General features: G+C 65.7%; 109 protein-coding genes and 1 other RNA gene (2 of these 110 only partly in view). 66 read left to right on the top strand and 44 right to left on the bottom strand.

Annotated features, from left to right (window positions below; all coding sequences use genetic code 11):
- The 5 genes from panB to pgi form a co-directional block, all read left to right on the top strand.
- Window positions 1-680, top strand: partial view of a 3-methyl-2-oxobutanoate hydroxymethyltransferase gene (gene panB / locus AC5P7E_RS14065; RefSeq protein WP_114618645.1) — the 3' portion only. It extends 136 nt beyond the left edge of the window; 680 of the gene's 816 nt are visible here — the last part of the coding sequence; its start codon lies beyond the left edge, outside the window; the stop codon is at window positions 678-680.
- The gene (gene panC, locus AC5P7E_RS14060; protein ID WP_065183334.1) at window positions 677-1,516 is read left to right on the top strand and encodes a pantoate--beta-alanine ligase; all 840 of its coding nucleotides are present in this window, start codon (window positions 677-679) and stop codon (window positions 1,514-1,516) included. The genes panB and panC overlap by 4 nt, the downstream gene beginning before the upstream one ends.
- Before the next feature lie 66 nt (window positions 1,517-1,582).
- Complete coding sequence (locus tag AC5P7E_RS14055; RefSeq protein ID WP_114618646.1) at window positions 1,583-2,080, top strand: hypothetical protein; 498 nt, start codon at window positions 1,583-1,585, stop codon at window positions 2,078-2,080.
- A gap of 87 nt (window positions 2,081-2,167) precedes the next feature.
- Complete coding sequence (gene panD, locus AC5P7E_RS14050; RefSeq protein ID WP_005409061.1) at window positions 2,168-2,548, top strand: aspartate 1-decarboxylase; 381 nt, start codon at window positions 2,168-2,170, stop codon at window positions 2,546-2,548.
- Window positions 2,545-4,059: a glucose-6-phosphate isomerase gene (pgi, locus tag AC5P7E_RS14045; RefSeq protein WP_111189192.1), complete on the top strand. Its 1,515-nt coding sequence runs from the start codon at window positions 2,545-2,547 to the stop codon at window positions 4,057-4,059. The genes panD and pgi overlap by 4 nt, the downstream gene beginning before the upstream one ends.
- A gap of 138 nt (window positions 4,060-4,197) precedes the next feature.
- On the opposite strand, the gene AC5P7E_RS14040 is transcribed toward pgi, so the two are convergent.
- Window positions 4,198-4,761, bottom strand: coding sequence for a response regulator transcription factor (locus AC5P7E_RS14040; RefSeq protein WP_005409063.1), 564 nt, complete (start codon window positions 4,759-4,761; stop codon window positions 4,198-4,200).
- Window positions 4,758-5,984, bottom strand: coding sequence for an ATP-binding protein (locus AC5P7E_RS14035; protein ID WP_005409064.1), 1,227 nt, complete (start codon window positions 5,982-5,984; stop codon window positions 4,758-4,760). Before AC5P7E_RS14035 ends, AC5P7E_RS14040 begins: the two co-directional genes overlap by 4 nt.
- 114 nt (window positions 5,985-6,098) lie before the next feature.
- On the opposite strand from AC5P7E_RS14035, the gene ispG reads away from it, so the two are divergent.
- From ispG to AC5P7E_RS14020, 3 genes are all read left to right on the top strand, one after another.
- The gene (gene ispG, locus AC5P7E_RS14030; protein WP_005409065.1) at window positions 6,099-7,364 is read left to right on the top strand and encodes a flavodoxin-dependent (E)-4-hydroxy-3-methylbut-2-enyl-diphosphate synthase; all 1,266 of its coding nucleotides are present in this window, start codon (window positions 6,099-6,101) and stop codon (window positions 7,362-7,364) included.
- The gene (locus AC5P7E_RS14025; RefSeq protein WP_005409066.1) at window positions 7,345-8,094 is read left to right on the top strand and encodes a phosphatase PAP2 family protein; all 750 of its coding nucleotides are present in this window, start codon (window positions 7,345-7,347) and stop codon (window positions 8,092-8,094) included. The genes ispG and AC5P7E_RS14025 overlap by 20 nt, the downstream gene beginning before the upstream one ends.
- A gap of 200 nt (window positions 8,095-8,294) precedes the next feature.
- The gene (locus AC5P7E_RS14020; protein WP_005409067.1) at window positions 8,295-8,942 is read left to right on the top strand and encodes a response regulator; all 648 of its coding nucleotides are present in this window, start codon (window positions 8,295-8,297) and stop codon (window positions 8,940-8,942) included.
- A gap of 330 nt (window positions 8,943-9,272) precedes the next feature.
- On the opposite strand, the gene eda is transcribed toward AC5P7E_RS14020, so the two are convergent.
- The 5 genes from eda to zwf all read right to left on the bottom strand — a co-directional run bounded on the left by eda (window position 9,273) and on the right by zwf (window position 15,273).
- The gene (eda, locus tag AC5P7E_RS14015; protein WP_005409068.1) at window positions 9,273-9,932 is read right to left on the bottom strand and encodes a bifunctional 4-hydroxy-2-oxoglutarate aldolase/2-dehydro-3-deoxy-phosphogluconate aldolase; all 660 of its coding nucleotides are present in this window, start codon (window positions 9,930-9,932) and stop codon (window positions 9,273-9,275) included.
- A 206-nt stretch (window positions 9,933-10,138) separates the two neighbouring features.
- A complete protein-coding gene (gene edd, locus AC5P7E_RS14010) occupies window positions 10,139-12,055 on the bottom strand; it encodes a phosphogluconate dehydratase (protein WP_114618648.1) in 1,917 nt (638 codons plus the stop codon).
- A gap of 58 nt (window positions 12,056-12,113) precedes the next feature.
- Window positions 12,114-12,836, bottom strand: coding sequence for a 6-phosphogluconolactonase (gene pgl, locus AC5P7E_RS14005; RefSeq protein ID WP_005412970.1), 723 nt, complete (start codon window positions 12,834-12,836; stop codon window positions 12,114-12,116).
- Window positions 12,833-13,840: a glucokinase gene (gene glk, locus AC5P7E_RS14000; protein ID WP_062606063.1), complete on the bottom strand. Its 1,008-nt coding sequence runs from the start codon at window positions 13,838-13,840 to the stop codon at window positions 12,833-12,835. The genes pgl and glk overlap by 4 nt, the downstream gene beginning before the upstream one ends.
- Window positions 13,837-15,273, bottom strand: a complete 1,437-nt coding sequence (gene zwf, locus AC5P7E_RS13995) for a glucose-6-phosphate dehydrogenase (RefSeq protein WP_005409072.1) — start codon at window positions 15,271-15,273, stop codon at window positions 13,837-13,839. The genes glk and zwf overlap by 4 nt, the downstream gene beginning before the upstream one ends.
- A 352-nt stretch (window positions 15,274-15,625) precedes the next feature.
- Between zwf and AC5P7E_RS13990 the strand changes: the two genes are divergently transcribed.
- Complete coding sequence (locus tag AC5P7E_RS13990) at window positions 15,626-16,708, top strand: ABC transporter ATP-binding protein (protein ID WP_099527503.1); 1,083 nt, start codon at window positions 15,626-15,628, stop codon at window positions 16,706-16,708.
- A 127-nt stretch (window positions 16,709-16,835) separates the two neighbouring features.
- On the opposite strand, the gene ygfZ is transcribed toward AC5P7E_RS13990, so the two are convergent.
- Window positions 16,836-17,711, bottom strand: a complete 876-nt coding sequence (ygfZ, locus tag AC5P7E_RS13985) for a CAF17-like 4Fe-4S cluster assembly/insertion protein YgfZ (protein ID WP_005409074.1) — start codon at window positions 17,709-17,711, stop codon at window positions 16,836-16,838.
- Window positions 17,712-17,750: 39 nt separating this feature from the next.
- Between ygfZ and AC5P7E_RS13980 the strand changes: the two genes are divergently transcribed.
- From AC5P7E_RS13980 to AC5P7E_RS13935, 10 genes are all read left to right on the top strand, one after another.
- Window positions 17,751-17,921, top strand: a complete 171-nt coding sequence (locus AC5P7E_RS13980) for a DUF1674 domain-containing protein (protein WP_005409075.1) — start codon at window positions 17,751-17,753, stop codon at window positions 17,919-17,921.
- 56 nt (window positions 17,922-17,977) lie between these two features.
- Window positions 17,978-18,370: a succinate dehydrogenase, cytochrome b556 subunit gene (gene sdhC / locus AC5P7E_RS13975; protein WP_005409076.1), complete on the top strand. Its 393-nt coding sequence runs from the start codon at window positions 17,978-17,980 to the stop codon at window positions 18,368-18,370.
- Window positions 18,367-18,753: a succinate dehydrogenase, hydrophobic membrane anchor protein gene (gene sdhD, locus AC5P7E_RS13970; protein ID WP_005409077.1), complete on the top strand. Its 387-nt coding sequence runs from the start codon at window positions 18,367-18,369 to the stop codon at window positions 18,751-18,753. Before sdhC ends, sdhD begins: the two co-directional genes overlap by 4 nt.
- A gap of 31 nt (window positions 18,754-18,784) precedes the next feature.
- Window positions 18,785-20,575, top strand: a complete 1,791-nt coding sequence (gene sdhA, locus AC5P7E_RS13965) for a succinate dehydrogenase flavoprotein subunit (RefSeq protein WP_114618649.1) — start codon at window positions 18,785-18,787, stop codon at window positions 20,573-20,575.
- A 66-nt stretch (window positions 20,576-20,641) separates the two neighbouring features.
- A complete protein-coding gene (locus AC5P7E_RS13960; protein ID WP_005409079.1) occupies window positions 20,642-21,427 on the top strand; it encodes a succinate dehydrogenase iron-sulfur subunit in 786 nt (261 codons plus the stop codon).
- Between the two features lie 98 nt (window positions 21,428-21,525).
- Entirely contained in the window at window positions 21,526-21,774 is a 249-nt protein-coding gene (locus AC5P7E_RS13955; RefSeq protein WP_005409080.1) for an FAD assembly factor SdhE, read from the top strand.
- Window positions 21,725-22,174 carry a hypothetical protein gene (locus AC5P7E_RS13950; protein WP_049451041.1) on the top strand — a complete coding sequence of 150 codons (450 nt, stop codon included), beginning with the start codon at window positions 21,725-21,727 and terminating at the stop codon, window positions 22,172-22,174. Before AC5P7E_RS13955 ends, AC5P7E_RS13950 begins: the two co-directional genes overlap by 50 nt.
- A gap of 23 nt (window positions 22,175-22,197) precedes the next feature.
- A complete protein-coding gene (locus AC5P7E_RS13945; protein ID WP_114618650.1) occupies window positions 22,198-23,439 on the top strand; it encodes a lipoprotein-releasing ABC transporter permease subunit in 1,242 nt (413 codons plus the stop codon).
- Window positions 23,432-24,145, top strand: coding sequence for a lipoprotein-releasing ABC transporter ATP-binding protein LolD (gene lolD / locus AC5P7E_RS13940; RefSeq protein ID WP_005409083.1), 714 nt, complete (start codon window positions 23,432-23,434; stop codon window positions 24,143-24,145). Before AC5P7E_RS13945 ends, lolD begins: the two co-directional genes overlap by 8 nt.
- Before the next feature lie 221 nt (window positions 24,146-24,366).
- The gene (locus tag AC5P7E_RS13935; protein WP_114618651.1) at window positions 24,367-24,816 is read left to right on the top strand and encodes a DUF6491 family protein; all 450 of its coding nucleotides are present in this window, start codon (window positions 24,367-24,369) and stop codon (window positions 24,814-24,816) included.
- 74 nt (window positions 24,817-24,890) lie between these two features.
- Here AC5P7E_RS13935 and AC5P7E_RS13930 read toward each other — a convergent pair whose 3' ends face one another.
- The 3 genes from AC5P7E_RS13930 to ftsY all read right to left on the bottom strand — a co-directional run bounded on the left by AC5P7E_RS13930 (window position 24,891) and on the right by ftsY (window position 27,691).
- A complete protein-coding gene (locus AC5P7E_RS13930) occupies window positions 24,891-25,160 on the bottom strand; it encodes an oxidative damage protection protein (RefSeq protein WP_005409085.1) in 270 nt (89 codons plus the stop codon).
- Window positions 25,161-25,165: 5 nt separating this feature from the next.
- Window positions 25,166-26,290: an A/G-specific adenine glycosylase gene (mutY, locus tag AC5P7E_RS13925; protein WP_005412977.1), complete on the bottom strand. Its 1,125-nt coding sequence runs from the start codon at window positions 26,288-26,290 to the stop codon at window positions 25,166-25,168.
- A gap of 84 nt (window positions 26,291-26,374) precedes the next feature.
- The gene (gene ftsY, locus AC5P7E_RS13920; RefSeq protein WP_114618652.1) at window positions 26,375-27,691 is read right to left on the bottom strand and encodes a signal recognition particle-docking protein FtsY; all 1,317 of its coding nucleotides are present in this window, start codon (window positions 27,689-27,691) and stop codon (window positions 26,375-26,377) included.
- A 129-nt stretch (window positions 27,692-27,820) separates the two neighbouring features.
- Here ftsY and AC5P7E_RS13915 point away from each other — a divergent pair, with 129 nt between their 5' ends.
- Entirely contained in the window at window positions 27,821-28,120 is a 300-nt protein-coding gene (locus tag AC5P7E_RS13915; RefSeq protein WP_114618653.1) for a hypothetical protein, read from the top strand.
- Window positions 28,121-28,259: 139 nt separating this feature from the next.
- Here AC5P7E_RS13915 and htpG read toward each other — a convergent pair whose 3' ends face one another.
- On the bottom strand, window positions 28,260-30,152 hold the full coding sequence (gene htpG, locus AC5P7E_RS13910; protein ID WP_114618654.1) for a molecular chaperone HtpG: 1,893 nt from the start codon (window positions 30,150-30,152) through the stop codon (window positions 28,260-28,262).
- Between the two features lie 651 nt (window positions 30,153-30,803).
- On the opposite strand from htpG, the gene rsmD reads away from it, so the two are divergent.
- The 6 genes from rsmD (at window position 30,804) to AC5P7E_RS13880 (ending at window position 35,619) form a co-directional block, all read left to right on the top strand.
- Window positions 30,804-31,382, top strand: coding sequence for a 16S rRNA (guanine(966)-N(2))-methyltransferase RsmD (gene rsmD / locus AC5P7E_RS13905; protein WP_049461091.1), 579 nt, complete (start codon window positions 30,804-30,806; stop codon window positions 31,380-31,382).
- Between the two features lie 26 nt (window positions 31,383-31,408).
- Window positions 31,409-31,918, top strand: coding sequence for a pantetheine-phosphate adenylyltransferase (coaD, locus tag AC5P7E_RS13900; protein ID WP_005409091.1), 510 nt, complete (start codon window positions 31,409-31,411; stop codon window positions 31,916-31,918).
- Between the two features lie 60 nt (window positions 31,919-31,978).
- Window positions 31,979-32,470 carry a hypothetical protein gene (locus AC5P7E_RS13895; protein WP_005409092.1) on the top strand — a complete coding sequence of 164 codons (492 nt, stop codon included), beginning with the start codon at window positions 31,979-31,981 and terminating at the stop codon, window positions 32,468-32,470.
- Window positions 32,471-32,602: 132 nt separating this feature from the next.
- Window positions 32,603-32,884, top strand: a complete 282-nt coding sequence (locus tag AC5P7E_RS13890) for a YfhL family 4Fe-4S dicluster ferredoxin (RefSeq protein WP_004153175.1) — start codon at window positions 32,603-32,605, stop codon at window positions 32,882-32,884.
- The gene (gene ggt, locus AC5P7E_RS13885) at window positions 32,881-34,611 is read left to right on the top strand and encodes a gamma-glutamyltransferase (RefSeq protein WP_099605424.1); all 1,731 of its coding nucleotides are present in this window, start codon (window positions 32,881-32,883) and stop codon (window positions 34,609-34,611) included. The genes AC5P7E_RS13890 and ggt overlap by 4 nt, the downstream gene beginning before the upstream one ends.
- Before the next feature lie 120 nt (window positions 34,612-34,731).
- Entirely contained in the window at window positions 34,732-35,619 is an 888-nt protein-coding gene (locus tag AC5P7E_RS13880; protein ID WP_005412984.1) for an MBL fold metallo-hydrolase, read from the top strand.
- Between the two features lie 308 nt (window positions 35,620-35,927).
- On the opposite strand, the gene AC5P7E_RS13875 is transcribed toward AC5P7E_RS13880, so the two are convergent.
- Window positions 35,928-36,221: a PsiF family protein gene (locus tag AC5P7E_RS13875; protein ID WP_005412985.1), complete on the bottom strand. Its 294-nt coding sequence runs from the start codon at window positions 36,219-36,221 to the stop codon at window positions 35,928-35,930.
- 60 nt (window positions 36,222-36,281) lie between these two features.
- Here AC5P7E_RS13875 and AC5P7E_RS13870 point away from each other — a divergent pair, with 60 nt between their 5' ends.
- Window positions 36,282-36,707 carry an ArsR/SmtB family transcription factor gene (locus tag AC5P7E_RS13870; RefSeq protein ID WP_223846393.1) on the top strand — a complete coding sequence of 142 codons (426 nt, stop codon included), beginning with the start codon at window positions 36,282-36,284 and terminating at the stop codon, window positions 36,705-36,707.
- Window positions 36,688-37,167: an SRPBCC family protein gene (locus AC5P7E_RS13865; protein ID WP_024956419.1), complete on the top strand. Its 480-nt coding sequence runs from the start codon at window positions 36,688-36,690 to the stop codon at window positions 37,165-37,167. Before AC5P7E_RS13870 ends, AC5P7E_RS13865 begins: the two co-directional genes overlap by 20 nt.
- A gap of 63 nt (window positions 37,168-37,230) precedes the next feature.
- Here AC5P7E_RS13865 and upp read toward each other — a convergent pair whose 3' ends face one another.
- Window positions 37,231-37,863 (bottom strand): uracil phosphoribosyltransferase, encoded by a 633-nt coding sequence (gene upp / locus AC5P7E_RS13860; protein ID WP_005409099.1) that lies wholly within the window; start codon window positions 37,861-37,863, stop codon window positions 37,231-37,233.
- A 216-nt stretch (window positions 37,864-38,079) separates the two neighbouring features.
- Between upp and AC5P7E_RS13855 the strand changes: the two genes are divergently transcribed.
- From AC5P7E_RS13855 to AC5P7E_RS13840, 4 genes are read left to right on the top strand one after another with little or no spacing between them, the layout of a single operon-like run.
- Window positions 38,080-40,614, top strand: a complete 2,535-nt coding sequence (locus AC5P7E_RS13855; protein ID WP_265330842.1) for a TonB-dependent receptor — start codon at window positions 38,080-38,082, stop codon at window positions 40,612-40,614.
- 29 nt (window positions 40,615-40,643) lie between these two features.
- Window positions 40,644-41,729, top strand: a complete 1,086-nt coding sequence (locus AC5P7E_RS13850; RefSeq protein WP_032966030.1) for a phytase — start codon at window positions 40,644-40,646, stop codon at window positions 41,727-41,729.
- 14 nt (window positions 41,730-41,743) lie between these two features.
- The gene (locus AC5P7E_RS13845) at window positions 41,744-43,093 is read left to right on the top strand and encodes a purple acid phosphatase family protein (protein WP_231347565.1); all 1,350 of its coding nucleotides are present in this window, start codon (window positions 41,744-41,746) and stop codon (window positions 43,091-43,093) included.
- Window positions 43,094-43,106: 13 nt separating this feature from the next.
- Window positions 43,107-43,721, top strand: a complete 615-nt coding sequence (locus tag AC5P7E_RS13840; protein WP_024956423.1) for an inorganic diphosphatase — start codon at window positions 43,107-43,109, stop codon at window positions 43,719-43,721.
- Window positions 43,722-43,740: 19 nt separating this feature from the next.
- On the opposite strand, the gene AC5P7E_RS13835 is transcribed toward AC5P7E_RS13840, so the two are convergent.
- Entirely contained in the window at window positions 43,741-44,325 is a 585-nt protein-coding gene (locus tag AC5P7E_RS13835) for a hypothetical protein (RefSeq protein ID WP_062606080.1), read from the bottom strand.
- A gap of 109 nt (window positions 44,326-44,434) precedes the next feature.
- Here AC5P7E_RS13835 and AC5P7E_RS13830 point away from each other — a divergent pair, with 109 nt between their 5' ends.
- Together AC5P7E_RS13830 and AC5P7E_RS13825 are read left to right on the top strand one after the other, a co-directional pair.
- Window positions 44,435-45,850, top strand: a complete 1,416-nt coding sequence (locus AC5P7E_RS13830) for a cryptochrome/photolyase family protein (RefSeq protein ID WP_062606082.1) — start codon at window positions 44,435-44,437, stop codon at window positions 45,848-45,850.
- A 139-nt stretch (window positions 45,851-45,989) separates the two neighbouring features.
- Window positions 45,990-46,685 carry a YiaD family glycine zipper/OmpA-like lipoprotein gene (locus AC5P7E_RS13825; RefSeq protein ID WP_005409106.1) on the top strand — a complete coding sequence of 232 codons (696 nt, stop codon included), beginning with the start codon at window positions 45,990-45,992 and terminating at the stop codon, window positions 46,683-46,685.
- 179 nt (window positions 46,686-46,864) lie between these two features.
- On the opposite strand, the gene AC5P7E_RS13820 is transcribed toward AC5P7E_RS13825, so the two are convergent.
- Window positions 46,865-47,896, bottom strand: a complete 1,032-nt coding sequence (locus tag AC5P7E_RS13820; RefSeq protein WP_005409107.1) for a LysR family transcriptional regulator — start codon at window positions 47,894-47,896, stop codon at window positions 46,865-46,867.
- 147 nt (window positions 47,897-48,043) lie between these two features.
- On the opposite strand from AC5P7E_RS13820, the gene AC5P7E_RS13815 reads away from it, so the two are divergent.
- The 6 genes from AC5P7E_RS13815 (at window position 48,044) to AC5P7E_RS13790 (ending at window position 55,853) form a co-directional block, all read left to right on the top strand.
- Window positions 48,044-48,271 (top strand): hypothetical protein, encoded by a 228-nt coding sequence (locus AC5P7E_RS13815; RefSeq protein ID WP_005409108.1) that lies wholly within the window; start codon window positions 48,044-48,046, stop codon window positions 48,269-48,271.
- Window positions 48,268-49,038: an SDR family NAD(P)-dependent oxidoreductase gene (locus AC5P7E_RS13810; protein ID WP_005409109.1), complete on the top strand. Its 771-nt coding sequence runs from the start codon at window positions 48,268-48,270 to the stop codon at window positions 49,036-49,038. Before AC5P7E_RS13815 ends, AC5P7E_RS13810 begins: the two co-directional genes overlap by 4 nt.
- A gap of 91 nt (window positions 49,039-49,129) precedes the next feature.
- Entirely contained in the window at window positions 49,130-50,353 is a 1,224-nt protein-coding gene (locus AC5P7E_RS13805) for an efflux RND transporter periplasmic adaptor subunit (RefSeq protein ID WP_005409110.1), read from the top strand.
- 112 nt (window positions 50,354-50,465) lie between these two features.
- On the top strand, window positions 50,466-53,636 hold the full coding sequence (locus AC5P7E_RS13800) for an efflux RND transporter permease subunit (protein ID WP_005409111.1): 3,171 nt from the start codon (window positions 50,466-50,468) through the stop codon (window positions 53,634-53,636).
- A 64-nt stretch (window positions 53,637-53,700) separates the two neighbouring features.
- Complete coding sequence (locus AC5P7E_RS13795; protein WP_043035476.1) at window positions 53,701-54,438, top strand: SDR family oxidoreductase; 738 nt, start codon at window positions 53,701-53,703, stop codon at window positions 54,436-54,438.
- Entirely contained in the window at window positions 54,432-55,853 is a 1,422-nt protein-coding gene (locus AC5P7E_RS13790; RefSeq protein ID WP_005409113.1) for an efflux transporter outer membrane subunit, read from the top strand. The genes AC5P7E_RS13795 and AC5P7E_RS13790 overlap by 7 nt, the downstream gene beginning before the upstream one ends.
- A gap of 41 nt (window positions 55,854-55,894) precedes the next feature.
- Here the strand turns inward: AC5P7E_RS13790 and AC5P7E_RS13785 are convergent, their stop codons facing one another.
- Window positions 55,895-56,272 carry a VOC family protein gene (locus AC5P7E_RS13785; RefSeq protein ID WP_005409114.1) on the bottom strand — a complete coding sequence of 126 codons (378 nt, stop codon included), beginning with the start codon at window positions 56,270-56,272 and terminating at the stop codon, window positions 55,895-55,897.
- A gap of 139 nt (window positions 56,273-56,411) precedes the next feature.
- Here AC5P7E_RS13785 and AC5P7E_RS13780 point away from each other — a divergent pair, with 139 nt between their 5' ends.
- A complete protein-coding gene (locus AC5P7E_RS13780; RefSeq protein ID WP_049395953.1) occupies window positions 56,412-56,675 on the top strand; it encodes a hypothetical protein in 264 nt (87 codons plus the stop codon).
- A gap of 50 nt (window positions 56,676-56,725) precedes the next feature.
- On the opposite strand, the gene AC5P7E_RS13775 is transcribed toward AC5P7E_RS13780, so the two are convergent.
- From AC5P7E_RS13775 to AC5P7E_RS13745, 7 genes are all read right to left on the bottom strand, one after another.
- The gene (locus tag AC5P7E_RS13775) at window positions 56,726-57,682 is read right to left on the bottom strand and encodes a toll/interleukin-1 receptor domain-containing protein (RefSeq protein ID WP_080334826.1); all 957 of its coding nucleotides are present in this window, start codon (window positions 57,680-57,682) and stop codon (window positions 56,726-56,728) included.
- A gap of 35 nt (window positions 57,683-57,717) precedes the next feature.
- Window positions 57,718-58,569 carry an endonuclease/exonuclease/phosphatase family protein gene (locus tag AC5P7E_RS13770; protein WP_043035472.1) on the bottom strand — a complete coding sequence of 284 codons (852 nt, stop codon included), beginning with the start codon at window positions 58,567-58,569 and terminating at the stop codon, window positions 57,718-57,720.
- A gap of 138 nt (window positions 58,570-58,707) precedes the next feature.
- Complete coding sequence (locus AC5P7E_RS13765; protein ID WP_223846394.1) at window positions 58,708-58,935, bottom strand: hypothetical protein; 228 nt, start codon at window positions 58,933-58,935, stop codon at window positions 58,708-58,710.
- Between the two features lie 59 nt (window positions 58,936-58,994).
- On the bottom strand, window positions 58,995-59,231 hold the full coding sequence (locus tag AC5P7E_RS13760; protein ID WP_024956430.1) for a hypothetical protein: 237 nt from the start codon (window positions 59,229-59,231) through the stop codon (window positions 58,995-58,997).
- 86 nt (window positions 59,232-59,317) lie between these two features.
- Complete coding sequence (locus AC5P7E_RS13755) at window positions 59,318-60,022, bottom strand: PA1136 family autoinducer-binding transcriptional regulator (RefSeq protein WP_043035471.1); 705 nt, start codon at window positions 60,020-60,022, stop codon at window positions 59,318-59,320.
- Between the two features lie 5 nt (window positions 60,023-60,027).
- Complete coding sequence (gene hchA, locus AC5P7E_RS13750; RefSeq protein ID WP_043035483.1) at window positions 60,028-60,900, bottom strand: glyoxalase III HchA; 873 nt, start codon at window positions 60,898-60,900, stop codon at window positions 60,028-60,030.
- Window positions 60,901-60,984: 84 nt separating this feature from the next.
- On the bottom strand, window positions 60,985-63,006 hold the full coding sequence (locus AC5P7E_RS13745) for an esterase/lipase family protein (RefSeq protein WP_024956433.1): 2,022 nt from the start codon (window positions 63,004-63,006) through the stop codon (window positions 60,985-60,987).
- A gap of 153 nt (window positions 63,007-63,159) precedes the next feature.
- On the opposite strand from AC5P7E_RS13745, the gene AC5P7E_RS13740 reads away from it, so the two are divergent.
- A complete protein-coding gene (locus tag AC5P7E_RS13740) occupies window positions 63,160-63,621 on the top strand; it encodes a methyltransferase family protein (RefSeq protein ID WP_024956434.1) in 462 nt (153 codons plus the stop codon).
- A gap of 13 nt (window positions 63,622-63,634) precedes the next feature.
- Here the strand turns inward: AC5P7E_RS13740 and AC5P7E_RS13735 are convergent, their stop codons facing one another.
- Complete coding sequence (locus tag AC5P7E_RS13735; RefSeq protein WP_111193345.1) at window positions 63,635-64,117, bottom strand: hypothetical protein; 483 nt, start codon at window positions 64,115-64,117, stop codon at window positions 63,635-63,637.
- A 300-nt stretch (window positions 64,118-64,417) separates the two neighbouring features.
- Between AC5P7E_RS13735 and AC5P7E_RS13730 the strand changes: the two genes are divergently transcribed.
- Window positions 64,418-64,999: a hypothetical protein gene (locus AC5P7E_RS13730; protein ID WP_329761730.1), complete on the top strand. Its 582-nt coding sequence runs from the start codon at window positions 64,418-64,420 to the stop codon at window positions 64,997-64,999.
- A gap of 198 nt (window positions 65,000-65,197) precedes the next feature.
- On the opposite strand, the gene AC5P7E_RS13725 is transcribed toward AC5P7E_RS13730, so the two are convergent.
- On the bottom strand, window positions 65,198-66,874 hold the full coding sequence (locus AC5P7E_RS13725; RefSeq protein WP_329761732.1) for a type 4 pilus major pilin: 1,677 nt from the start codon (window positions 66,872-66,874) through the stop codon (window positions 65,198-65,200).
- A 104-nt stretch (window positions 66,875-66,978) separates the two neighbouring features.
- Entirely contained in the window at window positions 66,979-67,308 is a 330-nt protein-coding gene (locus AC5P7E_RS13720) for a conjugal transfer protein TraD (protein WP_076738497.1), read from the bottom strand.
- A gap of 354 nt (window positions 67,309-67,662) precedes the next feature.
- On the opposite strand from AC5P7E_RS13720, the gene AC5P7E_RS13715 reads away from it, so the two are divergent.
- A complete protein-coding gene (locus AC5P7E_RS13715) occupies window positions 67,663-69,384 on the top strand; it encodes a MobA/MobL family protein (RefSeq protein WP_329761729.1) in 1,722 nt (573 codons plus the stop codon).
- A gap of 851 nt (window positions 69,385-70,235) precedes the next feature.
- Here AC5P7E_RS13715 and AC5P7E_RS13710 read toward each other — a convergent pair.
- Both AC5P7E_RS13710 and AC5P7E_RS13705 read right to left on the bottom strand, forming a co-directional pair.
- Complete coding sequence (locus tag AC5P7E_RS13710; protein WP_024958273.1) at window positions 70,236-70,646, bottom strand: hypothetical protein; 411 nt, start codon at window positions 70,644-70,646, stop codon at window positions 70,236-70,238.
- A 62-nt stretch (window positions 70,647-70,708) separates the two neighbouring features.
- Window positions 70,709-71,047: a helix-turn-helix domain-containing protein gene (locus AC5P7E_RS13705; protein ID WP_049441679.1), complete on the bottom strand. Its 339-nt coding sequence runs from the start codon at window positions 71,045-71,047 to the stop codon at window positions 70,709-70,711.
- A 101-nt stretch (window positions 71,048-71,148) separates the two neighbouring features.
- Between AC5P7E_RS13705 and AC5P7E_RS13700 the strand changes: the two genes are divergently transcribed.
- The 3 genes from AC5P7E_RS13700 to AC5P7E_RS13690 are packed head-to-tail and all read left to right on the top strand — an operon-like array spanning window position 71,149 to window position 72,510.
- A complete protein-coding gene (locus AC5P7E_RS13700; RefSeq protein ID WP_099595919.1) occupies window positions 71,149-71,628 on the top strand; it encodes a hypothetical protein in 480 nt (159 codons plus the stop codon).
- A gap of 10 nt (window positions 71,629-71,638) precedes the next feature.
- The gene (locus AC5P7E_RS13695) at window positions 71,639-71,938 is read left to right on the top strand and encodes a hypothetical protein (protein ID WP_495222850.1); all 300 of its coding nucleotides are present in this window, start codon (window positions 71,639-71,641) and stop codon (window positions 71,936-71,938) included.
- A 35-nt stretch (window positions 71,939-71,973) separates the two neighbouring features.
- The gene (locus AC5P7E_RS13690) at window positions 71,974-72,510 is read left to right on the top strand and encodes a hypothetical protein (RefSeq protein ID WP_004153229.1); all 537 of its coding nucleotides are present in this window, start codon (window positions 71,974-71,976) and stop codon (window positions 72,508-72,510) included.
- A 305-nt stretch (window positions 72,511-72,815) separates the two neighbouring features.
- Here AC5P7E_RS13690 and AC5P7E_RS13685 read toward each other — a convergent pair whose 3' ends face one another.
- From AC5P7E_RS13685 to ssrA, 3 genes are all read right to left on the bottom strand, one after another.
- Complete coding sequence (locus tag AC5P7E_RS13685; protein WP_004153231.1) at window positions 72,816-74,612, bottom strand: DEAD/DEAH box helicase; 1,797 nt, start codon at window positions 74,610-74,612, stop codon at window positions 72,816-72,818.
- A gap of 473 nt (window positions 74,613-75,085) precedes the next feature.
- Entirely contained in the window at window positions 75,086-76,501 is a 1,416-nt protein-coding gene (locus tag AC5P7E_RS13680; RefSeq protein ID WP_024958278.1) for a site-specific integrase, read from the bottom strand.
- 304 nt (window positions 76,502-76,805) lie between these two features.
- Window positions 76,806-77,159: a transfer-messenger RNA gene (ssrA, locus tag AC5P7E_RS13675) on the bottom strand.
- Between the two features lie 219 nt (window positions 77,160-77,378).
- Between ssrA and AC5P7E_RS13670 the strand changes: the two genes are divergently transcribed.
- Window positions 77,379-77,951, top strand: a complete 573-nt coding sequence (locus AC5P7E_RS13670; RefSeq protein ID WP_005409230.1) for a hypothetical protein — start codon at window positions 77,379-77,381, stop codon at window positions 77,949-77,951.
- A gap of 123 nt (window positions 77,952-78,074) precedes the next feature.
- On the opposite strand, the gene smpB is transcribed toward AC5P7E_RS13670, so the two are convergent.
- Window positions 78,075-78,578, bottom strand: a complete 504-nt coding sequence (smpB, locus tag AC5P7E_RS13665; protein WP_005409231.1) for an SsrA-binding protein SmpB — start codon at window positions 78,576-78,578, stop codon at window positions 78,075-78,077.
- 57 nt (window positions 78,579-78,635) lie between these two features.
- Between smpB and AC5P7E_RS13660 the strand changes: the two genes are divergently transcribed.
- Window positions 78,636-79,061, top strand: a complete 426-nt coding sequence (locus AC5P7E_RS13660; RefSeq protein WP_005409232.1) for a type II toxin-antitoxin system RatA family toxin — start codon at window positions 78,636-78,638, stop codon at window positions 79,059-79,061.
- Window positions 79,062-79,064: 3 nt separating this feature from the next.
- Window positions 79,065-79,322 (top strand): RnfH family protein, encoded by a 258-nt coding sequence (locus tag AC5P7E_RS13655; protein ID WP_005409233.1) that lies wholly within the window; start codon window positions 79,065-79,067, stop codon window positions 79,320-79,322.
- Window positions 79,323-79,356: 34 nt separating this feature from the next.
- On the opposite strand, the gene AC5P7E_RS13650 is transcribed toward AC5P7E_RS13655, so the two are convergent.
- Window positions 79,357-79,749, bottom strand: a complete 393-nt coding sequence (locus AC5P7E_RS13650; RefSeq protein ID WP_005409234.1) for an outer membrane protein assembly factor BamE — start codon at window positions 79,747-79,749, stop codon at window positions 79,357-79,359.
- Between the two features lie 103 nt (window positions 79,750-79,852).
- Here AC5P7E_RS13650 and fur point away from each other — a divergent pair, with 103 nt between their 5' ends.
- A complete protein-coding gene (gene fur / locus AC5P7E_RS13645) occupies window positions 79,853-80,260 on the top strand; it encodes a ferric iron uptake transcriptional regulator (protein WP_005409235.1) in 408 nt (135 codons plus the stop codon).
- Between the two features lie 75 nt (window positions 80,261-80,335).
- Here the strand turns inward: fur and AC5P7E_RS13640 are convergent, their stop codons facing one another.
- Window positions 80,336-81,601, bottom strand: coding sequence for an SGNH/GDSL hydrolase family protein (locus AC5P7E_RS13640; protein WP_114618658.1), 1,266 nt, complete (start codon window positions 81,599-81,601; stop codon window positions 80,336-80,338).
- A 97-nt stretch (window positions 81,602-81,698) separates the two neighbouring features.
- Between AC5P7E_RS13640 and AC5P7E_RS13635 the strand changes: the two genes are divergently transcribed.
- Window positions 81,699-82,616 (top strand): LysR family transcriptional regulator, encoded by a 918-nt coding sequence (locus AC5P7E_RS13635; RefSeq protein WP_111118552.1) that lies wholly within the window; start codon window positions 81,699-81,701, stop codon window positions 82,614-82,616.
- Window positions 82,617-82,725: 109 nt separating this feature from the next.
- Here AC5P7E_RS13635 and recN read toward each other — a convergent pair whose 3' ends face one another.
- Window positions 82,726-84,387, bottom strand: coding sequence for a DNA repair protein RecN (gene recN, locus AC5P7E_RS13630; protein WP_049395747.1), 1,662 nt, complete (start codon window positions 84,385-84,387; stop codon window positions 82,726-82,728).
- 115 nt (window positions 84,388-84,502) lie between these two features.
- On the opposite strand from recN, the gene hrcA reads away from it, so the two are divergent.
- The 4 genes from hrcA to dnaJ all read left to right on the top strand — a co-directional run bounded on the left by hrcA (window position 84,503) and on the right by dnaJ (window position 89,530).
- On the top strand, window positions 84,503-85,567 hold the full coding sequence (hrcA, locus tag AC5P7E_RS13625) for a heat-inducible transcriptional repressor HrcA (protein WP_005409239.1): 1,065 nt from the start codon (window positions 84,503-84,505) through the stop codon (window positions 85,565-85,567).
- Between the two features lie 63 nt (window positions 85,568-85,630).
- The gene (grpE, locus tag AC5P7E_RS13620) at window positions 85,631-86,146 is read left to right on the top strand and encodes a nucleotide exchange factor GrpE (RefSeq protein ID WP_005409240.1); all 516 of its coding nucleotides are present in this window, start codon (window positions 85,631-85,633) and stop codon (window positions 86,144-86,146) included.
- Between the two features lie 182 nt (window positions 86,147-86,328).
- Window positions 86,329-88,251: a molecular chaperone DnaK gene (gene dnaK / locus AC5P7E_RS13615; protein WP_005409241.1), complete on the top strand. Its 1,923-nt coding sequence runs from the start codon at window positions 86,329-86,331 to the stop codon at window positions 88,249-88,251.
- 154 nt (window positions 88,252-88,405) lie between these two features.
- Window positions 88,406-89,530 carry a molecular chaperone DnaJ gene (dnaJ, locus tag AC5P7E_RS13610; protein WP_005413008.1) on the top strand — a complete coding sequence of 375 codons (1,125 nt, stop codon included), beginning with the start codon at window positions 88,406-88,408 and terminating at the stop codon, window positions 89,528-89,530.
- 60 nt (window positions 89,531-89,590) lie between these two features.
- Here the strand turns inward: dnaJ and AC5P7E_RS13605 are convergent, their stop codons facing one another.
- On the bottom strand, window positions 89,591-90,388 hold the full coding sequence (locus tag AC5P7E_RS13605; RefSeq protein ID WP_005413009.1) for an AraC family transcriptional regulator: 798 nt from the start codon (window positions 90,386-90,388) through the stop codon (window positions 89,591-89,593).
- Between the two features lie 72 nt (window positions 90,389-90,460).
- On the opposite strand from AC5P7E_RS13605, the gene AC5P7E_RS13600 reads away from it, so the two are divergent.
- The 3 genes from AC5P7E_RS13600 to AC5P7E_RS13590 all read left to right on the top strand — a co-directional run bounded on the left by AC5P7E_RS13600 (window position 90,461) and on the right by AC5P7E_RS13590 (window position 94,264).
- Window positions 90,461-91,660, top strand: a complete 1,200-nt coding sequence (locus AC5P7E_RS13600) for an MFS transporter (RefSeq protein ID WP_012479919.1) — start codon at window positions 90,461-90,463, stop codon at window positions 91,658-91,660.
- 574 nt (window positions 91,661-92,234) lie between these two features.
- Window positions 92,235-93,143 carry a pyridoxal kinase gene (pdxY, locus tag AC5P7E_RS13595; RefSeq protein WP_049430620.1) on the top strand — a complete coding sequence of 303 codons (909 nt, stop codon included), beginning with the start codon at window positions 92,235-92,237 and terminating at the stop codon, window positions 93,141-93,143.
- Window positions 93,140-94,264: a prephenate dehydrogenase gene (locus AC5P7E_RS13590; RefSeq protein WP_111687134.1), complete on the top strand. Its 1,125-nt coding sequence runs from the start codon at window positions 93,140-93,142 to the stop codon at window positions 94,262-94,264. The genes pdxY and AC5P7E_RS13590 overlap by 4 nt, the downstream gene beginning before the upstream one ends.
- Before the next feature lie 231 nt (window positions 94,265-94,495).
- Here AC5P7E_RS13590 and AC5P7E_RS13585 read toward each other — a convergent pair whose 3' ends face one another.
- From AC5P7E_RS13585 to AC5P7E_RS13565, 5 genes are all read right to left on the bottom strand, one after another.
- A complete protein-coding gene (locus AC5P7E_RS13585) occupies window positions 94,496-94,690 on the bottom strand; it encodes a hypothetical protein (RefSeq protein ID WP_005409247.1) in 195 nt (64 codons plus the stop codon).
- Between the two features lie 70 nt (window positions 94,691-94,760).
- Window positions 94,761-96,533 (bottom strand): ABC transporter transmembrane domain-containing protein, encoded by a 1,773-nt coding sequence (locus AC5P7E_RS13580; protein WP_111687135.1) that lies wholly within the window; start codon window positions 96,531-96,533, stop codon window positions 94,761-94,763.
- Window positions 96,526-97,122 (bottom strand): IMPACT family protein, encoded by a 597-nt coding sequence (locus AC5P7E_RS13575; protein WP_111687904.1) that lies wholly within the window; start codon window positions 97,120-97,122, stop codon window positions 96,526-96,528. The genes AC5P7E_RS13580 and AC5P7E_RS13575 overlap by 8 nt, the downstream gene beginning before the upstream one ends.
- A gap of 40 nt (window positions 97,123-97,162) precedes the next feature.
- Complete coding sequence (locus AC5P7E_RS13570; RefSeq protein ID WP_111687136.1) at window positions 97,163-98,182, bottom strand: hypothetical protein; 1,020 nt, start codon at window positions 98,180-98,182, stop codon at window positions 97,163-97,165.
- Window positions 98,179-98,697, bottom strand: coding sequence for an RNA polymerase sigma factor (locus tag AC5P7E_RS13565; RefSeq protein ID WP_229295586.1), 519 nt, complete (start codon window positions 98,695-98,697; stop codon window positions 98,179-98,181). The genes AC5P7E_RS13570 and AC5P7E_RS13565 overlap by 4 nt, the downstream gene beginning before the upstream one ends.
- Window positions 98,698-98,989: 292 nt before the next feature.
- Between AC5P7E_RS13565 and AC5P7E_RS13560 the strand changes: the two genes are divergently transcribed.
- Window positions 98,990-101,788 (top strand): bifunctional diguanylate cyclase/phosphodiesterase, encoded by a 2,799-nt coding sequence (locus AC5P7E_RS13560; RefSeq protein WP_231347584.1) that lies wholly within the window; start codon window positions 98,990-98,992, stop codon window positions 101,786-101,788.
- Window positions 101,789-101,807: 19 nt separating this feature from the next.
- Here AC5P7E_RS13560 and AC5P7E_RS13555 read toward each other — a convergent pair whose 3' ends face one another.
- Both AC5P7E_RS13555 and AC5P7E_RS13550 read right to left on the bottom strand, forming a co-directional pair.
- A complete protein-coding gene (locus AC5P7E_RS13555) occupies window positions 101,808-102,401 on the bottom strand; it encodes an LOG family protein (RefSeq protein ID WP_005409253.1) in 594 nt (197 codons plus the stop codon).
- A 183-nt stretch (window positions 102,402-102,584) separates the two neighbouring features.
- Window positions 102,585-104,081: an aminotransferase class III-fold pyridoxal phosphate-dependent enzyme gene (locus AC5P7E_RS13550; RefSeq protein ID WP_099498317.1), complete on the bottom strand. Its 1,497-nt coding sequence runs from the start codon at window positions 104,079-104,081 to the stop codon at window positions 102,585-102,587.
- A 211-nt stretch (window positions 104,082-104,292) separates the two neighbouring features.
- On the opposite strand from AC5P7E_RS13550, the gene queA reads away from it, so the two are divergent.
- The 6 genes from queA to fabV all read left to right on the top strand — a co-directional run.
- On the top strand, window positions 104,293-105,360 hold the full coding sequence (gene queA, locus AC5P7E_RS13545) for a tRNA preQ1(34) S-adenosylmethionine ribosyltransferase-isomerase QueA (protein ID WP_114618660.1): 1,068 nt from the start codon (window positions 104,293-104,295) through the stop codon (window positions 105,358-105,360).
- Window positions 105,361-105,537: 177 nt separating this feature from the next.
- The gene (gene tgt / locus AC5P7E_RS13540; RefSeq protein ID WP_005409256.1) at window positions 105,538-106,668 is read left to right on the top strand and encodes a tRNA guanosine(34) transglycosylase Tgt; all 1,131 of its coding nucleotides are present in this window, start codon (window positions 105,538-105,540) and stop codon (window positions 106,666-106,668) included.
- A gap of 133 nt (window positions 106,669-106,801) precedes the next feature.
- On the top strand, window positions 106,802-107,146 hold the full coding sequence (gene yajC, locus AC5P7E_RS13535; RefSeq protein ID WP_005409257.1) for a preprotein translocase subunit YajC: 345 nt from the start codon (window positions 106,802-106,804) through the stop codon (window positions 107,144-107,146).
- Window positions 107,147-107,207: 61 nt separating this feature from the next.
- A complete protein-coding gene (secD, locus tag AC5P7E_RS13530) occupies window positions 107,208-109,064 on the top strand; it encodes a protein translocase subunit SecD (protein WP_043035689.1) in 1,857 nt (618 codons plus the stop codon).
- Window positions 109,065-109,080: 16 nt separating this feature from the next.
- Window positions 109,081-110,061 carry a protein translocase subunit SecF gene (gene secF, locus AC5P7E_RS13525; RefSeq protein ID WP_005409259.1) on the top strand — a complete coding sequence of 327 codons (981 nt, stop codon included), beginning with the start codon at window positions 109,081-109,083 and terminating at the stop codon, window positions 110,059-110,061.
- Between the two features lie 693 nt (window positions 110,062-110,754).
- Window positions 110,755-110,820, top strand: the 5' end (the start) of a protein-coding gene (fabV, locus tag AC5P7E_RS13520; RefSeq protein ID WP_495222849.1) for an enoyl-ACP reductase FabV. It continues 1,194 nt past the right edge of the window; only the first 66 of its 1,260 coding nucleotides appear in the window; it begins with the start codon at window positions 110,755-110,757; the stop codon falls past the right edge of the window.

Here is a 110,820-nt window from a genome sequence, read left to right as displayed (position 1 = left end):
TGATCCTGATTGGCGATTCGCTGGGCATGGTCGTGCAGGGCCATGATTCGACCCTGCCGGTGACCGTGGCCGACATGGTCTACCACACCCGCGCCGTGGCCCGTGTGCTGCAGCGCGCGCTGCTGGTGGCCGATCTGCCGTTCGGCGCCGATGCCACTCCGGAGCGCGCGCTGGATGCTTCGCTGCAGCTGCTGCAGGCCGGTGCCGAGATGGTCAAGATCGAAGGTGCCGGCTTCAAGGTCGACATCATCCGCTACCTGGTTGAGCGTGAGATTCCGGTCTGTGCGCATCTGGGCCTGACCCCGCAATCGGTGCTGCGCCTGGGCGGCTTCAAGATCCAGGGCCGCGGCGATGCCGCCCGCCAGCTGGTCGACGATGCCAAGGCCGTGGCCGCGGCCGGTGCCAGCATCATGGTGCTCGAATGCGTGCCGACCCCGGTCGCCGCGGAAGTGACCGCCGCGGTGGATGTGCCGACCATCGGCATCGGTGCCGGCCCGCAGTGCGACGGCCAGGTGCTGGTGCTGCACGACTTCCTCGGCCTGGACAGCGGCCATCGCCGTCCCAAGTTCGTCAAGGACTTCCTTGCCGAAGGCGGTTCGGTGGCCGGTGCCACCCGCGCCTACGCCGACGCCGTGCGCGACGGCAGCTTCCCCGACGAACAGCACGCTTACGCCTCATGATCCAGACCTTCAACGAGCTCGGCGCATTGCGCGGGCAGATCGCCCAGTGGAAGCGCGAGGGCCTGCGCGTGGCGCTGGTGCCGACCATGGGCAACCTTCACGGTGGCCATCATTCGCTGGTGACCCTGGCCCGCCAGTACGCCGACAGGGTGGTGGCAAGCATCTTCGTCAATCCGACCCAGTTCGGGCCGAACGAGGACTTCAGCCGTTACCCGCGCACGCCCGAGGCCGATGTGGCCGGGCTTGAGCAGGTCGGCTGCGATGCGGTGTGGCTGCCCAGCGTCGAGGCCATGTACCCGCTGGGCGTGGACAAGACCACGCAGATGCACGCGCCCGGCGTGAGCGAGGTGCTGGAAGGTGCCAGCCGCCCGGGCCACTTCGATGGCGTCTGCACGGTGGTGGCGCGCCTGTTCCTGCAGGTGCAGCCGGACGTGGCCGTGTTCGGCCGCAAGGACTACCAGCAGCTGGCGGTGATCCGGCAGATGGTGGCTGAGCTGTCGTTCCCGATCCAGATCGTCGGCGCGGACATCGTGCGCGACGAGGATGGCCTGGCCAAGAGTTCGCGCAACCAGTACCTGAGCGCCGAACAGCGCCCGGTCGCGACCACCATCCACCGCACCCTGCTGGGCATGCGCGAAGGCTACGTGGCCGGGCAGGCGCGTGATCGCATCGAGGCCGACGCCACGGCGGCATTGCAGGCGGCCGGTTTCCAGGTTGACTATGCGGTGCTGCGCACCCCGGAGCTGGCCGAGCCGACGTTCGATGGCGGTGGCCGCGTAGCGCTGATCGCCGCGCGCCTGGGCTCCACCCGCCTGATCGACAACCTGGAGTTCTGAGCCGCATGCGGCCCGGGGGCGCCCACAATGGGCGCCTCGCACCTTCCCATGGACGGGAGAACGGCAATGAAGACACCCTCCACTGACGCTGGTCGGCTTGCGCAGGTGTTGATCCTGGCCGTGCTGGCTGCCGGCATGCTGCCGGCCCAACTGTTTGGCGGCCTGTTGTTCGCATTTGAATTCAGGCGCACGCCGATGCCCGCGCTCACCGGCGGTGGACTGATGTTCGGGCTGGGCGTCTGCAGCGCCATCGCGGTGTTCCTGCCGATGGCGCTGCTCCCGCGATCTCGGCGGCTCCTGCGCCGGCCCCGCTTCGTGCTTGCAGGGGCTGCTCTGGGCGCGCTGGCCATGGCCATCCATGAATGGCCGGGCGCGATCCATGGGCCGCTGCTGCAGCGCCTGCGCTATGTCGATACATTCGATGTGATCAGCTATGGGCTGACGGTGTTGGCTGCAGGTGGCCTGGGCCTGGCCTCCGGGCTGGCCTTCCATACGGTGTTCAGGCTGTCACTGCAGGGCGGTGCCGTCCATGCCACGGCGCCGCCGCCGGGCGAGGGCGCCTGAACGGCCTTCAGCGTCCTGCCGCAGGCCCCTGACGACGGCCAAGCGGGTGCTAGAATCCGCTCTTTCCTTTGCCGTTGCAGCGCCCCCATGCACCTGTCCCTGCTCAAGACCAAGATCCACCGCGCCACCGTCACCCATTCCGAGCTGAACTACGAAGGCTCGATCGCCATCGATGACAACCTGCTGGCTGCCACCGGCATCCGCGAGTTCGAGCAGGTGCACATCTGGGACGTGACCAACGGTGCGCGCTTCTCGACCTATGCCATCCGCGCCGAAGCCGGCAGCGGCGTTGTCTCGCTCAACGGTGGCGCCGCGCGCCACGTGCAGGTCGGTGACATCATCATCATTGCCGCGTTCGCCAGCATGACCGAGCAGGAAGCCGACAGCTTCAAGCCGAAGCTGGTGTACGTTGATGGCAAGAACCAGATCACCCACACCAACGACACGATCCCGACCCAGGCCGCATGACAACGAACAACGGATTCGACTCGCTGCATTCCCACGCCCAGCGCCTGAAGGGCGCAAGCATCCCCGGCCTGCTCGCCGCCGAACCCGGCCGCGTGCAGGACCTGGCGCTGCGGGTCGGTCCGTTGTACGTCAACTTCGCCCGGCAGAAATACGATGCCGCGGCGTTGCAGGCATTGCTGGCGCTGGCTGCCGACCGTGATGTCGGTGGTGCCATCACCCGCCTGTTCCGTGGTGAGCAGGTCAACCTGACCGAAGGTCGCGCCGCGCTGCACACCGCACTGCGCGGCGACGTGGTCGATGCGCCGGTGGCGGCCGAGGCCTATGCCACCGCGCGCGAGATCCGCCAGCGCATGGGCGTGCTGGTGCGCGCGCTGGAAGACAGTGGCGTAACCGATGTAGTCAGTGTCGGCATCGGTGGTTCCGACCTTGGCCCGCGCCTGGTCGCCGACGCGCTGCGTCCGGTCAGCGGTGCGCGCCTGCGCGTGCATTTCGTATCGAACGTGGACGGCGCGGCCATGCAGCGTACGCTGGCCACGCTGGATCCGGCCAAGACCGCCGGCATCCTGATCTCCAAGACCTTCGGCACCCAGGAAACCCTGCTCAACGGCCAGATCCTGCACGACTGGCTGGGGGGCAGCGATCGCCTGTACGCGGTCAGTGCCAATCCGGAACGTGCCGCCAAGGCCTTTGCCATCGCCGCCGATCGTGTGCTGCCGATGTGGGATTGGGTCGGCGGCCGCTATTCGCTGTGGTCTGCGGTCGGTTTCCCGATCGCGCTGGCGATCGGCTTCGATCGCTTTGAACAGCTGCTGGAAGGTGCTGCGCAGATGGATGCGCATGCGCTGGATGCACCGCTGGAGCGCAACCTGCCGGTGCTGCACGGCCTGACCGACATCTGGAACCGCAACCTGCTGGGCCATGCCACGCATGCGGTGATGACCTACGACCAGCGCCTGGCGCTGTTGCCGGCCTACCTGCAGCAGCTGGTGATGGAAAGCCTGGGCAAGCGTGTGCAGCGTGATGGCCAGCCGGTCACCACCGATACCGTGCCGGTGTGGTGGGGCGGGGCGGGCACCGATGTGCAGCACAGCTTCTTCCAGGCACTGCACCAGGGCACCAGCATCGTTCCGGCCGACTTCATCGGCTGCGTGCACAACGACGATCCCTACACGATCAATCATCAGGCCCTGCTGGCCAATCTGCTGGCGCAGACCGAAGCACTGGCCAATGGCCAGGGCAGCGACGACCCGCACCGTGATTACCCGGGCGGCCGCCCGAGCACGCTGATCCTGCTCGACGCGCTGACCCCGCAGGCGCTGGGTGCGCTGATCGCCATGTACGAACACGCCGTGTACGTGCAGTCGGTGATCTGGAACATCAACGCCTTCGACCAGTTCGGTGTCGAACTGGGCAAGCAGCTGGCCAGCGGCCTGCTGCCGGCGCTGCAGGGCGAGGATGTGGCCGTTGCCGACCCGATGACCCGCGAGATCCTTGCGCAGCTGAAGCGCTGAGGCTCTGGTAGTGCCGGCCGCTGGCCGGCGACCTCATGAACGATTGAAGCATCACCTGGTTGCCGGCCAGCGGCCGGCACTACCAGAGCGGACGGGTTGCCGGCCTGCGGCCGGCACTACCATGAAGGGCGTGGTGCCTCAGCGGCTCGGGTCGCGTTCCGGGCTGGGCCGCTTGGCCAGCTTGCGCTGCAGCGAGCGCCGGTGCATGCCGAGCAGGCGCGCGGCTGCCGACACGTTGCCGCCGGTCTCGTGCATCGCCTGCTGGATGTGTTCCCACTGCAGGCGGCTGATCGGTGTCATCGCGTCGGGCACTTCCATTTCGCCATCGTCGGCCGGGCCGTCATCCTCCTCGCCCAAAGCGCGAAGGATCATCGGTACCGTGGCTGGCTTGGGCAGGTAATCGTCCGCACCGAGCTTGATCGCTTCCACCGCGGTGGCGATGCTGGCGTAGCCGGTCACCAGCAGGATGCGCATGTCCGCGCGCAGCGCACGCAGCGGCTGGATCAGCGCCAGGCCGGAATCGCTGCCCAGCTTCAGGTCGATCAGGGCGAACGCGGGTGGGTGCTGGCGCGCCAGTGCCAGCGCGCTGGCGGCATCCTGCGCGGTCTGCGTTTCAAGTCCCTTGCGGGCCAGGCTGCGCTGCAGGGTGCGCAGGTACAGTTCGTCGTCGTCGACCAGCAGGCCGAGGGTTGAGGCGCTCATGGGGTTTCCTCGCGTGGGGCCAGCGGCAGGCGGAAGCCGACGCGGCTGCCGGCCCCCTGGGCCGGGCGCATCCACATCTCGCCGTCGAGGCGTTCGATCGTGGCATGGGACAGGGCCAGGCCGACCCCCATGCCTTCACTCTTGCTGCTGCCGAACAGCTTGCCCGGCAGCACCGCGGCGCGCGCGTTGAAGCCGTGGCCGTAGTCGCGTACTTCGCCGATCAGATCGTCGCCTTCGATGCGCAGGTCCAGGTCCACGCGCGGCCGGCCGGCCTGTTCGCCGGCATCGGCGGCATTGTTGAGCAGGACCATCAGCAGGTGGCCCACGCCCGGGTCGAGCGGCAGCCGCAGCGGCGCATCGTCGTTGCGGTGCAGGTCGATGGTCGGTCGCACCAGGCGCCATTGCTCCAGCACCTGCTGCGCGCTGGAATGGCTGCGTCCGGGCGCATCGGCCGAGGCCGGTGCGGCCAGCGCCAGCACGCGCTCACGGCACTGCACCAGCAGCTCGCGCAGGGTTTCCATGTCCTCGCGCACTTCCGGCTCTTCACTGCGTTCGGCCACGTCGTCGGCGAGCAGGGTCATGGTTGCCAGCGGCGTGTTCAGTTCATGCGCCACCGAGGCGGCATGGGTAGCCAGAGCGACGATGCCCTCGTTGCGGGCGAAGCGTTCGCGCAGGGCCGAGAGTTCCAGTTCGCGCTGGCGCAGCGCCAGCGCCAGGCGGGTGGAGAAGGCCAGTACGACCGCCGCGGAAATCAGGAAATTGGCGACCACGCCCCAGCGGTTGAGGTCCTGCGCGCGGAAATAGCCATCCGGCAGCGACTGGCCGAAGATGCCGCTGGCGGCGTAGCCGAGCAGGCAGGCCAGCGCCACCGCCAGCGCCCAGCGCAGGGGCAGGGCGAACGCGGCCAGTGCGATCAGGATCAGGAACAGCGAGCTGAACGGATTGGCCATGCCACCGCTCCAGCCGACCATCCAGGTCAGGATGATCACGTCCACCAGGATGTGGCCGAATGCAGTCAGCGGTGCGGTGTCGGCCGCTTCCGGGCGCAGCTGGGTATAGATGTTGAACAGGGCCAGCACCGCCACGCCGGCCCACAGCGGCAGCTGCGGCAACGGCAGCCCCAGCACCCAGGTGGCGACCAGGATGGTGGCGGCCTGGCCGCCTACTGCAAGCCAGCGCAGGCTGCACAGGGTTCGGAGAAACGGGGCGTCGGGACCGGTCATTCACGCTCATCGTATGCGTTCGTGCGTGACCGTGCCTGCGACAATCGGCCGCAGCCGTGCCGCCGGCTGAATGCGAGTCACCCCGAATGCAGGGCCGGGCGGTAGAATGCGCCCATGCACGACGCCGTCACCCGCCCGACTCCGCCCTCCGATGCCACTGCCTGGCCGCGCCGCCAGACCCATGCCGTCCAGATCGGCGGAGTCACCGTGGGCGGAGGCAAGCCGGTGGTGGTGCAGTCGATGACCAACACTGACACCTCCGACGTCGCCTCCAGCGTGAAGCAGGTGGCCGAGTTGTGGCGTGCCGGTTCGGAGATGGTGCGGCTGACCGTCAATACCGTGGAAGCCGCTGCGGCGATCCCGCGCATTGTCGACAAGCTGGCGATGATGGGCATCGACGTACCGCTGATCGGCGATTTCCACTACAACGGCCACCAGCTGCTGACCGCCGAACCGGCATGTGCCGAAGCACTGGCCAAGTACCGCATCAACCCGGGCAACGTCGGCTTCGGCAAGAAGAAGGATCTGCAGTTCGCCCAGCTGATCGAATTCGCCATCCGTTACAACAAGCCGGTGCGCATCGGCGCCAACTGGGGCTCGCTGGACCAGGCCCTGGCGGCGAAGCTGATGGACGAGAACAACCTGCGCGAACAGCCCTGGGATGCCGGCCGCGTGCTGCGCGAGGCGCTGATCCGCTCGGCGCTGGATTCGGCCGAGCAGGCGGTGGAGCTGGGTCTGCCGCGCGATCGCATCGTGCTGTCGGCCAAGGTCAGTGGCGTGCAGGAGCTGATCGCGGTGTACCGCGACCTGGCGCAGCGCTCCGACTTCGCCCTGCACCTGGGCCTGACCGAGGCCGGTATCGGCAGCAAGGGCATCGTGGCATCGTCCGCGGCGCTGGGCGTGCTGCTGCAGGAAGGCATCGGTGACACCATCCGCATCTCGCTGACCCCGGAGCCGGGCCAGTCGCGCACGCAGGAAGTGATCGTCGCCCAGGAACTGCTGCAGACCACCGGCCAGCGTGCCTTCACGCCGCTGGTCACGGCCTGCCCGGGCTGCGGCCGTACCACCTCCGAGTTCTTCCAGGAGCTGGCCAAGGTGGTGCAGAACCACGTGCGCGAGAAGATGCCGCTGTGGAAGATCCACCACCCGGGGGCGGAGAACATGACCCTGGCGGTGATGGGCTGCATCGTCAACGGGCCGGGCGAATCGCGTCACGCCAACATCGGCATCTCGCTGCCGGGCACGGGTGAGACGCCTGCGGCGCCGGTGTTCGTCGATGGTGAGAAGAAGGTGACCCTGCGTGGCGACAACATCGCCCAGGAGTTCGTCGCCCTGATCGACGATTACGTCGAACACACGTATGTCCGAAGCGCCGGATAAGCCTGCGATCCTCGCCGCACCGGAGTCCGCCTCCGGCTTCCGCCACTGGATGGCGCGCAACGCCTGGCGCCTGGTCCTGTTGTTCGGTGGCGTGCTGCTGCCGTTGGCAGGCTTTGTTGCCCTGGCGGACGAAGTGCACGAGTTTGAATCGTTCCATTTCGACGCGCCCCTGCTGTGGCAGATGCATGGCCTGCATTCGCCGTGGCTGGACCGCTTCTTCGTGCTCATCTCGAAACTGGGCTACGAGTGGTTCCTGATCCCGGCCGACGTGCTGATCATCGGCGTGCTGCTGGGCTACCGGCGCTGGCGCGAGGCGACCTTCGTCGCGGTCAGCTTCGTAGGGTCGGCGCTGCTGAACATGGGCAGCAAGCAGTTCTTCCAGCGGCAGCGCCCCAGCCTGTGGGAATCGATCGCGCCGGAATCGACGTTCAGCTTCCCGAGCGGGCATGCGATGGGTTCGATGACCCTTGCCGTGACCTTGGTACTGCTCGCCTGGAACACCCGTTGGCGCTGGCCGGTACTGATGCTGGCACCCGCGTTCAGCCTGCTGGTAAGCGTGTCGCGGGTCTATCTGGGGGTGCATTACCCCTCCGACATCCTGGCCGGATGGTGTGCCGCGCTGGTTTGGGTGGTAGGGTGCTATCTGGTCATGTTCAGTCGCCGGCACCCTTGGCGACGTCACGGCCCGCCGCCAGCGAAGGCCAGCGAAGCACCAACACAGGGGGTTTGACGTGGATGGCCCTTGAGGGACGTCTACGTGATAGATCAGTTGTTTCGTTGCAGCAGGTTCTGCAAGACAGGGGGCAAGCACAACGCGCGGTACTGTGATGCGCAAGGCAGATCGCCGATGCCGCATTCCGGACGCGCTTGCAGGGTATCGGCACCCTGCCTAGCTTGACCTGCAATGGCCGCATTCGAAGAGGTACATGAATGACGATTCGAGTCTACCTGGTGGATGACCACGCGCTGGTCCGCACCGGTATGAAGATGATTCTGTCGGGGGAAACCGACATCGAGGTGGTGGGCGAAGCCGAGACCGGCGAAGACGCGCTGCGTGAAGTCCGCCAGCTGCTGCCGGATGTGGTGCTGTGCGACCTGCACCTGCCGGGCGTGAGCGGCATGGAAGTGACCGAGCGCATCGTCCGCAGCCACCGCAATACCCGCGTGGTGATCGTGTCGGTACTGGAAGACGGCCCGCTGCCCAAGCGCCTGCTCGAAGCCGGTGCGGCCGGTTACATCGGCAAGGGCTGCGATGCGCAGGAACTGCTGCGTGCGGTGCGTGATGTGGCGGCCGGTCGTCGCTACCTGGGCACCAGCATCGCGCAGAATCTGGCGCTGTCGACAGTGGAAGGCAATGGTTCGCCGTTCGACAACCTGTCGCCGCGCGAGCTTGAGGTGGCCCTGTTGCTGACCCAGGGCCTGCGCCAGGAAGACATCGCGCGGCGCCTGAGCCTGAGTGCGAAGACGGTGAACACGCACAAGGCGCGGTTGTTCGAGAAAATGGGGATCCACGACAACATCGCGCTGGCGCGGATGGCCAGCCAGTACGGGTTGGTGGATCCGGCACGGCCGCTGTAAGGGGTTCGGCCAACGGCTGAGCCCCTCGCGGTGTGCGGCGGGATTCGTGGGGTTGGCCCTGCGGAGGGATTGCGCAGGGGACGCCGTGAATCCATCCCTGGAGGCTCGGGCGCGCCATCCATGGCGCTTACGCCCCTGCGCAATCCCTCCGCCGGGCCACGGACGGTTTCCGTGCGCCGCCACTGCGGAATGAAGAAGGAAGAGCAGGAGCGGGTCGCGCGCTTTCCGCACTCGTCGCCCGGGGTCGGATCCCTTTCCCGGTGGGAAAGGGCTCTGACCCCTGATGATGCCGGAGCCGAGCGTGGGCTCGGCTCTGCACCTTTGTCGGGCTCAGTGGCCGCGTACGCGCTGGATGATCTTGGCGGCGTCTGCGGCGCTGGCGCGCACCTTGTCCCATTCGCCGTTGGCGATCCAGTTGCCCGGCACCATCCACGAACCACCGATGCAGACCACGTTCTTCTGCTCGAGGTATTCGGCGGCGGTGTTCTCGGTGATGCCGCCGGTCGGGCACAGCTTCAGGTCCGCCACCGGGCCGGCCAGTCCCTTGATCATTGCCAGGCCACCCACAGCCGTGGCCGGGAACAGCTTGCACACGCGGAAGCCGCGGGCGTAGAGCGACAGCAGCTCGGTCGGGGTGGCCGCACCCGGCACCACCGGCAGCGGTGCGGCGGCCAGTGCATCAGCCAGTGCCGGCGGCGTACCCGGGGTCACCAGGAAGTCCGCACCCGCATCGATCGACTGCTGCATCTGCTCCACGGTCAGCACCGTACCGGCACCCACCACTACGTCCGGCAGCTCGCGCTTGAGCATCGCCAATGCTTCCATCGCCACTGGCGTACGCAGCGTCAGCTCGATCGCCGGCAAGCCACCTTCCAGCAGCGCCGCACTGACCGCCCGCGCCTGGTCCAGCGTATGAATCGTCACCACCGGCAGGATGCCCGCCGCACGCAACAGCTCCGCCGCCTTCACCTGATGTTGTTCGATACCCATGCTTTTGCCCTTGCCTTTTGCTCTTCTTGATTCAGTGGCCGCAGCGCAAATGACGCGCCGGGAATTGTCCAAGGGCAGTAGAGCGCCCTGGCCGGGACCGTGAGCGGCATGGATGCCGCGACCGAGCCCCCATGGAAGGGTTTACGGCGTGTCCCGGCCAGGGCGCTCTACTGCCCAGGCCGGGAAGCCTGCCGCGGCTTTTCGCTTCAGGCGTCTTTTGCCTCATGCGGCGCCGCCGCCGCTGCGGCATCGTGCCCCAGCTCATACTCCGCGTCGTACTCCCACGGCCCGCCATCAGCCGCCGCCGGCCCGCACGAAATCGAAATCGCGCCCTGATCAGCCGGACCCACCACGCGACGGTTGATCGCGAACAGGTTGCGGCCCAGGTCATGCGCAGCCGGTGCTGTGTTCGGCGCCAGCGGACGTGCCGCCCATTCGGCCGCGTCCACCAGCACTTCCAGCGTGCCAGCCTCGCCATCCAGGCGGATCATGTCGCCCTCGCGGACCTTGGCCAGCGGACCGCCGCGTGCCGCTTCCGGCGTCACGTGGATCGCCGCCGGAATCTTGCCCGAGGCGCCGGACAGGCGACCGTCGGTGACCAGCGCCACGCGCCGGCCCTGGTTCTGCAGCAGGCCCAGCAGCGGCGCGAGCGAATGCAGTTCGGGCATGCCGTTGGCACGCGGGCCCTGGTAACGCACCACCGCCACGAAGTCCTGCGGCAGCAGGCCACCGGCGTGCAGCTTGTTCAGCACCTGCGGTGCATCGACCACCACGGCCGGCGCTTCGATCGTGCGGTACTGCGGCTTTACCGCCGACAGCTTGATCAGCGACTTGCCGAGGTTGCCGCGCAGCAGGCGCAGGCCGCCCTGGTGCTCGAACGGATTGTCGACGCCACGCACCACTTCGTCATCGGCGCTGCGTTCCAGGCCCGGCAGGTAGACCAGCTGGCCATCGCGCAGCTGCGGTTCGCGTGCGTAGTCGGCCATGCCGCCGCGCGCCACGCTGACCAGATCGCCGTGCATCAGGCCCGCCTTGATCAGCTCGCCGAACACGAACGCCGGGCCGCCAGCGGCCGAGAAGCGGTTCACGTCGGCCTCGCCGTTCGGATAGACGCGGGCCAGCAGCGGAATCAGCTGCGACAGTTCGTCGAAGTCGTCCCAGGTCAGCACGATACCGGCGGCACGCGCCACTGCGATCCAGTGGATGGTGTGGTTGGTCGAACCGCCGGTGGCCATCAGCGCGATGACGGCGTTGATGATCGCGCGCTCGTCGATGATCCGGCCCAGCGGGCGGAAGTCGTCGCCCAGTGCGGTGATGTCCAGTGCACGTTCGGTCGCTTCGCGGGTCAGCGCGTCGCGCAGCGGCGTGCCCGGATTGACGAACGACGCGCCCGGCAGCTGCACGCCCATCGCTTCCAGCAGCACCTGGTTGGAATTGGCGGTGCCGTAGAAGGTGCAGGTGCCGGCGCCGTGGTACGAGGCGGACTCGGCTTCCAGCAGCTCTTCGCGGGTGGCTTCGCCGGCGGCATAGCGCTCGCGCACTTCCGCCTTCTGCTTGTTGGGGATGCCCGGGGTCATCGGGCCGGCCGGCACGAACACCGCCGGCAGGTGGCCGAAGGCCAGCGCACCGATCAGCAGGCCGGGCACGATCTTGTCGCACACGCCGAGGTAGACGGTGCTGTCGAACATGTCGTGGCTGAGCCCGATCGCGGTCGCCTGCGCGATCACATCGCGCGAGAACAGCGACAGTTCCATGCCACCGCGGCCCTGGGTGACGCCGTCGCACATCGCCGGCACACCGCCGGCCACCTGTGCCGTAGCACCGAGCTCGCGGGCGATCTCGCGGATCTGCTCGGGATAGGTCTCGAACGGCTGGTGCGCCGAGAGCATGTCGTTGTAGGCGGTGATGATGCCCAGGTTCGGCGTTACGCCGCCGCGCAGGCGGCTCTTGTCGGTGCCGCCACAGGCGGCGAATCCGTGGGCGAGGTTGCCGCAGCTCAGGCGGCTGCGGAACGGGCCTTCGCGCAGGGAGGCGTCGATCGCGGCCAGGTAGGCGGCACGCGAGGCGGCGCTGCGGCGGATGACGCGCTCAGTGATGGCTTGCAGTTGCGGATGGAGGCTCATTGGCTACCGGCGTTCAAGGTGGCGAGAGGCAAGCGGCGGCAGGGCGCCGCCGCCGACATCAATCAGCCCAGTGGACGCGCAGGCGCGCGCCTTCCAGGTTGATCGCGTTGAGGATCGGGTACTGCTGGGCGTCGTTGCTGTCCAACGCCTGGCGCAGCACCTGCAGCTTCTGCTTGCCGCGCAGCAGCAGCAGGCGCTGGCGGCATTGGCGCAGCCCATGCGGGGTCAGCGTGATGCGCAGCGGCCACTGGTTCGCGCCCGGGCAGCCGGTGGCATCCAGCGCCGCGTAGGGCAGGGTGCTTTCCAGTGCGCGGGCCAGGTCCTTCGAGCCGGGGAACAGCGAGGCGGTGTGGCCGTCGTTGCCCATGCCCAGTGCCACCAGGCTCGGCGGCTGGCTGTGCTGGGCCTGCAGGTTGGCGGTGTACACACATTCCGGCAGGGGTTTGCCAATGCGCACCAGCGGATCGAAATGCGCACCCTCGGCACGCTTGAGCAGGTGCTCGCGCACCAGCCATGCGTTGCTGTCGCGATCCTGCGGCGACAGCCAGCGCTCGTCGGCCAGGCTCACTTCAACCCGGTCCCAGTGCACGTCCAGTTCGGCCAGCGCCTGGTAGACCGGTGCCGGCGTGGTGCCGCCGGACAACAGGATGCGGGCGCGGCCCACTTCATTGATGTCGTGGTTGAGGGTCTGCGCCATCTCGGCGGCTACCGCTTCGATCCAGCCGTCGGCATCGCCATGGTGGATGAACTCGACGCGGTCGTCGTGGAAGGTGGGGCTCATGCGGCAACTCCAGGTGCGTCACGTTCGGCATCGGCGGCATAGGCGGCGGCGCCCAGCAGTCCGGCATGGGGATGCATCACGGCCAGCGACGGCACCCGCGCCATGATCGAAGAGAACCGCCCCTTGTGTTCGAAGCGCTGGCGGAACCCGGAGTGCTGCAGCGAATCGAGCATCTTCGGGGTCAGTCCACCGGTGAGGAACACGCCGTCCCAGGCGCCTTGGGTCAGTACCAGGTCGCCGGCAATGGCGCCGAACACGGCGCAGAACACATCGACGGTGCGCATTGCCTGCGGATCGCCATGCAGGGCGCGGGCGGTCACGTCCACCGGCTGCAGCTGGCCCGGGTCGATACCGGCCATCTCGCACACCGCGCGATGGATGTTGACCAGGCCGGGGCCACAGATCAGGCGCTCATTGGAGACGCGGCCGAATTGCTCGGACAGGATCTCCAGGATGCGGATCTCCTCCGGCGTTCCCGGCGGGAAGCTGACATGGCCGCCTTCGGTTTCCAGCGGGTAGCAGCGGCCGTGGCGCAGGATCAGGCCCCCGACGCCGAGCCCGGTACCGGGCCCGATCACCGCATAGTTGCGTGGCTGGCCCGGCTTGCCCGGGACCCAGGCGGCGCCACCGACCTGGACCACGTCCTCGGGTTGCAGCAGCGAGATCGCCATTGCCTGTGCGGCGAAGTCGTTGATCAGGTGCAGCTCGTCGAAACCGAGCATCGCCGCGGTGCGGCTGCGCGAGATCACCCACGGATGATTGGTGATGCGTGCCTCGTCACCGTCTACGCGACCGGCCACCGCGAACACGCCGCGGCTGGCGGCAGCGCCGATCTGCTCAAGGTGATAGCGGGCGGCATCGCCAAGCGACGGGAACTCCGCCACTGCGTACTCGCGGATGCTCTCCTTCAGCAATGGCGCGTCCAGCGAGGTGTCGGCCAGGGCGAAGCGGGCGTTGGTGCCACCGATGTCGGCGACCAGCACCGGCTGCGAGTTGGCACTCATGCCGACGCCTCGCTGTCCGGTGCGTCCACGCCCTGCGGCAGGAACTCCGTTGCGTTGCTCGGGCCCCATTGGCCGGCGGGATAGGGTTCCAGCGGCAGCTTGGCCTCCTTCCAGGCGTCGGCCACGCTGTCGATCCACGCCCAGGCGGCGCGCACTTCGTCGTCACGCACGAACAAGGTGTGGTTGCCGTTGAACGCATCCAGGAACAGGCGTTCGTACGCGATGCGGCGATGCAGGCCGGTCGGCACCGACAGTTCCAGTTCCAGCGGATGCAGTTCCAGCGCGCCCCATTCCGGGCCGGCCAGGCTGCTCATCAGTCCCAGTTCGATGTTCTCCTGCGGCTGCAGCTGGAACACCAGGCGGTTCGGTGCGGCCTGGGCGCGCTGCGGGCGCTCGAACAGCCAGTGGGTGACCGGCTTCAGCGTGACCACCACGCGGGTGGTGCGCTCGGGCAGGCGCTTGCCGGTGACCAGGTGGAACGGCACGCCGCTCCAGCGCCAGTTGTCGATGTGCGCGGTGACGCCGGCGAAGGTTTCCACGTCGCTGCCTTCCGGCGGCTGGTAGGCCTGCGCCGGCTGGCCGTTGATGGTACCGGCGGTGTAGCGGCCGCGGATGCTGTCACGCGCGGCGTGCCTGGCATCAAGCGGACGCAGCGCGCGCAGCACCTTGACCTTCTCGTCGCGGATGCGATCGGCTTCCAGCGAGGCCGGCGGCTCCATCGCCACCATGCACAGCAGCTGCAGGATGTGGCTCTGCACCATGTCGCGCAGCGCGCCGGAGCGGGCGTAGTAGGCGTCGCGGCCATCCACGCCTTCGCTCTCGGCCACCAGGATGTGCACCGATTCGATGTAGTTGCGGTTCCATACCGCTTCCAGCAGCGTATTGCCGAAGCGCAGGGCGATCAGGTTCTGCACCGCCGCCTTGCCCAGGTAGTGGTCGAGACGGAACACACGGTCCTCGTCGATCCACTGGCCGATGGTGCTGATGATTTCCTCGGCGCTCTCGCTGTCGCTGCCGATCGGCTTCTCCAGCATCAAGCGTGCCGGCGCGGCGAGGGCGCCACCCTTGGCCAGGCCTTCGCAGGTGGAGATGTACAGGCCCGGCGGAATGGCCAGGTAGCTGACGCACTTGCGATGCACCAGATCGGAGACAGCGGCGGCGACCGAGTCGACGTCGCGCAGGTCGACCGAACGGTAGTCGATGCGGCGCAGCAGGCCGTTGATGTCGTCCTGCGAGGCCATCGGCATGGCCTGCTGCAGGCGCGGGCGCAGGATGTCATGGAAGGCTTCGGTGTCATGCCCGGACAACGCCAGTGCGCGGATGCGGAAGTCCTCCGGCAGCAGGCCGTCGCCAAGCAGGCGAAGCAGCGAAGGGAACAGGTAGCGCTGGGCCAGATCACCTGTGGCACCGAACAGGAAGAGGGTGTCGTGCATCGCTCGAGTTTCAGATCCGGGTGACATCGTTGTCAATCGCTTCATGGCTGGGTTCGGGGGACATCCGCGCAACTGCCTGTCCGAGGTTCGTTGGGGGCGTTCTCCGGGGTACCGGAAGACCGTTCCATTCGAAACCACTACCTCGGCGGAACCTTCGTTCAACCGCCGACGCAGATCGGTGCGCACCGATCATCGGATAGTGCCACGTGAAAACGTTTACATGGCAGAATGGGCAACTGTATTCGATTGCAGTGCTCGCCGTCATGCGGCAAGCGCGCAATCATCACTGCCATCGGGAGGGCCGAGGCAGTCCCAAAAGACAGCCCGGCTTCGGGCGGACCGGATAGGTGATATGGCAAAAGTGCAGTTGCAGGGTGTGCGCAAGGTCTATGACAACGGCCAGGTCGCGGTGAAGGACGCCACCTTCGAGGTCGCCGATGGCGAGCTGATGGTGCTGGTCGGTCCCTCCGGCTGTGGCAAGTCGACCCTGCTGCGGATGGTGGCTGGCCTGGAAGAGATCAGCGGCGGCACGCTGACCATCGGTGATCGCGTGGTCAACGATGTGGCGCCGAAGGATCGCGACATCGCGATGGTGTTCCAGAGCTACGCGCTGTACCCGCACATGACGGTGGCCGAGAACCTGGCCTTTGGGCTGAAGCTGCGCGGCCATGACAAGGCCACCATCGACAAGCGCATCGCCGAGGCGGCGCAGACGCTGGGCCTCACCGAGATGATGGACAAGCTGCCCAAGGCGATGTCCGGCGGCCAGCGCCAGCGTGTTGCGCTGGGCCGGGCGCTGGTGCGCGAGCCGGCGGTGTTCCTGCTCGACGAGCCGCTGTCCAATCTGGATGCCAAGCTGCGCCACAGCGTGCGTACCGAAATCGCGCAGCTGCACCGCAAGCTGGGCACCACCATGATCTACGTGACGCACGATCAGGTCGAGGCGATGACCCTGGGCCAGCGCATCGTGGTGCTGAAGGACGGCATCATCCAGCAGATCGATACGCCGATGGCGCTGTACGATCGTCCGGCCAATCTGTTCGTGGCCGGCTTCCTCGGCAGCCCGGCGATGAACGTGCTGCGCGGCACGCTGCAGGGCGATGCCAGCGGCGTGACCGTGGTCGACGGCGACTGGCGTGCACCGCTGGGCCAGGCCATGATCGATCCGGCGTGGCTGCAGAAGCCGATCGCGGTGGGTGTGCGTCCGGAGCACCTGCAGCCGGCCAGCGCCGATGATGCGCATGCGTTCACCGCGCGCATCGAAGGCATCGAGCCGGTCGGCAACGAGATCTTCGTCAACCTGAGCAGTGGCCAGCACGCGCTGACCATGCGCGTGGCGCCGCAGGCGCTGCCGGCGGTGGGCGAGCAGATCCGCGTGGCGATCCACCCGCAGGGCCTGCATTTCTTCAGCGCGGAAACCGGCGAGCGCCTGTAACGGGTAGTGCCGGCCGCTGGTCGGCAGCCTCAACCGTGCTTGGTTGCCGGCCAGCGGCCGGCACTACCATTTCAGGCGTGCGGACCAACGGTCCGCACCCACCAGTGCAGATCCCCACCAACCTGCTTCAGCGTGCCAATCCATCCAGCAACGGCACGCGCTGCGCGATGGCATCACCCACCTGCAGGTCAGCATCACCGGCCTCCAGTGGCAGCACCGCCAGTGCCAGGTCGCCGGCCACGCAGGCGATCGTGCCCAGCGCCGCGCCGTCCTGCTGCACGCCATCGCCGGCCTGCGCCGGTGCCGCGGTATGCAGCAGCTGCACCGCGCGCTTGGCCTTGCCGAGGAAGTGGGTGCGGGCGACGATTTCCTGGCCGGGATAGCAGCCCTTCTTCACGCTGTAGCCGTTCAGACGGTCCAGGCCCAGCTGCTGCGGGGTCCACACCTCGCGCTGGCCTTCTTCCAGCCGCGGCAGCCCGTAGCGCAGGTCGGCCTGGCGCCAGGCCAGGGCGAAAGCGGCCTCATCGGTTTCGCTGCCGGCCGCAAAGGCATCGGCGGCGCCGATGCGCAGGGTGCGCGGCAGGGCATCGCTGCCCAGGTCCAGTTCCCAGCCATCACCTGCGGCCTGCGCAATCGCGGCGCCGCTGGCGGCCTCGGGCGCAGTGAATGCCCCGGCCGCCGCCAGATCATCGCGCACCAGCACCTTCACCTTGCGGCGGAACACGAAGCGCTGCAGTTGCGACGCAATCGCATCGGCATCGCCATCCGCCAGCACCAGCATCAGGTGGTCGTCGGCCAACCGCAGCAGCTGGAACACCGCCAGGGTGCGGCCCTTGGCGCTCAACCAGGCACTCCACTGCCAGTGCAGCAGGGGCAGGGCGGAGACATCGCTGCTGAACTGGGCGTGGGCAAAGACAGCCGCATCCGGGCCCTGCAGGCTCAGCAGCTGGTGGCCGGGCAGGCGCGGATATCCGACGAAAGCAGGGGGCAGGTTGTCAGGCACGTGAACGAGGTCTAAAATTTGTGCGTTGCGAGACCGAACATGATAGGCCAAACAACCCCCACTCCCGACGACGAATCTGAAGCCCCGCTGGTCCCCGCGGCACCCGTGCCCGTGGAACAGGAAAAAGCAGAAGAATTCGGCGGCCGCGGCGGACTTGATCCGGTGCGGTATGGCGATTGGGAGAAAAACGGACGCTGCATCGATTTCTGATCAGCATTGAGCCAACGCGGCCGCGTGCCGCCCAGCCGAGACAACGAGCCCAGCGAATGGCGACCAGACAACGCCCACTTTCCCCGCACCTTCAGGTGTATCGCTGGCAGATTCAGATGGCCACCTCGATCCTGCATCGAGCCACTGGCGTCTTTCTGTCTGTTGGTGCCCTCATCATCGCTGCCGGCCTGCTGGCCCTGATGATGGGGCCCGAGTCCTGGAACTGCTTCACCGGCCATGCCGGGGCCTGGTATGGCCGCGTGTTCCTGTTCGCGTGGACATGGTCGTTCGCCTATCACCTGTGCAATGGCATCCGCCATGTGGTGCAGGACTTCGCCATCGGCTTCAGCATCCCCGCCTTCATCCGCAGCAGCTGGCTGTCGGTCACCGGCAGCCTGGTGATCACCCTGCTGGTGTGGGCCTATGTGATGTTCGGAGGTGCCGCGTGAGCAAGTTCCGTACCCCGTTGAAGAACGTGCGTGGCCTTGGCTCGGCGAAGACCGGCACCGAGCACTTCGTGCATCAGCGCCTGACTGCCGCCGCGCTGGTGGTGCTGGGTATCTGGTTCCTGGTCTTCGTGCTGGGCCTGCTGGGCTCGGACTACGCGACCGCCGCCGCCGCCGTGGCCAAGCCGTGGAACGCAGTGCCGCTGATCGGCCTGCTGATCGCCATGTTCTGGCACGCGCAGCTCGGCATGCAGGTCGTGCTGGAAGACTACATCCACGAATCGCTGCTGGCCCTGGTGCTGCAGACCGCGGTGAAGTTCGTCGCCGTGCTCGGCATGATCGTCAGTGTGTTTGCGGTGGGCCGCATCGCCCTCGGCGTTGCCTGAGCCCAGGCACCTACACAGGAATCCAGATTAGATGTCCGCTTACAAGATCACCGAACACAAGTACGACATGGTCGTGGTCGGCGCCGGCGGCGCCGGCCTGCGCGCCACGTTCGGCCTGGCCGCCAAGGGCCTGCAGACCGTGTGCCTGACCAAGGTCTTCCCGACCCGTTCGCACACCGTTGCCGCCCAGGGCGGTATCTCGGCCGCACTCGCCAACATGGGCGAAGACGACTGGCGCTACCACTTCTTCGACACCATCAAGGGGTCGGACTGGCTGGGCGACCAGGACGCCATCGAGTACATGTGCCGTGAGGCCATCCCGGCCATCATCGAGCTCGAACACTACGGCGTGCCGTTCTCGCGCACCGCCGAAGGCAAGATCTACCAGCGTCCGTTCGGTGGCATGACCACCAAGTACGGCGAAGGCCCGGCGGCGCAGCGTACCTGCGCGGCGGCCGACCGTACCGGCCACGCGATGCTGCACACCCTGTACCAGCAGTCGCTGAAGCACGATGCGCGCTTCATGATCGAGTACTTCGCGCTCGACCTGATCTTCGACGACGAAGGCGCCTGCCGCGGCGTGCTGGCCCTGGACATGTCCGACGGCACCCTGCACCTGTTCCGCGCCCAGGGCGTGGTACTGGCCACCGGCGGCTACGGCCGTGCCTACTTCAGCGCCACCTCGGCGCACACCTGCACCGGCGACGGTGGCGGCCTGGCCATGCGTGCCGGCATCGCCATGCAGGACATGGAGTTCGTGCAGTTCCACCCGACCGGCATCTACGGCGCCGGCTGCCTGATCACCGAGGGTGTCCGCGGTGAAGGTGGCATCCTGCGCAACAGCAGCGGCGAGCGCTTCATGGAGCGCTACGCGCCGCACTACAAGGACCTGGCCTCTCGCGACGTGGTCAGCCGTTCGATGACCATCGAGATCCGCGAAGGCCGCGGCGTCGGCGAGCACAAGGACCACATCCTGCTCGACCTGACCCACCTCGGCCCGGGCGTGATCGACGACAAGCTGCCGGGCATCGCCGAAAGCGCCCGCATCTTCGCTGGCGTCGACGTGCACAAGCAGCCGATCCCGGTCATCCCGACCGTGCACTACAACATGGGCGGCATCCCGACCAACTACCACGGCGAAGTGGTGCAGAAGGTCGGCGACAACGACAATGCCGTGGTGCCGGGCCTGTACGCCATCGGTGAAGCGGCCTGCGTGTCCGTGCACGGCGCCAACCGACTGGGCTCGAACTCGCTGCTGGACCTGGTGGTGTTCGGTCGTGCGGTGGCCAACCGCTGCGCCGAGACCATCAAGCCGGGCGCGGCGCACAAGCCGCTGCCGGCCGATGCCTGCGACAAGGCGCTGGGCCTGCTGGACAAGCTGCGCCACGCCAACGGCGATACCCCGACCTCGGTCATCCGTGATCGCATGCAGCGCACCATGCAGGCCGACGCCGCCGTCTTCCGCACCAGCCAGACGCTGAAGGAAGGCTGCGAGAAGATGGACAAGATCTTCGACTCGTTCCAGGACGTGAAGGTCTCCGACCGTTCGCTGGTCTGGAACTCGGACCTGATCGAGACCTACGAGCTGAACAACCTGCTGCTCAACGCGGTGGCGACGATCAACTCGGCCGAACAGCGCAAGGAAAGCCGCGGCGCGCATGCGCACGAGGATTTCCCGGACCGCGACGACGTCAACTGGCAGAAGCACACCCTGGTCAGCGTCGACGAGAAGGGCAAGTGCAGCTTCGACTACCGTCCGGTGCACATGTACACGTTGACCGACGACGTGTCCGTGGTGCCGCCGAAGCCGCGCGTGTACTGATCCGACCCCGCCTACCATGCAATCCGCGCCCAAGGGCGCGGGCCGCCTGAGCCAACGAGAGCAGCCATGGCCGAGTTTTCACTCCCCAAGAATTCCAAGATCACGAAGGGCAAGCACTTCCCCGTCAAGAACGGCGGCAAGAACGTGCGCACCTTCAAGATCTACCGCTGGAGTCCGGACGACGACAGCAACCCGCGCACCGATACCTATGAAGTTGATCTGGACGCCTGTGGCCCGATGGTCCTGGACGCCCTGATCAAGATCAAGAACGAGATCGACCCGACCCTGACCTTCCGCCGCTCGTGCCGCGAAGGCATCTGTGGTTCGTGCGCGATGAACATCGACGGCACCAACACCCTGGCCTGCACCCGAGCCATCTCGGACTGCGGCAAGAAGGAAGTGCCGATCTACCCGCTGCCGCACATGAACGTGGTGAAGGATCTGGTTCCGGACCTGACCCACTTCTATGCGCAGTACGCCTCGATCAAGCCGTGGATCCGCACCCAGACCCCGGCACCGCCGGACCGTGAGCGCCTGCAGTCGCCGGAAGACCGCAAGAAGCTGGACGGTCTGTACGAGTGCATCCTGTGCGCCTGCTGCTCGACCAGCTGCCCGAGCTACTGGTGGAACGGCGAGCGTTACCTGGGCCCGGCGATCCTGCTGCAGGCCTACCGCTGGATCATCGACTCGCGTGATGAGGACACCGGTGCGCGCCTGGACGATCTGGAAGATCCGTTCAAGCTGTACCGCTGCCACACCATCATGAACTGCGCCCGGACCTGCCCGAAGGGCCTGAACCCGGCGCTGGCGATCGCCGAGATCAAGAAGCTGATGATGGAACGCCGCGCCTGATCGGCTCTGGCCGTACCCGGTAGAGCCACGCCATGCGTGGCTGTGCCACCCCAGTAGAGCCACGCCTTGCGTGGCTTTGCTGTATCTGGAGAAACACGATGGAAGAAGACGTTCTGCTGAAGAAGCTGCGCTGGCGCTGCCGCCGCGGCATGCGTGAGCTGGACCAGCTGTTCGGCCGTTATCTCGACCACGAATGGAGCACTGCGCCGACCGAGGAGCGCGAGGTTTTCCTGTTCCTGCTCGACTGCGAGGACGATAAGTTGTGGCGCTGGTTCATGGGCTATGAGGCCTGCCCGCATGCGCACGCGATCCCCCTCATGCAGAAGATCCTCGCCCTCAAGCCTTGAGTGGCGCCCCTCGCGGCTGCAGGCCGCCGCCCAGCTGGCGGTGCTGCTGGCCGCACCCTGGCTGCTGCGCGCATCGGATCTGCCGCCCAGGCTGCTGACGCCGGCGGTGTTGCTGGCCTGGGGCATCGGGTTGGCCGAACTGGCCTGGCGCCAGCGCAGGCCGCGCGTGCAGGTGCTTCTGCCGGTACCGCCCGAGCCGCTGCAGGTGGCCGGGCAGGACGTCGATGCACCACAACTGGTCGTGCGTGGGCCATGGCTGTTGTTGCTCTGGCGTGAGGATCGGCGCCGCCGGCGCCTGCTGTTCTGGCCCGATGTGCTCGATTCCAGGCAGCGACGTGAACTGCGACTGGCCGTGGCCGCACGCGGCGTTTCCCGTAGGCCCCGGTCGATGGCACCATAAGCTGAATTGACCGGCGTGCCTGCATGTTCAAACCCATTCCCGTGGCCATTGGCCTGCGCTACCTGCGCGCCAAGCGCCGCAACGGCTTCATCTCCTTCATCTCGATGGCATCGATCCTGGGCATCGCGCTCGGCGTTACGGTGCTGATCACCACCCTGGCGGTGATGAGCGGTTTCCAGAAGGAAATCCGCAGCCGCCTGCTGCAGATGACCGCGCACACCACCATCAGCCGCGACGGCGAGCCGATGCCGGACTGGATGCGCGTGGTGGACGTCGCCCGCAAGGACCCGCGCGTGGCCGGTGCCGCGCCGTACATCGAGATCCAGTCGATGATCAGCGGCCCGCGCGTGCAGGGCGCAATCATCCAGGGCATCGATCCGGCGCTGGAGCCGAAGGTGTCGGTGATCGACAAGAAGGTCACCAAGGGCAGCTATGACAGCCTCAAGCCGGGCAGCTTCAACGTGCTGCTGGGCAAAGAACTGGCGGTCTGGCTGGGCGTGGACGTTGGCGACCAGGTGCTGGTGACCTTTGCAGAAGTGCAGGGCACGCCTGCTGGCGCAGTGCCGCGGATGAAACGCTTCACCGTCAGCGGCATCTTCGAGGCCGGCTACAACGAGGTCGACCGCGGCGTCGGCTTCGCCAACATGCAGGACCTGGAGCGCGTGCTGCGTTCCGATGGCGCTACCGGCGTGCGGCTGAAACTGCACGACATGGACCGCTCGCTGGAAGTGGGTGTGGACCTGGCGCAGAGCCTCGGCGGCGCGTACCGGGTAAGTGACTGGACCCAGCAGAACGCCAACCTCTACCACTCGCTGCGCATGGAGAAGGTAGTGATGGGCATCCTGCTGTCGCTGATCATCGCCATGGGCGCTTTCAACCTGGTGTCGTCGCAGGTGATGCTGGTGACCGACAAGCAGGCCGACATCGCCATCCTGCGCACCCTTGGCCTGACTCCGGGGGGGGTGATGCAGGTGTTCATGGTGCAGGGTTCGCTGATCGGCATCTTCGGCACGCTGGCCGGCCTGATCGGCGGCATCACCCTGACCCTCAACCTGGAACGCATCCTCGGCGCCATCGAGAGCGTGTTCAACGTCAAGCTGCTGCCGGAGGATGTGTACTACATCACCGGCCTGCCGACCGACATGCAGACCGGCGACGTGCTGGCGATCACCGTGGTCGCGCTGCTGATGAGCTTCCTGGCCACCCTGTATCCCGCCTGGCGGGCAGCACGCACCCAGCCGGCGGAGGCCCTGCGTTATGAATAAGGTCTTCAACCGCGGCGACGAAGTGATCCGCGCCGAAGCACTGGGCAAGACCTACGCCGAAGGGCGCATGCAGACCCCGGTGTTCGATGGCCTGGACCTGACCGTGACCGCCGGCGAGACGGTGGCGATCATCGGTGCCTCCGGCGCCGGCAAGAGCACGCTGCTGCACCTGCTGGGCGGCCTGGACATTCCAACCGCCGGCGAGGTCTACGTGACCGGGCAGCGCATGTCGGCGCTGTCGGATACCGCGCGCGGTCTGCTGCGCAACCAGGCGCTGGGCTTCGTCTACCAGTTCCATCACCTGCTGCCGGAGTTCACCGCGCTGGAAAACGTGATGATGCCGGTACTGCTGGCTGGCACTGCGGTAGCAGAAGCGAGCAGCCGGGCCACCACGCTGCTGGAAGCGGTCGGCCTCGGCCACCGCCTGGATCACAAGCCGGGCGAGCTGTCTGGTGGTGAGCGGCAGCGTGCTGCGGTGGCGCGGGCACTGGTCAATCACCCGGCCTGCGTGCTGGGTGACGAGCCGACCGGCAACCTGGATGACCGCACGGCCGCCACGGTGTTCGAGCTGATGCTGGAACTGAATCGTGCGCGTCACACCAGCCTGGTGCTGGTCACCCACGACCGCAGCCTGGCGCGCCGCCTCGACCGGGTGCTGGAGCTGCGCGAAGGGCGCCTGCACGCACTGGCCCACGCCGACGTCTGAGGCGCCGGGGCCGCTTTGGTGGAAGCCGACCCTGGTCGGCTGCTCCTGCAGGGCAGGCGCCAACCAAGGTTGGTGACTACCGGAATCCGGGGCCTTGGGTCTGCTTTGGTAGAGGTCGGCCTTGGTCGACCGCCGACCAGCGCCTGAATGGGGCTGTCGGTCGTCGCGCCGGCGTTGCCGGCCCGGGCGCATGATGGCGACAGTTCCCCGAGGAGATCGCCATGAAGACCCCGTTCCTGGTGGCCGGACTCTGCCTGGCGCTGGCCGCGTGTGCGACCACTGGCCGGCTCAGCAGCGCCGATAAGCTTGACCTGTACCGTGCCCATGCCGGTGCGCCGCAGAACGACATGCAGTTCTTCGGCACCCTCAATGGCTGGACCGAGCTGGGTGACAGCGCGCTTGCGGTATGGACGCGTCCCAGCGAGGCCTACCTGCTGGAGTTGAGGGGGCCCTGCCAGGACCTGCCATATGCCACCGCCATCGGCCTGACCAGCCAGATGAATCGTGTTTCGGCGCGTTTCGACAAGGTGCTGGTGCGCGACCCTACCGGCGGCCCGCGCATGCCGTGCTTCATCGACAGCATCCGCAAGCTGGATGTGAAGGCACTACGCGCTTCCGAGCAGGAGCTGCGCCAGGCGCAGGTGCAGGAGCGCGAGGAAAACACGAAATAGCGCGGTAGTGCCGGCCGCTGGCCGGCATCGCGCAGATGCCAGGTTGCCGGCCAGCGCCCGGCACTGCCTGTGCGTCAGGCTTCCGGAGTGAAGCCGGCCGGCTTTTGCGCGTCCTTCTCGAACAGGAACTTGACCAGTTCGCCTTCAAGGAACGCGCGATGTTCCGGCGTACGCGGCGACAGGCGGTTCTCGTTGATCAGCATGGTCTGGTGCGCCAGCCACGCAGCCCAGGCCTGCTTGCCGATGTTGTTGAAGATGCGCTGGCCCAGCTCGCCGGGGTAGGGCACGAAGTCCAGGCCCTCGGCATCGCGTTGTTCGTACTGGCAGAAGACGGTTCGGGGCATGGCACTCACTCGTGGTTGCGGGGTTTCTTGGAAGTTCGTTTTGGCGTCTTGATCGTCGCGCCGTCGAGCAGTTTGCGGATCGGCGCGGGCAGGCCCAGCGCGGGCAGTTCATCGTAGGCGACCCAGCGCAACGTGGGTTCTTCCACGCGCAGGCCGTTCACCTGGCGCGACAGTACCTGCAGGTGCAGCCTGTAGTGACTGAAGGTGTGCTGCAGTACCGGCAGTTCCTCGGCGTCTTCCAGCGAGCCGTCGACATGGGCATCGAACCAGTCCTGCAGCACGCTGCCGGCGTCGGCCTGCGGCAGCGTCCACAGCTGCGCCCAGATGCCGGTGTCCGGCCGCTTCTGCAGCAGCACGCGCTGCTGGGGGTCGCGCAGCAGCAGGGCCACTGCTTCGCGCTCGGGCAGGGTCTTGCTGGGCTTGGGCGTCGGTAGTTCAGCGGTGCGGCCTTCGCGGCGCGCCACGCACGCGTCCTGCAGCGGGCAGATCACGCAGGCGGGTCTGGCGCGGCTGCATACGGTCGCGCCCAGGTCCATCTGCGCCTGGGTGTAATCGGCCATGCGCCCGGTCGGCACCTGCGCCACGTGCGCCTCGGCGATCGCCCACAACTGCTTCTCGATGGCCGGAAGGCCCGGGAAGCCGTCGATGCCGTGGTAGCGGCTGAGCACCCGCTTGACGTTGCCATCGAGGATCGCGAACGGGTCGTTCCAGGCCTGGCTGAGGATCGCACCGGCGGTGCTGCGGCCGATGCCGGGCAGGGCATGCAGCGCGTCGAAGTCACGTGGCAGGTCGCCGTCGTGCAGTTCCACGCAGCGCTTGGCTGCCGCGTGCAGGTTGCGTGCGCGGGCGTAGTAGCCGAGCCCGGCCCACTGCGCCATCACCGCGTCATTGCTGGCGGCGGCGAGGTCGGGCAGGGTCGGGAAGTGCTGCAGGAACCGCTGGAAGTACGGGATGACCGTACTCACCTGGGTCTGCTGCAGCATGATTTCCGACAACCAGACCCGATACGGGCTGCGCGGATGCTGCCAGGGCAGGTCGTGGCGGCCGTGGTCGTCGAACCAATGCAGCAGGTGGGCGACGAAGTCGTCGGTCTGCATGGTTCCGGCGCTGGCGTGCGGCTGGCGGGGCATCGGTATTCCGGAGGTGGGCAGCCACCCATGGGGTGGCTCTACCGGGCTGCAGTAGAGCCACGCCAAGCTTGGCTGCACGGTCTATCAGGCACCCAGCGCTTCGGGCAGCAGGGCGTCAACGAAGGCTTCCGGATCGAACACACGCAGGTCTTCCGGGCGCTCACCGATGCCGGCGAAGCGGATTGGAATGCCGAACTCGCGGGCCAGCGCGAACACCACGCCGCCCTTGGCAGTGCCGTCCAGCTTGGTCACCACCAGGCCGGTCACGTTCACCGCGGCATTGAACTGGCGCAGCTGCGACAGCGCGTTCTGGCCGGTGGTGCCGTCGATCACCATCAGTACTTCGTGCGGTGCAGTGGCGTCGATCTTGCCGAGCACGCGGCGGATCTTGCCCAGCTCGTTCATCAGGCCGGACTGGGTGTGCAGGCGGCCGGCGGTATCGGCGATCAGCACCGAGGTGCCGCGGGCCTTGCCGGCCTGCAGCGCATCGAATGCCACCGAAGCGGCATCGGCGTTCTGCCCTTGGGCGACCACGGCCACGCCGTTGCGCTCGCCCCAGGCCTGCAGCTGTGCGACGGCGGCGGCGCGGAAGGTGTCGCCGGCGGCCAGCATCAGGCTGTGGCCTTCATCCTTGAAACGCTTGGCCAGCTTGCCGATGGTGGTGGTCTTGCCAACGCCGTTGACGCCGACGGTCAGCACCACGAAGGGCTTGGCATTGCGGTCGATCACCAGCGGCTTGGCCACCGGCTGCAGGATCGCGATCAGCTCGGCGCGCAGCGCGGCCAGCAGCGCATTTGCATCTGCGAACTCGCGCGACTTCATGCGCTTGCGCAGCCCCTCGACCAGGTCGGTGGTGGCACCCACGCCGACGTCGGCGGTGATCAGGGCGGTTTCCAGCTCGTCCAGCAGGTCGTCGTCGAGTTTTGGGTTGCGCGAGAACAGGCCACCGAAGCTGCGCGCGATGACGCTGTTGCGCAGGCGTTCGCGCCAGCCGGGCTTGCCGGAAGGTGCCGGAGCAGCGTCGACCGAGGCGGCAGCAGGCAGGTCGTCGGTGACCGGTGCCGGGGTGGGCTCGGGCACCGGTGCGGGTGCCGGTTCGATGGCCGGGGTCGCGATGGGGGCGACGTCGATCTGCGCCGTGGGCGCAGGAGCTGCCGGAACCGGTGCGGCTGGGGCCGGAATCACCGGGGTGGGCTCGACAGCGACCGGAACGGCGACTGCCGGGGGCGGCTCGACCGGTGCACGCTCGGCCGGTACGGCTACCGGTGCCGGCTCCTTGTCCTCGGCCGGTGCGGCCGACGGAAACGCCGCCGCCAGCTCTTCAGCCGAGTAGTGCTGGGTCTTGGGTGCCTCCGTTGCGGGGGCATCCTGGGGCTTCTTGCGGCGGAAAAAACTGAGCATTGGCAAAAGGCGCTGAAATCAGAGGGATATGCTACCACTCAGGCCTGTCGGGCCGATGTGGACTCAAGGTCGCGGCCGGCCGGCCGTTAACCGGTCCGGAGGGCTGCGCAGGGCGGTCCGGAGACCGCCATGAACAACGTGATGGGAATCGCCCTCGGCGGGATGCGTGCGGCCCAGCAGGGCGTGCAGGTGGCCGCGCACAACGTGGCCAACCTGGCGACTCCTGATGCCCAGCGCCTGCAGCTGCAACGCAGTACGCTGGAGCAGGGCGGGGTGCAGGCCGCGGTGACCCCTACCGGCACCGATGTCAGTGCACCACTGGGTGATCTGCTGGCAGCGAAAGCCGAGGTGGTGGCTTTCGCTTCCAACGCCGCGGTGATCCGACGCCAGGACCAGATGCTCGGCTCGCTGCTGGATCGCGAGGCCTGAACCCGCTCGCCAGGTGCCAACCGCCGCCTGTGGTGGGTGCCAACCTTGGTTGGCACGCTCGATCCGCCCTGGCAGGTGCCAACCAAGGTTGGCCTCTACCAGAGCATCGCCGGGCCATGCCCGGCGGCCACCTTGTCGATCAGGCCGACAGCTCCAGCAGCAGCTTGTTCAGACGCGCCACATAGGCGCCCGGATCCTTCAGGCTGTCGCCGGCGGCCAATGCAGCCTGGTCGAACAGCACCCGGCCCAGATCGTCGAAACGCGCGCCATCGGCTTCAGCATCCAGCTTGGCGATCAGCGGATGGCCCGGGTTGATCTCCAGCACCGGCTTGCTGTCCGGCACCTTCTGCCCGCTGGCTTCCAGGATCTGGCGCATCTGCAGGCCCAGGTCCTGTTCGCCGATGGCCAGCACCGCCGGCGAATCGGTCAGGCGGTGCGAGACGCGCACGTCGGCCACGTCATCGCCCAGCACCGTCTTCAGTCGCTCGACCAGGCCCTGCTTGTCCTTGGCCGCTGCTTCCTGTTCCTGCTTGTCCGCTTCGGTTTCCAGCACGCCCAGGTCGAGGTCGCCGCGGGCGATGTCGACGAAGCCCTTGCCGTCGAAATCGGTCAGGTAGCCCATCAGCCACTCGTCTATGCGGTCGGTCAGCAGCAGCACTTCCACGCCCTTCTTGCGGAACACTTCCAGGTGCGGGCTGTTGCGCACCTGGCTGTAGCTCTCGCCGGTCAGGTAGTAGATCTTGTCCTGGCCTTCGGCCATGCGGCCGAGGTAGTCAGCCAGCGACACGTTCTGCGCATCGCCGTCGCCACGTGTGGAGGCGAAGCGCAGCAGGCCGGCCACCTTCTCGCGGTTGTTGTAGTCCTCGGCCGGGCCTTCCTTCAGCACCTGGCCGAATTCCTTCCAGAACGTGGCGTACTGCTCCGGCTTGTCTGTGGCCAGCTTTTCCAGCATGTCCAGCGAGCGCTTGGTCAGCGCGGCCTTCATCGAATCGATGACCGGGCCGGACTGCAGGATCTCGCGCGAGACGTTCAGCGACAGGTCGTTGGAATCGACCACGCCCTTGATGAAGCGCAGGTACAGCGGCAGGAACTGCTCGGCCTGGTCCATCACGAACACGCGCTGCACGTACAGCTTCAGGCCCTTGGGGGCATCGCGGTGATACAGGTCGAACGGCGCGCGGCCGGGCACGTACAGCAGCGAGGTGTATTCCAGCTTGCCTTCGACCTTGTTGTGGCTCCATGCCAGCGGATCGCTGTGGTCGTGTGCCACGTGCTTGTAGAACTCGGTGTACTCGGCGTCGCTGATCTCGGTGCGCGGGCGGGTCCACAGCGCGCTGGCGCGATTGACGGTTTCCCATTCGACCGCGGCGCCTTCTTCGCCACCTTCCTTCGGCATCTGGATCGGCAGGCCGATATGGTCCGAATACTTCTTGAGGATGCCGCGCAGGCGCCAGCCATCGGCGAAGTCGTGCTCGCCGTCCTTCAGGTGCAGCACGATGCGGGTGCCGCGCTCGGCCTTGTCGATGGTGGCCACTTCGAAATCGCCTTCGCCGCGCGAGGTCCAGCGCACGCCTTCGCCTGCAGCCAGGCCGGCGCGGCGCGAGGTCACTTCCACTTGGTCTGCAACGATGAAGGCACTGTAGAAGCCGACGCCGAACTGGCCGATCAGCTGCGAATCCTTTTTCTGGTCGCCGGACAGCTGGCGCAGGAAATCGCCGGTGCCGGACTTGGCGATCGTGCCAAGGTGGGCGATGGCTTCGGCGCGGCTCATGCCGATGCCGTTGTCTTCGATGGTGATGGTGTGCGCGGCGGGGTCGAAGCTGACGCGCACGCGCAGCTCGCTGTCACCTTCAAGCAAGGCCGGCTGGGTCAGGGCCTCGAAGCGCAGCTTGTCGGCAGCGTCAGCGGCGTTGGAGACCAGCTCGCGCAGGAAGATCTCCTTGTTGGAGTACAGCGAGTGGATCATCAGCTGCAGCAGCTGCTTGACTTCGGTCTGGAAGCCAAGGGTTTCGGTCTGGGTGGTCTCGGTCATCGATAGGGCTCCATGTGCAATGCCGCGCCAGCGCGTGCGGCCTCGCCAAGGGGTATGGCTGATTGTCCCGAAATCAAGGGTTGGTCGGCAGGGCTTGCAGCCCTGCACCTGCAGAGGCCGATGCAACAGCAACATCAACAGCAGCAGCGGGCTATCCGTGGGATGGCGGGGCGGTGTGGGTTGGCAGGACACGCCGTGAACCCATCCATGGGGGCTCGATGGCGCCATCCATGGCGCCAACGGTCCTGCCAACCCACACCGCCCCGCCTCTGACAGGTTCACGCGGCTGTTGGCAGGTGTCGACCTTGGTCGACACATCTGTCAGATATCGATACATCAAATGGGGTCAGATCCGTTTTCCGCAGGAAAACGGATCTGACCCCAAGAGACCTTCCGGCAGATCGCAGGAAACTGTCGAAGGCGGGGTGGGGCAGGTTGTGGGGGTGTCCGCGGCATGGATGCCGCGGCCAAGCCCCCATGGACGGGTTTACGGCGTCCCCCACAACCTGGCCCACCCCGCCTACCCACAGGAAACCAGCTTTTGCCGTTGCTCTGGCTGTTGCTTCGGCCTCTGCGGGTTCCGGGCGCCGCCCGGACGACTACAATCCCGCTCATGCTGAAATTCTCGAATGAACCCCGCCGGGGGCGCCAATGAGCGGCCGTGGGGGCAACGACGGCCAGGTCCGCATCATCGGCGGTCGCTGGCGCAATACCCGCCTGCCGGTGCCGACCCTTCCGGGGCTGCGGCCCAGCAGTGACCGCGTGCGCGAGACCCTTTTCAACTGGTTGATGCCCAGACTGGGCGGCGCGCGGGTGCTGGACCTGTTCGCCGGCAGTGGCGCGCTGGGCCTGGAGGCGGTCTCGCGCGGTGCCGCCCACGCCACCCTGGTCGAGCGCGACGCGCAGCTGGGACGCAACCTGACCGCGGCCGTGGCCAAGCTCCAGGCCGCCGACCAGATCACCGTGGTGCAGGCCGATGCCCTGCGCTGGCTGCAGGGCGCGCCCGCGCAGCAGGCCGATCTGGTCTTCATCGACCCGCCGTTCGCCGATGGCCTGTGGCAGGACGTGCTGGCGCAGCTGCCGCGGCACTTGGCCGCCGATGCCTGGCTGTACCTGGAATCGCCGGCCGGCCACGTGCCGGTGCTGCCGCCGGACTGGCTGCTGCACCGCGAGGGCGGCACCCGCGAGGTGCGCTTTGCCCTGTACCGCCGCGCCACTGCTACACTTTGACCTCATCTGAACATCTGCATCCGCCCATGACCGTGGCCAACCGCCGCATTGCCGTCTATCCCGGCACGTTCGACCCGATCACCAACGGTCATATCGACCTGGTCAGCCGGGCCGCGCCGCTGTTTGAAAAGGTCGTGGTGGGCGTGGCGCAGAGCCCGTCCAAGGGCCCGGCGCTACCGCTGGAGCAGCGCGTGCAGCTGGCGCGTGGCGCACTCGGCCACCATGGCAACGTCGAGGTCATCGGCTTCGACACCCTGCTGGCCCATTTCGTCCGTTCGGTCCAGGGTGGGGTGCTGCTGCGCGGCCTGCGCGCGGTGTCCGACTTCGAGTACGAGTTCCAGATGGCCAGCATGAACCGCCACCTGATCCCCGAGGTCGAGACCCTGTTCCTGACCCCGGCCGAGCAGCACAGCTTCATTTCGTCCTCGCTGGTCCGCGAGATCGCGCGCCTGGGCGGCGACGTGTCCGGCTTCGTGCCGGCCGCGGTGCTCGAAGCCCTGCGCAAGGTCCGCGAAGCGAAGGCGGCACAGTCGTAAGCCCCGCTGTACCCGCACCCCATTACGTACAACACCACGCACCATTCCGGGAGGAAACCCATGAACACCACCATGCGCGCGATGCTGATCGCTTCGTTGGCCCTGGCCTTCACCGCCTGCAAGAAGGAAGAGGCCGCTCCGGTCGACGAGGCCAAGCAGGCTCTGGTCGCCCCGGCCAAGGATGATGATGCAGGCTGGAAGAAGTACCTGCAGGAAGTGGCCATCCAGAACATGGGCAATATCACCAACAGCCCGTTCCTGTACTACCTCTCGCCGGAATCGGACCCGGACTTCCAGGCCAAGTACGAGCGCCAGACCGAGAGCGCGACCCAGGCCGTGGCCCGTGGCGTGCAGCCGGGCAACATGCTGGCCTTCGGTTCGTCGGCCTCGGGCAAGATGGCTGACATGATCCAGGCCGTGTTCAAGGACGTGTCGCCGGATTCGATGAAGGGCGTGCGTGTCGTCTTCATCGGCCAGTCGGCCGACAACGCCCGCGTGCAGGCTGCCATCCAGCCGACCGGTGCCGAGTACATTTTCGTCGAAGCCAAGTAATACCGAGCCATGGCGGCCATGCTCCGGCATGGCCCGGGCGGCGTCCTGCAAGGGCGCCGCCGATGACCTGACCGGCCCGCGCGCCCGCGCTGGCCGGTCCTTTGTCCCAGGGCGCGGGCGAGGAGTATCGCCGTGTCGCTGAAAATCAACGAGCTCTGCGTCAACTGCGACGTATGCGAGCCGGCCTGCCCGAACCAGGCCATTGCGATGGGTGAAACCATCTACGTGATCGACCCTGCGCGCTGCACCGAATGCGTGGGTCATTTCGACGAGCCACAGTGCGTGGTCGTCTGCCCGGTCGAGTGCATCGATCCGGACCCGGAGATCGTGGAAACGGAAGACCAGCTGCTGGCCAAACTGCGCCAGCTGCAGCACGATCACCCCGAACTCTATGCGGAGCCCCCATCCGAATGAAGACGCTGATCGTCCGCCGCCTGTTGCTGCTCGGCCTGCTGCTGAGCCCGATTGCCTGGGCCGACAGCCCGGCCCGTGCCGAGCGCCCCGACGGCGCGGCCATTGCCAGCGGCCACGCGCTGGCCACCCAGGCCGGCATCGACATCCTGGCGCAGGGCGGCAACGCCTTCGACGCCGCGGTGGCGGTATCGTCCACGCTGGCGGTGGTCGAGCCGATCAGTTCCGGGCTGGGTGGCGGTGGCTTCTTCCTGCTGCACGACGCGGCCACCGGCAAGGACGTGATGCTGGACGCGCGCGAGACCGCGCCGGCCGCGGCAACGCCGCAGGCCTTCCTCGACAAGCAGGGCAACCTGGACCGTGACCGCTCGGTCAACGGTGCGTGGTCGGCCGGTATTCCGGGCCTGCCTGCGGCGCTGGTCGAGCTGTCGGCCAAGCACGGCAAGCTGCCGCTGTCTGCATCGCTGCAGCCGGCGATCCGCATCGCGCGCGAAGGCTTCCCGGTCTACGACCGCATGGCCAAGGGCTATGCCTCTCGCCGTGAGGTGATGGAGCGCTATCCCGGCACCCGTGAGGTCTACCTGCGCAACGGCAAGCCGATCGCCAGCGGTGACCTGTTCAAGCAGCCGGAGCTGGCACAGACGCTGGAGCGCTTGGCCGCAGGTGGCTTCGATGGCTTCTACAAGGGCCAGACCGGAAAGCTGTTGCTGGCCGGCGTGAAGCAGGCCGGCGGCAAGTGGACCGCTGAAGAGCTGGCCGGCTATCGCGTGAAGCAGCGCGAACCGATCGTGTTCAACTACAACGGCTGGAAGATCACCACCGCGCCGCCGCCGTCGTCCGGTGGCATCGCGCTGGCCAGCATGCTGCAGATCCTGGAAGGCTGGGACATCAACAAGATGGACCCGGCGCACCGCACCCACCTGGTGGTGGAGTCGATGCGCCGTGCCTACCGCGACCGCACCTTCTTCCTCGGCGATCCGGACTTCGTGCAGATCCCGCAGAAGGTGCTGACCAGCAAGGACTACGCACAGGGCCTGCGGGCGACCATCCATCCGGAGAAGGCCACGCCCAGCGACCTGCTGTCGGGCAACCCGACCCCGCTGGAAGACGACGAGACCACGCACTTCTCGATCATCGACCGTGACGGCAACCGGGTCGGCGCGACCCAGACCGTCAACCTGCTGTACGGCTCGGGGCTGATTCCGAAGGGCACCGGCGTGCTGCTGAACAACGAGATGGACGACTTCGCGCTGAAGCCGGGCACGCCCAACGCGTTCGGCGTGATGGGCTACGAGGCCAATGCGCCGAAGGCGGGCAAGCGCATGCTCAGCTCGATGACCCCGACCTTCATGGAGAACGCCGACAAGGTGGTGGTGCTGGGCACCCCGGGTGGCAGCCGCATCATCACCATGGTGCTGCTGGGCATCCTCGGCTACGACGCCGGCCTGGACGCGCAGCAGGTTGCCGCGCTGCCGCGCTACCACCACCAGTGGCTGCCGGACCTGATCGAAGCCGAGGACGATGCATTCGACGCGGCCACGGTGAAGCAGCTGCAGGCGATGGGTCACAAGATCGACCTGCCGGGCAATGTCGCCGCCGGGGGCCGCGGGTCCAGCCACGTGTGGGGCAACCTGCAGACCGTGGAATGGGACCGGAAGGCCAACAAGCTGTTTGGCGGCAGCGACCCGCGCAACCCGGTGGGCAGCGCCCTGGTCGTGCCGGCACGCTGATCCGGTCGTGCCGGCCGCTGGCCGCCAATCTGGCTGTTTACCGAAACCCCGCCTTTGACGGCGGGGTTTTCTGTTTCCTTTCTAGCGATTATTTAACGAGCCGGCGCCGATAATCGACACATGAAACTCTGGTCTATTCGCGGAAACTCGCAGCGCCTCGACGGCGGCGCGATGTTCGGCAACGCGCCGCGCGCGTTGTGGGAAAAATGGGCGGCACCGGACGAGCTCAATCGCATCGAGCTGGCCTGCCGTGCGCTGCTTGCCAGCCCGCTGGAAGGCAAGACCGTGCTGTTTGAAACCGGTATCGGGGCGTTCTTCGATCCGCGCATGCGTGAGCGCTATGGCGTGCAGGAAAGCCAGCACGTACTGATCGATTCGTTGCGTGAAGCAGGTTTCGAGCACGAGGACATTGATGTCGTCGTGCTCAGCCACCTGCATTTCGATCATGCCGGTGGCCTGCTGGCGGCATGGAGCGAAGGGCGTGAGCCGGAACTGCTGTTCCCCAATGCGACTTATGTGGTCGGTGCGCAGCATTGGCAGCGCGCCATGCAGCCGCATCCGCGCGACCGTGCCAGCTTCATTCCGGAGCTGCCTGGCCTGCTGCAGGCCAGCGGTCGCCTGGAAGTGGTGGACGGCGAGTATTCGAAGGTTCTGGGTCGCAGCGTTCGCTTCAGCTACAGCGATGGCCACACGCCGGGGTTGATGCTGGCCGAGATCGTCGGCCACGCGCATGCCGGCGAAGATGCGCACGGCGGGGTGGTGTTCTGTGCCGACCTGATCCCGGGGCGCTCATGGGTACACGTGCCGATCACCATGGGCTATGACCGCAATGCCGAGCTCCTGATCGACGAGAAGCGGCAGTTCCTTGAGGACAAGCTGGCGCGCAACGTGCATCTGTTTTTCACCCACGACCCGCAGGTGGCGCTGGCGCAGCTGGGTCGCGATGACAAGGGGCGTTTCGTGACCCTGCACGAGCAGGGTGAACTGAAGGCGCGCGCGCTGGGGTGACGGGTGTTCGGCAGGGCTGCTCCCTGCACCTGCAGAAGCCGAAGCAAGATCAAGAACGGCATTCCGTGGGATGGCGGGGCGGTGTGGATGGTCAGGACACGCCGTAAACCCATCCATGGGGGCTCGATGGCGTCATCCACGGCGCCTGCCCACCCACACCGCCCCCACCTCTGACAGGTGGCCGGTGGCTATTGGTGGGTGCCGACCGTTGGTCGGCACATCTGTCAGATATCGATATTCAAATGGGGTCGAATGCCATTGCTGTGCAACGGGCTCTGCCCCCATTCGATTGAACTGGACGAGCGATGCTACGACGCCTTCAGGCAGCTGCTCATGAAGGTCTTGCGCGCGTCACCGGCCAGCTTCTTGGCACCCGCGTCAGCGTTGCACTTGCGCATGCGTTCCTGTTGCGCGTTGGCCGGCTTGGCTTCGGCAGCGTGGCCACTGAGGCAGGAACTCTGCGCGGTCTTGTAGGCGTCACCCTTCAAGCCCTTGTTCTTGGCCGAGCAGTCGGCCATGCGCTGCTGCTGCGGCGTGGTGGCATTGGCAGCCAGGGGCAGGCCGACCAGCAGGACAGCGGCCAGCAGGAAAGAAGCTTTCATCGAGAGCACTCCAGGCGGTGGCGGGTGCGCGGAGCATTGGCCTGCAGGCAGCAACGCCACGTGAAGAATCGTGCCTCGGCAGCGACCGCTTGCAGGGGCATTCAGATCGGCGTATTAATTAGCCATATGGGTAAGTATGATCCCGCCATTCAAGACGTGTTCCAGGCACTGGCCGACCCCACCCGATGCGCGATCGTGGCGGCGCTGGGGCAGGGGCCGCGCACGGTGTCGACCTTGGCCGAGCCTTTTGAGATGGCCTTGCCCTCGCTGATGAAGCATCTGGCCGTGCTGGAGCGCAGTGGCGTGGTGCGCAGCCGCAAGCAGGGGCGTGTGCGCACCTGCGAACTGGTGCCGGAACGGTTGGGCCAGGCCGAGCAATGGCTGGCCGAACAACGTGCCATATGGGAAACGCGCGCCGACCGCATGGTCGAGTTTGTCGAAACCCTTCACCGACAGGAGCAGGCCCATGGCCGTAGACGCAGGTAACAACCCCGAGACCGATCTGGTCATCAGTCGCGTACTGAACGCACCGCGCGCCGCCCTGTGGCGGGCGTGGACCGACCCGGAGCTGCTGCGCCAGTGGTGGTGCCCGAAGCCGTGGTCCACCGAAGTGCGTGCCTTCGACCTGCGCCCGGGCGGCGCCTTCCACACCTTCATGCAGGGCCCCGACGGCGGCAGCAGTGACAACCCGGGCAGCTTTCTGGAGATCGTGCCGCAGCAGCGTCTGGTGTTCACCTCGATGCTGGGCCCGGGTTGGCGGCCGCAGTCACCGTGGCTGGGCTTCACCGCCATCATCTCGATGGAGGATGAGGGCCAGGGCTGTCGTTACACCGCGCAGGTGATGCACCCGGACAAGGCCCTGCGCGACCAGCATGAGCAGATGGGCTTCTTCGACGGCTGGAACACCGTCATCGGCCAGCTGGAAGCGTTCGCGGCCGGCCTGTAGGCCGGCATCCGGGGTGGGGTCAGAGCCCTTTCTGCGAAAGGGATCCGACCCCGGTTCGGCGGCTCAGCCGACGCGGGTACCGAAGATGCGGTCACCGGCATCGCCCAGGCCGGGCAGGATGTAGCCCTTGTCGTTGAGCTGGGCATCGATGGCCGCGGTGTAGATTTCCACGTCCGGATGCACGGCCTTGACTGCTTCGATGCCTTCCGGCGCGGCCACCAGGAAGATGCCCTTGATGCGGCGGGCGCCGGCACGCTTGAGCATGTCGATCGTGGCGATCAGGGTGCCGCCGGTGGCCAGCATCGGGTCCAGGATCAGCGCGTCGCGTTCTTCCAGGCGGCCGGTCAGGCGCTCGAAGTAGGGCACCGGCTGCAGCGTTTCCTCATCGCGCTGCAGGCCGACCACGCTGACGCGTGCCGCCGGGATCAGCGACAGCACGCCGCTGAGCATGCCCAGGCCGGCGCGCAGGATCGGCACCACGGTGATCTTGGCGCCGGCGATGCGCTGCACGGTGACCGGACCGGCCCAGCCGGGCAGGGTGTGCGGCTCGGTGTCCAGGTCGGCGGTGGCCTCGTAGGCCAGCAGCGTGCCGAGCTCGTTGGCCAGTTCGCGGAAATCCTTGGTGCTGAGCGCAGCGTTGCGCATCAGGCCGATCTTGTGCTGCACCAGCGGGTGGCGCACTTCGACGATCTTCATGGTCGGGAAGGGGGATAAGGAGAGAGGACGCCATTTTGCCGGATTGGGCGCCCAACCCCAAACCGGGGCCGGAGACGGCCCGCATGAAATGTGCAGATGCATGTCATTGCCATGCAACCTTGCGGACATACCGTGCAGACCCATTCTTAACAGGAATGGGGATTCCCAGTGCATATCAAGACTCCGTTGGCCGTTGCCATCACCCTGACCCTGGCGATGGGGGCTGCTGCACCACTGCAGGCCGCCGGGCAGCAGGCGGTTGCCGCCACCGGTGCAGTGGCCGCCGATGCGGTCGACCTGGACCGCATTGAAGTGCGCGCCCAGCTTGAATCGCAGATCCGCGCGGTGGACCTCAAGCGCAGCAGCAACGCCATCGAGGATGCGGTGTCGTCCGACGCGCTGGGCCAGTACCCGGACAAGAACGTGGCCGAGTCGCTGCAACGCCTGCCGGGCATCAGCGTGACGCGCGACCAGGGCGAGGGCCGCTACGTGGTCGTGCGCGGACTGGATGCCAACCTCAACAGCGTCAGCGTCGACGGCATCGCCATCGGCACACCGGACAACTCCAGCCGCGCCGCACCGATGGACGTGATCCCGTCCGATTCGACCGAGCGCCTGCGGGTGGTCAAATCACCGACCCCGGACATGCCGGGCGACGCCATTGGCGGCGCGATCCTGGTCGAGACCGCCTCGGCGTTCGACCGCGAGGGCCGCAGCCTGCGTGGCAAGATCGAAGGCAGCCACCAGCAGCTTTCGGGCGAGACCAGCCCGAAGGCCGCCTTCAACTACAGCGAAGTGTTCAACGACACCTTCGGCATCGCCGCCGGCGTGAACTACCAGAAGCGGACGTTCGAATCGGACAACAGCGAAGTGGAGTACGGTGATGTCAGCGGGAACAAGGATCCGACCACCACCCGCCCGGGCGAAATCACCGCGCTGAACCTGCAGAACCGCAAGTACGAGATCGAGCGCAAGCGCATCGGCGCCAACCTCAATTTCGACTGGCGCCCGAACGAGGACAGCCGTTACTACCTGCGCACGCTGTACAGCCAGTTCGACGATGCCGAAACCCGCCAGCGCGTGATCTTCAACTTCAACAGCGCCGACATGATCGCCACCGGCACCGACCAGTATCGACTTGCCGGCATGCCGAAGGATTCGATCGACAAGCGCATGCGCTACCGGACCAAGGAAGAGAACACCTTCGCCGCCAGCCTGGGTGGCGAGAACAAGCTGACCGACGCGGTACTGGACTACAAGATCGGCTATACCCGCACCGAAGAACGCGTGGACGACGAGATCGAGTCGCGCTTCAAGCTCAACGGCAAGGCCTTCAATGGCACGCTGGACCAGCGCAGTCGCCTGCCCACCTACACCTTCGACAACGACCAGTGGCTGGACAACGCCAACTACAAGTTCGACCGTGTGGTGGCCAAGCCGAAGAGGGTGGACGACGAGGAGCGCAGCGCGCAGGTCAACATCCGCTTCGACGGCGACAACAGCAGCTACAAGTTCGGCCTGCTCGGGCGCTGGCGCGACCGTGACGTGAATGTCGATGAGGCGTCGCTGCGCGTGGGTCCGGCGATCAAGCTCAGTGACTGGACCACCGGCTCGCCGGAACATCGCCACGGCCCGATGGGGCAGGGCATGGACTCGTCGGCGATGCGCAGTTACTGGTCGCAGCACGGTGGCGAATACAGCGCGCGTCCGCAGGACGTCGGTGGCAACGCCGCGACGTCTCTGGAAGGCGACTACACCGCGCGCGAAGACGTGTTCGCCAGCTATGCGATGGGCACCTGGGACATCGGTGCGCTGCGTGTGATCGGCGGCGTGCGTGTGGAGAACACCCGCTTCAGCGCCACCGGCAATCGCGTGGACGTGGCCAAGGACGGGCGCTCCTACACCGCGACCCGGGTCACCGCCAGCAAGAACTACAACAACGTACTGCCGGGCCTGCACCTGCGTTACGACGCCAGCGACGACTGGGTGTTCCGCTTCGCCGCCAACAAGACGGTGGCGCGCCCGGGCTTCGGCGATGCCTCGCCGCGCATCGGCCTGGCCCGCAACGACAATGAAGTGCGCCTGGGCAACCCGGAGCTGGATCCGTACGAGTCGACCAACATCGACCTGTCGGTGGAGAAGTACATCGGCGACAGCGGCATCCTCTCGCTGGGCGTGTTCCACAAGTTGATCGACGGCTACATCGTGCAGGTCCGCCAGGCCGGCGCCGACGGCATCTACGACGGCCTGCCGGTGGTGACCTCGGTCAATGGCGACAAGGCCAAGGTGCGCGGCGCCGAGTTCAACTGGCAGCAGCAGCTGTCGTTCCTCCCGGCTGGCTGGGATGGCCTGCTGGTGGGTGCCAGCGGCACCTGGCTGGACACTGATTTCGACCCGGGCCTGGCCAAGCGCGCGGGTGAGGACTTCACCCTGCCGCGCGCCTCGAAGAACGTGTACAGCGCGCACATCGGTTACGAGAAGTACGGCCTGAGCACCCGCGTGGCAGCCGTGCACCGCAGCGAGTACCTGGATACCCTTGGTGCCGGCCGTGCCTTCGACATCTACGTAGCGCCGAACACCCAGCTCGACTTCTCGCTTGACTACAGGTTCACTCCGCGCGTGAGCATGTATTTCGAGGCACAGAACCTGCTGGACAAGCCGCTGGAGCTGTACCAGGGCACGCGCTCGCGCACCCTGCAGATGGAAGAATATGGCCGCACCTACGCACTGGGCCTGAAGGTGGCACTGTGAGCGGGCCTCGCATCACCCTGCTGGCCACCATGCTGGCCGTGACGTTGGTGGCCGGCTGCACGCCGGCCAACGGCAATGATCCGGCCGTGGCCAAGCCCGGGGCGAAGGCCACGAACGAGCGTGCGGTGACCACCATCGCCGAGGCATTCCTTTCACCGATGACGCCGGCTGACAACATCGATTCGCCTGCCGCCTGGCGTGCACCTGACGGAAAGCTCTGGCTGATCGCCACTGCCAAGGCCACCGACAAGCTGGTGGTCTACGACGGCAGCAGCGGCCAGCACCTGCGCGACGTAGGCAGCAGCGGCACCGCGCCAGGGCAGTTCGATCGCCCAAACGGCATCGCGGTGACCGACGATCTGCTGTGGATCGTGGAGCGCGACAATCACCGCGTGCAGGTGCTGAGCCTGCCGGACTTCACTCCACTGGCGACCTTCGCTGCGGACGACCTGCGCAAGCCGTACGGACTGTGGGTCGACCGCCGTGCCGATGGCTACAGCGTCTACGTGACCGACTCCTGGGACAACGGCGAGGATGCACAGGGCCGTGACATCCTGCCGCCGCTGACCGAGCTGGACAAGCGCGTGCGCCAGTACCAGGTGACCCGCGATGGCGCGAAGGTCGAAGCGAAGCTCGTGGCCAGCATCGGTGATACCACTGAGGCGGGTGCCCTGCGCGTGGTCGAGTCGATCTGGGGCGACCCCGAGAACGATCGCCTGCTGATCGCCGAAGAGGACGAGGGCTACGCCAGCGAGTTCAAGGTCTACACGCTGGCCGGGCGTTTCACCGGCACCACCTTCGGCCGCGACGTGTTCAAGGCGCAGGCCGAGGGCGTAACCCTGCGCACCTGCGGCAAGGATGGTTGGTGGATCACCACCGAACAGGGCAAGCAGCGCAGCGTGTTCCACCTGTTCGACCGCCATACCCTGAAGCCGGTCGGCGCGTTCCAGGGCAATACCGTGGCCAACACCGATGGCATCTGGATGATGCAGCAGCCCAGCGCGCGCTTCCCGCATGGCGCGTTGTATGCGGTGCATGACGACCAGGGCGTGGTGGCGTTCGACTGGGAGAGCATCGCCAAGCAGTTGGCATTGCCGCTGGAGTGTGGTTCGTGAGCGGTCGTTGCCTGATGCACACGTTGGCGCTGGGCCTGCTGCTGGCGGTGCCGTCGTTGTGCTTCGCGGCGGCTGAAGCGAACACCCAGGTGCCGGCGGGCAGCCGCCACTACGCAGCGACGACGGTGCCGGACCGCATTGTCGCTTCGCCGGCATTCGATCCCGGCCATGGGTTCGCCGTGGCCTGGCGCACCGACGGCAGCGTGCAGGCGCCGCTGCTGGAAATTGCCCTTGCCGGTGATTCACCGGCCATCGAGGGCATCCGCCAGGTGCGCGCCACGACCCGCGCGCTGCAGACCGAGAACGGGCTGTCGCACCACCACCGCGCTGATGTCAGCGGCCTGCGGCCCGATACCCTGTACGTCTACCGCGTGCAGGGCAACGGCAGCTGGAGCGCCTGGAACCAGCTGCGCACGCTGGCTGCGCCCGACCAGCCGCTGACCCTGCTGTACTTTGGAGATACCCAGAACAAGAACGTGAGCCATGTCAGCCGCGTGGTGCGCGCCGCGCAGAAGGCCGCACCCGAGGCGCGCCTGAGCCTGTTCGCTGGCGATCTGGTCAGTGGGGGCGATGGTGCCGATGACAGCGAGTGGGGCGAATGGTTTGCCGCCACCGGTTGGCTGGCGCAGGAAACCCTGGTCGCGCCGGCGATCGGCAACCACGAGTATGTCGAGGAGTTCGAGGACACTCCGCAGGAACGCCGCGTGCTGGGCAGGCACTGGCCGGTGACGTTCGCGCTGCCGGGCAATGGGGCATCCGCCGCACAACAGACCAGCTACTGGTTCGATGCGCAGGGCGTGCGCGTCGCCGTGGTCGATGGCACGTCGGCACTCGACCTTGGCACGGCCAAGGCGCAGGCGCAGTGGCTGGACAAGGTACTGACCGGCAATCCGCAGCCGTGGACGCTCGTGCTGCTGCACCAGCCGTTCTATTCGCCGCGCGAAGGGCGCGAGAACGCCGCATTGCGTGACGTGCTGCTGCCGGTGGTTCGTCGCCACAACGTCGATCTGGTGCTGCAGGGCCACGATCACACCTATGGCCGCCGTGGTGAAGGACAGGCCGCGACGCCGCAGTATGTGGTGACCGTGGCGGGGCCGAAGCAGTACCGTCTCTCCGACGAGGCACGTAGGACGATGGATCCGGTGGCCGAGGACACCCAGCTGTTCCAGGTGTTGCACATCGATCCGCAGCACCTGCGCTATGAAGCCCGCACGGTGACCGGGCGACTCTACGATGCCTTCGAGCTGCGTCGCGACGCCAAGGGCGGCAAGCAGCGCACGGAGCTGACCGAAGGCCGCATCACGCCGCGTGACTGCCCGCGCGCGCAGACTGCCAAGGGCCGCGCCGATCGCTGCTGGGAATGAGGAGGAGATCCAGATGAAAACCGTGCATCGTCTTGTCCCCATGGCTGCCATCGGCGGGGCCCTGCTCCTGCTCGCGACCGCGGTGGCCGCCGCCGATGGCGTGCTGCACCCGTTCCTGGTGGCGCAGCCGAAGCAGGCGCCGCAGGAAGTGAACCTGGCGGTGGAGATTCCGGCCGGCAGCGTCACCAAGTACGAGATCAAGGAGGACGGCCTGGTGCATGTGGATCGCTTCCAGTCGATGCCGGTCGCCTATCCGGCCAACTACGGTTCGATGCCGCGCACGTTGGCTGGCGACAACGATCCGCTGGACGCGCTGGTGCTGACCCGTGAACCCCTGCATCCGGGGGTGATCGTGCGCTTCCGGCCGATCGGCTACTTGAAGATGGTCGACGGCGGCGAGCACGACGAGAAGATCATCGGCGTGCCGACCGACAAGGTTGACCCGACCTACGCCAACATCCGCGACCTGGCCGATCTGCCGGAGATCGAACGACAGCGCATCGAAGCGTTCTTCCGGGTCTACAAGGACCTGCCGGCCGGGCGCAACCCGGTGCAGCTCAACGGTTGGGGCAACGCTGCCGAGGCGCGGACGCTGATCAGCGAAGCGATGAAGCGCTTCGAGAAATAGATCCACGCCATGGCTGGATTCAGTCCAGCAACGTCTCGATGAACAACTCGGCCTGCAGGCGGTCGCCCAGTACCCGGGCCACCGCCTGTACGGCTGCCTCCCGGTGTTCAGGACGGATGCCGCCATCGTCATCGTCGTTGTAGAGGTCATCGCCGGCATCGAGGTACACCGTGCCTGCAGCAGCCAGAGCCGCCATCAAGGTCGGCACATCGGCAGTGATCTCGCCGGCATCCAGCAGGCCGGCGCCGTGGTGGCTGAACAGCACACGGCCGTCGTCCAGGTCGAGGATGAACGGATCAGCGCCGCGATCGGCAATCACCAGCCAGTTCGATGGCCAGTCGTTGATCCGTTCGCCGCTGACGCCATGCCATCGATAGCCGGCCTGCTGGCTCCACAGGCGCTGCAGTGGCGGTATCCAGACATCAAGGCCGGGAACGGTGATGCCGGCGCGGCCAACCTTGGCATTGATCTCTTCGCCCAGCGGCCCGACCTGCGCGTAGAACGACGCCAGTGCCGTGGGCAGCGGGAACGGGCCCTGCCAGTCACGCTCGTGCTGCGCATGCAGCAGCCCGAAGCGGGCGAATGAGGCGTGCAGATCATCCATGTCAGAGTCCAACGGGTAGCGGCCGTGCAGCCTAGCAGACGGCGTCTGCGCGCATCCCCTTCACCACCGCTGGCTATCATGTGCGCCTTCCACAACGAAGGCAGTACCTGTGTCGGTAGCGTTGGTATGGTTCCGCCGTGATCTGCGGCTGCAGGACAATCCGGCCCTGCAGGCCGCGCTGGATGCCGGCCACGACGTGGTGCCGGTCTACATCCATGCGCCGCACGAAGAAGGTGAGTGGGCGCCGGGTGCCGCCTCCGATGCGTGGCGCCACCGTTCACTGGCCGCGCTGGATGCGGACCTGCGCACGCGCGGTTCCTCGCTGGTGCTGCGCAGTGGTGACAGCCTGCCGGCCCTGCAGTTGCTGATCGCGCAGACCGGCGCCGAGGCGGTGTACTGGAACCGCAAGTACGAACCGGCCACCCAGCCACGCGACGCCACCATCAAGCGCATGCTGCGCGAGCAGGGCATCGACGCGCAGAGCTGCAATGGCAGCCTGTTGTTCGAGCCTTGGGACATCGCCACCCAGCAGGGCCAGCCGTACAAGGTATTTACGCCGTACTGGCGCAATGTACTCAGTCATTGGCGCCTGCCGGCACTGCAGGCCGCACCGGAAGCACTGGCGCCGCACGCGGTCGACAGCCTGGCATTGGATGATCTCCAGCTGGCGCCGACGCTGGACTGGGATACCGGCTTCTGGGAGCACTGGCAGCCGGGCGAAGCCGGTGCGCTGGAAGCACTGTCCGTCTTTGAAGACGGTGCCCTGCGCGGGTATCGCGAGCAGCGTGACCTGCCGGACCGTGTCGGGACCTCGCGGCTGTCGCCGCACCTGCATTTCGGCGAAATCGCACCCTGGCGGATTGCCCATGCGCTGGAAGGGCTGCGTAGCGCCGGCGCCGACGCCGACATCGACGGCTACCTGCGCCAGCTGGGCTGGCGTGACTTCGCCTACCACCTGCTGCATCACTTCCCGAAGACGCCCACCGACAACCTCAACCCGCGTTTCGATCGCTTCCCATGGGCAACGCCCAGTGAGGCGCAGCTGCACGCCTGGCAGCGCGGCAACACCGGCGTGCCGATCGTCGATGCCGGGCTTCGCGAGCTGTGGCACACCGGCTACATGCACAACCGGGTGCGGATGATCGTCGCCAGCTACCTGTGCAAGCATCTGCGTGCGCACTGGCTGCATGGCGCGCGATGGTTCTGGGACACCCTGGTCGATGCCGACCTGGCCAACAACACGATGGGCTGGCAGTGGGTGGCGGGAACCGGCGCCGATGCTGCGCCGTACTTCCGCGTGTTCAATCCGGTCACCCAGGCCGAGAAGTTCGACCCGCAGGCCCGCTACATCAGCCGCTGGGTGCCCGAGCTGGCCGCACTGCCGGTGAAGGCACGATTCGCGCCCTGGCAGCATCCGTTGCTGCTGGCGGCACACGCCCCGGACTATCCACGCACGCCGCTGGTGGATCTGGCCGCCGGCCGCGACGCCGCGTTGGCGGCTTACCGTCAGTCGGGGGCAGGGTAAAGGGCGACCTGAGCGATCCGGTCAGTTAGCTGAACGTGGGCCTGTCGCGGTGCCCGATCATCATTCCGGCATCGCATCGTGCTGTTTATTCTCTTTGCGCCCGCAGGCCGCCGGCCAACCGGAAACCAAGGAGAACCTCATGATCCGCAACACCACCCGCAACGTCGCACTGGCCCTGATGAGCGCGGCCGTCCTGTCGGCCTGCGCCACCGGCGGCTCCTACGTACAGAGTGACCAGTACGGCAACCCCACCGAGCAGCAGAACCGCACCGGGCGCAACGCCCTGATCGGTACCGCCATCGGCGTGGCAGCCGGCCTGCTGACCGGCGACAGCGCCACCGAGCGCCGCCAGCATGCCCTGATCGGCGCCGGTATCGGTGCGCTCAGCGGCGCCGCCGTCGGCCAGTACCAGGATCGCCAGGAACGCGCACTGCGCGAGCGCACTGCCAACACCGGCATCGATGTGCAGCGCCAGGGCGACAACATCATGCTGAACCTGCCGGACGGCATCACTTTCGACTTCGGCAAGTCGACCCTGAAGCCGCAGTTCTACGGCGCGCTCAATGGCGTGGCAGGCACCCTGCGTGACTACAACCAGACCATGATCGAAGTGGTCGGCCACACCGACAGCATCGGCAGCGATGCGGTCAACAACCGCCTGTCGAAGGAACGTGCCGACTCGGTCGCGCAGTACCTGATCGGCCAGGGCGTGCAGAGCGTGCGCATCGAAACGCTGGGCGCCGGCAAGTCGTACCCGATTGCCGACAACAGCACCGACGCCGGCCGCGCCAAGAACCGCCGCGTCGAGATCCGGGTGATTCCGCTCAAGCAATAACGCGTAGCGTTACTGCTTGAGCCGGTCCGGCCATCGGCCGGAACGAAAATGCCGCCCTTGCAGGCGGCATTTTTGTGGGTGCCGAGCGTTGCTCGGCACGCCGATAGCGCACCCCTCTGTAAGCCATGCCGACCAAGGTCGGCAACTACCAGGAGATGGGTAGGCGCTCTTGTTGCAGGCTACGCCGCAGAAGCGGCCACCTTCTCCAGGATCCGCTTGCCGCTGCTTTCCAGAGCGGCGTCTTCCTTTTCCTTCTGCTGCTGCGCCAGCTTCGCACCCGGGCACTGCGCCAGCATGTAATTGGCGTCGAAGTTGAGCTTTTCGACCAGGAAGTCGACGAACGCACGCACCTTCGGCGAAACCAGGCGGCCGCCTGCGAACACGGCGTTGAAGTCCACTTCCGGGCCGGTCCAGCCGGCCAGCACGCGGCGCACCATGCCTGATTCAACGAACGGCTTGGCCATCACGTCGCCGGTCAGCAGCAGGCCTTCGCCACAGACCAATGCACCATTCAACGCAGACATGTCGTTGGCGGTCATCAGCGGGGTGACCGGGAAGTCACGCAGCTCGCCGCCGTTCTCGCCCAGCTGCCAGGTGAAGCGCGGCGAATTTCCGGTGTGGTACGGCTTGCGCATCGCCAGGATGCGATGGAACTGCAGCTCTTCCGGATGCAGCGGCTCGCCGTAGCGCTCGATGTAGGCCGGGCTGGCGAATACCTGCGTGCGCAGGCTGCCCAGCTTGCGCGCGACCAGGTTGGAATCGGGCAGGGCACCCACGCGCAGCGCCAGATCTGCTTCGCCGGCAATCAGGTCCAGCTTTTCGTTGCCCATGTGCATGTCCAGGCGGATCTCCGGATACTGCGCATGGAACTGGCCCAGCAGCGGGGCGATCCACGTGATGCCGATCGAATAGGGCACGGTGAAGCGCAGCCAGCCGCGCGGGCCGGACTGCAGCTGGCTCACCGCGCTCTCGGCCTCTTCCAGTTCGCGCGCGATGCGCTGGCAATGTTCGTGGTAGATCGAACCGGCTTCGGTCAGGCCGAGGCGGCGCGTGGTCCGGTGCAGCAGGCGCGCGCCCAAGCGCGTTTCCAGCTCCTGCACTTTGCGGCTGACCGTGGTCTTGGGCAGGCCGAGCGATTTGGCAGCGGCAATGAAGCTGCCTTGCTCGACCACTTTGACGAAGATCAGCGTCTCGTTGAGATCGTGGGACATGGTCGGGGATCCTGGACGTCGGGGATGGGACAATCGTGACAGAACGATTGGACCGGGAGCGGGATGATTATTCCCCTTAATCAGGACTAATCAAGTAAAGGTTTGAGGTCTATCGTGGCGCCATTCGTTAATTGGAGCCCGTCCGCCATGAGCCTGCGCAACATTCTTGCCCGACTCCGGAACGCCGGCCAGAACACCCTGGACCTGGCGATGACCGTCGAAGCCCGTCCGAGTTCCTTGGTACACAAGGACTTTCGTGAGTTTACCGCGCCCATGCGTCAGCAGCGTGGCGGTGCCATCCGCCTGGCCCCTCACAAGGGTGACCGCCTGCGCCGAATCGGGACTATCCCGGATTTGGGAGGAAATGTCCCGTGAATGGGATGCTGACGCCTGAAGTCCTGGTCCTGGGCGGCACCGGTGCCGTCGGCCAGGGTGTGGTTGGCGCGCTGCTGGAGGCCGGCAGCCCGGTACTGGTTGTCGGCCGCGATCCGGGCCGGCTGGCGGCGCTGCACGAGCAGTTCGCTGACGAGCCGGGCCTGGAGACGCTGCTGGGGTCGCTCAGCGACGACGGATCGGCGCGCGCGCTGGCCGAACGCATCGCGCAGCGCCCGCGCCCGTTGGCGGCGGTGATCGCCGCAATGGGTGGACCGTACCGCCGCGGTCGCGTGGTCGACCGCAACGGTGACGAACTGATGGGCGCGATGCAGGCCGATCTGATGCCGCACGTGCACGCGGTGCGTCACCTGCTGCCGCTGCTGCAGGACAACGTGCATGCGCGCCGCTACGTGATGATCGGCAGCCCGGCCAACGCCAAGCCATGGGCGGGCTACGGCGAGACCTCGATCACCACCGCCGCGCTGCGCATGTACGCGCAGGTCGTGCACCAGGAAGCGCAGGCGCTGGGCGTGCGCGCGCAGATGCTGGAAGTCTGCAGCCCGGTGTGCACCCCGGCCAATGCGGCCAATGCCTGCATCGAGTGGCCCAGCTCGCTGTTGGTGGGTCGTCGCGTTGTGTCGCTGCTGGATGGTTGCCGCGACAACCGTGCCATCGTCCGCTGTGACAGCAGCGATGCCGAACTGCCGCGCGGCCTGCTGCACCTGGAAGTTCCCCCTTTGTGGCGCGATACCGCAGGCGTCGCTTGACCTCGACCATGGTTGAGGTCGCAGGATACGCCGCCGATTTTTGCAACACGTTCTCGTATAGCTGTACCACCCCTCCGTACGGATGCATGCCATGACTTCCCCCAATACCACCCCACATCGTTTCGGCCATCGCATTGCGATGGTCGGCGTGTCGATCCTCGCCGCAGCCGTGCTTGCGGCCTGCAGCGGCGGCCACGCCGAAGAAGCCGGTGCACCGCCGCCGCCGCAGGTCAGCGCCGCGCCGGTACTGGTCAAGCAGGTCAGCCAGTGGGACGAATTCAGCGGCCGCGTCGAAGCGGTGCAGAGCGTTGAACTGCGCCCGCGCGTGTCCGGCTACATCGACAAGGTCAACTACGTCGAAGGCCAGGAAGTGAAGAAGGGCGAAGTGCTCTTCACCATCGACGCGCGCAGCTACCAGGCCGAGTACGATCGAGCGGCTGCCGAGCTGGCCCGCGCCCGCACCCAGGCCACGCTGGCCCGCAGCGAGTCCGAGCGTGCCAAGCGACTGTCCGAGCAGCAGGCGATCTCCACCGAGACCGCCGAACAGCGTCGCGCGGCCGCCGACCAGTCCGGTGCCGCCGTGCAGGCCGCGCAGGCTGCGCTGGACGCGGCCCGGCTCAACCTGGAGTTCACCAAGGTGCGTGCACCGATCGACGGCCGTGCCGGTCGCGCGATGGTCACCGCCGGCAACCTGGTCACCGCCGGCGACAGTGCCAGCGTGCTGACCACGCTGGTCTCGCTGGATACCGTCTTTGTCTACTTCGATGCCGACGAAAGCACCTTCCTGCGCTACGCCCAGATGGCACGCAAGGGCGAGCGCCCGAGCGAGCGTGACAGCGAACTGCCGGTGAAGGTTGGCCTGTCCGGCGAAGAGGGCTACCCGCACTCGGGCAAGGTCGACTTCCTCGACAACCAGGTCGCCCGCAGCACCGGCACCATCCGCGTCCGCGCACTGCTGGACAACGCCGACCGCCAGTTCACGCCGGGCCTGTTCGCCCGCGTGCAGCTGCTCGGCAGCGGCCAGTTCCAGGCGCTGCTGATCGATGACAAGGCCGTGCTGACCGACCAGGACCGCAAGTATGTCTACGTGGTCGACAAGGATGGCAAGGCCCAGCGCCGCGACATCCAGCTTGGTCGCACCGCTGATGGCCTGCGCATTGTTGAACACGGCCTGGCCGCGGGCGACAAGGTGATCATCGACGGCGTGCAGAAGGTCTTCATGCCGGGCATGCCGGTGCAGGCCAAGGCGGTGGCGATGCAGCCACAGCCGGCGCCGGCACCGGGCCGCGATGCCACCGCTGCCCTGAAGCACTGATCCGCGTCCCCGCTTAGCTGCCGGCGCCAGCGGCAGCCTTCCCTGCCTTCGTCATTTCGGCGAGGGGCAGGGTGGCTGTTGCCCGCCGAATGCCTTTCCCAGGAATTCCTCCATGGACTTTTCCCGTTTCTTCATCGACAGGCCGATCTTCGCGGCGGTGCTGTCGATCGTGATCTTTGCCGCAGGCCTGATCACGATTCCAATCCTGCCGATCAGCGAGTACCCGGAAGTGGTGCCGCCGTCGGTGGTCGTGCGCACGGTCTATCCGGGCGCCAACCCCAAGGTCATCGCCGAGACCGTCGCCACGCCGCTTGAAGAAGCCATCAACGGCGTCGAAGGCATGATGTACCTGAAGTCGGTCGCCGGTTCCGACGGCGTGCTGCAGATGACCGTCACCTTCCGCCCGGGCACCGACCCGGACGCAGCGGCGGTGAAGGTGCAGAACCGCGTGGCGCAGGCGCAGGCGCGCCTGCCCGAGGACGTGCGCCGGCAGGGCGTGACCACGCAGAAGCAGTCGCCGACCTTCCTGATGGTGGTGCACCTGACCTCCCCGCAAGGCAAGTACGACACCCTGTACCTGCGCAACTACGCCCGCCTGCACGTCAAGGATGCACTGGCGCGCATTCCGGGCGTCGGTGATGCGCAGATCTTCGGTGGTGGCGACTACGCCATGCGCGCCTGGCTGGATCCGGACAAGGTGGCTTCGCGCGGCCTGACCGCCAGCGACGTGGTGCGCGCCATGCGCGAGCAGAACGTGCAGGTGTCGGCCGGCCAGCTCGGCGCCGAACCGCTGCCGGACAGCAAGTTCCTGACCCTGATCAATGCCCAGGGCCGGCTGAAGACCGAAAAGGAATTCGGCGACATCGTGCTCAAGAGCGGCACCGATGGCGAGATCGTACGCCTGTCCGACGTGGCCCGCCTGGAACTGGGTGCGGGTGACTACACCCTGCGCTCGCAGCTGGACGGCAAGAACGCGGTCGGTATCGGCATCTTCCAGTCGCCGGGTGCGAACGCGCTGGAAATCCGTGACCAGGTCATCTCGACGATGGACGAGATGCAGAAGACCATGCCGGCCGACGTGAAGTACGAAGCGGTGTATGACACCACCATCTTCGTGCGCGACTCGATCAAGGCCGTGGTCTCCACGCTGCTGGAAGCGATCGCGCTGGTGGTGCTGGTGGTGATCCTGTTCCTGCAGACCTGGCGTGCCTCGATCATCCCGTTGATCGCGGTGCCGGTGTCGGTGGTGGGTACCTTCGCCGCGCTGTACCTGCTGGGCTTCTCGATCAATACGCTGAGCCTGTTCGGCCTGGTGCTGGCGATCGGCATCGTGGTCGACGACGCGATTGTGGTGGTGGAGAACGTCGAGCGCAACATCGAGGAAGGCCTGTCGCCCACCGCCGCGGCCCACCAGGCCATGCGCGAAGTGTCCGGCCCGATCGTGGCGATCGCGCTGGTGCTGTGTGCCGTGTTCGTGCCGATGGCGTTCCTGTCCGGTGTCACCGGCCAGTTCTACAAGCAGTTCGCGGTCACCATCGCCATCTCCACGGTGATCTCGGCGATCAACTCGCTGACCCTGTCGCCGGCCCTGGCCGCGCGCCTGCTGAAGGCCCACGGCGCACCGAAGGATGGCCCGAGCCGCCTGATCGACCGCCTGTTCGGCTGGGTGTTCCGCCCGTTCAACCGCTTCTTCAAGTCCAGCTCGGAGAAGTACGAGCGTGGCGTGGCCCGCATCCTCGGCCGACGTGGCGCGGTGTTCGTGGTCTACGCGATCCTGCTGGTCGGTACCGGCGTGATCTTCAAGCTGGTGCCGCCGGGCTTCATCCCGACCCAGGACAAGCTGTACCTGATCGCCGGCGTGAAGCTGCCGGAAGGTTCGTCGATCGCGCGTACCGATGAAATGCTGCGCAAGGTGGCCAAGATCGCCCAGGAAACCGATGGCGTGGCTCACACCATCTCGTTCCCGGGTTTGAACGCGCTGCAGTTCACCAATACGCCCAATACCGGTGTGGCGTTCATTCCGCTCAAGCCCTTCGCCGAGCGTCATGGCCGTACCGCTGCGCAGATCAATGCCGAGATCAACCAGAAGATCGCCGGCCTGCAGGAAGGCTTCGCCTTCGCGATGATGCCGCCGCCGATCCTCGGCCTGGGCAACGGCAACGGCTACCAGATGTTCATCGAGGACCGCGGCAACCTGGGCTACGGCGCGCTGCAGAATGCGGTGCAGGCGATGCAGGGCACCGTGGCGCAGACGCCGGGCATGGCCTTCCCGATTTCCAGCTACCAGGCCAACGTGCCGCAGCTGGATGCCGAGGTCGACCGCGTCAAGGCCAAGGCACAGGGCGTGCAGCTCACCGAACTGTTCGACACCCTGCAGACCTACCTGGGTTCGGCCTACGTCAACGACTTCAACCAGTTCGGCCGTACCTGGCAGGTGATCGCCCAGGCAGACGGTCCGTTCCGCGAGACGGTCGAGGACATCGGCAAGCTGCGTACCCGCAACGACCGCGGCGAGATGGTGCCGATCGGTTCGATGGTCACCATCAAGCAGACCTTCGGCCCGGACCCGGTGCTGCGCTTCAATGGCTACCCGGCAGCGGACCTGGCCGGTGAAGCCGACCCGCGCCTGCTGTCCTCGGCCGAGGCGATGACCAAGCTGACCGAGATCGCCGGCAAGGTGCTGCCGGTGGGCATGACCACCGAATGGACCGACCTGAGCTACCAGCAGGCGACCCAGGGCAAGGCCGCCTTCATCGTGTTCCCGGTGGCGATCATGCTGGCCTTCCTGGTGCTGGCCGCGCTGTACGAGAGCTGGTCGCTGCCGCTGGCGGTGATCCTGATCGTGCCGATGACCCTGCTGTCCGCGCTGTTCGGCGTCTGGCTGACCGGCGGTGACAACAACGTGTTCGTGCAGGTCGGCCTGGTGGTGCTGATGGGCCTGGCGTGCAAGAACGCGATCCTGATCGTCGAGTTCGCCAGAGAACTGGAGATGGGCGGCAAGGGAATCGTTGAAGCTGCGCTGGAAGCCTGCCGCCTGCGCCTGCGCCCGATCGTGATGACCTCTATCGCGTTCATCGCCGGCACCGTGCCGCTGGTGCTGTCGCACGGTGCAGGTGCCGAGGTGCGCTCGGTGACCGGTATCACCGTGTTCGCCGGCATGCTGGGCGTGACCCTGTTCGGCCTGTTCCTCACCCCGGTGTTCTACGTGGCCCTGCGCAAGTTCGTCACCCGCAACGGTGGTGGCCAGCTGGTGCAGCACGGCGAGCCGACCATCCACCACTGACATGGAACCCCGTCGCCGCCGGTCAATGGCCGGCGGCGGCTTCCCCCTCACAAGGCATGCATCCATGAATACCCATCAGAACAAGATCGCGCTGGTCACCGGCGCCACCCGTGGCATCGGCCTGGAAACCGTGCGCCAGCTGGCCCAGGCGGGCGTGCACACGCTGCTGGCCGGTCGCAAGCGTGAGATCGCCGTTGAGCTGGCGCTGAAGCTGCAGGCTGAAGGCCTGCCGGTCGAAGCCCTGCAACTGGACGTGACCGACGCGGCCAGCATCGCCGAAGCGGTCGAGCAGGTACGCCAGCGCCATGGCCGCCTCGACATCCTGGTCAACAATGCCGGCATCATGATCGAGAATCCCGCGCAGGCGCCGTCGGAGCAATCGCTCGAGACCTGGAAGCGCACCTTCGACACCAACGTGTATGCGCTGGTGGCGGTCACCCAGGCCTTCCTGCCGCTGGTCAAGCAGGCCAAGTCCGGCCGCATCGTCAATGTGTCCAGCATGCTCGGCTCGCAGACCCTGCACGCGGATCCCTCCTCGGGCATCTATGACTTCAAGATTCCGGCGTACAACGCCTCCAAGGCCGCGGTGAACAGCTGGACCCTGAGCCTGGCCTACGAACTGCGCAACACGCCGATCAAGGTCAATACCGTGCATCCGGGTTACGTCAAGACCGACATGAACGGCGGCAACGGCGAGATCGAAATCAGCGAAGGGGCGCGGTCCAGCGTGGAAATGGCACTCATCGGTGAATCCGGTGCCAGCGGCAGCTTCACCTACCTGGGTGAGGTGCTGCCATGGTGATCCGCACGTTGGCGATGGCCGTCTCCAGCCTGGTGCTGGCGGGCTGTGTCAGCGTCGGTCCCAACTACAAGGCCCCGGTACAGGAACCGGTGGTGCTGCAGGGGGCGCAGCAGCCGGTGTTCAGCACTACCTCGCCGGTGGCCAGCTGGTGGGCGCAGTTCGATGATCCGGTGCTGGAAGAACTGGTGCACGGCGCACTGTCGGACAACCTGGACCTGCGCGTGGCCGTGGCCCGCGTCAGCCAGGCCCGCGCGGTGTTCGTCGAAAGCCGCTTCGACCAGGCGCCGCACATCACCGCAGGCGGCAGCTACGACCGCCGCAAGCAACCCGATCCGCAGCTGGGTGGGCAGCGGGTGTTCAGTGAAAGCTACCAGCTCGGCTTCGATGCCGGCTGGGAGCTGGATCTGTTCGGCCGCAAGCGCCGTGCAGCAGAAGCCGCGCGCGCCGACCTGGACGCCGAGCAGGCTAACCTGGCCGATGCGCAGGTACTGGTCGCCGCCGAAGTGGCACGCAACTACTTCGAGCTGCGCGGTACGCAGAAGCGCATCGCGGTGGCCCAGCACACCCTGGTCAACCTGCGCGATACGCAGAAGCTGACCGAGGCGCGCTGGGAGCTGGGCGCCGGCAGCGAGCTGGACGTGCAGAGCAGTCGCGCCCGGCTGAAGGCGATCGAGGCCGATATCCCGCTGCTGGAAGTGGCCGAAACGCAGTCGCGCAATCGCCTGGCGGTTCTGCTGGGCCAGCGTCCGGAAACACTGACCGCCATGCTTGCGCCGCACGACGTGCCGGCATTTGCCAAGGCGCTGCCGCTGGGCGATACCCGCGAGCTGCTGCGCCAACGCGCCGACGTGCGCGTGGCCGAGCGTCGCCTGGCCGCTGCCACCGCGCGGGTGGGCGTGGCCACTGCGGACCTGTTCCCGCGGCTGTCACTGTCCGGTTTCGTCGGCTTCCTTGGCGGCGACGCCAGTGGCCTGGTCAATGGCAACAACAAGGCCTGGTCGCTGACGCCGTCGCTGAGCTGGGCCGCGTTCGACTTCGGCACCGTGCGTGCACGCCTGCGTGCCAGCAAGGCTGAAGCCGAGGGTGTGGCTGCGCAGTATGAGCAGGCCGTGCTGCTGGCGCTGGAAGACACCGAGAACGCGCTGACCCGCTATTCCAAGCAGCAGGCGCGGTTGGCGATCGTGGTCGAGCAGGCGCAGGCGGCACGCCGGGCTGAGTCGCTGGCGCAGATCCGCTACCGCGAGGGCTCGGAAGACTTCCTGACCCTGCTGGATGCGCAGCGCACGCAGCTGGCGGCCGACGATGCGTTGGCGGCGGCTGAGTCCGAGGTCAATGTCAGCGTGGTGGGCGTGTACAAGGCACTGGGTGGCTGGGGGCAATCACCGCAGCCGCCGAGCGTGGCGCAGGTGCAGTAACCGCAGGGGACGGAAGCAGTGGCTTCCGTCCCTTTCTTCTGTCAGGGCCAGTGATTGGCCGGTGTGTCGCGCTCGCGCATGCGCACGATGCAGAAGCGATGGCCGGTGGGTGCTTCCATCACCCACCAGCGTTTGACGAAGCCGATCCGGCGCGCGCCGAGTTTTTCCAGTCGATCTGCCTCGGCGTCGATGTCATCGCTCTCGATGTCCAGGTGCACCCGTGAGGGGTGAGCGACACGTTGCACTTCCACGTTCAGGCCCGCGGGTGCGCCCTGCAGGTCGGCGTACTCGGCTCCATCTTCGCCATACGACGGCTGCGCCTGCAGACCGAGTGCGGCCGCCCAGAAGCGTGCGCCTTCGTCAGCGGGCGTGTCCTGGCAGTCGATGATGAATCCGGCCAGACGGCTCTGGTGCGCCATGACGTCCTCCGCAGATCGGGAATGGAGGGAGGGTAGCGCGTCGCTTGCTGTGGACGTTGTCACAGTCATGACGTTTCTGACTCTGCCAGAACCGGGGCCTGCGGTGTAACTAGTGGGGCAGATTCCAGGAGGGAAGGCGATGAGCGACGACAAACGTGATACCCAGCGCATGCTGTTTGGTGATCCGGGACCGCCTGGCGCAGGGCTGTCGGTAGCGGTCGTAGTGCTGATGGTGTTGGCTACCATGGCGGCTGCGATCGGCTTCATGCGCCTGCCGGACCAGATGCTGGGGCTGGGCCTGATCGGCATCTCCGTGTTTCTGGCGGTCGGTGCCCGCATCTGCCAGGCACGCAACCAGCATCAGGCGCTGTACCGGCTGATGTCGCGACAGCCGCGGCATTGAGATTGCACCGCATTGAGATCCTGAACGAAGCAATGGCCACACTTCCAGAATTACACTTGGCCTGCAGGTGGGAATAGACGCGACATCACGCGGTAGCCATCGGAACTATTCAGTAACGTTCTAATGATCTCTTCTCCATCAACATGAAATGATTCATGGGACTTGATGTAGCAGAAAAATTTTTCAGCAAGAACGGAGCCGGCTGAATTGAATGCTCCATGCAGCTCCGGCCTTGAACGGTCAAGGAACAGCACCGAAGCAACAGCAGTTCCCAGGGCCCGCATCGCGAGAGAAGGACCGCTATGGTCCCAGAGCCAGCGACCCTTTGCCGGACAGAAGTCCTCGTTGTCATCGTGAATCATGTAGTTCCAGTCGGGGCTCTCGTACATCCAGTCTGGTGGCGTAAGGAGCCTGCCGTTGTAGAGAACTTCATGGGTTCTCGCTGAGCCGGTAAATCTCACTCCGTGGTGCTGAAGCCAGCAAAGTGCACGTTTGCTCAGTGCGTGATACTCGAGACGCTGCCGTACCCCCTGTGTAATCTGGGCTTGCGTGGATCCATCGGTTGCCGCGAGCAGAAATTCACCCAATGGAATGCTCTCCGAATGCAGTTCGGTGAGATCCAGGTATGCTCGTCCTTGTAGAACAGGAGGGAGTGCTGTGCGGGCTTCAGCATCGAGGATGACTGGGACGATTCGCACGTCGGACTGATCCACGTGCTTCTCCAGCATAGCCAGTTCGCGATTCAATCCTGAGCCGGGTCTCGACATGGCCGAGAGAAAGTCGCTGTCACAAAGGCAGAAAACGATCAGTGGGCGTTCCGCAAACGCGCGTTCAATCAGCTTGTCGATGTTTTGACCAAAACCGACGCTGTCCCTGTCCCAAAAGACTCGATACTTCCAATCCAAGTTGCGGACAATGTCGCTACGGATCCATTCCTTTGCATGAAATTGCCCGCCCCAAGCGTAAGAAATGAAGACAGATGCATCTTCGCGCCAAGGTGTGTCCATTCAGTCAGTATGATTGTTTTGGATTCGACCGGATTCTACTCAGGCCAGTCCAGCTCGACCACCAGCGGGAAATGATCCGAAGGCAGCACGCCGTCGATGCGACGGTCATCGGTCAGGAAGCTGCGTGCATGGAAGCCACGCACCAGCACCCAGTCCAGCTGCACGGTGGCCTTGCCGGTGAAATCGTGGAAGGTCAGGCGTGGCCCCTGCGGAACCTTCACCTGGGTACGGGTGTCCTGCAGCAGGCGGGTGAATGCCTTGTAGGTGTCACCACCGGGCTCGCTGTTGAAGTCACCCGTCAGGACCACCGGCAGATCGGCCGGCAGGGCTTCCACGCGCTTGCCGATCAGCTCGGCACCCTTCACCCGGCGCGGTTCATCCTCGTCGCGGTAGGGCAGGTGGGTATTCATGAAATAGAAACGACGGCCATCGTCCAGGCGGCGGAACAGGGCCCAGGTGACCATGCGCGGGTACAGGTTGCCCCAGGTGATGCTGCCGGGTGCGTCGGGTGTATCGGACAACCAGAAGTTGCCGGACTCCTCGATGGCCAGCACCTTGCTGTCGTAGAACACGCCCATGTGTTCGTCACCGCTGCCACCACGGCGGCCTTCGCCGAACCAGCGGTAGCCGGGCAGGTGTTCGGACAGGTAGTCGGCCTGCTCCTTCACCAGTTCCTGGGTGCCGATCACAGCCGGGTGCGCATCGAGGATGACCTTGACCATGGCATCGCGGCGGTCGGGCCAGCGCTTGCCCGGTTCGGTATCGGCCGGGGTGCGTACGTTGAAGGACATTACTTTCAGTGGCGCCGGTGCAGCAGCCCAGGCGACGGCAGGCAGCGCAAGCACCAGCAGCGCACACAGCGCGGGGCGACGGAAACGCGACAACATCGTGGAATCCCTCCATTCCATGAAAACGGTTTCATGAAGCATGCCATGGAAGGCGAGGGCAGCGGTATGCCGGGATGGGCGACTGGGAGATGCCGGACGGGCGCTGGACGCTCCGCCCGGCAGATGCCCCTTGCCCGATCAGGGGTCGTAGATCATCCCGTTCTCGTCGCGGTTGTAGTGGTCGCTGACTACGCGGGTGCCGTCGTCATGGACCACGTACAACGTGCAACGCTGGTGGAACACGTTGCCGCTGATGCGGAAGGGCACGCACTCCTCCTGCAGGCCGACCTCTTCGGCTGCATTCGCCGGCGGCGAGGGCACCAGGGCGGCAAGTGCAACTACTGCAGCGAAAGAAAAAGCGGTCATTCGATTGTGCAGCGTCATTGATCACACTCCTTGGAGTCGTAGTCGGTGTCCGATGCAGATCAGTCTGCCGGGAGGTACCACTGACCGTTCTCGTCTATCCAGTACACCGACGTGAGAACGGTGCCGTCTGCCAGAGTGCGGGTGACGGTGCAGCGCTGATGCACGAGGTTGGGCCCAAGTCTTACGGGCACGCAATCGGTCGTCGATCCGGGGGACCCGGCCGCGTGGCCGGTTGCCGGTACCACACTACCCAATGCCAACATCAATGCAGCCATCGCGGCCAGTTGCAGTTTCATAAGCATCATCCTTGCTTCTGCAATCGCGCACATGCGCATGGCGTGTGTAACACGCGAACCAGGCCGCCGGAAGTGTCTCGCCGTGATCAGTCTTCGATCTCGCCGCGACGGCTGGCAGCACGCACTGCCTGCGCGGTGGTCGCCACACCCAGCCGTTGCCGCGCGTGGCGCAGGTGGTTCTCCACGGTGCGCGTGGAAAGCCCAAGCGTGGCCGCGATCTCAGCTTGGCGACGGCCAGCGGCGACCCAGCGCAGCACTTCGCGCTCGCGGTTGCTCAGTGCGCTTCCCGAAAGCTCGGCAGGCGATTCGGCCAGATGGCGAGCGGCACGGAATGCTGCAGCTGCAGCAGCTTCCAGCTGCAGGCGCGCGCTGGCCGATGCATCGATCGCTGTCCCGGCAAAACTGATCGCGCCTTCCAGACCGGTGATGCCGAACACCGGCACCTGCAGACCGTGCAGGCCTTCACCACGTGGCTGCTTCACCACCTGATAGCGTTCGCCGCGAACACCCTGGCGCTTGCTCCAGAAGAACGGCGCGTCACTGTCCAGTACGTGCCGATTGACCGGGCAGGCGTGCAGGTAGCGCGCGAGGTCGGTACTGCCGCCGTCGCCGAACCAGTCGCCCTCGATCCAGTACACACGCTGTGTACCGCGCTCCAACCCCGTGCCGGTGGCGAACACCAGCACGCGGTCGTAGCCGAGCGGTGCAGAGATGCTGCGTAGTACGGCGCCCACCGCACTCAGTGAGCGGGCGCGTTCCAGTTCCAGCAACGCCTGCACCAATTCGCTCATCCGGGTCAGCGCCCGGCCAGGGCGTCGAGCAGCGTGCGCGCGGCCAGCTTGCCCAGCGCATTACCGGCCAGCGGGCTGTCGCCGGTCAGCAGCAGGCGGTCCTGTAGCACGCTGCCATCGATGCCGTCATTGACGATCTGCACGCCCTGCTGCGCGAGGCGCTCACCGAAGAACCACGGCAGCTGCCCGGGCATGTAGCCGATCTCCGGCGTCTGCCGGTCCATCGCATCGGGGAAGGCACAGATGCGGTAGCCGCGGAACAGCGAACCACCATCGGCCTCGTCAACGCCTGCGGCCAGCAATGCGGCCGGGCCGTGGCAAAGGGTGATGATGTGACGTTGCTCGGCCATCGCCCAGTGCAGGGCTGCCTTTACCGCGCGACTCTGCGGCAGTCCGATAAGTGCGCCATGGCCACCGGGGATGAACACGGCTGCATAATCCGATGCGGCATCGAGGCCTGCCACCACCTCATCCAACTGCAGTGGCTGGCGGAAGCGGGCTTCGTAGCGGTCGTACAGTCCGCCAATCTCCGTGTCCTCACGCGGGAACGCCCACCACTCGAACTTGGCGGCGTTGCCGGACAGCGTGGCCACATCGATGTCGAAGCCGGCCTTGTCCAGGTGGTACATCGGCAGCAGGGTTTCCACCGGATGGTTGCCGGTGGAGAACAAGTGGCCGTTGGTAGTGGGCAGATAGCGTTCGTCCGCAGCGATCATCAGCACCTTCCAGCGGCCATCGCGGCGTGCGTCGGGATAGTCGGCACCGGACAGGTTGCTCCTGGGCGATGTGAACTGCGACAGCGAGTAGGGCGACGGGAAGAAGGCATCGCGCTCGGCCGGGTCGGGGCTGGGCTGGCGGCTGGGCTCTTGCGTGTTCATGCGGACCTCCAGTGGGGTGGTGGGATCCAGCATAGAAGGGCTGATGCGTACAGGCGATGAGGGTTTTCCCTCAGCCGCGAGCAGCTACTTCACCGTGGCCGAATGCTGCTGCATGTCTTCATGCAGGATCCGCCGCAGTTCGACGATGGCCGGCGTGGCTTCCTGCACGCTGTGCCCGGATACGATCACCTTCTCCGAATCCGCGTGCGGCAGGTGCGAGCTCCAGTAGGGCACCAGCCCGTCGTCGGTCTTTTCCAGCGGCCCATCGGCCTTGGCGCGCGCGATGATCGAGTGGTAGTGCACCTTCGGCGACATCGGCAGGTCGGCCACCGCGCGGACGAAGGGATCGTCCTTGTCCAGATTCTGGATGCTGTTCATCTGGTAACCGTGCTTGCCATCATTGCGGTCGATCTGGCCGTCGTTGGCGATGGTGGCGACGTCTTCCAGCACGGTCAGCGGCAACCGCACCAGGCGACCGATCCAGCGGCCCAGGCGGGTGCCCGCCACGTCGGTGCCGCGGTGTGGCGTGGCGATGAATACCACGCGCGATACTTCCGGTTCCGGCAGGAAAGTCAGCACCGGTGCGCCCTTGGTACGCAGCAGTTCACGCTGTGCCGGCGTCATCTGCGCAGTCTCCAGCAGGGTGTCGACCAGATGATCGCCGGAAGAGGAGATCATCAGCCGCGCGATCACGCCACCCATGCTGTGCCCGACCAGCACCATGTCATGCGAAGCCTGCGCCTTGCCGCTGGGGTCGAAATGCTTGAGCACTTCGGACAGCGTATGACGCATCGCATCGTGGCTCATCGCGATGGGCATGTTGGTCGGGTAGTAGAACTGCCAGACCTGGAAGTCCTGGCGGATCTCGTCGTCGCGCATCAGTTCGTTGGCGACGTTCACCCAGGCTTCCGGGCTGCTGGCCAGGCCATGGATCATCAGCAGCACGCGGCGGTTCGGATCGTAGGGCTGCATCATGTACAGGTGCGGCGTGTCGATGCCGCCCTTGCCACCGAAAAGCGAGCGCAGCGACTGGTGGCTGAAGTTGGAACGGGCCAGCCACAACGCATAGCCGGCGGTGAAGTTCGCGGCCAGCGGAACCTGTTGGCCATGCAGGGTGACTTCCGTGACCTGGTAGGGATCGTGGATCTCCAGCTCCGGCTCGTCGTCGTGCAGCACTTCCCACAGGTTCTTTCCCGAGAAGCGCAGCAGCACCGTCATCGAAGGGGAGGGCATCTCGCTCCAGCTCTGCGCGGCCGAGGTGCTTGCCTGCGCGGCGGGCGTCGCTGCCGAAGGCGGGGTGGCCGTGCTGCCAGCCGGATCGTTCATCACCGCCACCAGCTCGGCACCGAAGCCATCGCGGCGATGCACGCTGCGCAGCGTGCCAGTGAACGACAGCGAGGCCGCCGGTACCAGTTCGGTAGGGGTACGCGTATCCAGCGGTGATGCTTCGCCTGAAGGGGCCAGCACGAAGGTCCAGCGGCCCAGCTGGAAGTGGTTGGCCTGGCCGTGCACGCGGCCCGTGGCATAGGCGTCGTACAGCTGTACCGAGGCTTCCTGCACGGCCAGGTTGTAGTAGTCGCGCACCTGGGTCTGGCGATCTTCGAAGCCGCGCTGGTTGGCGGTGCGCTCGGTGAAGAAAAGATAGGCATAGGCCTGGCGCGCGACCTGCATCCACGCATCCAGGCGCGGTTGGAAATCGGCATCCAGCTCGGTGATCGCGCTCTTGGCGCGGCCGGATGCCGAGTACTCACGCTTCGGCGCCGGCAGGGTCATCGCATACTGCAGCCACAACTCGGCCAGGCTGGAGCGTTTGTCTTCCTCGCGCACCACGATGCTGCTTTCCATCGCCTCGATGCAGGGCAGGCCCGGTTTGGCGCATACGCCTTCATCGAGGCCGGCCACCCGCAAGGTCTCCGTGGTCGCCGCGCTGAGCTTGCCGGAAGTGAGGATGTCACCGCGCTTGAGCGCGATGTACTGACCGGGCGTGACCGAGGCCACCTGCACCGACGGCCCGAACTGGCGCAACGTGGCGCAGCCGCCCAGGGTGAGCAGCACAGTGATGATGAGGGTCGTGCGGCCGATGAAGCCCAAGCCCGTGGTTGCCATACGATCCTCCTGCGCGGTGGCGCCACTCTAGCGGTCGGCATGTCAAAGCGGAAGATACCGGGCGGTCGGTTTGGGGCGCTCAGGCGCTGCCATCCAAGCGATTCAGCCGGTTCCGTGTGACACTGGGGTGAATGGAGTTATGCAGGGACTGCGATGACGTGGCTTGAGACCCGGATCCCGCCGCCGCTGGTGATGCTGCTGTGCGCGGGGATCGGCTGGCTTGGGAGCCGACTGTGGCCGGAGGCGGTCTTGCCACTGCCGATGCGGGCGCTGATGTCAGGCGGGGTGATTGGGATCGGTGTGGCGCTGAACCTGCTGCCGAAGCTTGCGTTCCAGCGGGCGCGCACCACGGTCAATCCGCTGCGCCCTTCGGCATCAAGCGCGCTGGTCACGCGCGGCATGTACCGTTACACGCGCAATCCGATGTACCTGGGCCAGGCAACGATCCTCACTGGCGCAATGTTGTACCTGCAGAACACGATCGCGTTGCTGGCTGTGCCGTTGTTCGTGCTCTATATCACCTGGTTGCAGATCATGCCGGAAGAGCGGGCGTTGCTGGCCCGCTTCCCCGACGTGTATCCGATGTTCCGCCAACGAGTGCGGCGTTGGCTGTAGCGGGCATCACCCATTATCGAGAGATCTGGCACTTCACGGCAGCGGAATAGCCTTCGTAGTCATCGCCTGCGATCACGTGCAGGGTGTGGCGCTTGTCAGTGGTCTTCACGTATGAAGGTTCCTGCGTGTTGGCGTGTTCGTTGACCGTGTTCACTGACCACGCTTTGGCCAGATGCGTGGCGTCAACGCCGTTCAAGTAGACGAAGAGGCTCTTCTCGCCCTCGGCCACGTTCACATCGGCACTGGTGACGGTGCCGCCGAACAGGGCGACCGGCTTGTCCTCCGGCTCGAAGGTGCCACCCGGTTTCCTGGCCAGGCCAGCGGCCTGGAGTGCATCGATGGCGTCGGCCTCGCTGAAGTCCGAGCCGGCCTTGCAGGCCAGCAGGGCTTCCAGCGTGGCGGTGCCGGGGGGCGCGATGGCCGGTGCCGCGGCGTGCGTGGCTGGGGGTGCGGCGAGGGCGGTGAGGAGCATGGAAATCGTGAGGGAAGCTTTCATGGCAGATCCTTCTGGCGGTCGCGGGGTGGGGCTGCAGTGTGGAGGTGTCATCCCGATTATGCGCCACGCGTCCTGCGCGACGTGCAGGCACAAAAAAGCCGGAACTCCATTGACGGGAGATCCGGCTTCTTGCGGCCTCGACAGGCCATACAGATGGTGGAGGTGGGCGGAGCCATTTGCGCCCATTTGCAACCTATTGAAAGCAAACGATATTTAGCTTCCAAAAGGTGCAAATTTTCATACCTCTGATGATACCCGGCATGGGGCCGAGGTGCAAAGCACAACTGCTTAGGAGCAGTTGTGCGCATTGCATCGGTGATGGTGGTGTTGACCATTTGGCTTGGAGCGTGTGGTGAGGCACTGGCGCAGGCCGGTTCAATTCCGCCCGCCGGAACCAAACAGGGTTGGGAGCGCCAGCATCTGGGCGACCATGTCAGCGAACCCGGCGAGGCTTTACCGGATTTCCTCCGACGCACTGGGCGAGTGCTCCACGACTACACCCGCCAGAGCGGGAACGAGGCCTGTGGCGCGATTGCCAGCGACGGCCAGCGTTTTTCCCTGCGCCTCTACACAGATGGCGTGCCACACGGCTGTGTCATACGGACCAGCGAGGTGATGGAAGGTTCTGCTTTCATTGGCGAAACCATCCACAGCCATCCTTGGCAGAAGGTGCTGACGATGACGCCGGCCGCCAGGGCGTGGAGCCATTTCTACAAGGACGGCAATGCCGGGGCCCCGACCCTGCGCAACGACGGAGCAGTAGGGTTCAGCAAGGCCGACCGCGCTAACGGAGATGGTTGGCTGATTGCTGGCGGGCAGTTGCTGCACCTGGTCAACGGAAAGACCGAGCGCCTTGGCCCGGTAGCCCTCTCCACGGAGTGATGCAGGTCGAACGCTTGACAACGCCTTGAACTGCCTTAGATCTGGAACGTCGGCAGTTCACTGCCCTATGGGCAGCTTAGAAAAATTAGAGAAATTGCTTTGCCCGCCGACACCCAAAGCCCTCGCTCGCGCGGGGGCTTTGCTTTTTTGGCTTGGCTTGGCCCGGTCTCCCTCTCCGCGGAGTGAACCAATGGCCGTTTACTGGCATTGGAACTCGAAGGCTGACCAGTCCGATGCGCCCACGGTCTGCCAGTAGAACGCCGAGCCAGCTCCGACCACCTCACAGGCGCACTCTGTCGGCCAACTAACTGGCCCGGTGCTTGGGGAGCCAAATCCAGGCATTGGTGTCAGCTTCTGTTTAAGTGCGGCGACGCAGGTCCGGCGCTCTGGCGTCAATGCCTGTTCTTGAGGCCTCGCGAGGCCACCCGAAAACGTCGCGTCATCGTTGGTATTAACGCTCTGCGTGCAGTGAAATCCGTCAGCGAGGAACTGCGACACCGAGCAGAACACGCCCCAGCCGTAAAGCCCACCGTCGCCCCAGGAAATCCACGATTTCCCGGTGTAGGTCGGATAGGTTCTTGCCGGAGGTGCCGGGGGCGTGCAGGTGTTGGAGGTGGTAACCCAACCACTGGATGCCGTGTAGGTGCCGCTCCAGCTCTCCGAGGTGCTCGACACCGGGGATCCGGTCGCGGCCGGGCAGGACCAGGACGTGGTGCGCGTGCCGTTCTCAACGCGGTTGCGTTGTCGCCAGTGCTGACCTGCCTGCCCGGCCGGGCAACCCACGTTCTGACTCTCTGCTGGCGCGGCGCGCGTGATTGCAACGCTGGTTGGCGGCGCAGACGTGCATTCGGGAGCACACATACTTGCTGCTGCCGGTAACCAGGCTGACCATGGTCCCGTCAGTGCTGTTGGGCTTGCGAACGGGTCGGGGCATGAATACGTCGTAGTGCGGGTGCGGGTCTGCGGAAAAGAATTGGCGCCACTGATGGTGAGAGTGCCTGAAGGACAAACGCCCGTTTGCGCCGCGCTTTCGCTCAACGGTAAAGGCGCTGAGCAGACGGGTGTGATGACGGGAGGGACAATAGGAGGAGTGACGGCGGGTGGTGCCGGTGGTGCGGTTGGAATTGGAGGTTGAGCGGCGATTGGCACGCATAACGCCAGCGGAGCCCAGCAAGCAGGAGCCGCTACCGAATTCCAAATAAACGAACACGTTTGACCCGCAGGTGTCGTTCCTGTGGCTGGAGCCGTGGGAGCCGCTGCGCAGCCAGGAGATGGAGCCGGTGGAGTAACAGCTACGGGCGGTGGCGCCACCACCGGCGCCGGTGGTGGCGGAGCTGATGTTGGAGGGGGCGTTGGCAGTGCAACGGGTGTGAGAACTTGCGCTGACAGGCCAGTAGCGCCGCCGTAGTATGTGAACGCGAGCTGCGCTGGATTCCTGCATTGTTGAGTCGCGGCTTGGATGTCCAATACAGTCGGACGACCATTGTTGCTTCGATGGAAGACGGATGTATCGCCTATTTCCAGGTCATACATGCCTTCACTTGCTGCAGCAGCTAGCTTTAGGCACGCACGCGTTGGAACCGCGTGGTAAAAAATCTTCAACCCTGCGTTGGGGCGACCATCAATGGTGGCAGGCTCAAGAATAACGGGTTGCGCCCATCGGCTCATTAGGCCAACGCCAGAGTTCATTGAAACGGGTGGAACGCGGTCGGCAATAGCCTGAGCGGTTGTCAGTCCCGCATAGGAGCCGAGCGCTCCATACGTCATGTCTGCATTTCGAGCAATGGTGTGAATATTCGCTTGTTCCGCGCGAACATCTGCGTTGTTTGCCGATGACTGATAGATAGCGAAAGCCGCACCGGAAAGTAGTGTCATAGCGCCTACTGCCAGCATCACCTCGATCAATGAGATGCCACGTTGCCGATGTTGGTGTCTCAGTTCACAGAGAACCGCATGATTTAGTTGTGAAGGCTTCATGGTCAGCGCTTCCTTGCACGGGACGCTTCTCGCTCCGCTAGATAAATGCGCCCGCGTGTGCGCATTCCATCTCTTTGTTGAGCGTTTTCCGGTTTTTCAATGCGATCTCGATACGCAAGTAGTAGGCCAACAAGCTCGGCCTCATCCAATGCATCAGCCCCCGCAGCGATGACCGCGCCGCCCAGGAGAATCTTGCGGTGCGCGTCTGCTTTGCGTTCGCTCGCTCTTGTCTTTGCTTTTGATCTTTGCTCGGCCAGCATCTCCCGTGCTTTCAATTTTGCGAGACGCTCAGTGGCGGCGGTTATTTGTTCTTGTATAGAGCGTGTTGCCATTGTTGAGCTCTCCTGATGTCCTGCACCTCATGCAAACAGAAAATCGGCTATTGGCAAGTCATCGACTTGTCATATTGCAATTACCTGCCATCCTGAAATAGAGGGGCACGGGCGAGCGAGAGCGAGCCAGCCCCAGCGGGAAACGCGAGCGAAGCGAGCCCCGGTCTCTTGCCCGAAGCCGTCACGAATAGTGGCGGCAAGGATCAAAGCAAGAGCGCACTTATGGTTTCCCTGCGGGAAACCGTGCGCCGGGGCTCCGCCCCAGACCCCGGCCCGCTTCGCAGGCCGCCCCCGATGCTAGCCCCCTCGGGGGCGTCGCCAAAAACAAGAGCAGGAGCAAGGACAAAAATCGAAATGGCCATTTATCACGCCACCGTCAAAGCCTTTTCGCGCGGCAAGGGTCATTCCTCTGCTGCCGCTGCGGCGTATCGTGCGGGCATTGTGATTAATGACGAATTGACCGGTATCAAACACGACTACACAAGGCGCAGTGGCGTTGCCTCGGTTGATATGTTGGCCCCGCAAAATGCCCCCGAATGGGCGCGAGATCCGGTCGCCTGTTTCAATCGCTCGGAAATGGCCGAGACCCGGCTAAACGCCAGGACGGCGCGAGAGCTTGAAGTTGCTCTGCCTGCAGAACTGAACGGAGCGCAGCGTCGTGCGCTCGCGTGCGACTTGGGTCAGATGTTGGTTGACCGCTATCAGGTTGCGGTGCTTGTTGCAGTCCATGAGCCCGATAAGAAAGGGGATGAGCGCAATCACCATGTGCATCTCCTTATGACGCCTCGTCAGATCGGTCCTGATGGCCTGGGTGAACGTGCATGTGCTGAATTTGATGCGCGTGGTGGCGCAGGACCGGAGGCTATCCGCATTCTTCGTGAGGCGGTGGCTGACCGTATCAATTCGCATCTGGAACGAGCACAGGTCGCTGAACGTGTTGATCATCGCAGCCTAGCTAAGCAAGCACATGCCGCCGAAGCTGATGGCTATATCGGGTTCGCAGCCATGCTGGCTCGCGAAGCCACCCAGCACGAGGGTAAGGCAGCGACCGCGATGCGTAGGAGGGGTGAAGATAGCGAGCGGGCCACGGTAAATAACCAGATCCAAAACGCCAATCGCATTGAACTGCGTGACTACCTGGAACGCTTGGAGCAAGAGGGAAGGGTGATGGCGACGCCACGCTCCCATACGCAAGAAGCAGCTCAACGTGAGCGGCTTGCAGCTGTTGGCAAAGAAGAGCGGCAACCGCACCTCGGGCAGGTCGCGCTGGCGCCGCCACGAGCACGAAAAAGGCCAGCATCAGTAGAGCAGCGAGCTGCACGAGTGGGGTCTGCCGCATCGCGCTTTCCGCCAAGTCTCAAGCCAGTATTGATGAAGGCGGCTAGGCGTCTTCGTAGCAAGATTGCGAACAAGCAAGCAGACGAGGCCATGGCTCGTTACGACGCTGAAATAGAGCAGCTGGAGATGGAAGCGAGACGGGTTTGGCTGGAGGATATAGATGCTGCCGTTCGGCAAAGTCTTTCGACGGTCGCCAAGCTCTTTGACATGTCGAGCAGGGCGGGCGCCTACCCCCACAGGGCGTCATATCGAAACGATATGCGCGAGCTTCACAGTTCATTGAAGCAGGTGGCTCGTGACGCCACTCGATGGGAGCGCAGGCTACAAGCCGAAGTTAAGGCAAACATTTCACTCACGGAAGCCCAAATGAAATTGGTGACATGGGAGAGGAAAAATCCCAAGCCGTCGCTCTGGAGCGGTAGCAGGCGCGATTGGGCGCAGCGGCGTCGGAGTGGCGAAGAGCGCATTGAGCGGCGCAGGACGCGGCACGATGCTGCGCGTCTAGCTACAGGCCCGGAAGCACAGGTGAAGTATGCGGCGCAGGCAGCTACGAGTGTAGAAGCTTTGGATAGGCTCGCAGCATCAATGCTGAAGCGCTATCCAATCACTGCTGATACAGCACAGCCGCACAAATCGCAGTGTTCTGGAACTACCCCAACGCGCACGCTTACGGAACAACTGAACGATAGCGAGTTGGAGAAAAAGGACCAAAGAAGATGTCGCGGACCTCGCGTCTGAAGCTAGAAAAACAATGCCCCCGAATATTCTTCCGGGGGGCATTGACAGAATTGGCGTTGGCCTCATGCTGTTTTTTAGCGGCAGCTCGTTGATAACAGCAACGGCTGCGAGTAGGTAGAAAGCAGCTCTACACACCCAGGCATCGGCCCCAAGCAACAACATAGCCGACATCGGGAAGAGCGCAACCCCTCGCAACCCAGCTGGAACCAATGGCTATCGCACGGAGGTCCGATTAGTTCGCGCCCGGTGACAATCCGGGGCTATCCATCTCCTACGGATAGCGGCCTTAAACCGTGGAGGAATACGTCCACATCCGGCAGCATGGCTTCTGCGTCGCGGAGGTTCCAAGGCATGGGTTCCCTAGCTGGCCTTGGATTGTGTGCCCCGTCTCGGGTCGGCCATGTATGCGAAGGGCAAGATTGGAGAGCGTCAGGCGACAGCCTGATCACGGGGCAAAGCCCATGGGAGAGACGCCAGTGAATGCTGGTGGCAGGACCCCAGCCCCGGCGCCATGTCAGGCGTGAACCTGCCGCAGCTGTGTATTGACAGTGATCACAGCGCCGACGATGGTCCTCTGCCTAGGCAAGAGTAGGCCGGCCCGGCAAAGGTCCCCAGGCTCGCTTATTGCGGGTTGGGGGAGACTTTGCCTCGGTCGGTCGGCGGTTAGAAGCAAAGACCGAGGCAAAACAGCGGGCCCATAGTGTCCTGAGTCAGCAGGAAGATGTGTCCTGAATCGGGGGCGGAGGTGGCCTTGTCCGTAAAGGAGCACTTGGAGTTCTACAGCAGAAAAACGGAGCGGACCGAAAATTTCCGGGCGCCGACGAATGTTTTAATGTTCGGTCAAAGGCACATCAGATTTGACCCCAAGGAAGGAAGAAGCGTCGTCCTACCTTTAGGCCGCGAATTCGAGCTTGCCAGTCACTGATCTGTTTTATGAAGCTATCGACGGGATGCGCCGAGTGCTTACATGCTGCTATGGAATTTAGAAGCTCATTGCTAACTTGCATCAAGGAAATTCCGGCGCCCTTGTGCTTGAGAAGGAAGAGCTCGGATGCTATCAGGTGAAGTTCTTCACTCTTATCTGAACTGATGATCTGTGTGTTACTGGCATCGCCCATGTAGTTGATTGATCGAATAGCTCGAAGTGCCTCGTATTTCAGCGCATTGAACTTTGAGAGCTTGGCCATCAGCAAGCCCGAGTAGTATCCAGCGGCCGTGCCGGGAATCAATGCCATCAGGAGGTCGTAGGCGAGGCTTGTCATTAGGGTCTTCCTTGCTGGCACCTAGGCATAGCGTAGGAAGTCGCTAGGCCGTTCGGTGCGCGTCACTTGCTAGCGGGGGCGAGGCTTTTTAGAAGCGCCAGTGCTTCTTTCTGTTTTCGGGCATCAAGCTGTGTCAGCACCAAGATTGCCTCCGCAACCACGTCAGAGGCAGCAAGGAAGTAAGCGGCTGGGAGATCCAGAAGCTCCGCGAGCTTCTCAATGGTCTCCAGATCAGGCTTATGAAGGCCCCTCTCATACCTGCTGATGCGGGGCGCAGTGGTGTTTGGGTCATCCACTCCCATCAATAGTTCCCCTAGCTGGGCCTGAGTCCAGCCCTTGGCTGCGCGTGCGGCGCGGAGGCGTTGGCCAAGAGCAGTGGTTGTTGGTAACGGCGCGGGCATTCGGGGCAGCAAGAAGGGCATTGACTACCCGAAGTGTGCCCGCCTAAGCTTAGCCGGTCATTTGCATTGAACGCAAATATTCGTTGGGCGAGGAGGTGGTTATGGATATGAGGTGCTGGGCATTGGTGGGTCTTCTGGCGTTCACTGCTTCTGCTGACGCTATGCCCAGCCTGTCGTGCCAACTGCAGACTGGCCAGTTCAGGGTGGATGGGGGAGGGCGGCCGAAGGTATCCGCTTTCATTTGGGCCACGGGTCATGGCTCCGCGATCCCCACCGGCCCCATCCGAACCAGCATCGGCCGCATCGACTCCGTCGAAGGCCGGGACTACAAACGCGCTATCAAGCTCGATGGAAAGCCGGTTCTGCTGCCTCCCGAAGCGCATAGCGTCATTGGCTTCGGCAAGGTCTATGACTTCAAGGATGCCGTCGCTCTGGTCTATCTAGGGGAGCGTGAGGAGGACTCCTCTGCGCGGCCTAGTCAGATCGTGATCGTCATCAACAAGGCCGGGTCACTGATTGATAGCGAAGTCCTACCTGGCACTGCAACGAATCCGGGCAATCACTGCCTACTCATCGACTGAAGGAACACACATGAAGAAGCTTTGGACGCTTTCCGCTACTGCGCTGCTGGTTGCTTGCTCGGGTGGTCCTGGGAGCGGCGATGTTGAGAAAGCCTTGGCCGTGTATTTCAAGGAGGCGACGGGAACGACGATGACGTTTGAGCACTTGAAGGTAGGAGAGTGCGTGCGTGGGGACAGCCCCGGCTATGCGTGCAGTGTCACCGGAACTGCGCGGTATCAGCTGGGCACTCGCACTGAGCAACAGCAGCTTGTCGGCACTTTCGCCATCGATAAGGTCGATGGCACTTGGACTGTCGTAGACCGTCGCTGACCCAGGTCCTTCCCAACCATCGCTAGGAAGCTCGTATGTGGACCTTGTTCAAGGTAGTCCGCTGGATCATCACCGGTCTTGCACTTTGGTGGCTGTGCGGTGTGGTGTTCGAAAAGGGCACGACGGCTGAGGGTGCCGTGTTCGGGTTGATGCTGTTCGGGCAGCTGGTCTTCTGGCCCCTTGCGCTGCTGTGGGGCTTGCCGTGGCTGTTCCGTCGCCGCGCGCCCAAACTGAAGAAGCATAGGCCTGAAGAGTTTGAGCCCACTGTTTGCCATGACCATATCGCCTTGGACCTGGGCAGGGACACTATCTGGATCCGGGAGCCCGTGAAGGGCGAGCGCTACCTGCGGCGGGCTGAAGTGCTCGCCATCCGCACTGGGGAATACAGCTACAAAGGAGTCATCACCCATCGTCTGGAAGTCCAGGTGCGGGACGTTGTTCACCCGCTCTGGCTGGTTCCTTTCGTGCGCCACTCCGACCGTTGGCTCAAGAGCACAGCTGTCAATGAGACTGAGAGGGATGAATGGTTCGCTAGGATGAAAGCTTGGCTTACTGAAACGCGCACCATCTAAGCAGCCCCATTCCAGCGAATGCAGCTAGGCAGGAAAGCAGAGTGGCCCATCCTCCATGCGCGGAATGATGGGCCTATGTTGCCTCTTAGTCTTCGCTTTCCTCAGGCTCCAACTTGCTCAGTTCTCCCAGTCGCAATAAACCGCGCTCGATCATGCTCTGCGCACAAGCAACACAGTATCGATCCCAGCCCCGGTCTTTTCGCACCCCTAGTCGAATGTCTCCGCGTTCGATCCTATGTTTACTGTTAGCTTGGCAGTTGTGGGCCTTCTTCGCCCTGTCTACCATTGTCGAGACGATCAAGGACTTAGTCGCCATCGAACAGCTTCCTGCAAACGCTTGCTGTAAGGGCATCGAACTGCCCCCGAATGGTGTCCAGTTCCACCTGTGACATCTCACTTCGTTCCCCTGGCTTCCGGCCGACCAAGGTGTTCGCCGCCTCGTTGAGAGTGGTGACTACCACTACGTAGTTGTCGCGACCAAGCCGTCTGTGATCCAACTCTCGCCCGCCATGCTTAATTCCTCGCTCATTGAGAATTCGTCCTGCGTGGAGTTGAATAAGCTCGTTAAGAGCGTCTCTGGCGGCCTGTCGTTTTGCTGCCTTAGGGACAGCGATGGGCTTGAGGGCTTGGGTAGTAGGGTCAAAGTCTGCAGGGATAATTCCGCTCTGCTTCAACAGGCGAATGGCGTCTTCCTCTTCCTGCTTTAGGAGGTGGATTTCCTGCATTTCCACCTCGGACTGCTCTTTGACCTCGGGCTTCCCATTGGTAGTGTCGCGAGGCGCATACTCACGGAACTCCGTGGGATCTGCTGGATCCAAGCCTTCAAGAGGAAGAAGCTGGTCAAAGAAGGATTGGTCATCTTCGCTGAACTGCTGGAAGTCTCCCCACCTGGCGGCAATGTTGCCGCCCGCATGAAAGATCACACTGCCCTGGTTTACAACGTCCCCCGGCGCATCTTGCTTGATTACGCGCATGATTCGCCCAACGAATTGGACGAATGGAGACAGGTTGGAGAACACGCTAAGGACCGCCGCTACCGACAGGAACGGATGGTCAAAACCTTCGCCAAGTTTTCTCACCTGTACGATCACGTCCAGTTGATGATTCGCCAGCCTTTGCATGACTTGGTCATTCTTTTTACTCTCACGGGAATGCACAAAATCGGCCTTCCTTCCCCGTGCGCGATAAGCCTCCACAATCTGAATGCAATGCTCATAATTCAATGCCGAGGCGATTACCTTTAGGCGTGGCTCCCCTGTCAAGTTACGGAGCCGGTCGAGCTCCCGGAGGGACGCATCAACAATGGTATTCAGTGTTTCTTCGGACGTTACGATGCTTCTGCGGAAATCCGCGTCCTCCTCACCTAGGCGTCGGACCTCATCTAGGGAGACTTCAACCTCCGAATCGCCTGGTCGCCTGACATAGCGTAAGGTCTTCGGATTGAGTTGGATTGCTTTGAGCTGTTTAACATAGCCCGCTCTGATCGCCTTGAAGATTGGGTATGAGTAAACGACGGGACCGCTCATCATCTGGCCATCAGCTCTAAGAGGCGTGGCGCTGAAGTTCACGACCGAGGCTGCAGGGAATTTTGCTTTCAGGGCCTCATAGGTTGCTGCAACGCTATGATGGCCCTCGTCGAAAATGATCAGGTCAAAGAAGTCGGCAGGAAGCGTTCGCAACCACTTGTTGCCATCGCCGGAAATCTGCTGGATGTTTGTAATGGCAACGTGTGCGGCGTCAAGGTCACTTCGATTTGCATCGGTGCCTCTTATTTCCACTGGCTCTGGATAATTGGGGCCGTCCATCACATCGCAGCGTGCATAGAATAGCTTCTCGCTACTAAAGTCGAAATCAGCTGCCAGCTGCGTTGCAATCGCAACGCCGGGAGCGATGATCAATGCTCGTTTCGATTTATACGCAAATGGAGTGAGCGTTATAGTTCCTGACTTTCCGCATCCCACGGGCAGTACTACGCTAACTTCTCTTATGTCCGCACCGTCAGCTACATGCTGTGCTAGCGCCTCATAGGCTCCTTGTTGCGGTTCTCTGACCTTCGGATTTCCAGTAATGCGGGGTGCGACATCTTGGAACGGGCTAGACACGCTTGTTCTCCTGGATACGTATTCTGCTCATGCGAAGTTGGGCGGCGCATTATCTGTGCGCCGTATTGGTCAGCAGCGGCTGACGTGAGATGTTCATTGCTCGCGCGGGCGTAGATGTCGGCATATTTATTGGTCGTTTTCATCCCGTGCCACAATTATCATCCCGACAGATACATCTGCCGGGCTTCTTGACGCCTACTGCGAGCTTTTACTTTCCCCCTGAAATTCCCTGGCTGATGCGCCCTTCAGTCATGAGATCCTGCCTCAGGCAACCCATCTATTCAATAGTTTGATGTCTGTCACATTTTTGGCGGGGCGCCGCGTGCCTTTCGGCAGGGCCAGACTTGGCAAGACGCGCCGGGACGGGTGGCAAAGCAGACAGCGAGGCGATAGCAAGAGTCCAGCCCCGAATCTTGGGCACCTGGAGTGGTTGATGGCGTTGCCTAATCATTGTCGCCGCGATCCCCCGGGCGCTACGACGCCTTCGATGGCTTCCTCATCCGACTTGCTGGCGTCGTGGAGTGCGCGCTTTTGGCAAGAGCGACCGCTTTTCGTTCACGTGCAGCTGCATTCACCACCCTCCGCTTCGCTCTGAGTTGCGCTTGCTTGAGAGACTGCGCTGCCTCTCCAGGCTGATAGGCCGGCAGACCTTCGGGAACGGGGAGAAGCGCTACCGCGTCTGCGCGCGATTGGAGCGTGGGCACATCTACATAGGTTCCGAGCTCGCCGGGCATATGCGCCTTGTGCCCCGTAATGGCAGCGGCAATAGAGCTAAGCACCCCCGCATAGAGAAGCCGGGTGCTCGCAGTATGTCGGAACGAGTGGAAGCCCATGCCGGGCTGCATCATGCCCAAACCAACAAGATAGGCGCGGAACTGATCTCCGAGGGCGTCCCCGTAGCCTGCCTTCTTATGCCAAGGCAGGTGGGGAAACAGGCGCTCATGGCCCGACTGCGCTACATCTTCGACGTAAGTTAAGAAGCCCGCCTCCAACAAGCGTGGGTGGAGTGGGATGAAGCGCAAGGAGTTTGCGTTTTTCAGCTTTTGATCCCGCCGCCCCGCACGAATGTGGATTCCCCAAATGCCATTCACCTCGGCCACATCGTCGGCATAGAGTTGCCCAAGCTCGTTGACCCGCGCCCCAGTGCCCGCTGCAAGCAGGACTCCCCAGTATCGATCAGGCCGCTCCTCTGACCAGGGAAGGAACTTCTCCATATCGAAGAGTTGGTTGATTTCCTCAATGCTGAAGGGGCGACGGGGGAGCGTGGCGATTGCGGTGGCCGAGCTCTGGCGCTTGATTCCATCGAGCGGCGAACGTGTGAGCAGCCCACCGGCTACTTGTGCATTGAGGAAGCTGGCCAGTCGGTCACGATGTTTGCCTAGAGTCCGATCAGACAGGCCCGCGATAACGAGCCCTTTGGCGCGTTGTTGCTTGACCTTGGCGATGATTTGCGCGGCGCTCAGTTCTTTGTATTCTGCCTTCTTGCGCGCATTGCTCGGCCAGTCATGAAGCCCATTTAGGAAGGCGCGCACTTGGGTCTCCCCCACTTGCGACATGAGCAGGTCGAGCCCTGCTATTTCGCGGAAGATGGTGAGCGTGTTTTCACTGTCGAGCAGATTGCCTGGCGATGTCTTAGCGTTCCTAAGGTCTTCCAGGTAGAGACCAACACGCTTTGTCAGGGTGTCCCCGGCTCCGGGCAGCGGTGAACTTTGGGCAAAGCCTGAGCTCGCGAGTCCCTTGATGGTGTCCAGCAGAGCTTTGGCGTCCTCGCGTCCATTCACCTGTAGGTCGGTCAATCTCGCGCCGTTAGGCAGCTCAATGTTCCCGGTCCAGCGGTCAATGGTTCCGGCCAACGCTCTCAGCAGGGCGTCCCGATCCTTCTCGGTCATTGGGCTACGTCTGATGCGGTCGAATGCCTGAGAGAGTGCCACAGCGGCGCTTGCCGCTGTAAGCCGCATCAGATCGATTGAAGCAGGGGGCAGGCGTCGCACCAGGTAGCGGGAGCCAATAAGAGGCTGTAGATCCGTAGGCACAAAAAAACGGACGTATAGCCCGCTCGGTCGGCGCAGGAAAAATGGCTTTGGCACGGAGTGATACCTACTTTGATACCTGCAGACAGGCTCAGTTCGTGTATCACTCCGATGCCAAAACCCTTGCAAAATCAGCCACTTAGTGATAGATTTTGCAAGCAGTTGGTGGAGGTGGGCGGAATTGAACCGCCGTCCGAAGGCACTCCATCCCCAGCACTACATGCTTAGCTCACCGTTGGATCTCGTCCCCGAACAGCACGGCGTGCAAAGCGCATCCGGGAACCAGCCTGTTGTGTTCTAGTGCCGGACTGACAGGCAGCCACCCAGCGCGATTCCATGATAGTGACTCTACACCGCGAGCATGGACACAAGCGGTTTCGAGGCTTAGGCCTTAAGCGGCCAGAGCGTAGTTGTCGTCGTTGGCAACTAGAGTTTTGCAGCTGGATTTACGAGGAAAGCTACCCCCTCGGCATGCGCCAGGCGACTTCACAACCCCCGTCGAAACCAATGCACCCCCGGTTTCTACAGTGCTGCAAGGTACAGGGCCGATCCCGCGTTGCCACGGTCAGGGCCTGCCCAACGGTTGCAATGCTACGGCAAAACAGCTGAACAGTCACCTTTGCAATCCACAACACGTTGTAGAGCCGCCGTCATAGCGGATTGGTAACGTCATTGGCACGAATTTGCGACACACTGGCGACGACCATCCGAGCCAGGACAGACACGGAGACTGTGGGTGACCGATGCAAGCCAACAACGCAGCCTGCGACAGCTGATCGGGCCGGTCGGTGCCGACTATCAGCGGCGCGCGTTGCCGCCCGGCTGGGTCTGGGCCGTGCTGGCGGTGCTGCTGGCGGCCACCTGGGTGACGGAGTTGCCGGCCACAGCCGCGGCGGCCCTGGTCGCCAGCGCGGTGGTGGTGCACTGGTCGCAGCGCGGTCGCATCCATTGGCTCGGCTGGCGCCTACCGGGCCTGGCCGTACTGGCGGCCCTGCTGTGGGGGCCGGAAGTGCTGTCGCAGTGGTTCGAGCACGGGCTGGCCGTGGTCCTGATGTCGCTGGCCAGTCTCAGTATTGGCGTGCACGTGTGGCAGTCGCGGCAGTTGGCGCGCCAGCTGCAGGGCGCCGCCGATGCGCTGGATGATGCCCAGTTGCTGTCGTTGCTGCCCGATGATGCCGCGCAGCTGGCCCAGCAGTGGCGGGAAGGCGATGACCGCTACGCGCCGGAACTGGCGGTGGTGATGCACCTGGCGGTGATGCACGCGGCGCTGGCGCCGCGCATGCGCGGGCAGGGCATGCTGGCGGGGTGACCGCCTTTTGTAGCGTCGAGCCATGCTCGACTGCTTTTCTTACCGAAGCCGAGCATGGCTCGGCTCTACAGAAGACCAAGACAGCCGAGCATGGCCCGGCTTTACAGGTGATGCGCTGCGGCCTTACGCGTCGCGGTTGCCGCGACGCATCACGCGCTGCTTCTCGATCGCCCAGTCGCGGTCCTTGGCGGCATCGCGCTTGTCGTGGGTCTGCTTGCCCTTGGCCAGCGCGACTTCGAGCTTGATCTTGTTCTTGCTCCAGTACATCGCGGTGGGCACGATCGTGTAGCCATCGCGCTCGACCTTGCCGACCAGCTTGTCGATCTCGCTCCGGTGCAGCAGCAGCTTGCGCTCGCGCCGGTCGTTGGCCACCACGTGGGTGGAGGCCTGGATCAACGGGGTGATCTGGGCGCCGATCAGGAAGATCTCGCCGTGCTTCACGTAGGCGTAGGCATCGATGATGTTGCCGCGGCCAGCGCGGATCGACTTCACCTCCCAGCCCTGCAGTGCCAGGCCGGCCTCGAAGCGTTCTTCGATGTGGTACTCGTGGCGGGCACGCTTGTTCAACGCGATGGTCTTGTTGGCCGTCGCGCTCTTTGCTTTATCCTTGCCGCTGTTCTTGCTCATTTCCGTATTGTCTCCGATTCGGGCCCGCCCGGTCGATTGCCGAAACGCCCTGTATTCATGCCTACTATCCGCCGCAGCGCCCTGGTCGAACATTCGTCCGCGCGCATGTTCGACCTGGTCAACGATGTCCAGGCCTATCCGCGCCGCTTCCGCTGGTGCTCGGCTGCCCAGATCCTGGAGCAGGGCGAGGACCGGCTGGTGGCGCGCCTGGACCTGGGCCTGGGTTCGTTCAGCACCTGGTTCCAGACCGAAAACACCCTGCAGCGCCCGCACAGCATCGACATGCAGCTGCGCGATGGCCCGTTCAAGCAGTTGCACGGCCGCTGGGAATTCCATGCGCTGGCCGAGGACGCCTGCAAGGTCACCCTGACCCTGGAATTCGAGCCCAGCTCGCGCCTGCTGGGGCCGGCCCTGGCGATCGGCTTCCAGGGTCTGGCCGATCGGATGGTCAATGATTTCGTCCGCGTCGCCGACGAGGCCTGAGCGATGATCGAGGTCGAGGTGGTGCTGGCCTGGCCGCAGCAGGTGCTGTCGCGCCGGCTGCAGCTGGACGAGGGCGCGACCGTGGCCGATGCCATTGCCGCCGCCGCGCTGGAAGGCAGTGACCGATGCCCGGCCGTGGCCGTGCATGGCGTACTGGCGCGCCCGCAGCAGGTGTTGCTGGAGGGTGACCGCATTGAGCTGCTACGCCCGTTGCTGGCCGACCCCAAGGACAACCGCCGGCGACGCGCGCTCGGCGGTTGATGCCCGCAACCCGTCCGTGGGGACGGGCAGGGCCTCAGCGGCCCTTCTTCTTCTTGTCCTTCGGCAGGTTGCGGCCGAACTGGCGCACGGTCTGCTGGGCCAGGGCCTTGTCGTTGCCCGGGAAGTAATCGCCTTCCCAACGGGTCACGGTGTCATTCTCGAAGAACACCACGAAGTTCTTCACTTCAGTACGTCCCAGGCGGTTCACCCGCTGGCTGGAGGTGTAGTCCCAGCGCTGGGCGTGGAACGGATCGGGAATGGACGGGGTGCCCAGCAGCGCGGTGACCTGCTGCTTGCTCTGCCCGACCTGCAGCTTGGCCACGGCATCTTCCCGGATCAGGTTGCCCTGATAGATGGGTTGCTTGTAGATGATGCCGCACCCGGTGGTGGACAGGGCGACGGCGGCGACCAACAGGAGATTGCGCATCGGGACTGGCGGTTGGGGAAATCAAACCGATGATACACTCCCGGCGTGCCACCGCGACCCAATCCGAGGCAGCTGGCGCTAAATCGCCAATGAACGGAGACCTATGGAAACCCACGACCTGCGTAAAGTCGGCCTGAAGGTGACCCATCCGCGGATGCGGATCCTGGCGCTGCTCGAGCAGCGCAATGCCCAGCACCACATGACCGCCGAAGACATCTACCGCCAGCTGCTGGAGCATGGCGACGAGATCGGCCTGGCGACGGTGTACCGGGTGCTGACCCAGTTCGAGGCCGCCGGCCTCGTGCTCAAGCACAATTTCGAGGGCGGCCAGGCGGTCTACGAGCTTGACCGTGGCGGCCACCACGACCACATGGTCGACGTGGACAGCGGCAAGATCATCGAGTTCGAGAGCCATGAGATCGAGGAGCTGCAGCGCAAGATCGCAGCCGACCACGGCTACGAACTGGAAGAGCACTCGCTGGTGCTGTACGTGCGCAAGAAGCGCAAGTAAGCCGATCCAGCCAGCCAGATGCGACGAAACCCCGGGCCTGCCCGGGGTTTTTCGTTGCTGGGTCGCGTGCTGGGGTCAGAGCCCTTTGCTGGCGCAAAGGGATCCGACCCCGGCCGACCCCTGACCTCCAAGCAGCACGTCCAGATCCACCGCCTCGGCCATCGCCCGGTTCCCCGCATCACCCGGATGCAGGTGATCGCCGGAGTCGTAGGCAGCGGCCATCCGTGACGGATCGGCCGGATCGCGCAGGGCCGCGTCCAGGTCGATCACCGCGTCGAACGGCCCGTCGGTGCGCAGCCAGGCATTGAGCTGGCGGCGCAGGGCGTCCTTGTCCGGGTGGTGGTAGTCGTCCAGCGGCGTGCCGGGCAGGGCGCCGGCGAACGGCATCAGGGTGGCGCCGAGGATGCGTAGACCCCGCCGATGGGCCTGTTCGGCCAGGGCGCGGTAGCCCGCCTGCAGCTCGGCAAGCGTGGGCCGCGCCTGCTTGCGCGCGAAGGCGGTGCCGGGCCAGCTGATGTCATTGATGCCAACCAGCACGATCACGCTGGACACGCCAGGCTGATCCAGTGCATCGCGTTGGAAGCGGGCGAGCGCGGATTCCCCCATGCCGTCGTGCAAGAGGCGGCCACCGGAGATGCCGGCATTGACCACGGCGATGCCCCGCGGTGCCAAACGCGCGGCCAGATGGTCGGTCCAGCGCTGGTCCTGGTCGAGGCTGGCGGTGGCGCCGTCGGTGATCGAATCGCCGATCACCACCACGCTGCGTGCGCTGGTCGGCGCCTCGACCTCGATGCCGGCCAGGAACAGGCGGGCCGTGGTGCTGCTGGCCCCGCTCAGTGTCTGGGCCTGGCTCTGGTCGCCAGGCGCAATCCAACTGGTCTGCCTGCCCTCCCAATGGAACGTCTGCACCGGCATCGGCCCCGGCACGAAGACGCTGACCTGCAGCGCCTGCCGGTCAGCCGTGGTCAGTGGCAGCGGATCGCTCAGCCGTTCCTGCCCGGGGCCGATCAGCACCCCGGGCTGGCCTTCGAAACTGAGCGGCTGCGGGGTGTCCCCCGCCCGGGCGGCCACGCTCGCCGCCCCGATCCGCAGTGGTTGAGTGCCGTAGGCATTGCTCAGCCGCACCCGCAGCCGAGACCCGCCCAGGCTGATACGTGCCGTCTGGCGGAAGGTCTGGTCCTGCAGTGCGGCTGGGACCAGGGTCGGAAACAGGAATTCCGGGCCCCAGACCGGTTGCGGGCTGGCCTGCCAGCTGGCGACCCAGTGCGGCGCAGGGGCGGCGCTGGCGGCACTGGACAGGACGATCAATGCGGTTGTGACGAGCTGGCTGAAACGATTCATCGGGCAATCCCGGGTGGAGGGAAGGCCATGGTGATTCCGTACTCATCTGTGAACTAGACTGCGCATGGACAATCATCTGTGAACTGGATTCATTGCCATGGCGCGCTCCGACATCAACCGATCCGGCGAACTGGAAGTGTTCGTGCGGGTGATCGAGACCGGGGGCTTTTCCGCAGCCGCCCGAACATTGCAGATGACCCCGTCGGCGGTCAGCAAGCTGGTGGCGAGGCTGGAACAACGTCTGGGGACGCGCCTGCTGCAGCGTTCCACCCGCCAGCTGCAGCTGACTCCCGAGGGATGCGCGTTCTACGAGCGCGGCCTGCGCGTGCTGGCCGACCTGGACGAGGCCGAGCGCTGCGCCAGTGCTCACGCCGAGCCGCGTGGACGCCTGCGGGTCAATTCCAACGTGCCGTTCGGCCAGCATTTCCTGTTGCCGTTGCTGCCGGCGTTCCTGCAGCGCAATCCGCAGGTAGGCGTGGACCTGACCCTCAACGACGAGGTGATCGACCTGCTGGAGCAGCGCACCGACGTGGCGGTGCGGGCCGGTCCGCTGAAGAGCTCGAGCCTGGTGGCGCGGCGGCTGGGCGCGACGCGGATGATGATCGTGGCTGCACCGGCCTACGCGCAGCGGCACGGGCTGCCACGCACTGCCGAGGAGCTGCAGTCGCACAACCGGCTGGATATCGGCCATGCGCGCGCGATGCAGGGCTGGCCGTTGCTGCAGGACGGGCGCGAACGCATGCTGCTGCCCAGTGGCAACGCCCGCGCCAGCAACGGCGATGCGCTGCGCCAGCTGGTGTTGGGTGGGTTGGGCATGGCGCGGCTGGCAGCATTCCAGGTGCAGCAGGATATTGCCGCCGGGCGCCTGCTGCCGGTGCTGGAAGAGGCCAACCCCGGTGACCTGGAAGAGGTGCACGCGGTGTTCCTGGGGCAGGGCGGCTACCTGCCGCTGCGGGTGCGCGCGTTTCTTGATTTCCTGGTGGAGAACGTCGACCTGACGCAGCCACGGGGGTAGTGCCGGCCGCTGGCCGGCAACCTCACGATCTTCGACCCCTCGCATCGGTTGCCGGCCAGCGGCCGGCACTACCGTGCGGAAGCCGGGCCCACGCACGGTAGTGCCGGCCTCAGGCCTGCAGCAGCTTGCGCGCGGCGGCGCGCGCTTCCTTGCTCACTTCCACGCCGCCGAGCATGCGTGCCAGCTCTTCCTCGCGCGCCTTGCTGTCCAGCTTTTCCACGGCGCTCTGGGTCATGCCTTCCACCGGGCCCTTGCTGACCCGGTAATGGGCATGGCCCTTGGAGGCAACCTGCGGCAGGTGGGTCACGCACAGCACCTGGCGCTTCTCGCCGAGCGCGCGCAGCTTCTGGCCGACGATGTCGGCTACCGCGCCGCCGATGCCGGAGTCGACTTCGTCGAACACCATGGTCGGCACTGCATCCAGGTCCAGCGCGGCCACTTCGATGGCCAGCGAGATGCGTGACAGTTCGCCGCCGGAGGCCACCTTGCGCAGGGCGCGCGGCGGCTGGCCGGCATTGGCTGCGACCAGGAATTCCACGCGCTCGGCACCCTGCGGGTCGGGCTTGCCGGCGTCCTGCGGTTCCAGCTCGATCAGGAACTGGCCGCCGCCCATGCCCAGCTCGGCGATGATGCCAGTGGTGGTGGCCGACAGCTCGGCAGCAGCGCTGCGACGGCTGGCGGTCAGCACTTCGGCCTGTGCGCGCCAGGCGGCGGCGGCCTTGTCGATCTCGCCGGCCAGGCGCTGCAGGCGTTCGTCGGCGCCGCGCAGCTGTTCCACTTCGGCGTGCATGCGCTCGCGCTGCGCACCCAGCTCGTCCATCGGCACGCGGTGCTTGCGGGCCAGGTCGTGCAGACGGCCGAGGCGGCGCTCGTTCTCCTCGAACTGTTCCGGGTCGGCGTCGAGGTCGTCATGCACCCGATCCAGCAGCGACAGGGCTTCGTGCAGCTGGATCGAAGCGTTCTCGATCAGGCCATCCACCTCGCCCAGGCGCGCGTCGTGCTCGATCAGGCGCGACAGCTCGTGGCGCACCTGCTGCAGCAGGTCCAGCGCGGAGCTGCCGTCGTCGCCGTTGAGCTGGTTGCTGGCGGCCTGGCAGGCGCTCAGCAGGGCGCTGGCATGGGCCTGGCGGCGGTGGCTGGCGCCGAGTGCGGCAATCGACTCCGGCTCCAGGTCTTCACGGTCCAGCTCGCGCAGCTGGTGCTCCAGGAAGCCGATCCGGTCACTGACGTCGCCCTGTTGCGACAGCGCCAGCGATTCATCGACCAATGCCTGCCAGGCCGCGGCGGCGCGTCGCACCTGGCGGCGTTCGTTCTCGTTGCGCGCATAGGCGTCGAGCAGGGCCAGCTGCGACGGGCGCGTCAGCAGGGCCTGCTGTTCGTGCTGTCCGTGGATCTCCACCAGCAGCGAGGCCAGGTCGCCCAGTTGCGCCAGGGTCACCGGGCGGCCGTTGATCCAGGCCCGCGAACCGCCATCGGCGCGGATGACCCGGCGCAGCTGGCACTGCTCCTCGTCGTCCAGCTCGTTGTCGGCCAGCCACTGGCGTGCAGCCTGCAGCTGCTCCAGCGCAAACTCGGCCGAAAGCTCGGCGCGCGCGGCGCCGTGGCGGACCACGCCGCTGTCGGCGCGCAGGCCGGACAGGAAGCCCAGCGCGTCGACCATCAGCGACTTGCCGGCGCCGGTCTCGCCTGAAACCACGGTCATGCCTGGCCCGAACTCCAGTTCGGTGGCGCGGACGACGGCGAAATCCTTGATCGAAAGATGTCTGAGCATGGGTAAGGGGGTATCAGCAGCCGCGCAACGCTAGCACGCGGGCGAGGGAGGTCCAATGACTTGCCAAGGTGATGCGCCGCCATTATCTAGTGTCCGTGTCTCACAGGTTGATTCCATGCACGGTTCTCCCGACCAGCTTGCCCCGCGTGCGCGACATCTGCTGCGCACGCTGATCGCGCGTTACATCCAGGACGGCGAGCCGGTCGGCTCGCAGACGCTGGCGCGCGTGGCCGGGCTGGAGGTCAGTCCGGCCACCATCCGCAACATCCTGGGTGACCTGGAAGACCTGGGGCTGCTGGCCTCGCCGCACACCTCCGCCGGGCGGGTCCCGACCGCACATGGCTACCGGGTCTTCGTCGACAGCCTGCTGCAGATGCAGCCGCCGGGCGAAGGCGAGCTGGCCCGGTTGCGCCAGGAACTGGCTGGCGGCGGCAGCACCCAGGCCCTGCTCGGCAGCGCCTCGGAGCTGTTGTCGGCGATGAGCCACTTCGTCGGCGTGGTCAGCGCACCACGACGCGAGCAGTTCGCCTTCCGCCAGATCGATTTCGTGGCGCTGGACGGGCGCCGGGTGCTGGCGATCCTGGTGTTTGCCGACAACGAGGTGCAGAACCGGGTCATCGAGACCCGCCAGGAGTTCGCGCCGGGCCAGCTGGAGCAGGTGGCCAACTATCTCAATGCCCATTTCGCCGGCCTGCCGATGGCCGAGATCCGCACCCGACTGCTGCTGGAACTGCGCGATGCCCGCTCCGAGCTGGAACAGCTGCTGGCGCACAGCATCGAGCTGGCCGAACAGGCCCTGCAGCCGGCTGCCGACGACATGCTGGTGGCGGGCCAGACCCGCCTGATGGGGGTGCAGGACCTGTCCGACCTGGAGCGCCTGCGCGAGCTGTTCGAGCTGTTCTCCAGCAAGCGGGAGATCCTGCAGCTGCTGGAGCGGACCATCCAGGCGCCCGGCGTGCGCATCTTCATCGGCGAGGAGACCGGGATGATGCCGCTGCAGGGCGTCTCGCTGGTCACTGCCCCTTACACGGCCAATGGCCAGGTGCTGGGCGTGCTGGGGGTGATCGGCCCCAAGCGGATGGCCTACGACCGCGTGATCCCGCTGGTCCAGGCTACCGCCGATGTCCTGGGCGCGGCGTTTTCGCCAGCCGGCCGCCCGCCGGGAACATCCGACGCTTGAAACGCAGCATCCCGCCCACACTAGGGTGGGTGGAGGCGGAGATTGACCGCCAGGGACCCAGACATGAACCACGAACAGCCAGATATCGAATCCCAGCAGAGTGCCGCCGATGCGGCCGCCACCGCCGGCGTCAACGACGAAGTCGAGCGCCTGCGCGCCGAAATCGAACAGGTCAAGGCCGATGCCCTGCGTGAGCGCGCCGACCTGGAGAACCAGCGCAAGCGCGTTGCCCGTGACATCGAACAGGCCCGCAAGTTCGCCAACGAGAAGCTGCTGGGCGATCTGCTCCCCGTGTTCGACAGCCTGGATGCCGGCCTGAAGGCCGCCGGCGACGACCCGCACCCGCTGCGCGAAGGCCTGGAGCTGACCTACAAGCAGCTGCTGAAGGTGGCCGCCGACAACGGACTGGTCCTGCTGGACCCGATCGGCCAGCCGTTCAACCCGGAACACCACCAGGCCATCAGCCAGGTGCCGACGCCGGGCGCCGCCCCGGGCAGCGTGGTGACCGTGTTCCAGAAGGGCTACCTGCTCAACGAGCGCCTGCTGCGGCCGGCGCTGGTGGTGGTGGCCGCCGATTGATGGACCAGGCCGGGCTTTGCCCGGTCCCGGTTGTGCCAGGCCATGCCTGGCAAGGTTTTCCAGGCGCTGAACACAGCGTTCGGGAGACGGCTTGAATGTTCCACGAGCCTCCCCCACATCGTATTCATCCACCGGCCGAACGGCCGGACTGACACCAACAAGCATCCTCAGGAGTCTCCCCCATGGGCAAGATCATTGGTATCGACCTCGGCACCACCAACTCGTGCGTGGCGATCATGGACGGCGGCAAGGCCCGCGTCATCGAGAATTCGGAAGGCGATCGCACCACCCCGTCAATCGTCGCCTACACCAAGGACGGCGAAGTCCTGGTCGGCGCCTCGGCCAAGCGCCAGGCCGTGACCAACCCGAAGAACACCTTCTACGCGGTGAAGCGCCTGATCGGCCGCAAGTTCACCGACGCCGAAGTGCAGAAGGACATCGCGCACGTCCCGTACAGCATCCTGGCCCATGACAATGGCGACGCCTGGGTGGCCACCAGCGACGGCAAGAAGATGGCCCCGCAGGAAATCTCGGCCAAGGTGCTGGAAAAGATGAAGAAGACCGCCGAGGACTTCCTCGGTGAGAAGGTCACCGAAGCGGTCATCACCGTGCCGGCCTACTTCAACGACAGCCAGCGCCAGGCAACCAAGGACGCCGGCCGCATCGCCGGCCTGGACGTCAAGCGCATCATCAACGAGCCGACCGCGGCCGCGCTGGCCTACGGCCTGGACAAGGGCGACAACAAGGATCGCAAGATCGTGGTGTACGACCTGGGCGGCGGCACCTTCGACGTCTCGGTGATCGAGATCGCCAACGTCGACGGTGAAAAGCAGTTCGAAGTGCTGGCCACCAACGGCGACACCTTCCTGGGTGGCGAAGACTTCGACAACCGCGTCATCGAGTACCTGGTTGAAGAGTTCAACAAGGACCAGGGCATCGACCTGCGCAAGGATCCGCTGGCCCTGCAGCGCCTGAAGGATGCTGCCGAGCGCGCCAAGATCGAGCTGTCCAGCGCCCAGCAGACCGAAGTGAACCTGCCGTACGTCACCGCTGACGCGTCGGGTCCGAAGCACCTGAACATCAAGCTGACCCGCGCCAAGCTGGAAGCCCTGGTGGACGACCTGATCAAGAAGTCGATCGAGCCGTGCCGCGTCGCCCTGAACGATGCCGGCCTGCGTTCGAGCGACATCAGCGAAGTGATCCTGGTCGGCGGCCAGACCCGCATGCCGAAGGTGCAGCAGGCGGTGACCGAGTTCTTCGGCAAGGAACCGCGCAAGGACGTCAACCCGGACGAAGCCGTGGCACTGGGTGCTGCGATCCAGGGCGGCGTGCTGGGCGGCGACGTCAAGGACGTGCTGCTGCTGGACGTGACCCCGCTGTCGCTGGGCATCGAGACCATGGGCGGCGTGTTCACCAAGATCATCGAGAAGAACACCACCATCCCGACCAAGGCCTCGCAGGTGTTCTCCACCGCCGAGGACAACCAGTCGGCCGTGACCGTGCACGTGCTGCAGGGTGAGCGCGAACAGGCCCGCTTCAACAAGTCGCTGGCCAAGTTCGACCTGTCCGGCATCGAGCCGGCCCCGCGTGGCCTGCCGCAAGTGGAAGTGTCCTTCGACATCGACGCCAACGGCATCCTGCACGTGTCGGCCAAGGACAAGAAGACCAACAAGGAACAGAAGGTCGAGATCAAGGCTGGTTCGGGTCTGTCCGAGGAAGAGATCGCGCGCATGGTCGCCGACGCGGAAGCCAACCGCGAAGAAGACAAGAAGTTCCAGGAACTGGTGCAGGCCCGCAACCAGGCCGACGCCCTGATCCACGGCACCCGCAGCGCCATCACCGAGCACGGCAGCAAGGTCGGCGGCGATGTCATCGGCAAGGTCGAGGCGGCCCTGGCCGACCTGGAAACCGCGATGAAGGGTGACGACAAGGCACAGATCGAAGCCAAGTCGAAGGCACTGGAAGAAGCTGGCCAGTCGCTGTTCGCCGCTGCTTCGGCCGACCAGGGCGGTGCCCCGGGTGCCGACGCCGGCAATGCCGGCAAGGCGCAGGACGACGTGGTCGACGCCGAGTTCACCGAAGTCAAGGACGACAAGAAGTCCTGATCCGGACCGACACGGGACGCTGGCCACCAGCGTCCCGTTGTCGCATCAGGGTCCTGACCGCCCACCGGCGTGTCGGGGCGCCCGACGCAAGAGCGGACCTTGTTCCGCTCTTCCGCTTTGACGAATCCCGACTTTCCGGAACCAGATCCACGATATGAGCAAGCGCGATTATTACGAAGTGCTGGGCGTTGCCCGCACCGCCACCGACGACGAGCTGAAGAAGGCGTACCGTCGCTGCGCGATGAAGTTCCACCCGGACCGCAACCCGGGTGATGCGGCGGCCGAAGCCTCCTTCAAGGAGTGCAAGGAAGCCTACGAAGTGCTGTCCGACGGCAACAAGCGCCGCATGTACGACAGCCATGGCCACGCGGCGTTCGAGCACGGCATGGGCGGCGGCGGGCCGGGCGGCCCGGACATGAACGATATCTTCGGCGATATCTTCGGCAACATCTTTGGCGGCGGTGGCGGTGGTCCGCGCCAGGCGCGTCGCGGCGCCGATATCGGCTACGTGATGGAGCTGGACCTGGAAGAAGCCGTGCGCGGCGTCGAGCGCCGCATCGAGATTCCGACCCTGGCCGAGTGCGGCGACTGCGATGGCAGTGGCTCGGAAGACGGCAAGGTCGAAACCTGCAATGTGTGCCATGGCCGCGGCCAGGTGCGCATCCAGCGCGGCATCTTCGCCATGCAGCAGGCCTGCCACAACTGCGGCGGCCGTGGCCAGATCATCGCCAAGCCCTGCAAGACCTGCCACGGCAACGGCCGTGTCGAGGAAGACAAGGTGCTGTCGGTGAAGGTGCCGGCTGGCGTCGATACCGGCGACCGCATCCGCCTGCAGGGCGAGGGCGAAGCCGGTCCGGCCGGTACGCCACCGGGCGACCTGTACGTGGAAGTGCGCGTGCGCGAGCATGCGATCTTCCAGCGCGATGGCGACGACCTGCACTGCGAAGTGCCGATCCGCATCTCGCAGGCGGCTCTGGGTGACACCGTGCGCGTGGCCACCCTCGGCGGCGAAGCGGAGATCCGCATTCCGGCCGAGACCCAGACCGGCAAGCTGTTCCGCCTGCGCGGCAAGGGCGTGCGTTCGGTGCGCAGCCGCAGCGAGGGCGACCTGTACTGCCGCGTGGTGGTGGAGACTCCGGTCAACCTCACCGCTGAGCAGCGCAAGCTGCTGGAACAGTTCGAAGCCACCTTCGTCGGCGAGGAAGCACGCAAGCATTCGCCGAAGTCGGCCACCTTCATGGATGGCGTGAAGGGCTTCTGGGACCGGATGACGTCCTGAGTTTTTCAACCGAAGCGTTGAGCGGTAGCGCCGGGCCATGCCCGGCGTTTTCGTTTGCGATCAGCGGAAAAACGCCGCCGGCGTCTGCGCCAGCTGGCGCTTGAACATGCTGGTGAACGCGCTGGGGCTGTCGTAGCCCATCGCCAGCGCGACATCGATGACCTTGTCGCCGACCGCCAGCCGCTCCAATGCGGCCAGCAGTCGCGCCTGCTGTCGCCACTGCCCGAAGGTCATGCCCAGCTCGTGGGCGAAGTGGCGCTGGATGGTTTTCACGTCCACTTCCAGCGCCTGTGCCCAGTCCTGCAGCGTGGCGTCGTCGCCGGGGTGCTTCTGGATGTGCTGGCAGATCCGCTGCAGGCGCGGGTCGGTGGGCGAGGGCAGGTGCAGCGGCAGTACGTCCATGCGATGCAGTTCGTCCAGCAGCAGGCGCACCACGCGGCCATCGCGGCTGTCTTCGATGTGCTCGCCCTTGATCAGGGTGGCTGCCTGCAGCAGTTCGCGCAGCAGCGGTGCCACCTGTACCGCGAACGGTTCGGCCGGCAACTGCGGGGCGAACGACGGATCGATGTACAGGCTGCGCATGTGCACGGCGGCAATGCAGTCCACCGCGTGCACCATGCCCGCCGGCATCCAGATCGCACGGGTGGAGGGCACGACCCAGCGACCGACTTCCGAGCGCACCACCATCAGCCCCGAGATGGCATAGACCAGCTGGTGGCGCTGGTGCTTGTGGCCTGCGATATGGGTGCCTGCCGGGTACTGGGTAACCCGGTAGGTGACCGGACGATGCAGTGGCACATCACGCCACGGCGCAGCCGGGTCGACATCGCCGGCAATGTCCTTTTTGCGATAGGCCATGACCCGAACGCGGCAGAAGGGAGGGGAGGGCAACCGTAGCATGCGTGGCTCGCCCCCAACCTGACTGCGTCCATGTCCGCCTTGGCTTCTCCCGCAACGACCTCACGTCCGGTGGCTCCCGGTGTGCTGGCAGCTATTTCCACCTCGCATGTCGTCAACGACATGATGCAGTCGCTGATCCTGGCCATCTATCCAGTGATCAAGGGCGGCTTCAACCTGAGCTTCACCCAGATCGGCCTGATCACGCTGACCTACCAGCTGACCGCTTCGATCTTCCAGCCACTGGTTGGCGCCGCCACCGACCGTCGCCCGGCGCCGTACTCGCTGCCGATCGGCATGGCCTCGACCCTGTGCGGCATGCTGCTGCTCGGCTTCGCGCCGAACTATGCGGTGGTGCTGATGGCTGCGGCGATGGTCGGCATTGGTTCGGCCATTTTCCATCCGGAAGCATCGCGCATTGCGCGGCTGGCCTCGGGTGGCCGCCATGGCTTCGCGCAGTCGGTGTTCCAGGTGGGCGGCAATTTCGGTACCGCGCTCGGTCCACTGATTGCTGCAGCCGTGATCGTGCCGCATGGCCAGCATGCCGCGTCGTGGTTTGCCGGCGCCGCGCTGATCGGCATTGCACTGCTGACCTATGTCGGCCGCTGGTACGCGCTGCACCTGGGCACCCCGCGCCCGGCCAGCACCGCCTCGATGGCGCCGCGCCATCCCCCGCGCACCGTGGCCAAGGTGCTGGCGATCCTGCTGGTGCTGATCTTCAGCAAATACTTCTACATGGCCAGCATCGGCAGCTACTTCACCTTCTACCTGATCCACCATTTCGGCATTCCCGTGGCGCAGGCGCAGCTGCATCTGTTCGCATTCCTGGTGGCGTCCGCCGCCGGCGGCTTCCTCGGCGGCCCGCTGGGTGACCGCATCGGCCGCAAGCCGATCATCTGGACCTCGATCCTGGGCGTTGCCCCGTTCGCCCTGATGCTGCCGCATGCGGATCTGTTCTGGACCACGGTGCTGGCGGTGCTGATCGGTTTCGTGTTGTCGTCGGCGTTCTCGGCGATTGTGGTGTACGCACAGGAAATGATGCCGCACCGCATCGGCATGGTGTCCGGCCTGTTCTTCGGCTTTGCGTTCGGCATGGGTGGACTGGGTGCTGCCGTGCTCGGCCTGCTGGCGGACAAGACCAGCATCGAGTACGTCTACCAGTTGACTGCGTTCCTGCCGCTGCTCGGCATCGTGGCGGCGTGGCTGCCGCCGTCGCGGCCTGCTGCTCACTGAGGGGTTTTGGTTTGCAGGGCTTGCAGCCCTGCACCCGCAGAGGCAACGGCAACAGCCGAAGCGCGCTATCCGTGGATTGGCGGGGTGGGTCCGGTTGCAGGGGACGCCGGTAACCCATCCCTGGGGGCTTGGCCGCGGCATCCATGGCGCGGGCACCCCTGCAACCGGACCCACCCCGCCTTCGACAGTTTTCCGTGATCTGCCGGAACGGCTTACTGCTCTGGTAGGTGTCGACCTTGGTCGACACGGTAGATCCACGCTATGCGTGGATGACTCATTCGATATCTGACAGATGTGTCGACCAAGGTCGACATCTGCCAACAGCGCGCAACAACAGCCGCAGTTACCAACAGCCGCGTGAACCTGTCGAAGGCGGGGCGGTGTCGGCGTGCGGGGTGTCAGCGGCATGGATGCCGCTGCCAAGCCTACAAGGACGTACTTGCGGCGTCCCCGCACTCCGACACCGCCCCGCCATCCCACGGATAGCCCGCTCTGGCTTTTGATGTTGACGTTGATTCTGCAGGCGCAGGGCTGCAAGCCCTGCCGAAAACCCCCTTGAGCGTAGAATGCGGCCATGAGCGAATCCCTTGATAACCACCTGGTCCACGGCCGCCGCCAGCGGCCCGACGGCCCGTCGCCGATCGATGTCATCTCGGTCCAGTCGCAACTTGTCTACGGCCACGCCGGCAACAGCGCCGCCGTGCCGCCGATGCGCGCTCTCGGCGTGCGCGTAGCAGAAATTCCGACCGTGTTGCTCAGCAACGCGCCGTTCTACGACACCACGCGCGGTCGCGTGCTGCCCGCCGACTGGTTCGCCGACCTGCTGCTGGGCACCCACGAGCGCGGCCTGCCGCAGCGGGCGAAGATGCTGGTGTCCGGCTACTTCGGCAGCACCGCCAACGGTGCGGCCTTCGCCGACTGGCTGGACGACATCCTGCCGGCCTGCCCGCAGCTGCGTTACTGCCTGGATCCGGTGATTGGTGATACCCACACCGGCCCCTACGTGGAACCGGGCCTGGAAGCGATCTTCGCCGAGCGCCTGCTGCCGCATGCCTGGCTGGTGACCCCGAACGCCTTTGAACTCAATCGCCTCACCGGTATGCCGGCGCTCGCCGAGGCCGATGCCATCGCCGCCGCACGCACGCTGCTGGATCGTGGCCCGCACTGGGTGATCGCGCACAGCGTGGGCGGCACCCCGGGTGAACTGGTGACCCTGGCTGTCGGCCGCGAGGAGACCTGGCGCTGGACCTCGCCCCTGTTGCCGGTGGACGTGGCCGGTACGGGTGATGTGCTGATGTCGCTGGTGGTGTCGTTCCTGCTGCGCGGCGAATCGATGCAGCAGGCGATCTCGCGTGCGATTGCCGGCACCCACGCGGCCCTGGAGGCGACCCTGGACAACGGCTTCGAAGAATTCGACGTGATCGCTGCAGCGCCTGCCGCGCTGGCCGAGGGGACGCGCTTCCGCGCCGAACGCGTGGCATGAGCGGCCTGCTCGAACGCACGCCGCGCACGGTCGGCATCGTCGGCAGTGCCGGCGCCTACGGGCGCTGGCTGACCCGCTTCTTCCAGCAGCACATGCAGCTGCGGGTCATCGGCCATGATCCGGCTGATCCGGGCTCGCATACGCCGGAACAGCTGCTCGCGCAGGCCGATGTGCTGGTGTTCTCGGCGCCGATCCGGCATACGCCCGCGTTGATCGCCGAGTACGTGCGGCAGTCGGTCGGCCGCGAGCAGGACCGGCTGTGGCTGGACGTGACCTCGGTGAAGGAGGCACCGGTGCAGGCGATGCTGGCCTCGCAGGCCGAGGTGGTCGGGCTGCACCCGATGACCGCGCCACCGAAAGCGCCGACCCTGAAGGGTCGGGTGATGGTGGTCTGCGAAGCGCGGCTGCGGCACTGGCAGCCATGGGTCGATTCGCTGTGCACGGCGCTGCAGGCTGAGTGCGTGCGGGCCACGCCACAGCATCACGACCAGATGATGGCGCTGGTACAGGCGATGGTGCATGCCACCCACCTGGCCCAGGCCGGCGTGCTGCGCCAGTACCAGCCGCAGCTGGGCGACCTGGCCGCGATGATGCCGTACCGGTCGGCATCGTTCGAACTGGATACGGCGATCATCTCGCGCATCCTGTCGCTGAACCCCGCGATCTACGAGGACATCCAGTTCGGCAACCCGTACGTGGCGCCGATGCTGGAGCGCTTGGTCGGCCAGCTGCAGGCCCTGCAGGCCCAGGTCGGACAGGGCGACGACACTGCACGCAGTGCATTCCGTGAGCAGCTGCTGTCGGCCAACCGCAGTGCCTTCGGCGAGCAGGCACTGGCCGCGGGCAACTACACCTTCGAACGCGTGGGCTATCTGCTGGCTGACCTGACCGAGCGCAATGCGTTGTCGGTGCACCTGCCGGAAGACCGGCCGGGCTCACTGCGTGAACTGCTGAACGTGTTCGAGCAGCACCGCATCAGCCTGGCCTCGATCCATTCCTCGCGCACGCCTGGCGGCGAAGTGCATTTCCGGATCGGGTTCGTGGCCGGCAGCGATCCGGGGGCGATCAGTCGCGCGGCCGCTGAAGTGGACGCCAGCGGCATCGGGCGGGTGCTGGGCTGAGCACATTCATCCACAGGCGGTGTGGATGGTTTCTGAGCAAAGGTGTGGATAACCTCGCTCAGCCCTTGGTAGCAAAGGCTGTCAAGATGCTTGGTCAAAAATTGATCACGCTTTTTTGTAGGGTCGAGCCATGCTCGACCGCCTTTGGCAAAAAGCGTGTCGACCAAGGTCGACACCCACCAGAGCGGAGCGGTACGAAATCCGGTGGCGCCGGGCCATGCCCGGCGAACCTCAGATCGTCAGCCTCAGCTCACCGCCACTGGTGGTGAACTCGCGGCCGTCGCGTACCAGCGGCCGTCCATCATCCAGTTCGTAGCGTGGCGTGGCTTCGGAATGGTGCCCGCTGCCATTCGCCTCGGGCTTGAACTCGATGATGATGTGGCTTTCGCCGTTGCTGTCGACGGCGGGGAACTGACGGAACGACATCGTGCACCTCCTTCAGCGGATGCTGCTGTAGCGCGGCCAGCTTGGCCGCGCCGATGTTAGGCGGACGTCATCAATCGATGAACTGCAGGCGTGCAAGTTCAGCGTACAGTCCGCCTTCGGCCAGCAGCTGCGCGTGCGTGCCCTCGGCGACGATGCGGCCCTGGTCCATCACCACGATGCGGTCGGCCTTGAGCACGGTGGCCAGGCGGTGGGCAATGACCAGCGTGGTGCGGCCCGCCATCAGGCGTTCCAGCGCCTGCTGCACGCTGTGCTCGCTCTGCGCGTCCAACGCGCTGGTGGCTTCGTCCAGCAGCAGGATCGGCGCATCCTTCAGCAGTGCGCGGGCAATCGCCACACGCTGCTGCTGGCCACCGGACAGGCGGGCGCCGCGCTCGCCCAGCTCACTGTCATAGCCCTGCGGCAACGCGCGCAGGAATCCGTCCGCCTCGGCGGCGCGTGCGGCATCTTCCACCTCGCTGTCGCTGGCCTGCAGGCGGCCATAGCGGATGTTGTCGCGCGCGCTGGCGGCAAACAGCGTCGGCTGCTGCGGAACCAGCGACAGCTGTCCGCGCAGTTCGGCCGGGTCGACCTGGCGCACGTCGATGCCATCCACGCAGATGCGGCCACTGGCCGGATCGTGGAAGCGCAGCAGCATCGACAGCACCGTGCTCTTGCCTGCGCCGGACGGGCCAACCAGGGCCACGGTCTCGCCCGGGCGCACGTGCAGGTTGAAATGGTCCAGCGCCGCCTGGTCTGGGCGCTGCGGGTAATGGAACACCACGTCGTCGAACCGGATCTCGCCCCGCAGCGGCTGCGGCAGCACGTGCGGCTGCGCCGGCGCGCGGATCTCGATGTCTTCCTGCAGCAGTTCGCCGATGCGGCCCATGCCGCCGGCCGCGCGCTGCAGTTCGTTCCAGACTTCGGCCAGCGCACCGACCGAGCCACCACCGATCAGCGCGTACAGCACGAACTGGCCAAGGGTGCCTGCGCTGAGGCGGCCGTCGATGACATCGTGCGCGCCCAGCCACAGCACGCCGACGATGGCGCCGAACACCAGCAGGATGGCGCTGGCGGTGACCAGCGACTGCGCACCGATGCGGCGGCGGGCGGCCTTGATGGCATCGCCCAGTGCATGGTCGAAGCGGCCGCGCTCGTAGGGTTCGCGTGCATGCGCCTGTACCGTCCTTACGGCGCCCAGGGTCTCGCTGGCCAGGCTGTTCGCATCGGCGATGCGGTCCTGGCTGCTGCGCGCGACGGTGCGCAGCTTGCGCGCACCGATGATGATCGGCAATACCGCAAGCGGAATGCCCAGCAGCGACCACGCCGCCAGCCGCGGGCTGGTGACGAACAGCATCGCCAGGCTGCCGACCACCGTGACGCTGCTGCGCAATGCCACCGACATGGTCGAGCCGACCACGCTGCGCAGCAGTTCACTGTCGGCGGTCAGGCGCGAGACCAGCTCACCGCTGCGGCTGCGGTCATGGAAGCCGGCACCGAGCTGGATGAGGTGTGCGTAGAGGCGGCTGCGCAGGTCAGCCACGACCTTTTCGCCCAGCAGCGACACGAAGTAGAAGCGCGCGGCGGTTGCCAGGGCCAGCACCACGGCCACCAGCATCAGCAGGGCGAAGGCACGGTTGATCTGGCCGCCGCTGCTGAAGCCATGGTCGATCATCTGCTTGACCGCCGGCGGCAGGCTCAGCGTGGCCGCCGAAGACACCGCCAGGGCCATCAGCCAGGCGGTGAACAGGCCACTGTGGCGGCGCACGAACGGCCATAGCGTGCGCAGGCTGCCAAGGCGGCGCAGCGGCGGGGGCGAGGCGGGGGCGCCGTCCTTGTCAGTCATCCTGGTGGTCGTCTTCTATGCGGATACGGTCACGAGTGGCGTCGCGCAGGCGGATTTTCAATGCGTCGACCTGATCGGCCGGCAATTCGACCCGCAGGCACACCCCGTTCGCGTCGAACTGTTCATCGCGCTTCTCCGCGCCGAATGCCGGCAGGGCCGCATGCAGGGTGCCCAGGTCTTCGAAGCCGGCCTGCAGCTGCAGCCGTGCCATGGCGACCAGCGCCAGCCGCGGCGCGGTGCGCAGGCATTCTGCGGCGGCGCCACCGTACGCCCGGACCAGGCCGCCGGCGCCGAGCTTGATGCCACCGAACCAGCGCGTCACCACCACCATCACCCGATCGAAGCCCTGCCCGTCGATCGCGGCCAGGATCGGCCGCCCGGCGGTGCCTGCCGGCTCGCCATCATCGCTGGAGCGGTAGTCCTGGCCATGCCGGTAGGCCCAGCAGTTGTGCGTGGCGTCGGCCACGGCCACCTGTTGCAGGAACGCCAGCGCTGCGGGGGCGCCGTCGATCGGCGCGGCATGGGCGATGAAGCGGCTGTGTTTGACTTCCAGCGTGTGGCTGACGGGCTGGGCGAGGGTATCGAACATTCCCGCCATTCTACGGTGTTGCCGGGTACCCCCGCCCGCTTCAGTCGTCCAGCAGCGGGCGCAGGTCGCGCGGCAGGCGCGCTTCCGGATATTGCTGGATGTAGCGCTCCAGGCTGGCGCGGGCGAGGTCGCGCTGGTCCTGATCACGGCGCTCGCGGATTTTCTGCAGCCACTGCCGGCGTGGCAGGCGCGCGTCGGCGTCCACCTCGGCCTGCACGGTATCCGCGCTCAGGCCCGCATCGCTGCCGCGGCGCATGATGCCCGGAGCCGAACGGCTGGGGGCCTCACGCTTCATCGAGGTGATCTCCACCCGATCCAGCGCCTCCGCCCGCGCGACCTCGGCGGCATTGGCTGCCGGTGCCGGTGCAGGTGCCGCGGCCGTGCGTGCTTTCAGTGCCCCGGACGCTGCCGGCGCGAATGCCGGTGCAGGTGCCGGTGCCGAGTAGGCGGCGGATGCCGGTGGCGCAGGCGGCGCTGCGGCCGGTGCTGCCGTCGGCGCTGGCGGGAGGGCCGCAAAGGCGGTATCGGCGGCCGCATCCGCAGCCATCGATCGTGCAGCCTGGGCCGGCGCTTCAGCGGTCTCGGCCGGCGCCGGCTCGGGCGCGCGTGCGATGGCCGGTGCCGGGGCAGCGGCAACAGGGGCGGCCTCGGGTGCTGCGGGCGCAGCGCTTGGTTCGGCGGCCGCCACAGCGCTGTCGGCTGCACTGCGGTCAGCGGCCTGATCGGCAGCCGCAACGTCTTCTGCCGCTGCCGGTGCCGCAGCAACAGCGGCCTCACCGGTCGGAACCGGCGGCGGTTCCGGACGCAGCTGCCAGGCGATGCCGATGGCAAACACCATCGAGGCGGCGATGCCGAACACCGCCGGCCAACGCGGGCGTGTGCGCTGCGTGCGCGGCGCCTCGGGAGAGGCGACCGCATCGGCCGCCGGCGCGTCCACGGCAGCGCGGGCCGCGGCCAGGATGGCAGCGTCCAGTGCGGCGGGCGGAGCCTGCTCGGCGCGACGGCCGAGCAGCCGGGCCAGCTCGCGTTCTTCCGGCGTCAGCGGTTCGTCTCGGTTCATGCGTTCAATCCCGCACGCAGCTTGTCCATCGCATAGCGCAGCCGCGATTTCACGGTTTCCCGGCCTACGCCGGTGATCTGGCCGATCTCCTCCAGGCTCAGTTCCTGATCCAGCCGCAGTTGCAGCACTTCGCGCTGCTCAGGCGGCAGTTGTTCCATCGCCAGCTGGATGCGGCGACGTTGTTCGAATTCGGAAAGCTCGCCTTCCGGGGTCTGCCCATCCTCGATCGCGGCCAGGCGCAGATCGGCATCGGCCGGGGCAGCCGGACGGTGGCGGGCGGCGCGCCAATGGTCGTTCAGGCGGTTGTGGGCAATGCGGAACAGCCAGGTGCTGAAGGCCGCGTCCGGTTGCCACCCGGCACGGGCGCTGATCACCCGCTGCCAGACGTCCTGGAAGATCTCCTCGGCCAGCGCGGTGTCGCGCAGTTGCCGCAGCAGGAAGCCGAACAGGCGCTTGCGGTGGCGCCCATACAGGCTTTCGAACGCGCGCAGGTCGCCACCGGCCCAGGCCAGCATCAAGGCTTCATCGGTTGGCAGTGCGCTGGCTTCCACGGCGTACAGGGTAAGGCCTGCAGGCGGTGGCGCATAGCCGGTGGCAGGGGCGGGAAGGGCGAGGTTCATGGCATGGAAGCAGCTACGGACAGCACGAAAAACGTACGGGCGCACGATTCGGGGTTTACGGGCTTCCATTGCCCCCCGGGTGGCGCGCTATGCTCGGCGGCTCAGGGGAGGCGACGCACAGACGGCGCCAAGAGATTGTCATTTGTCCACGCATGCTGAATCGGCGGAAGAGCCACTACACGAGGCCGTGTTGAGCACGGCGCTGGTGCGCGCGTTGCATGCGCTTTTGCCGGAAACGGCCGTGGTCCGCGTTGGCTGGGACGACCCGCAGCTGGGGAGTGGCCGAGGGGGCTGGCCCTTGCCTGCGATTGACAGCGCTGCGTCCGTGGAGCCCGCCACCGGCGATGGCCAGCACGGCTGGGAGTATGACGGTGCGCGGCTGCTGCTGTCGGTTGCGGGCGCGGTGCCTTCACCCGCGTGGTGGGGGCTGGCCCGGCAGGCGATGGAGCTGGCGCTGCAGCGCGGCCGCCAGGCCGGCCAGATCAAGGCGCTGGAAGAGGCCGAACGGCTGCAGCAGGCCCTGTTCCAGATTGCAGATCTGGCCGGTGCCGACCTGGAAATGCCCGAGATGCTGCGCCACGTGCATGGTGTGCTGGGCACGCTGATGTATGCCGAAAACTGCTACATCGTGGAATACGACGATGTGCGCGACCAGATCCGCTTCCTGTACTTCGCCGATCAGGTCGATGACTTCGTCGCCGATCCCACGCAGAGCCATGACGCCAGCGAGATGCCGCGCAGCCTGACCGTGGCGCTGTTGCGCCATGGCAAGCCGCTCAGTGGTCCCTCGCGCAGACTGCTGGCGCAGGTGATGGAACAGGAGCACGACCCGCAGCGTGGGCCCGAAAGCCTGGACTGGCTGGGCGTGCCGATGCTGCGCGACGGCCGCGTCTGCGGCGCCATCGTGGTTCAGAGCTATGAACAGGCAGCCCGCTATGGCGAGGCCGAGCGCGCATTGCTGGGCTTCGTTGCGCAGCACGTACAGACCGCGATGGACCGGCGCCAGGCGCAGGTGCGGCTGGAGCAGCAGGTGGCGCGGCGCACCCAGGAACTGCAGCGCGCCAACCGCAGCCTGCAGGATGAGGTGGCAGAGCGTCGCCGTGCCGAACAGTTGCAGACCGCGCTGTACAACATCGCCGAGATGGCGATGTCTGCCGACAGCCTGGACCAGTTCTATGGTCAGGTGCATGGGGTGGTCGGACGCCTGCTCGACGCACGCAATTTCTACATCGCCCTGGTCAACCCGGCCGGCAACGGCCTGGACTTCGTGTATTCGGTGGACGAGCACAATGCCAGCCGCGCGCCACGGCCGTTCAGCCGGGGCTTGACCGAATACGTGGTGCGCAACCGGCGCCCGCTGCTGGCGTCACGCGCGCAGATCGATGCGCTGCTGGCCAGTGGTGAAGTGCGCGAGTCCGGCGCGCGCTCGCATTGCTGGCTGGGCGTGCCGTTGCTGCGCGACGATGAGGTGGTGGGTGCGATCGTGGTGCAGAGCTACAGCGAGAACAGCACGTTCAGCGTGCACGATCAGCGGCTGCTGACCTTCGTTGCGCAGAACATCGGAACCGGGCTTGCGCGCCAGCGCGACCAGCAGCGGCTGCGTTCGGCACATGCCGAGCTGGAAAAGCGCGTTGAGGAACGCACCCGCGAACTGGCCGAGGTCAACGAAAAGCTGCTTGGGCAGATCGGTGAGCGCCTGCGTGCCGAGCAGCGCCTGACCCACCAGGCCATGCACGATGCGCTGACAGGCCTGCCCAACCGCCTGCACCTGCTGGATCGCCTGCAGGATTCACTGTCGCTGGCCAAGCGCGAGGGCGGACCGGTGTTCGCCGTGCTGTTCCTCGATCTGGACCGCTTCAAGCTGGTCAACGACAGCATCGGCCATGCCGCCGGCGACCGCATGCTGGTGGAAGTGGCCAAGCGCATCGTGTCGATGGCAGGTGCCGAAGATGTGGTGGCCCGGCTTGGCGGTGATGAGTTCGCTGTGCTGCTGCAGTGCCCGCAGGGCCTGGCGCAGGCACTGGATTTCGGCCAGCGGCTGCTGCTGGCGTTGCAGGAATCGATGTGGATCGCCGGGCGCGAACTGTTTCCGTCCGGCAGCCTGGGCATTGCCCTGTGGAATCCGCGCTACCGCACCGGAGAAGAGCTGCTGCGCGATGCGGATGCGGCCATGTACCGGGCCAAGGCGCAGGGCCATGACCGCTGTGCGATCTTCGACGAGGACATGCGCGAAGAAGCCATGCGCAGCCTGGACCTGGAAGCCGACCTGCGCCGTGCGATCAACAACCGCGATTTCGTGCCGTTCTATCAGCCGATCGTGCGCTTGTCCGACGGCGAAGTGGTCGGTCACGAGGCGCTGCTGCGCTGGCAGCATGAGCGCCGTGGCCTGCTGCTGCCCGGCGCGTTCCTGGAGCTGGGTGAAGAGAGCGGCCTGATCGAACAGGTGGACTGGCTGATCTACGAGCAGGTCATCGCGGGGCTGGCACGGGGAGGCGAAGGCTACGTCTCGGTGAACGTATCGCCCCGGCATTTCCGCTCGGCAGAGTTAAGTGATCGCCTGTTCGGCCTGCTCGACAGCTGTGGTGCCGATCCGCGCCGGCTGCGCCTGGAAATCACCGAGGTGGCGTTGCTGGACGACGGCCCGCACACGCTGCGTATCCTGCAGGGCCTGCGCGAGCGCGGCATCCAGGTGCAGCTGGACGATTTCGGTACCGGGTTCTCCGCGCTGTCCTACCTCCACCGTTTCCCGATCAGCACGCTGAAGATCGACCAGAGCTTCATCGCCGGCCTGCACGGTCCGGAAGTGCAGAGTACGCGGGCGCTGGTGGAAGGCGTGCTGTCGCTGGCGCGCACGCTGGGCATTGAGACCATTGGCGAAGGCATCGAGACCGACGCGCAGCGGCAGACCCTGCGTGAACTGGGCTGCGACTACGGCCAGGGCTACCTGCTGGGGCGGCCCGCGCCGTGGGCGCACGCGGCGGCCTGAGCCACCGCGTGCAGCTGCATCATCGCAGGGCGGCGCGGCGCTTCTCGTCGATCCACTTCGAGGCCTGGGCCGGCTGGTAGTTCTTCATCCACTCCAGCATCTCTTCGATGTCCGAGCCGTACCACAGGTCCTGGCGCTGGTCCGGATGCAGGAAGCGTTCTTCCACCATGCGATCGATCATGCCGATCAGCGGGGCGTAGAAGCCGTCCACATCGAGGAATGCGCATGGCTTGTTGCCGATGCCCAGCTGGCGCCAGGTCAGCATCTCGAAGATCTCTTCCATGGTGCCGAAGCCGCCGGGCAGGGCGACGAAACCGTCGGCAAGATCGAACATGCGCGACTTGCGCTCATGCATCGAACCGACGATCTCCAGTTCGGTCAGGCCACGGTGCGCCACTTCCCAGTCGGCCAGCTGGCGCGGGATCACGCCGGTCACCTCGCCGCCAGCGGCGAGCACGGCATTGGCCACGGTTCCCATCAGGCCGACGTTGCCGCCGCCATACACCAGGCGCAGGCCGTCGCGGGCGATGCGGTCACCCAGGGCAATGGCGCGTTCGGTGTAGGCCGGCTTGCTGCCAGCGTTGGAACCACAGTACACACAGATCGATTTCATGGATCTTCCTGTCTCTTGGCCGGAAACGAAAACGCCCCGTCGCCAACCGCAGGGCGGTCGGGGACGGGGTGTCCTTGGATTATGAGCCCTTCTGTAGAGCCGAGCCATGCTCGGCTGATCTTCGTTCAGATCGCGGCAAAGGCCGAGTCGAGCACGGCTCGACTCTACAAACGCCAAGCAGGCTTACGCGGCAGCGGCCTGCTCGCGGCGCGGGCCTTCACGCAGGGCGCGGCCGACCATGCCCACCAGCAGGTCCAGCTCCTCGCTGTCCATGCCGAAGTGCGGGGTGAAGCGCAGCGAGTTCTCGCCGCCGTGGATCACGTTGATGCCGTGCTGGCGCAGCCATTCCTCGGTCGAGTTGGCACCGTAGCACTTGAACTGCGGGGCCAGCTCGCAGGAGAACAGCAGACCGGTGCCCTGCACCTTGGTGATCAGCCCGCCCAGCTCGTTCTTCAGCTGTTCCAGCCTGCGCACGGCCTCGGCACCGCGTTCGGCGATGTTGGCGCGCACCTGCGGGGTCAGCTGGGCCAAGGTGGCGCAGGCCACGTCCAGCGCACGCGGGTTGCTGGTCATGGTATTGCCATAGATGCCCTTGCGGTACAGCTGCGCGGCATGCTCGGTCACCGCCAGCACCGACAGCGGGTACTGCGCGGCGTTGAGGGCCTTGGAATAGGTCTCCATGTCCGGCGGGTCGAGGCCTTCGAAGCCCGGGTAATCGACCACCGACAGCACGCCATGCGCGCGCAGGCCGGCCTGGATCGAGTCGAGCAGCAGCAGGCTGCCGTGGGCACGGGTCAGTTCGCGGGCCACGGCATAGAACGACGGCGGCACCGAACGGCCCGGATCGCCTTCGCCCATCACCGGCTCCAGGAACACCGCCTCGATGAACCACTGGTTGCGCGCGGCGTCCTCGAACACCTTGCGCAGGCCGGCTTCGTCGTACGGCGCCACGGTGATCACCGAGTCCTCACCGCGGTAGCTGGCCAGGTGCTGCATGTAGCTCTTGCGGCTGGAATCGGAATACAGGGCAGGGCGGTCGGTACGGCCATGGAAGCTGCCCTTGACCACCACGCGCTTGATCGCAGCGCCAGCGTGGCGCGCACCCGGGTCGGTCTGCAGCTTGGCGTTGACATCGGCGATGCGGGCGGCCAGGCCGACCGCTTCGGAACCGGAATTCAGGCACATGAAACGGGCGAACGGGCAGCCGCCACGGCGGTGGCCGATCTCGGCGCGCAGGGCGGTGATGAAGCGCTGCTGCGACAGGCTGGGGGTCATGATGTTGGCCATCACCTGCGGGCGGGCCATCGCCTCCAGCACGGCGTCCGGGGTGTGCCCGAAGCCGAGCATGCCGTAGCCGCCGGCGTCGTACAGCACGGCGCCCTTCAGGGTGACCACCCACGGGCCGCGCGCAGCCAGTGCCACGTACGGGGTCACCGCGTCATCGGCATAGAAATTGACGAAACCGTCCTGCATCGCGTCGATCTGCGCCTGTTCGTCCTGCGCCAGCAGCGGCCCCAGGTCGGCCTGCACGCGCGCGAATTCCTCGGCAGCGGCGTCCACCGCGGCGATCAGCTGCGGGTGGTTGGCGGACAGGGCGGTCAGGGTGGCATCGTCCAGCCCGGTGGTGAGACGGGTGCCGGGCTGGCTGCGCAGGGGGGCGAGGCGTTCGATGAAGCTCATTGCAGATCTCCTGAAACAATGGGTCGCACGGGTCTTCAAAAGCAAAACGCGCGTCATCACGCGCGCTTGGGGGCAGGCTCGTGCAGCGGACTTCCGGCTCGATGCTAGCACTTGTTTTTTTGCGCGATAACCCCGCAGAAACCTGCTGCATAGCAGCATTTTCCGCGACGTTCGCCGCGAAGCACGCCGGCTCGCAGACGCTGGACGTACAATGCGCGCCATTGTCGACCTGTTGCCGCCCACTGCCTTGAAGAAGTCCGATTTCCATTACGACCTGCCGGCTGAACTGATCGCGCAGGCCCCGCTGGCCGAACGTTCCGCAAGCCGCCTGCTGCTGGTACCGCCGGCGCCCGATGCCTTCACCGACCTGCAGGTGCGCGACCTGCCGTCGCTGCTGCAGCTGGGCGACCTGCTGGTGTTCAACGACACCCGGGTGATCCCGGCGCGCCTGTTCGGGCAGAAGGCCAGCGGTGGCCGCGTGGAGATACTGATCGAGCGCCTGCTGGGCGGCCAGCAGGCACGTGCCCAGGTGGGCGCCAGCAAGTCACCGAAGGCCGGCAGCCGCATCGCGCTGGATGCCGGCGGTGAAGCAGAGGTGCTGGGCCGCGATGGCGAGTTCTACGTACTGCAGTTCCATGTGCCGGAATCGCTGGAACAGTGGCTGCTGCACGCCGGCCGCCTGCCGCTGCCGCCGTACATCCAGCGCGAGCCGGGCGTGGACGACCGCGAGCGCTATCAGACTGTGTTCGCGCGCGAAGTGGGGGCGGTGGCGGCGCCAACCGCCGGCCTGCATTTCGACGAACCGCTGCTGGCCGCACTGAAGGACAAGGGCGTGGAGTTCGGGCACGTCACCCTGCACGTGGGTGCAGGCACCTTCCAGCCGGTGCGTGCCGATGACCTGAAGGACCACGTGATGCACCGCGAGTGGCTGAACGTGGGTGCCGAGCTGGTGCAGCAGGTGCGGCGCACGCGCGCCGCCGGCGGCCGCGTGATCGGCGTCGGCACCACCGTGGTGCGCGCGCTGGAAAGCGCGATGCGCGACGGCGAGCTGCTGCCGTTTGCCGGCGAAACGCAGATCTTCATCACCCCGGGTTACCGCATCCGCAGCGTCGACGCGATGGTGACCAACTTCCACCTGCCGGAAAGCACGCTGCTGATGATGATCTCCGCGTTCGCCGGCAAGGAGCGCGTGTTCGAGGCCTACCAGCACGCGATCGAGCAGCGCTACCGCTTCTTCAGCTACGGCGACGCGATGCTGCTGTTCCCGCAGGCGGGGTAGGGCGCTGACCTCTGCCTGCTTGTGGTGGGTGCGCACCGTTGGTGCGCACTTGCAGGTGCCTGGAGACCAGGAAAGCCACGCATGGCGTGGCTCTACTGCCGTGCCGTTCAGGCCTGAATGGGCGGTCGAGCCGGTTTTGGGAGACAATGAGCAACTATTTGCCCGAATGACCGCTCCATGTCCCGACTGCAGTTCCAGCTCCAGACCCGCGACGGCCGTGCCCGCCGTGGCCGCCTGACCTTCCCGCGTGGCACGGTGGAAACGCCGGCCTTCATGCCGGTGGGGACCTATGGCTCGGTCAAGGGCATCCTGCCGGACCAGGTGCGTGCGCTGGGCGCCGAGATCATCCTCGGCAATACCTTCCACCTGTACCTGCGCCCGGGCCTGGACATCATTGCCGACCACGGCGGCCTGCACGGCTTCTGCCGCTGGGATGGCCCGATCCTGACCGACTCCGGTGGCTTCCAGGTGTTCTCGCTGGCCCACCGCCGCAAGATCACCGAGCAGGGCGTGACCTTTGCCTCGCCCACCGACGGCGCCCGTGTGTTCCTGGGCCCGGAAGAGAGCATGAAGATCCAGAAGGTGCTCGATTCGGACGTGGTGATGATCTTCGACGAGTGCACCCCGTACCCGGCCACCGAGGATGTGGCGCGCCGGTCGATGGAGCTGAGCCTGCGCTGGGCCCAGCGCAGCCGCAACGCGCATGACGAGCTGGGCAATGACGCGGCCCTGTTCGGCATCGTCCAGGGCGGCGTGCACACCGACCTGCGCAGCCGCTCGGCCGAGGCCCTGCAGGCGATCGGCTTCGACGGCTATGCCATCGGCGGCCTGGCTGTGGGCGAGCCGGAGCACGAGCGCAACGCCATGCTCGACCACCTGGACCCGGAGCTGCCAAGCGACCGTCCGCGCTACCTGATGGGTGTGGGCCGGCCGGAGGACCTGGTCGAGGGTGTCGCACGTGGCGTGGACATGTTCGACTGCGTGATGCCCACCCGTAACGCCCGCAACGGCCACTATTTCACCTCGTTCGGCACCGTTCGCATCCGAAATTCCCAGTACGCGCGGGACATGGACCCGATCGAGCCGGGCTGCGGCTGCGTGGCCTGCACCGGCGGTTACACGCGTTCCTACCTGCGCCACCTGGACCGCTGCAACGAGATGCTGGCGCCGATGCTCGGTACCCTGCACAACCTGTTCTATTACGAAAAGCTGATGGCCGACATCCGCGCGGCCATCGAGGCGGGAACCTTCCTGGCCTTCCGCGAGTCTTTCTACGCGGCACGCGGGGCGGTGGCCCCGCCCCTGTAACCCGAACGCCCCTGCCAAACGGCCCAAGGACGAACGCCCGGGGCCGTGGCATACTTCAAGGCTGACCCAGATCCGCGGTCGACACCTCGTGCCCGTGAAAGGGCCGAAGCGCCGCCCAACCAAAGGACCAACGATGAACCTGCTTGCTTTCCTGATTCCCGCCGCCCACGCCCAGGCCGCCGGCGGCCAACCGCAGGGCATGGGCCTGACCACGCTGCTGTTCCCGGTCATCCTGATCGCCATCATGTACTTCCTGATGATCCGCCCGCAGATGAAGCGGCAGAAGGAGCACAAGGCCATGCTGGAGAAGATCAAGCGTGGCGATGAAGTGCTGACCAACGGCGGCATCGCCGGCATCGTCACCGACATCGGCGACAACTTCATCACCATTGAAGTGGCTGACAACGTGCGCATCCGCGTGCAGAAGGGCGCTGTCGGCAACGTGCTGCCGGCCGGTACCCTGAAGTCGGCCCAGTAAGCCACTCCCTTTCCGATGCACAACCGCGGCGCCGGGGATGGCGCCGCGCGGGACCCAAGCAATGCTCGAATTTCCACGCTGGAAGTACGTCGTCATCCTGATCGTACTGGCGCTCAGCGCGCTGTACGCGCTGCCCAACATCTACCAGAAGGACCCGGCCCTCCAGATCACCGCCAACCGTGGCGGGCAGATCGACGATGCGCTGCGCGACCGTGTGCTGGCCGACCTGAAGACGGCCGGTGTCACCCCCGTCGGTGTCGAGAAGGAAGGGGAAAGCCTGATTGTCCGCCTGCCGGACCTGAAGGCGCAGTCCGCTGCCAGCGACGCCCTGCGCGACACCGTCGGCGAAAAGTACACCGTGGCCCTGAACCTGGCCTCGACCGTGCCGGACTGGCTGGCCAACCTCGGCGGTCGCCCGATGGTGCTGGGCCTGGACCTGCAGGGTGGTGTGCACTTCGTGCTGCAGGTCGACCAGAAGGCCGCCCTCGACAAGCGCCTGGACGCCTACACCGAAGACGTGCGCAGCACCCTGCGTGACGCGCGCATCGCGTACCAGTCGGTGGAGCGTCGCGCGGACAACAGCATCGTGGCCAACCTGAGCCCGTCCGCCGGTGATGACGCCGCACAGCGTGCCCGTGCGGCGCTGGTGAAGGCGCAGCCGACGCTCGGCTACGACGTCAGCGGCAACCGAATCACGGTGACCGTGCCGGAGACCGAGATCGCGCAGATCGCCAATGGCGCCATCGAGCAGAACATCAACACCCTGCGCAACCGCGTGAACCAGCTCGGCGTGGCCGAGCCGATCATCCAGCGCCAGGGTGCCGACCGCGTGGTCGTGCAGCTGCCCGGCGTGCAGGACACTGCCGAAGCCAAGCGCATGATCGGCGCCACCGCCACCCTGGAATACCGCGCGGTGGTCGAGGGCAATGCCCAGGACGCCATCGACTCCGGCCGCATTCCGCCGGAAGCGAAGGTCTATCAGCGCCGTGACGGCGGCGGTCCGATCCTGCTGAACAAGCGCGTGATCGTCACCGGCGACCAGATGGTCGGCGCGCAGGCGGTGACCGACTCCACCAGCGGTGCCCCGGCGGTCAGCGTGACGCTGAACAACGTCGGCGGCCAGCGCATGTTCGACTTCACCAGCGCCAACGTGAACAAGCCGATGGCGGTGGTGTATACCGAACGCGTGCCGACCGTGACCCTGGTTGACGGCCAGGAAGTGCGTGGCTTCAAGGTCAACGAGGAAGTGATCTCGGTGGCCAACATCAACGGCGTGTTCGGCAAGAACTTCCAGACCACCGGCCTGCAGAAGAAGGAAGCCGACGACCTGGCCAAGCTGCTGAAGTCCGGCTCGCTGGCCGCGCCGATGGACTTCGTCGAAGAGCGTGTGGTCGGCCCGAGCCTCGGCGCCGAGAACGTCAAGAACGGCATGCGCGCAGTGGTGTTCGCGTTCCTGTTCACCCTGGTGTTCTTCAGCGTCTACTACCGCATGTTCGGTGTGATCACCTCGATCGCGATGCTGTTCAACCTGCTGATCGTGGTGGCGGTGATGTCGCTGTTTGGCGCGACCATGACCCTGCCGGGCTTCGCCGGCCTGGCGTTGTCGGTCGGCCTGTCGGTGGACGCCAACGTGCTGATCAACGAGCGTATCCGTGAAGAGCTGCGTGCCGGCGTGCCGGGCAAGACCGCGATCGTGACCGGTTACGAGCGTGCCTCGGGCACCATCCTCGACGCCAACCTGACCGGCCTGATCGTCGGTGTGGCGCTGTTCGCATTCGGTACCGGTCCGCTGAAGGGCTTCGCACTGACCATGATCATCGGTATTTTCGCCTCCATGTTCACCGCGATCACCGTGTCGCGTGCGCTGGCGACGCTGATCTACGGCCGTCGCAAGAAGCTCCAGAACGTGGCCATCTGACGGGACGACACGCACAATGAAACTGTTTCCGCTGCACATCCTCCCGAACGACACCAAGATCGACTTCATGCGCTGGCGCCATGTCGCCATGGCAGTCACCATCGTGGTGTTCCTGGCCTCGGTCGCCATCATCGGCATCAAGGGCTTCAACTACGCGCTGGACTTCACCGGCGGCACCCTGATCGAAGCCCGCTTCGACAAGCCGGTGGACGTCGAGCAGGTCCGCAACAAGCTCGAGCAGAGTGGCTTCGAAGGCGCCCAGGTCCAGAGCGTCGGTGGCAACACCGACCTGCTGATCCGCCTGGCCCCGCACGGTGAGCATGCGCCGGGTACCGGTGACGCCGCCGCCGAGGACAAGGCCACCGCTGCCGCCGTGGTGAAGGCGCTGTCTTCTGCCGACAACCAGGCCACCGTGCTGCGCAACGAGTTCGTCGGCCCGCAGATCGGCAAGGATCTGGCGATGAATGGCCTGTACGCCACCATCTTCATGCTGGCCGGCTTCCTGATCTACATCGCAGTGCGCTTCGAGTGGAAGTTCGCGGTCACCGCCAGCATCGTGGCGATGTTCGACCTGATCGTGACGGTCGCTTACGTGTCCCTGCTGGGTCGTGAGTTCGACCTGACCGTGCTGGCCGGCCTGCTGTCGGTGATGGGCTTTGCGATCAACGACATCATCGTGGTCTTCGACCGCGTCCGCGAGAACTTCCGCAGCCTGCGCGTGGACTCGATGGAAGTGCTGAACCGTTCGATCAACCAGACGCTGTCGCGTACGGTGATCACCGCGGTGATGTTCTTCCTGTCGGCGCTGGCGCTGTACATGTACGGCGGCAGCTCGATGGAAGGCCTGGCCGAGACGCACATGATCGGTGCGGTGATCGTGGTGCTGTCCTCGATCCTGGTGGCGGTGCCGATGCTGACGATCGGTTTCCTGCGCGTCAGCAAGCAGGACCTGCTGCCGAAGGCGAAGGACGTCGAGGCCCTGGCCCGTCGCCCGTAAGCGTTCGCGCTGCACGCAATGCACAGAGAACCCCGCGCAAGCGGGGTTTTTTGTTGGCAGGGCTTGCAGCCCTGCACCTGCAGAGGCAACAGCAACAGCAACAGCGGGCATTCCGTGGATTGGTGGGGCGGTGTCGGAGTGCGGGGGCGCCGCAAGTACGTCCCTGTAGGCTTGGCAGCCGCATCCATGCGGCTGACACCCCGCACTCCGACACCGCCCCACCTTTGACAGATTCCTGCGGCTGTCGGTAGGTGTCGACCTTGGTCGACACATCTGTCAGATATCGAATGAATTCAACCGTGTCGACCAAGGTCGACACCTACCAAGGCCGCACGCCGTTCCAACAGATCGCGGAAGTCTGTCGAAGGCGGGGTGGGTCCGGTTGAGGGGGCGTGAGCCGCATGGATGCGGCGACCGAGCTTACATGGACGTACTTGCAGCGTCCCCCTCAACCGGACCCACCCCGCCCACCCCCAGGAACCCAGCTTTTGACGTTGCTGTTGAGGTTGCCGGCCAGCGGCCGGCACTACCGCAGGTGCAGGGTGCAACCCTGCAAAAGAAACACCACCCTACGCCAGCGTCGGTTGTGCATTCGGCCCCCGCGCACTACGATCCTGCGGTTCGCGCGCGCAGGCGCGCGCCCGTATTCCTGCTGAGCGCCCCGTGCGCCGCATCTGCCAACCCGAGGTATCCATGGTCATCAAACCGCGCGTCCGCGGCTTCATCTGCGTCACCACCCACCCGACCGGCTGCGAGGCC

It is taken from the genome of Stenotrophomonas sp. YJH_SMC_25, assembly GCF_059369595.1.
The sequence above is the reverse complement of the archived record's forward strand: the minus strand, read 5'-3'. Positions and strand labels throughout refer to the sequence as shown.

Excerpts from the sequence above, each read along its gene's own strand:
- panC (WP_065183334.1), top strand. The coding sequence starts at position 677 with ATGATCCAGACCTTCAACGAGCTCGGCGCATTGCGCGGGCAGATCGCC.
- AC5P7E_RS14055 (WP_114618646.1), top strand. The coding sequence starts at position 1,583 with ATGAAGACACCCTCCACTGACGCTGGTCGGCTTGCGCAGGTGTTGATC.
- panD (WP_005409061.1), top strand. The coding sequence starts at position 2,168 with ATGCACCTGTCCCTGCTCAAGACCAAGATCCACCGCGCCACCGTCACC.
- pgi (WP_111189192.1), top strand. The coding sequence starts at position 2,545 with ATGACAACGAACAACGGATTCGACTCGCTGCATTCCCACGCCCAGCGC.
- AC5P7E_RS14040 (WP_005409063.1), bottom strand. The coding sequence starts at position 4,761 with ATGAGCGCCTCAACCCTCGGCCTGCTGGTCGACGACGACGAACTGTAC.
- AC5P7E_RS14035 (WP_005409064.1), bottom strand. The coding sequence starts at position 5,984 with ATGACCGGTCCCGACGCCCCGTTTCTCCGAACCCTGTGCAGCCTGCGC.
- ispG (WP_005409065.1), top strand. The coding sequence starts at position 6,099 with ATGCACGACGCCGTCACCCGCCCGACTCCGCCCTCCGATGCCACTGCC.
- AC5P7E_RS14025 (WP_005409066.1), top strand. The coding sequence starts at position 7,345 with ATGTCCGAAGCGCCGGATAAGCCTGCGATCCTCGCCGCACCGGAGTCC.
- AC5P7E_RS14020 (WP_005409067.1), top strand. The coding sequence starts at position 8,295 with ATGACGATTCGAGTCTACCTGGTGGATGACCACGCGCTGGTCCGCACC.
- eda (WP_005409068.1), bottom strand. The coding sequence starts at position 9,932 with ATGGGTATCGAACAACATCAGGTGAAGGCGGCGGAGCTGTTGCGTGCG.
- edd (WP_114618648.1), bottom strand. The coding sequence starts at position 12,055 with ATGAGCCTCCATCCGCAACTGCAAGCCATCACTGAGCGCGTCATCCGC.
- pgl (WP_005412970.1), bottom strand. The coding sequence starts at position 12,836 with ATGAGCCCCACCTTCCACGACGACCGCGTCGAGTTCATCCACCATGGC.
- glk (WP_062606063.1), bottom strand. The coding sequence starts at position 13,840 with ATGAGTGCCAACTCGCAGCCGGTGCTGGTCGCCGACATCGGTGGCACC.
- zwf (WP_005409072.1), bottom strand. The coding sequence starts at position 15,273 with ATGCACGACACCCTCTTCCTGTTCGGTGCCACAGGTGATCTGGCCCAG.
- AC5P7E_RS13990 (WP_099527503.1), top strand. The coding sequence starts at position 15,626 with ATGGCAAAAGTGCAGTTGCAGGGTGTGCGCAAGGTCTATGACAACGGC.
- AC5P7E_RS13980 (WP_005409075.1), top strand. The coding sequence starts at position 17,751 with ATGATAGGCCAAACAACCCCCACTCCCGACGACGAATCTGAAGCCCCG.
- sdhC (WP_005409076.1), top strand. The coding sequence starts at position 17,978 with ATGGCGACCAGACAACGCCCACTTTCCCCGCACCTTCAGGTGTATCGC.
- sdhA (WP_114618649.1), top strand. The coding sequence starts at position 18,785 with ATGTCCGCTTACAAGATCACCGAACACAAGTACGACATGGTCGTGGTC.
- AC5P7E_RS13960 (WP_005409079.1), top strand. The coding sequence starts at position 20,642 with ATGGCCGAGTTTTCACTCCCCAAGAATTCCAAGATCACGAAGGGCAAG.
- AC5P7E_RS13955 (WP_005409080.1), top strand. The coding sequence starts at position 21,526 with ATGGAAGAAGACGTTCTGCTGAAGAAGCTGCGCTGGCGCTGCCGCCGC.
- AC5P7E_RS13950 (WP_049451041.1), top strand. The coding sequence starts at position 21,725 with ATGCGCACGCGATCCCCCTCATGCAGAAGATCCTCGCCCTCAAGCCTT.
- AC5P7E_RS13945 (WP_114618650.1), top strand. The coding sequence starts at position 22,198 with ATGTTCAAACCCATTCCCGTGGCCATTGGCCTGCGCTACCTGCGCGCC.
- lolD (WP_005409083.1), top strand. The coding sequence starts at position 23,432 with ATGAATAAGGTCTTCAACCGCGGCGACGAAGTGATCCGCGCCGAAGCA.
- AC5P7E_RS13935 (WP_114618651.1), top strand. The coding sequence starts at position 24,367 with ATGAAGACCCCGTTCCTGGTGGCCGGACTCTGCCTGGCGCTGGCCGCG.
- AC5P7E_RS13930 (WP_005409085.1), bottom strand. The coding sequence starts at position 25,160 with ATGCCCCGAACCGTCTTCTGCCAGTACGAACAACGCGATGCCGAGGGC.
- mutY (WP_005412977.1), bottom strand. The coding sequence starts at position 26,290 with ATGCCCCGCCAGCCGCACGCCAGCGCCGGAACCATGCAGACCGACGAC.
- ftsY (WP_114618652.1), bottom strand. The coding sequence starts at position 27,691 with ATGCTCAGTTTTTTCCGCCGCAAGAAGCCCCAGGATGCCCCCGCAACG.
- AC5P7E_RS13915 (WP_114618653.1), top strand. The coding sequence starts at position 27,821 with ATGAACAACGTGATGGGAATCGCCCTCGGCGGGATGCGTGCGGCCCAG.
- htpG (WP_114618654.1), bottom strand. The coding sequence starts at position 30,152 with ATGACCGAGACCACCCAGACCGAAACCCTTGGCTTCCAGACCGAAGTC.
- rsmD (WP_049461091.1), top strand. The coding sequence starts at position 30,804 with ATGAGCGGCCGTGGGGGCAACGACGGCCAGGTCCGCATCATCGGCGGT.
- coaD (WP_005409091.1), top strand. The coding sequence starts at position 31,409 with ATGACCGTGGCCAACCGCCGCATTGCCGTCTATCCCGGCACGTTCGAC.
- AC5P7E_RS13895 (WP_005409092.1), top strand. The coding sequence starts at position 31,979 with ATGAACACCACCATGCGCGCGATGCTGATCGCTTCGTTGGCCCTGGCC.
- ggt (WP_099605424.1), top strand. The coding sequence starts at position 32,881 with ATGAAGACGCTGATCGTCCGCCGCCTGTTGCTGCTCGGCCTGCTGCTG.
- AC5P7E_RS13880 (WP_005412984.1), top strand. The coding sequence starts at position 34,732 with ATGAAACTCTGGTCTATTCGCGGAAACTCGCAGCGCCTCGACGGCGGC.
- AC5P7E_RS13875 (WP_005412985.1), bottom strand. The coding sequence starts at position 36,221 with ATGAAAGCTTCTTTCCTGCTGGCCGCTGTCCTGCTGGTCGGCCTGCCC.
- AC5P7E_RS13865 (WP_024956419.1), top strand. The coding sequence starts at position 36,688 with ATGGCCGTAGACGCAGGTAACAACCCCGAGACCGATCTGGTCATCAGT.
- upp (WP_005409099.1), bottom strand. The coding sequence starts at position 37,863 with ATGAAGATCGTCGAAGTGCGCCACCCGCTGGTGCAGCACAAGATCGGC.
- AC5P7E_RS13855 (WP_265330842.1), top strand. The coding sequence starts at position 38,080 with ATGGGGGCTGCTGCACCACTGCAGGCCGCCGGGCAGCAGGCGGTTGCC.
- AC5P7E_RS13850 (WP_032966030.1), top strand. The coding sequence starts at position 40,644 with ATGCTGGCCGTGACGTTGGTGGCCGGCTGCACGCCGGCCAACGGCAAT.
- AC5P7E_RS13845 (WP_231347565.1), top strand. The coding sequence starts at position 41,744 with ATGCACACGTTGGCGCTGGGCCTGCTGCTGGCGGTGCCGTCGTTGTGC.
- AC5P7E_RS13840 (WP_024956423.1), top strand. The coding sequence starts at position 43,107 with ATGAAAACCGTGCATCGTCTTGTCCCCATGGCTGCCATCGGCGGGGCC.
- AC5P7E_RS13835 (WP_062606080.1), bottom strand. The coding sequence starts at position 44,325 with ATGGATGATCTGCACGCCTCATTCGCCCGCTTCGGGCTGCTGCATGCG.
- AC5P7E_RS13825 (WP_005409106.1), top strand. The coding sequence starts at position 45,990 with ATGATCCGCAACACCACCCGCAACGTCGCACTGGCCCTGATGAGCGCG.
- AC5P7E_RS13820 (WP_005409107.1), bottom strand. The coding sequence starts at position 47,896 with ATGTCCCACGATCTCAACGAGACGCTGATCTTCGTCAAAGTGGTCGAG.
- AC5P7E_RS13815 (WP_005409108.1), top strand. The coding sequence starts at position 48,044 with ATGAGCCTGCGCAACATTCTTGCCCGACTCCGGAACGCCGGCCAGAAC.
- AC5P7E_RS13805 (WP_005409110.1), top strand. The coding sequence starts at position 49,130 with ATGACTTCCCCCAATACCACCCCACATCGTTTCGGCCATCGCATTGCG.
- AC5P7E_RS13800 (WP_005409111.1), top strand. The coding sequence starts at position 50,466 with ATGGACTTTTCCCGTTTCTTCATCGACAGGCCGATCTTCGCGGCGGTG.
- AC5P7E_RS13795 (WP_043035476.1), top strand. The coding sequence starts at position 53,701 with ATGAATACCCATCAGAACAAGATCGCGCTGGTCACCGGCGCCACCCGT.
- AC5P7E_RS13790 (WP_005409113.1), top strand. The coding sequence starts at position 54,432 with ATGGTGATCCGCACGTTGGCGATGGCCGTCTCCAGCCTGGTGCTGGCG.
- AC5P7E_RS13785 (WP_005409114.1), bottom strand. The coding sequence starts at position 56,272 with ATGGCGCACCAGAGCCGTCTGGCCGGATTCATCATCGACTGCCAGGAC.
- AC5P7E_RS13780 (WP_049395953.1), top strand. The coding sequence starts at position 56,412 with ATGAGCGACGACAAACGTGATACCCAGCGCATGCTGTTTGGTGATCCG.
- AC5P7E_RS13775 (WP_080334826.1), bottom strand. The coding sequence starts at position 57,682 with ATGGACACACCTTGGCGCGAAGATGCATCTGTCTTCATTTCTTACGCT.
- AC5P7E_RS13770 (WP_043035472.1), bottom strand. The coding sequence starts at position 58,569 with ATGTTGTCGCGTTTCCGTCGCCCCGCGCTGTGTGCGCTGCTGGTGCTT.
- AC5P7E_RS13765 (WP_223846394.1), bottom strand. The coding sequence starts at position 58,935 with ATGACCGCTTTTTCTTTCGCTGCAGTAGTTGCACTTGCCGCCCTGGTG.
- AC5P7E_RS13760 (WP_024956430.1), bottom strand. The coding sequence starts at position 59,231 with ATGAAACTGCAACTGGCCGCGATGGCTGCATTGATGTTGGCATTGGGT.
- AC5P7E_RS13755 (WP_043035471.1), bottom strand. The coding sequence starts at position 60,022 with ATGAGCGAATTGGTGCAGGCGTTGCTGGAACTGGAACGCGCCCGCTCA.
- hchA (WP_043035483.1), bottom strand. The coding sequence starts at position 60,900 with ATGAACACGCAAGAGCCCAGCCGCCAGCCCAGCCCCGACCCGGCCGAG.
- AC5P7E_RS13745 (WP_024956433.1), bottom strand. The coding sequence starts at position 63,006 with ATGGCAACCACGGGCTTGGGCTTCATCGGCCGCACGACCCTCATCATC.
- AC5P7E_RS13740 (WP_024956434.1), top strand. The coding sequence starts at position 63,160 with ATGACGTGGCTTGAGACCCGGATCCCGCCGCCGCTGGTGATGCTGCTG.
- AC5P7E_RS13735 (WP_111193345.1), bottom strand. The coding sequence starts at position 64,117 with ATGAAAGCTTCCCTCACGATTTCCATGCTCCTCACCGCCCTCGCCGCA.
- AC5P7E_RS13725 (WP_329761732.1), bottom strand. The coding sequence starts at position 66,874 with ATGACACTACTTTCCGGTGCGGCTTTCGCTATCTATCAGTCATCGGCA.
- AC5P7E_RS13720 (WP_076738497.1), bottom strand. The coding sequence starts at position 67,308 with ATGGCAACACGCTCTATACAAGAACAAATAACCGCCGCCACTGAGCGT.
- AC5P7E_RS13715 (WP_329761729.1), top strand. The coding sequence starts at position 67,663 with ATGGCCATTTATCACGCCACCGTCAAAGCCTTTTCGCGCGGCAAGGGT.
- AC5P7E_RS13710 (WP_024958273.1), bottom strand. The coding sequence starts at position 70,646 with ATGACAAGCCTCGCCTACGACCTCCTGATGGCATTGATTCCCGGCACG.
- AC5P7E_RS13705 (WP_049441679.1), bottom strand. The coding sequence starts at position 71,047 with ATGCCCGCGCCGTTACCAACAACCACTGCTCTTGGCCAACGCCTCCGC.
- AC5P7E_RS13700 (WP_099595919.1), top strand. The coding sequence starts at position 71,149 with ATGGATATGAGGTGCTGGGCATTGGTGGGTCTTCTGGCGTTCACTGCT.
- AC5P7E_RS13695 (WP_495222850.1), top strand. The coding sequence starts at position 71,639 with ATGAAGAAGCTTTGGACGCTTTCCGCTACTGCGCTGCTGGTTGCTTGC.
- AC5P7E_RS13690 (WP_004153229.1), top strand. The coding sequence starts at position 71,974 with ATGTGGACCTTGTTCAAGGTAGTCCGCTGGATCATCACCGGTCTTGCA.
- AC5P7E_RS13680 (WP_024958278.1), bottom strand. The coding sequence starts at position 76,501 with ATGACCGAGAAGGATCGGGACGCCCTGCTGAGAGCGTTGGCCGGAACC.
- smpB (WP_005409231.1), bottom strand. The coding sequence starts at position 78,578 with ATGAGCAAGAACAGCGGCAAGGATAAAGCAAAGAGCGCGACGGCCAAC.
- AC5P7E_RS13660 (WP_005409232.1), top strand. The coding sequence starts at position 78,636 with ATGCCTACTATCCGCCGCAGCGCCCTGGTCGAACATTCGTCCGCGCGC.
- AC5P7E_RS13655 (WP_005409233.1), top strand. The coding sequence starts at position 79,065 with ATGATCGAGGTCGAGGTGGTGCTGGCCTGGCCGCAGCAGGTGCTGTCG.
- AC5P7E_RS13650 (WP_005409234.1), bottom strand. The coding sequence starts at position 79,749 with ATGCGCAATCTCCTGTTGGTCGCCGCCGTCGCCCTGTCCACCACCGGG.
- fur (WP_005409235.1), top strand. The coding sequence starts at position 79,853 with ATGGAAACCCACGACCTGCGTAAAGTCGGCCTGAAGGTGACCCATCCG.
- AC5P7E_RS13640 (WP_114618658.1), bottom strand. The coding sequence starts at position 81,601 with ATGAATCGTTTCAGCCAGCTCGTCACAACCGCATTGATCGTCCTGTCC.
- AC5P7E_RS13635 (WP_111118552.1), top strand. The coding sequence starts at position 81,699 with ATGGCGCGCTCCGACATCAACCGATCCGGCGAACTGGAAGTGTTCGTG.
- recN (WP_049395747.1), bottom strand. The coding sequence starts at position 84,387 with ATGCTCAGACATCTTTCGATCAAGGATTTCGCCGTCGTCCGCGCCACC.
- hrcA (WP_005409239.1), top strand. The coding sequence starts at position 84,503 with ATGCACGGTTCTCCCGACCAGCTTGCCCCGCGTGCGCGACATCTGCTG.
- grpE (WP_005409240.1), top strand. The coding sequence starts at position 85,631 with ATGAACCACGAACAGCCAGATATCGAATCCCAGCAGAGTGCCGCCGAT.
- dnaK (WP_005409241.1), top strand. The coding sequence starts at position 86,329 with ATGGGCAAGATCATTGGTATCGACCTCGGCACCACCAACTCGTGCGTG.
- dnaJ (WP_005413008.1), top strand. The coding sequence starts at position 88,406 with ATGAGCAAGCGCGATTATTACGAAGTGCTGGGCGTTGCCCGCACCGCC.
- AC5P7E_RS13605 (WP_005413009.1), bottom strand. The coding sequence starts at position 90,388 with ATGGCCTATCGCAAAAAGGACATTGCCGGCGATGTCGACCCGGCTGCG.
- AC5P7E_RS13600 (WP_012479919.1), top strand. The coding sequence starts at position 90,461 with ATGTCCGCCTTGGCTTCTCCCGCAACGACCTCACGTCCGGTGGCTCCC.
- pdxY (WP_049430620.1), top strand. The coding sequence starts at position 92,235 with ATGAGCGAATCCCTTGATAACCACCTGGTCCACGGCCGCCGCCAGCGG.
- AC5P7E_RS13590 (WP_111687134.1), top strand. The coding sequence starts at position 93,140 with ATGAGCGGCCTGCTCGAACGCACGCCGCGCACGGTCGGCATCGTCGGC.
- AC5P7E_RS13585 (WP_005409247.1), bottom strand. The coding sequence starts at position 94,690 with ATGTCGTTCCGTCAGTTCCCCGCCGTCGACAGCAACGGCGAAAGCCAC.
- AC5P7E_RS13580 (WP_111687135.1), bottom strand. The coding sequence starts at position 96,533 with ATGACTGACAAGGACGGCGCCCCCGCCTCGCCCCCGCCGCTGCGCCGC.
- AC5P7E_RS13575 (WP_111687904.1), bottom strand. The coding sequence starts at position 97,122 with ATGTTCGATACCCTCGCCCAGCCCGTCAGCCACACGCTGGAAGTCAAA.
- AC5P7E_RS13570 (WP_111687136.1), bottom strand. The coding sequence starts at position 98,182 with ATGAACCGAGACGAACCGCTGACGCCGGAAGAACGCGAGCTGGCCCGG.
- AC5P7E_RS13565 (WP_229295586.1), bottom strand. The coding sequence starts at position 98,697 with ATGCTGGCCTGGGCCGGTGGCGACCTGCGCGCGTTCGAAAGCCTGTAT.
- AC5P7E_RS13555 (WP_005409253.1), bottom strand. The coding sequence starts at position 102,401 with ATGAAATCGATCTGTGTGTACTGTGGTTCCAACGCTGGCAGCAAGCCG.
- AC5P7E_RS13550 (WP_099498317.1), bottom strand. The coding sequence starts at position 104,081 with ATGAGCTTCATCGAACGCCTCGCCCCCCTGCGCAGCCAGCCCGGCACC.
- queA (WP_114618660.1), top strand. The coding sequence starts at position 104,293 with ATGCGCGCCATTGTCGACCTGTTGCCGCCCACTGCCTTGAAGAAGTCC.
- tgt (WP_005409256.1), top strand. The coding sequence starts at position 105,538 with ATGTCCCGACTGCAGTTCCAGCTCCAGACCCGCGACGGCCGTGCCCGC.
- yajC (WP_005409257.1), top strand. The coding sequence starts at position 106,802 with ATGAACCTGCTTGCTTTCCTGATTCCCGCCGCCCACGCCCAGGCCGCC.
- secD (WP_043035689.1), top strand. The coding sequence starts at position 107,208 with ATGCTCGAATTTCCACGCTGGAAGTACGTCGTCATCCTGATCGTACTG.
- secF (WP_005409259.1), top strand. The coding sequence starts at position 109,081 with ATGAAACTGTTTCCGCTGCACATCCTCCCGAACGACACCAAGATCGAC.